This window comes from Pseudomonas sp. BP01, from assembly GCF_022760795.1.
Taxonomy (GTDB): domain Bacteria; phylum Pseudomonadota; class Gammaproteobacteria; order Pseudomonadales; family Pseudomonadaceae; genus Aquipseudomonas; species Aquipseudomonas putida_Q.
On sequence record NZ_JAFBKA010000001.1, the window covers coordinates 230687 to 343094 of the forward strand.

Consider the following 112408-nt stretch of genomic DNA (forward strand, 5'->3'; position numbering starts at 1 on the left):
TGGCTGGCCCCCAGTGCCGAACTGGCATTGGCAGGTGCAGCACTGAGCGGGTTTGGTTTCTCGCTGGTGTTCCCGGCATTGGGCGTGGAGGCGGTGAACCAGGTGTCGGCGGCCAACCGCGGCGCGGCGGTGGGGGCGTATTCGCTGTTCATCGATTTGTCGCTGGGGGTGACCGGGCCACTGGTGGGCGCGGTGGCGGCGGGGTTCGGGTTTGCTTCGATGTTTCTGTTTGCGGCGGCTGCCGCGGCTTGCGGGCTGGTGTTGAGCCTGCATCTGTACAGGCAGGTGCGGCGGCATAGAGATCGGGGGCAATAAGCCTGACCCTTGCAGTGCCTGCACTGACCCTATCGCCGGCAAGCCAGCTCCCACAGGATCACCACAGTGTTCAGGTCTGTGGTGATCCTGTGGGAGCTGGCTTGCCGGCGATAGGGCTGCAAAGCAGCCCCCGAGATCCTGAAGGTTAACGCTGGGCGTACTGCAACACCACTTCCAGCGGGTGGCGCATCTTGCGCTCGGTCATGCGCTTGACCTGGCTACGGCACGAGTAGCCCGTGGCCAAGGGCTCCCCTTCCTTGTCCAGCTTGGTGGCCCAGCTCTGCTCAAAGATGGTCCGCGATGTTTCCTGGTTACGCGCCTCGTGCCCGTAGGTACCGGACATACCGCAGCAACCCGTCGCCTCGGTCACCAGCTTCAGGCCCAAACGCTCAAACACCTGCTCCCACTGCCGGGTGCTGGCTGGCACGTTGGTCTTCTCGGTGCAATGCGCCATCAGGCGGAAGTTGCCCGGCGCGGTCGGCGCCTGCTGGGGCAGCACATCCATCAGCCACTCCTGCGGCAACAGCACCTTCGGGCAACCTTCCAGCCCCGGCACTTTCTGGTATTCCTGGCGATACACCAGGGTCATCGCCGGGTCCAGGCCCACCAGCGGCACGCCACAGTCGGCCAGGGCCTTGAGCTGGGTAGCGTTGCGGATCGCCGCCTTGGCGAATGCGCCGAGGAAGCCCTGCACATGCAGCGGCTTGCCGTTGGCGCTGTAGGGCGCCAGATACACCCGATGACCGAGGCGATGGGCCAGGTCAATGAAAGCCGACAGCAGCGGCGTTTCGAAGTAGCGGGTAAAGGCGTCCTGCACCAGCACGATGCTGCGCTCGCGCTGGGCCGGGGTCAGTTCACGTAGGGCCGGTACGCTGGCCACGCCAACGCGGCAGCGGGTCAGGGTGGCCTGGAAGTTGAAACGGCTGATCAGCGGGCTGTCGACCATGCCGACCTTGTCGGCCAGCAGCCTGGTTACCCACTTCGAGCCCATCACCGCGTTGTAAAGCCCTGGCGCGTGGGCCAGGTACGGAATGCTGAATTCCAGCGAGCCGATCAGGTAGTCACGCAGCGGGCGCTGGTAGCGGCCGTGGTACAGCTCAAGGAAGCGCGAGCGGAAGTCCGGCACGTTGACCTTGATCGGGCACTGCCCGGCGCACGACTTGCACGCCAGGCAACCGGCCATGGCGTCGTACACTTCGTGGGAAAAGTCTTCCTGGCCCTGGCTGCGTGCGCGGTTGTTGCGCAGGCGCGCCGGCAGGCCCTTGAGCCACGACACCTTGTTGCGCGCCGCCGTCAGCACGTCAATGTTCGCCTCGCCCTGTAGGCGCAGCCACTCGCGCATCAACGAAGCACGGCCCTTGGGCGAATGCTGGCGTTCGCGGGTTGCCTTCCACGACGGGCACATGGCGTCGTTGGGGTCGTAGTTGTAGCAGGCGCCATTGCCGTTGCAGTGCACGGCGCTGGGGAAGTCCTGCCACACGCGCTCGTCGATGGTGCGGTCGAGGTCACCGCGCAGGGTCACGCCATCGACCGGGGTCAGGCCTTCGGCGCTGCCTGGCGGGGTGCAGATCTTGCCCGGGTTGAGCTGGTTGTGCGGGTCAAAGGCACCTTTCAAGCGCTGCAGCGCCGGGTACAGCTCGCCGAAGTACTCCGGCACATATTCAGAGCGCAGGCCTTTGCCGTGCTCGCCCCACAGCAAGCCGCCGTAACTTTTGGTCAGTGCCGCCACTGCATCGGAAATCGGCTTGACCAACGCCGCCTGCGCGGGGTCTTTCATGTCCAGTGCCGGGCGCACGTGCAGCACCCCGGCATCGACGTGGCCGAACATGCCATAAGCCAAGCCGTAGCCGTCGAGCAACGCGCGGAAGTCGGCAATGTAGTCGGCCAGCTGCTCCGGCGGTACCGCAGTGTCTTCGACGAACGGCTGCGGGCGCACTTCGCCCTCGACGTTACCCAGCAAGCCCACCGAGCGCTTGCGCATCACGTACACGCGGGTAACCGCCTCGGCGCCTTCAGCCAAGGTATGCCCCAGGCGCTCGACGCTGGTGTCCGCCTGCAAGTGTTCGACAAAGGCCTGCACCCGGGCGTTGACCTCGGCCGGCTCGTCGCCACAGAACTCCACCAGGTTGATACCCAGGGTCGGGCGCTCGGGGTCGGCCGGGAAGTATTCGGCAACGCTGTGCCAGACGATGTCTTTCATCGCCAGCATCAACACCTTGGAGTCGACGGTCTCGATCGACAGCGGCTTGTGCGCCATCAGCGCATTGGCGTCGCGCAGGGCATCCATGAAGCTGGTGTAGCGCACGTTGACCAGCACCGCGTACTTGGGGATTGGCAGCACGTTGAGCTTGGCTTCGACCACGTAGCCCAGCGAGCCTTCGGCGCCACACAGCACGCTGTTGAGGTTGAAACGGCCCTGCTCGTCGCGCAGGTGCGCCAGGTCGTAACCGGTCAGGCAACGATTGAGCTTGGGGAAGGTGGCTTCGATCAGCTCAGCCTGGGTTTCCTGAATGTTGCGGGCCATGCGGTACACCTCGCCGACCCGGCCGGGCGCGGCGCAGGCCTGCTCCAGCGTGGCATCGTCGATCGGCAGGCTATGCAGGCGCTCGCCACCGAGCAGCACGCTGTGCAGTTCCAGTACGTGGTCGCGGGTCTTGCCATAGGTGCAGCTGCCCTGGCCACTGGCGTCGGTGTTGATCATGCCGCCGACGGTGGCGCGGTTCGAGGTGGACAACTCGGGGGCGAAGAACAGGCCGTGAGGCTTGAGCGCGGCATTGAGCTGGTCCTTGACCGTGCCGGCCTGCACCCGCACCCAGCGCTCCTCGACGTTGATTTCGAGGATCTTGTTCATGTGCCGCGACAGGTCAACGACGATGCCGTCGGTCAGCGACTGGCCGTTGGTGCCAGTGCCACCGCCGCGCGGGGTCAGCTTGACCTCCTGGAAACGCGCCTCGCCCATCAGCGTGGCAACCCGCGCTACATCGTCAGCGTCCAGCGGGAACACCGCCGCCTGGGGCAGGCGCTGGTAGATCGAGTTATCGGTGGCCAGCACGGTACGGGTGCCGTAGTCGGCACTGATCTGGCCACGGAAGCCGCTGCTGCGCAGGGCTTCGAGGAATTCAGGGTAGTTGGCGCTCGGTGCAACGGTCGGCAGCTGGGCGATCATCGAAGGATGGCCTCTTGATATTGGCTAATTCACGGGATTCCTGTCGCACCGGCATAGGTGTTGCCATGCCGGGGTGACGTATAGACCAATGTTCCTGTAGTTTCGCCTCAGGGGCAAACGGATAATCCTGCCGCTATCAATGACTTTTATGAATGAATTACCGCCACCTGACACCGTCCATGTCGCTGCTGCTGGCATTCGAGGCCGCCGCCCGGCATGAAAGCTACACCCGCGCCGCTGCCGAACTGTCACTGACCCAGAGCGCGGTCAGCCGCCAGGTGCAGGCGCTGGAACAGCAACTGGGCCTGACCCTGTTTCGCCGCGAAGGCCGCCAGGTGCAGCTGACCGATGTCGGCCGCCTGTACCAGCGCGAGCTCAGCGAGGCACTGGGGCGCATCCGCAGCGCCACCCTGCAGGCACTGGCCTATCAGTCAGGGGTGGGCACCTTGCGCCTGGCCACCCTGCCCACCTTCGGCTCGAAATGGCTGTTGCCGAGGCTGCATGCATTCTACAGCGCCCACCCGGGCACGCTGGTGCACATTCATTCACGCATCGAAGCCATCAACTTCGACACCAGCGAAATCGATGCCGCCATCGGTGTGGCCAGCCACGACCTGCCGGGGCTGATCTGCCATCGCCTGCATGCCGAGGAACTGGTGGTGATCCTGCCGCCGGAGGCCGGCGCAGATAGCCAGGGCTGGAGCCCGGCAAGGATCAGCGAAGAGGTGCTGTTGAATGTGGCCAACAACCCGCACGCCTGGGGCGAGTGGTTTTCGCACCATGGCCTGCCGCACCGGTCGATGCGCCTGGGGCCGAGCTTCGAGCTGACCTCGCACCTGATCCAGGCAGTGCGCGCCGGAATTGGCATCGGCCTTGTGCCGCGCATTCTGGTAGAGGAGGAGCTGGCCAAGGGAGAGCTGTACAGCCCCGGGGTTGCGTTTGCCAGCCAGCGCAGTTACTACCTGATCTATCCGCCCCGGAATGAGGCCTTGCCGTCGTTACGGGCATTCAGGGGCTGGTTGCTGGAACAGATCTGAAGGATACGTTGCCCGTACCGGCCTCTTCGCAGCGCAAGGCTGCTCCTACACATGGAACGGCGTTCGCCTGTAGGAGCAGCCTTGTGCTGCGAAGAGGCCGGCACAGACAACAAAAAACCCCAAGTCAGTCGCCTGACTTGGGGTTTCTGCAGACTACGTTGCCGAGTTACTTGGCTGCGGTACTCGCAACCCCACCGGCATTCATCCGGCGGCGCGGCTTGACCATGTAGACAACGAACATTGCAAACAGCCACACAGGGATCGCATACACCGAAACCCGGATGTCCGGGATCATCAGCATGATGCCCAGAATCAGCACCACGAAGGCCAGTACCACGTAGTTGCCGTAGGGGTACCACAGCGCCTTGAACAGCGGCTTCTGGCCGGTACTGTCCAGATGCTGACGGAACTTCAGGTGCGAGTAGCTGATCATCGCCCAGTTGATCACCAGGGTAGCCACTACCAGCGACATCAGCAGCTCCAGGGCATTCTGCGGCATCAGGTAGTTGAGCAGCACGGCGACAAAGGTAACGGCGGCCGACACCAGGATCGCACGCACTGGCACGCCGCGCTTGTCGACCTTGGCCAGCGACGCCGGGGCATCGCCCTGCTCGGCCATGCCCAGCAGCATGCGGGCGTTGCAGTAGGTGCCGCTGTTGTACACCGACAGCGCGGCGGTCAATACCACGAAGTTCAGCAGGTGGGCGGCCACGTCACTGCCCAGCAGCGAGAACACCTGCACGAACGGGCTGCTGCCGTAGCTGCCACCCGAGGCATCGATGCTGGCAACCAGGTTGTCCCACGGGGTGAGCGACAGCAGCACCACCAAGGCACCGACATAGAAAATCAGGATGCGGTAGATGACCTGGTTGATCGCCTTGGGGATCACGGTCTTCGGCTTGTCGGCCTCGGCAGCGGTGAAGCCGAGCATTTCCAGGCCACCGAAGGAGAACATGATGAACGCCAGGGCCATGACCAACCCGCTGACACCGTTCGGGAAGAAGCCGCCATGCGACCACAGGTTGGCGATGGTAGCGTCTGGGCCACCGCTGCCACTGGTGAGCAGGTAGGCACCCAGGCCGATCATGCTGACGATAGCCACGACCTTGATGATGGCAAACCAGAATTCGGCTTCACCGAAGAACTTCACGTTCATCAGGTTGATGGCGTTGATCAGCACGAAGAAAGCCGCCGCCGTGACCCAGGTAGGAATCTCCGGCCACCAGTAGTGAACATACTTGCCGACCGCCGAAAGCTCCGACATGCCCACCAGGATGTACAGCACCCAGCAGTTCCAGCCCGACAGGAAGCCGGCGAAACCACCCCAGTAGGTGTGGGCGAAATGGCTGAACGAGCCGGCCACCGGCTCTTCGACAATCATTTCGCCCAGCTGGCGCATGATCATGAAGGCGATGAAGCCGCAAATGGCGTAGCCAAGGATCATGGACGGGCCGGCGGATTTCATCACGCCTGCCGAACCGAGGAACAGGCCGGTACCAATCGCACCACCAAGGGCGATCAACTGGATGTGGCGGTTCTTCAGGCCCCGCTTGAGCTCGCCTGAATGCATGTTTTGTCCACTCATGAACGAAGTCACCTGCATTGTTTTTATCTGTGACGGAATCGGACCCACCGCGCTCGTGGCGCAGCGGAATGGGCAAGGTGGTTACCTTGGGTTTCTTGACCTCAGGTGCCGCCGGAGCGGGTCAACCAGGGGTGATCAAGAGTGCGCGGTACGCAAGAGGGTCACAGGTAAAACGCGGCGCACTGTATACCCCTGCAAACGCGCAGGCGTCAACGCGTTGCGTCCTTCCATTCGGAAAAAACGCAGCGATCCTGTGGTATGGGCCTTGAAAGGCGGAGTGATCGGCGTACATGGCGCCTCCATTTGTTGTTTTGTCAGCCCAGCGCTGTGGACGGGCTCTTGCACACGGCAATGGCGGCTATAACACCGTGGGGACGGGGGTTTGGGCAAGGGTGGGTGGGGCCAGGGCAGCGGCTTTGGCACCTGAACGCCGGCAAGGTTTGTTTACACGACCGGGCTTGATCTGAAATGCGGACTGAAAACGGCCATGTTCGTATAGATTTCTTTACAGGGCGGTTCAGGAACTTGCCAGTCGTCCGAAAAATTCTTTTTGTTCAATATCTTGGGGCCGCTTTGCGGCCCATCGCGACACAAGGCCGCCCCTACATGTGACGCCTTACTCCTGTGGGAGCGGCCTTGCGTCGCGAAAGGGCTGCAAAGCAGCCCCAAAATCTCACAGGCAAAAAAAACCAGTCCGAAGACTGGTTTCTCGTTACCGCTCGGGCCAATCAGCCACGCGGCTTGCCGCGACCACGGCCTGCCGGCTTGTCACCCTCAGGCTTGCCCGGGCGCTTGCGCATATCGCTTGGGCGCTCGGCCACCGTGCTGCCACGGTTAGGTTTACGCGGAGCCTCTTCACGCGGCTGACGCGCCGGGCGCTCGCCGGTAGCGGCACCTTCGTGAGCCGGGCGCAGGTTGCGCACGCGCTCGCCACGGCCCAGCGGGCGGGTGGACTTGCGCTGCAGGCGCTCCATCTTGTCCTTGGCCTTGAGCTTCATGGCAGGCAGCGCCACTGGCTGCAGGCCCACTTCGGCTGCCAGGATGTCGATTTCGCCTTGGCTCATTTCACGCCAGCGGCCCATCGGCAGGTCGGAGTTGAGGAACACCGGGCCGAAACGCACGCGCTTCAGGCGGCTGACCACCATGCCCTGGGATTCCCACAGGCGACGTACTTCACGGTTACGGCCTTCCATCACCACGCAGTGGTACCAGTGGTTGAAGCCTTCGCCACCTGGTGCCTTCTGGATGTCGGTGAACTTGGCCGGGCCGTCTTCCAGCATCACGCCGGCTTTAAGGCGCTCGATCATCTCGTCGTCGACTTCACCACGCACACGTACCGCGTACTCACGGTCCATCTCGTAGGACGGGTGCATCAGGCGGTTGGCCAGCTCACCGTCGGTGGTGAACAGCAACAAGCCAGTGGTGTTGATGTCGAGGCGGCCGATGTTGATCCAGCGGCCCTCTTTTGGCCGTGGCAGGCGGTCGAACACGGTCGGGCGCCCTTCAGGGTCGTCACGGGTGCAGATTTCGCCATCGGGCTTGTTGTACATGATCACCCGGCGGGTGGCCTCTGCGGCCTCTTCGCGCTTGATCAGCTTGCCGTCTACGGCAATGGCGTCGTGCAGGTCGACGCGCTGGCCAAGGGTAGCCGCGACGCCGTTGACCTTGATGCGACCCTGGCTGATCCAGGCCTCGACGTCACGGCGCGAGCCCACGCCAATGCGCGCCAGCACTTTCTGCAGCTTTTCGCCGGATGGCGGGGTGATTTCGGTATCTTGCAGGTCTTGCTCACTCATCTGGGCACCTCCCGGTGTAGGAATGAAAACAGGTTCTTGGCGACGAACGCGCCAAAAGGCCGCGCATCATACGCGGTTCAGCAATGGAACGCACTGGAGGTTAGAGGGTTTTGCAAGCGTTGGGAGAGGTTTCAGCCTAGTGGTCTTGTGTTGAGCTCACTGGCCCTATCGCCGGCAAGCCAGCTCCCACAAGTACAACACCACATTCAAGACCTGCGAAGCCCCTGTGGGAGCTGGCTTGCCGGCTATAGGGCCAGCACTGCCAAAAGAAGAATCAGGGCTGTAACTTGCCCTCTTCTTCCACGGAAGCCTCGGGCTCCTCTTCGCGCAAATCATCAAAATCAATCTTCAGCCCCTCCTCCATTGCATCCAGCTCCACCAGCAAGCTACGGAAGCTTGTTTCGTCCTTTGGCTCAGCAACCTCTTCGTCCCCAAGGCTGGCATCCGCCAACGCCTGCAGGTGCGCAGGCACGGGCGCGTCATCCGGGTCGAGCAGCGGCTCCGGCTCCATTTCGCGCAGCTCGGCCAAGGCCGGCAGCTCATCCAGGCTCTTGAGGTTGAAATGGTCGAGAAACGCCTTGGTCGTGGCAAACATCGCTGGCCGCCCGGGCACTTCACGGTAGCCGACCACGCGAATCCACTCGCGCTCGACCAGGGTCCTGATGATGTTGCTGTTCACCGCCACGCCCCGCACGTCCTCAATCTCGCCACGGGTGATGGGCTGGCGGTAGGCGATCAGGGCCAGGGTTTCGAGCAGCGCGCGCGAATAACGCTGCGGGCGCTCTTCCCACAGGCGCCCGACCCAGGGCGCATAGTCCTCACGGATTTGCAGGCGGTAGCCGCTGGCCACTTCCTTTAGCTCGAAGGCGCGGCCGCTGCACGACTTGCCCAGTAGCTCAAGGGCCTGCTTGAACACCTGGGGCTCGGGGCGCTCGGCTTCTTCAAGCAGCTCGTACAAGCGCTCCAGTGATTGCGGCTTGCCCGAAGCCAGCAAAAAAGCTTCGATCAGTGACGCCAGGTCGCGGGGGTCATTCAGGTTCATCAGGTTCTTCAACAAGCGCTGGGCGAAGCCGCACGTGGATGGCGGCGAAGGGTTCATTCTGCACCAGTTCGATCAGCGATTCCTTCACCAGTTCGAGAACTGCCATGAAGGTTACCACCACACCCAGCTTGCCCTCTTCGGCGGCAAACAGCTCGCCGAACGGCACGAAAGCACCGCCTTTGAGGCGCTCCAGCACCTGGCTCATACGCTCGCGGGTGGACAAGGTCTCACGGCTGATCTGGTGGCTTCCGAACAGGTCGTTGCGGCGCATCACCTCGGCCATGGACACCAGCAGCTCTTCCAGGCTGACCTGCGGCAGCAGCTTGCGCACCTTGGCCTGCGGTGCTTCCAGCCGTGGCACCACCACATCGCGGCCCACCCGTGGCAGCTCGTCAATGCCCTCGGCTGCGGCCTTGAAACGCTCGTACTCCTGCAGGCGGCGGATCAGCTCGGCGCGCGGATCGCCCTCCTCCTCCTCGACATCGGCCGAGCGCGGCAGCAGCATGCGCGACTTGATCTCGGCGAGCATGGCGGCCATCACCAGGTACTCGGCGGCCAGCTCCAGGCGCACGCTCTTCATCAGCTCCACGTAGCCCATGTACTGGCGGGTGATTTCTGCCACCGGGATGTCGAGAATGTCGATGTTCTGCTTGCGGATCAGGTACAGCAACAGGTCCAGCGGCCCTTCGAAGGCTTCGAGGATGACTTCCAGGGCATCCGGCGGGATGTACAGGTCCAGCGGCATTTCGGTCAGGGCTTCGCCGTAGACCAGGGCCAGTTGCAGCTGCCGAGGCGACTCGGCCTGCTCAGCCGGTGCCTCGGGCGTTTCCAGCTGGCTCACGCGCTGACCAGAAACGGCGTGGGGTCGCCGCAGCCTTCGCGGATCAGCGCAGGCTCATCGCCGGTGAGGTCAATGATGGTCGACGCCTTGAGGTCGCCGAAACCGCCATCGATGATCAGGTCGACATGGTGCTCCAGGCGCTGACGGATCTCGTAGGGGTCGGTCATCGGCTCTTCGTCCCCGGGCAAGATCAGGCTCACGCTCATCAACGGCTCACCCAGCTCTTCCAGCAGTGCCAGAACAATGGGGTTGGACGGGACACGCAGCCCGATTGTGCGGCGCTTTTCGTGCATCAACAGCCGTGGCACTTCACGGGTGGCATTGAGAATGAACGTATAAGGCCCGGGAACATGCGCTTTGAGCAGGCGGAACGTCGACGTGTCGATCTTGGCGAACAACCCCATTTGCGACAAGTCGCAGCACAGCAGGGTAAAGTTGTGCTGCTTGTCCAGCTGGCGCAAGCGCCGAACCCGCTCGATAGCGTTTTTATCGCCGATCTGGCAGCCGAGCGCGTAGGCCGAGTCGGTCGGGTACACCACCACGCCACCCTTGCGTATGATCTCGACGGCCTGTTTTATCAGGCGCGCCTGTGGGTTCTCCGCATGAATCTGGAAAAATTGGCTCACGTAGTCATCCTGTTCATAGCGCCAAAGGCTGTTCATGGCTGAATCGACGCCACAGAGGTGGCAGGTCCTCGGGCAAAGGCCGGTAGGCACCGATCTCTCCCCAGGTGCCGGGGCCGTGGAAATCACTGCCAGCGCTTGCCAGCAGGCCGAACTCACGCGTAAGGATGGACATCGTGCCCACCTGCTCGGCCGGCATCATCCCATTGACCACCTCAAGTGCCTGCCCGCCTGCCTGAATATAGTCGGCAATCAGCCTTCTGCGCTTGCTGCGGGTCAGGTCGTAGTGCATGGGGTGCGCCAGGCTTACCCATGCTTTGGACTGGCGCAGGGTGGCGACAGTTTCGTCGAGGGTCGGCCAGTGCTGTTTGACGTCGCCCAGCTTGCCGGCACCCAGCCACTTGCGAAACGCCTCGCCACGGTCCTTGACGTGCCCGGCACGCACCAAGTACTCGGCAAAATGCGGGCGCGCCGGGGCGTTGCCGCTGTCGCCCAGCTCGTGCTGCACGGCGCGGGCGCCCTCGAGCGTGCCGGGCATGCCCTTGGCTGCCAGCCGTTTGTCTATTTCTTCGGCGCGCAGCCAGCGACCACTGTGCAGTGCTTCAATCGCCGCCAGCAAGGGCGGCGCGTCCAGCGGGAAGTCATAACCCAGCACATGGATGGTCGCGCCACCCCAGGTGCACGACAATTCCACCCCGCTGACCCAGCGCATGCCCCGCTCAATGCAGGCCTGGCGCGCTTCGGGCAGGCCTTCGAGGGTGTCATGGTCAGTCAGCGCCAGCGTTTGCACCCCGTGCTCATGGGCCCGGGCAACCAGTACCGAGGGCGACAGGGCGCCGTCGGAGGCCGTACTGTGACAGTGCAGATCAACATTCATGGAGGAGCGCTTTCGCTGGATTCGATGTTTGTTATTATGCCGTCACATCCCGATTCTGGCTGCCATTGTGAAACAATTCATCGATTTCATCCCGCTGCTGCTGTTCTTCATCGTCTACAAGCTGGACCCGCGCCCCATGGAAGTCGCCGGCCACAGTTTCGAATTTGGCGGCATCTACAGCGCCACGGCCATGCTGATCATCAGCTCGCTGGTGGTGTACGGCGCGCTGTTCCTGCGCCAGCGCAGGCTGGAAAAGGGCCAGTGGCTGACGCTGGTGGCCTGCCTGGTGTTTGGCGGCCTGACCCTGACTTTCCACAGCGAAACCTTCCTCAAATGGAAAGCACCGGTGGTCAACTGGTTGTTCGCCCTGGGCTTTGCTGGCAGCCATTTCATCGGCGACCGGGTGCTGATCAAGCGCATCATGGGCCACGCCCTGACCCTGCCTGATGCCGTCTGGTCCCGCCTGAACGTTGCCTGGATCGCCTTCTTCCTGTTCTGCGGCGCGGCCAACCTGTTCGTCGCCTTTACCTTCCAGGACTTCTGGGTGGACTTCAAGGTGTTCGGCAGCCTGGGCATGACCGTGATCTTCCTGGTGGCGCAAGGCGTGTACCTGTCGCGCCACCTGCACGACGACCCTTCTACTACCAAACCCAAGGATTGACATGCTCTACGCCATCATCGCCAGCGACGTCGCAAACTCCCTGGAAAAGCGCCTGGCTGCCCGCCCGGCGCACATCGAACGCCTGCAGCAGCTCAAGGCCGAAGGCCGCGTGGTGCTGGCCGGCCCACACCCGGCCATCGACAGCAACGACCCGGGCGAAGCCGGTTTCAGCGGTAGCCTGATCGTTGCCGAATTCGAATCGCTGGCTGCGGCGCAAGCCTGGGCCGACGCTGATCCTTACATTGCTGCGGGTGTGTACGACAAAGTCGTCGTCAAGCCGTTCAAGCAAGTACTTCCTTGATCTGAGACCGCGCCGCCTTCTTTCGCGGGCTTACCCGCGAAGAAGCTGACGCGGTACCAGTCGTTATACCGCTGCCATCAGTCTGCGGTATCTTTGCCACTGGCGGGCCGAATAGCCGCCGTCAATGGTTGAATTGAGTGAGTCATGAGCGAGCTGTTACTGATTGATGATGACCAGGAACTGTGCGAGCTGCTCGGCAGCTGGCTGACCCAGGAAGGGTTCACCGTGCGTGCCTGCCATGATGGCCAGAGCGCACGCCAGGCCCTGGCCGACCACGCCCCGGCGGCCGTGGTGCTGGACGTGATGCTGCCCGATGGCAGCGGCCTGGAATTGCTCAAGCAATTGCGCAGCGCGCATACCGAGCTGCCGGTGCTGATGCTTTCTGCACGCGGCGAGCCGCTGGACCGCATTCTCGGCCTGGAACTGGGTGCCGACGACTACCTGGCCAAACCTTGCGACCCGCGCGAGCTCACCGCCCGTCTGCGAGCCGTATTGCGTCGCAGCCACCCCACCGCCACCACCAGCCAGGTGGAACTGGGCGATCTGGTGTACAGCCCGGCGCGTGGCGTGGCCAGCATCGATGGCCGTGAAATGACCCTGACGCTGTCCGAAAGCCGCATTCTTGAAGCCCTGCTGCGCCAGCCCGGTGAACCACTGGACAAGCAGGAACTGGCGCAGATCGCCCTGGGCCGCAAACTAACCCTGTACGACCGCAGCCTGGACATGCATGTCAGCAACCTGCGCAAGAAGATCGGCCCGCATGCCGATGGCCGGCCGCGTATCGTGGCGCTGCGTAGCCGTGGCTATTACTACTGCCTGTAGATAGCTGTTCTTTACCCAGCCTTTACCATCCCCTGACTGCGCTTGACGGTGATCTCCCTAGACTGTGCTCATCCGGTAACCACCGGCCTATGAAAGGAGAGACACCATGCGCAAGACCCTTATCGCCCTGATGTTTGCCGCCGCCCTGCCGACCGTGGCCATGGCCATGCCTGAAGGCGGCCCGCGTCACGACGGCCCGCATCATCGCGGTGATGCGCCTTTCCATCAACTGGACCTGAGCCGCGACCAGCGCCAGCAGATCGGCAAGCTGATGGGCGAGCAGATGCAGCAGCGCCGTGACATCAACGAGCGCTACCTGGCCAAGCTGCCAGCCGCCGACCAGAAAGCCATGAAGGACGAGCTGCAAGCCAGCCGCGACAAGACCGACGCCGCAGTGCGCAACCTGCTCAAACCTGAACAGCAGAAGAAGTTCGACGAACTGCAAAAAGAACGCGCCGCAAAGAAAGCCGAGTGGCAGGAGTTCCAGGCCTGGAAAGCTGAAAAAGGCACCAAGACTCAGTAAGCTGTCCGCCCGATGCCCGGCCCGCCTCCCCGCGGGCCGGGCTTTTACCGTTTACAGGAGGTGCACTTGCGTTCACTGTTCTGGCGCATCCTGGCCAGTTTCTGGCTGGCCATCACCCTGGTCGCAGGCCTTTCGATCCTGCTGGGCCACATGCTCAACCAGGATGCGTGGATCCTTAGCCGCCACCCGGGCCTGAACACCCTGGCCAGCAAGTGGGCCAAGCATTACGAGCAGGACGGCCTGGATGCGGCGCAGCATTTTCTGGAGCGGCGCAAAGATCGCTACAAGATCGATGTGCAGGTGCTCGACGACAGTGGCGAGGCCGTGGTGCCTGGCACCTTCCCGCGCCGTGCGGCGGCCTTCGAGGCACGCCAGCACAATGACGAGCGGCGCCTGCCATGGCGCCGGCTGACCGAGGAATACACCAGCCCCGAGACTGGCGAAACCTATCTGCTGATCTACCGCATCCCCCACCCTGCGCTGGACGCCTGGCACCGCGAAAGCCTGCTGTGGCCGCTCAGCGCCTTGGGCATTGCACTGGTGGTACTGACCCTGTTCAGCCTGCTGGTCACCCTGTCCATTACCCGCCCGCTAAGCCGCCTGCGCAGCGCCGTGCATGACCTGGGCCAGACCACCTACCAGCAGAACAGCCTGGCGCAGCTGGCAGCAAGGCGTGACGAGTTTGGCGTGCTGGCCAAGGACTTCAACAAGATGGGCGCGCGCCTGCAAAGCACCATTGGCAGCCAGCGCCAGTTGCTGCGCGATGTTTCCCATGAGTTGCGCTCGCCGCTGGCCAGGCTGCGCATCGCCCTGGCCTTGGCCGAGCGCGCCGGGCCCGAGCAGCGGGAAACCTTGTGGCCGCGCCTGACCCGCGAGTGCGACCGACTGGAGGACCTGATCAGCGAAATCCTTGCCTTGGCCCGGGTCGATGCCGAGCAGGCTCATGCCGAGCCGGTCGACCTCAATGCGCTGCTCGGCAGCGTGCGCAAGGATGCCTTGCTGAGCGCACCGGACCAGGACGTGCGGCTGGAAGCGCAGCCGGGGTTGACCCTACAGGGCTGGCCAACGCTGATCGAGCGTGCGGTGGACAACCTGCTGCGCAATGCCCTGCGCTTCAGCCCGGTGGGGCAGCCGGTCGAGGTCAGCGCCGTGCGTGAGGAGGACCACATCGTGATCAGCGTGCGCGACCATGGGCCAGGGGCGGCAGCGGAGCACCTGGCCCAGCTGGGCGAGCCGTTCTTCCGCGCGCCGGGGCAGGACGCGCCGGGGCATGGCCTGGGGCTGGCGATTGCGCGCAAGGCTGCAGAGCGCCATGGCGGGAGACTGGTGCTGGACAACCATCCACAGGGGGGCTTTGTGGCCAGGCTGGAGTTGCCCTCGGAAGAAAGCACTATTTGAGATCGCCGGGGCCGGTTTGCGGCCCCAGCATTCTCGGCTGTTACTCGCCCCAGGCGCTGACGAACTCGGCAGTTTCCAGCACCGGCGCAGTGCGCGGCTCGGTCAGTGGCGTGCCGACATACAGGTAACCGATCAACTCTTCGTTCTCGGCCAGACCCAGGCCCTTGTGCACATGGGCATCAAAAGCCATGTCCCCGGTGCGCCACACCGCCCCGACGCCTTGCGCATGCGCGGCAATCAGAATCCCGTGCGCCGCACAGCCCGCAGCCAGGCGCTGTTCGGACTTGGGTACCTTGAAGTGGTCCTGCAGCCTGGCGATTACCACGATCAGCAACGGTGCCCGCAGCGGCATGGCGCGGGCCTTGTCCAGCGCTGCCTGGCTGGCATCGCCCTTGTTCTGCACCGCTTCAGCAAACAGCTCGCCCAGCTTTTCACGGCCCTGGCCCTCGATGGTCAGGAAGCGCCATGGCCGCAGCTGGCCATGATCCGGGGCGCGCAAGGCAGCCTGAAACAGCGCCTCGCGCTGGGCGGCATTGGGTGCCGGGTCGGTCAGGCGTGGCACGGAAACACGGTTGAGCAATGCGTCGAGAGCCTCCATCGGCTACCCTCCTGGCAGTTGAATGTGCGGCCATTCTAGCGTTTACATCACCAGACCCATAGGTAGAATGGCGCCCTTCCGTTTCGAGTCAGAGCAGATCACATGGCGTTGCCGACCTTAAGGATCATTGGTTTCATCATCGGCATCTTCCTGATTACCCTCGCCGTCGGCATGGCCGTGCCCATGGCGACCCTGGTGATCTTCGAGCGCACCGGTGACATGCCGTCCTTCCTCTGGTCGAGCCTGATCACCTTCATCGCCGGCCTGGCCCTGGTGGTACCGGGCCGTCCCGAGCATGTGCACCTGCGCCCGCGTGACATGTACCTGCTGACGGTCAGCAGCTGGCTGGTGGTGTGCGTGTTCGCCGCCCTGCCGTTCCTGCTGACCCAGCACATCAGCTACACCGACGCCTTCTTCGAGAGCATGTCGGGCATCACCGCTACCGGCGCTACCGTACTCAGCGGGCTCGATACCATGTCGCCGGGTATTCTCATGTGGCGCTCGATGCTGCACTGGCTCGGCGGCATCGGCTTCATCGCCATGGCGGTGGCGATCCTGCCATTGCTGCGCATCGGGGGCATGCGCCTGTTCCAGACCGAATCGTCCGACCGCTCGGAAAAGGTCATGCCGCGCTCGCACATGGTCGCCAAGTCGATCGTAGGGGTGTACGTAGGCTTCTCGATCCTCGGCTCGCTGGCCTTCTGGTGGGCGGGGATGAGCCCGTTCGATGCGATCAACCACGCCATGTCGGCAATCTCCACCGGCGGCTTCTCCACCTCCGACCAGTCGCTGGCCAAATGGGATATCCCGGCCGTGCACTGGGTTGCGGTGGTGGTCATGATCATGGGCAGCCTGCCGTTCACCCTTTACGTCGCCACCCTGCGCGGCAACCGCAGGGCACTGATCCGCGACCAGCAGGTGCAAGGGTTGCTGGGCATGCTGGTCGTTACCTGGTTGGTGCTGGGCACCTGGTACTGGTACAGCACCAACCTGCACTGGCTCGACGCCTTGCGCCACGTGGCCTTGAACGTGACCTCGGTGGTCACCACCACCGGCTTCGCCCTGGGCGACTACAGCCTGTGGGGCAACTTCTCGCTGATGCTGTTCTTCTACCTGGGCTTCGTCGGCGGCTGCTCCGGCTCGACGGCAGGCGGTATCAAGATTTTCCGTTTCCAGGTGGCTTACATTCTGCTCAAGGCCAGCCTCAACCAACTGATTCACCCGCGTGCGGTGATCAAGCAGAAATACAACGGCCACCGCCTCGACGAAGACATCGTGCGTTCGATTCTGACGTTCTCGTTCTTCTTCGCCATCACCATCTGCGTCATGGCCCTGCTGCTGTCGTTGCTGGGCGTGGACTGGATGACCGCGTTGACCGGTGCTGCCGGCACGGTTTCGGGCGTGGGCCCGGGCCTGGGTGAAGTGATCGGCCCGTCGGGCAACTATGCCACGCTGCCGGACGCGGCCAAGTGGATCCTGGCGGCCGGCATGCTGCTAGGCCGCCTGGAAATCATCACGGTGCTGGTGCTGTGTATGCCGGCGTTCTGGCGTCACTGACCACCTCAGCGTCCGCGCCCAGGCGTGCACGGTATTCGCTTGGGGTGGCATCGAACCAGCGGCGGAACGCCCGGTAGAAATTGCTGGGGTCGGCAAAGCCCAGCAGGTAGGCGGTTTCCAGCAGTGTCATGCCCGGCTGGGCCAGGTATTGCTCGGCCAGCTCACGACGGGTGTCATCGAGCAAGGTCTGGAAACTGGTGCCCTCCTCCTGCAAACGCCGCTGCAAGGTGCGTTGCGACAGGTGCAGGGCCTGGGCCAGGGTTTCGCGCTTGGGCTCACCCTGCGGCAGGATGCGGCACAACACCTGGCGCACGCGGTGGGTAACCCGGCTTTCGGAAAAGCGTGCCAGGTACTCCCCGGCAAAACGGTCGTGCAGCACCGCCATGGCCTCGTTGGCCGTCGGCAGCGGCGCCTCCATGTCGGCCCGCTCGAACACCAGCGCATCGTGCGGCGCGCCAAACACCAGGGGCGAATGGAACGCCACCTTGTACGGCTCGACATTCTTTGGCTGCGGCCCCTGCACCAGTACCCGGCGCGGCTGCACCGGCCGACCACTGAGCCATTTGCACAGCGCCAGCGCACAGGCCAGCGATGCTTCGGCGCTGTGCCGGGTCGGCGGCAGGTGGTCGCCATGCACCGTCAGGATCAGCGAGTAGCCTTCGGCGCCAAGGACGAAACTGAGATCGGAGCTTTCGGCGATGATGCGCTGGTAACGCACCAGGCGCTGGAAGCCCTCGGCCAGGGTGCGGCTGGACATCAATGCATAGCCCACCACATGGAACGACGCAGGCCTGACCACGCGCGCCATGTTCAGGCCGATGGCTTCATTGCCCGACAGCTCCACCGCCAGCTGCCAGAGCCGGGTCATGGAATCTTGCGGGAAACGTGCATCGGGGTCGTCGAGGGCAGCGAAGTCCAGCCCCAGTTGCTTGAACATGGACGGGCAGTCCAGCCCTTCCAGTTCGAGTGCCTTCACAATCCCTGATGCCCAGCTGGCTGACGTGGTTCTTTCGCTCATGACAGGCTTCTTTTTACCGACCGCTCCTGCGGTGAACCCCAAGGATACTCATTTGGCGCCTATTGTCACTGGTAGGCCCCGTCAGTCACTCTAGACTCGAATCAGGCTCCACGCCGTGCATCTTGTCCAGAAGTATTAATCCCGGAGCACTGCCATGAACCGCACAGCGCAGTATCGCAGTTTTGCCGAGTTCTATCCGTACTATCTGGGGGAGCACAGCAACCTCACCTGCCGCCGCCTGCACTTTGTCGGCACCAGCCTGGTGATAGCCCTGCTGGCCTACACCATTGGCAGTGGCAAGTGGTTGCTTTTGCTGGCCGTGCCGTTGTTCGGCTATGGCTTTGCCTGGGTCGGGCACTTCTTTTTCGAAAAGAACCGGCCGGCGACCTTTACCTATCCGCTATATAGCCTGGCCGGCGATTTTGTAATGTTCCGGGATATCTTGCTGGGCAAGATCAGGCTGTAGGAAGCTGCGGCCGCGTCGCGGCCCCATGGCCCTCAGGCCCTAAGCCGGCTCACGCAACGCCGCCACTGCCTGCGCTTGCCGCGCCTGGGCATCGGCCAGCCGATACAGCTCGATACTGCCATCCCAATGCTCGATCAGCGCCGTGCACGACTCCACCCAGTCCCCGCAATTGAGGTAGTCCACCTCGCCCACCTTGCGGATCTCGGCGTGGTGAATGTGCCCACACACCACCCCGTGAAAGCCCCGCCGGGTGCACTCGTGGGCAATGGCATCCTCAAAGTCACTGATGAAGTTCACCGCGCCCTTGACCTTGTGCTTCAGGTACGCCGACAGCGACCAGTAACCATAGCCATACCGCGCGCGCCAGTGGTTGAGCCAGCGGTTGAGCACCAGGGTAATTTCGTAGGCACGGTCCCCGAGAAACGCCAGCCAGCGGTGATAGCGGGTAATCACGTCGAACTGGTCGCCATGGATCACCAGCAGGCGCCGGCCATCGGCGGTCAGGTGTTCGGCCTCATCCACCAACTGGATGTTGCCCAGGATCAGCCTGGAGTAACGGCGCAGGAATTCGTCATGGTTGCCGGTGACGTAGATCACCTCGGTACCGCGCTTGCTCATGGTCAGCAAGCGGCGGATCACGTTGGTGTGGGCTTGCGGCCAGTAGATGCCGCCGCGCAGCTTCCAACCATCGATGATGTCGCCTACCAGGTACACGCGGTCGGCCTGGTAGCCCTTGAGGAACTGCGACAGGTGTTCGGCCTGGCAGTCGCGAGTCCCCAGGTGCACATCGGAGATCCACAGGGTACGCACGCGTTGCTTGCGCGAGGGTCGGGAGAGTTCGGCATGGGTCATGGACAGGCTCCGGCGCAGTTTGCTGGAGACTGGCAGGCGCGCATGACAGCGCCGTGGCAGAACGGTTACGAGTGATGGCCTGCAGGGAATGAGGCACAATGCGCATCTGCCCTGCGAGGACGCCCCCATGACCGCCGGCCCGATCCTCTCGCTGCGCCATTACCGCGACAGCCTGATCGCCCACAGCCACGAACACCCGCAACTGGTGTTCGGCCTGCGCGGCCGCCTGGAGTTCGAGGTGCAGGGCCAGGGCGCCGGGATCGACCGGCAGGGGCTGGTGGTGGTACCGGCGGGCGCGCATCACACCTGCGCCAGCGATGGCGGCAGCCACTGCCTGGTGCTTGATGTGCCTGGGGAGCAGTGGCTGCACGAGCAGCTGGGCGAGCATGCCGATGCCAGCCGTCGCCTGCTGGACCGTCCCGCCGCGCTGGGCCTGGACGACCGTCAGCAACAGTTGGTGGACTGGCTGGCGGCCAGCCCCATGGACGAACCGCTGATTGCCCGGCAAGGCGCAGCGCTGTTGCTGGCCAGCCTCAACTCCACGGCAGCAGCCAACGTACGCCCCAGCCAGCGCCTGCCTTATGCAGCCTTCGATGCACATATCGAGCAGCATGCTGCCTACCCGTTGCAGGTCGCCGACCTGGCGCGCATCGCCGGGTTGTCCAGCGCCCGGCTGCACGCGCGCTTTACTGCCGAGTGCGCGATGACACCGATGGACTACATTCGCCAGCGGCGCTTGCTCAAGGCGCGGCGGTTGGTGGTGCAGACCGTGCTGCCGATGGGTGAAATTGCGTCGCAGGTGGGGTATGGCTCGCAGAGTGCGTTTTCAGCGGCGATGTTGCGGGCGTTCGGGTGTACGCCACTGGCTTTGCGGCGAGAGCCTGGCGACAACTGACAGCAGTCTTGCGACAGAACGCGTTTGCCTGAGCCTATAGACTGATCCTGTACCGGCCCTTTCGCGGGCACGCCCGCGAAGAGGCCGGTATTGTCAGTAGAGATCTTCAGCAAGGACCCATCATGAACCACCGTACCGCACTCGGCGCCCTGCACATTGGCGCGCTGTTCTTCGGCCTGACCGGCGTCTTCGGCAAACTGGCCGCCACTGCCAGCCCGGCGATCATCGTCTTCGGCCGCGCCGCCTTCGCCGTACTCGCCCTGGGCCTGTTCGCCAGCTTGGCCGGCCCGGGCTGGCAACGGCTGAGCGGCCAGGACATGCGCCGCCTGCTGCTCGGCGGTGTGCTGCTGGCCGGCCACTGGGTCAGTTTCTTCATCGCCGTCAAAGTCGGCGGCGTGGCCATCGCCACCCTCGGCTTCGCCAGTTTCCCGGCCTTTACCGTAATCCTCGAAGGCTTGCTGTTCCGCGAGCGCATCCGCCGCAACGAGGCCGTGTTGGTCCTGCTGGTGAGCATCGGCCTGATACTGGTCACGCCAGCCTTCGACCTGGCCAGCGAGGCCACTGGCGGCCTGCTCTGGGCACTGCTGTCGGGGCTGCTGTTCTCGCTGCTGTCCCTCACCAACCGCGCCGGCTCCGGCCGATTGCCTGCGGTACAGGCAGCCCTGTGGCAAAACCTGGTGGTGGGCGTTTGCCTGCTGCCGTTCGCAGCACCCGGCCTGCCAGGCGTGGCGACAATGGACTGGCTGTGGATCGCCCTGCTCGGCATCTTCTGCACCGGCGTGGCGCACAGCCTGTTCGTCGCCAGCCTGGCAGTGATCAAGGCACGCACCGCTGCCGTGGTGTTCGGCATGGAGCCGGTCTATGGCATTGCCGTAGCATGGGTGGTGTTCGCCGAAACTCCGACCCTGCGCATGCTGCTGGGCGGCGCGCTGATCATCTTCGCCATCGTGCTATCCAGCCGTATGGCCACCGAACAACCGCCCAGGCAGCGGCCACTGGCCGAGGGCGCCTGATTAGCGGTCGTTGTGGCCAAGGTCACGCTGCGGGTCGATCTGGTCACGCACCCGCTGCTTCAGCACCTTGGCCTCGGGGAAGCCGCCGTCGGCCTTGCGCTCCCAGATCTGCACGCCATTGCAGGTAATGCGGAAGATGCCGCCAGTACCCGGCTGCAGCGCTACCCGGCCAAGGTCGTCGGCAAACGTGCTGAGCAGTTCCTGGGCCAGCCAGGCAGCACGCAGCAGCCACTGGCACTGGGTGCAATAAGTGATGACGATTTCGGGCTTGTTGTCGGCCATGTCGAGGCATCTCCAGGTAAGGGGCCGCTTATACTAGCGGTCTTTAGCCCACGGTTTGAGACTCACGATGCGCCGTTTGCTGTTCTGTTTCCTGCTTGCCCTCACCGCCTTCACCGCAGCCGCTGCGGAACCTGTCAGGCCCAAGGTCGGCCTGGTGTTGTCTGGTGGTGCAGCCCGTGGCCTGGCACACATCGGCGTGCTCAAGGCGCTGGAGGAACAGGGCGTGCGCATCGACGCCATCGCCGGCACCAGCATGGGCGCAGTGGTGGGCGGGCTTTACGCCTCGGGCTACAGTGTCGAAGAGCTGGAACAACTCGCCACCACCCTCGACTGGCAACAGGCGCTGTCCGATGCTCCGCCGCGCAAGGACGTGCCGTTCCGGCGCAAGCAGGATGACCGCGACTTCCTGGTCAAGCAGAAGCTCAGCTTTCGCGACGACGGCAGCCTTGGCCTGCCGTTGGGGGTAATCCAGGGCCAGAACCTGTCACTGCTGCTGGAAAGCAAACTGGCGCACACCGCCGACACCCGCGACTTCGACAAGCTGCCCATCCCCTTCCGCGCAGTGGCCACCGACATCGCCAGTGGCGAAAAAGTGGTGTTCCGCCGCGGTCACCTGCCCCAGGTGATCCGCGCCAGCATGTCGATCCCCGCCGTGTTCGCCCCGGTCGAACTGGACGGACGCCTGCTGGTGGACGGCGGCATGGTCGACAACATCCCGGTGGACGTGGCCCGCGAAATGGGCGTGGACCTGGCCATCGTGGTCGACATCGGTACCCCGCTGCGCGATCGCAAGCAATTACTGACCGTGGTCGACGTGCTCAACCAGTCGATCACCCTGATGACCCGGCGCAATTCGGAAGAACAACTGGCCAGCCTGCACCGTGACGACATCCTCATCCAGCCATCGCTAACTGCCTTCGGCGTGACCGACTTCGGCCGTGCACGGGACATGATCGACGCCGGTTACCGCGCCACCCGGCTGCTCGACCCACGCCTTGCCGCCCTGCGCCAGCCCGAGGGCGACAGCAGCCTGGCCGTGGCCCGCTCGCCGCACCAGCGCACGCCGGTAATCACCGCGATCCGGATCGAGAACGACTCCAAGGTTAGCGACGACGTGATCCGCTCGTACATCCGTCAGCCGATCGACGCGCCGCTGGAGCTGGACCGCCTGCAGACCGACATGGGCACGCTGTACGGCCTGGACTACTTCGACCGGGTGCAGTACCGCGTGGTGCACAAGGGCAACGACAACACCCTGGTGATCAACGCTCGCGGTAGACGCGGCGGCACCGACTACCTGCGCCTGGGCCTGAACCTGTCGGACGACCTGCGCGGTGACAGTGCCTTCAACCTGGGCGCCAGCTACCGGGTCAACGGCATCAACAGCCTGGGTGCCGAGTGGCTCACCCGTGGCCAGATCGGCGACCAGCAAGAACTGTACAGCGAGTTCTACCAGCCGCTGGACGTGGGCTCGCGCTATTTCATCGCGCCGTACCTGGATTTCAGCTCACAGAACATTGAAGCCACCCTGGATAACGACCCCGTCGCCGAGTACCGCCTGGAGCGCTACGGCTTTGGCCTGAACGTCGGCCGGCAGATTGGCACCAACGGGGAAGTACGCCTGGGCGTGGGCAAGGCCTGGGGCGAGGCCGAGGTGCGCATCGGCGATCAGGACCTGCCCAATGTCAGTTTCAACGAGGGCTTTTATGAACTGAAGTACTCGTTCGACACCCTCGATAACGTGTACTTCCCGCACCGTGGCGAGGACATTGGCCTGACGTTGCGCAAGTACGACAAGTCGCTGGACTCCGACCAAGATTACCGACAGTGGCTGATCAACCTGGACAAGGCCATCAGCAGCGGGCCGAACACTTTTGTGCTGGGCGGGCGCTACGGGCGCACGCTGGATGATGCCGAAGTGGTGACGTCGAGCTTCGTGATGGGCGGCGCCCGAGAGCTGTCAGGCTTTCGCCAGGACTCGGTGTCGGGGCAGAACGTGAGCCTGCTGCGCATGGTCTACTACCGCCGGCTGACGCCGCGGGCCTACGTACCGCTGGACTTCCCGCTGTACATAGGCGGGTCGCTGGAACGTGGGCGTGCGTGGAACAACGACAACGAATTCGACAGCGGCTACATCAACGCCGCGAGCATCTTCCTGGGGCTGGAAACGCCGCTGGGGCCACTGAACTTCAGCTATGGCACCAACAGTGCGCACGAGCAGGCGGTGTACCTGAACCTTGGGCATACCTTCTGAATCGTCGGGGCTGCTTTGCAGCCCATCGCGACAAAAGGCCGCTCCTACAGGAGTACGCGATCCCCTGTAGGAGCGGCCTTGTGTCGCGATGGGCCGCAAAGCGGCCCCAGGGGCCTCAGGATTTTTCGAGGTTGGCCAGGATCGTGGCATGCACGCGCATGCACACCTGCAACTCTGCCTCGTCCACCCCGGTAAACAGCTCCACCCGCAACTGGTTGGCGATGGTTTCGATCTGGTCGATCAGCGGCTTGGCCGGCGGGCACAGCAAGATCTTCTTGGCTCGCCGGTCTTCAACCACCGCCTGCCGGCGCACCAGCCCTTGTGCTTCCAGGCTGTCGAGCAGGCGCGCCAGGGTCGGGCCTTCGACGCCCACACTCTGGGCCAGCTCACGCTGGGTGGGGGCTTCTTCGAAACGCGCCAGGTGCAGCAACACCAGCCAGCGCGCCTGGGACAGGTTGAGCCCGGCCAGGCGGCGGTCCAGCTCGGCACGCCAGCCCCGGGACATCTGGGCCAGCTGCATGCCGAAGCGGTGTTGGTTGTCGGTCAGGGGCATAAGCAACTCATTGAACAGATCTAATTGTTAGGCAGCTAACCATGACCGGCCCCACGAGGCAAGGCTCGCGCCCTCCTCATTGTTCGATAATCGTCAAAAAGCATGACAAAGGTCAGCAGATGGCGGTTCTACCCTCGATCCGCATGCCAGTCACATCTCGAACTCGGCCGCCAGCGCCGCACGCACGCAATACAGCACACCCTCCGGCACACGGCCCGCAAACTGCGGCGCAATGGCCGACACCGGCGGCAGCTCGCCCTCGCCATCCAGGAAGGCATCCTGCACTTCCATCAGCAGGTCTTCCGGCAGGTCGAGGGCCTGGTCGAGGCTCAGCTCCTGGCGGCCCAGCGCCTCGGCCAGCAGGCTATACACGTTCTTCTCGCTGCAGTTGAGCTGCCCGGCGATCTGCGCCGGGGTCATGCCGGCCCGGGCCAGGCTGACCAGTTCGTGGCGCAGGTCGAGCACCACTTTCGGCGCCTCTTCGGTGCCACCGCTGCTGTTCAGCACTTCGAGGAACGCCTGGCCGTAGCGTTCCAGCTTGCGCGCGCCCACACCGCTGACCTGGGCCATGTCGCTGAGGCTGACCGGCTGGCTGCGCAGCATTTCCAGCAGCGTCGAGTCGGGGAAGATGACATAGGGCGGCACACTGTGCTCCTCCGCCAGCTTGCGCCGCAGGGTACGCAGCGCTTCCCACAGCTCGCGCTCTTCGGCACGCACCAACTGGCTGGCAGGGCTGCCGCCACCGGACGACGAGGACTTGGCCGTGGTCTGCGGCTTGAGGTCGCGACGCAGTTGCAAGGTCACCTCGCCGCGCAGCAGCGGCCGGCAGCTGTCGGACAGGCGCAGCCCGCCGTAGCCTTCCAGATCGATGTCGACCAGGCCGCGCGCCACCAGTTGACGGAACAGCGAACGCCACTCGACCTCGGCCAGGCCCTTGCCGACGCCGAACACCGACAGCTTCTCGTGGCCGAAATTGCGCACCTTCTCGTTGTCCTTGCCCAGCAGCACATCGACCAGGTGGCCGACGCCATAGCGCTGGCCCGTACGGAACACCGCCGACAGCGCCTGACGGGCTGGCTCGGTGGCGTCCCAGGTCTGGATATTGTCGACACAGTTGTCGCAGTGCCCACATGGCTGTTCGAGGGTTTCGTCGAAATAGGCCAGCAGCGACTGGCGACGGCAGCGGGTTTCTTCGCACAGCGCCAGCATGGCGTCGAGCTTGTGCTGCTCGATACGCTTGTGGCGCTCGTCACCTTCGGAGTTCTGCAGCATCTGCTTGAGCATTACCATGTCTTGCAGGCCGTAGGCCATCCAGGCATCGGATGGCAGGCCGTCACGGCCGGCACGGCCGGTTTCCTGGTAATAGGCCTCCAGCGACTTGGGCAGGTCGAGGTGGGCAACGAAGCGCACGTTGGGTTTGTCGATGCCCATGCCGAAAGCAATGGTGGCGACCATGATCAGCCCTTCCTCGTTGAGGAAGCGGTGCTGGTTGGCCGAACGGGTCTCGGCGGCCAGGCCAGCGTGATAAGGCAATGCCGGGAAACCCTGGTCACAGAGGAAGGCAGCGGTTTCGTCAACCTTTTTGCGCGACAGGCAGTAGACAATGCCGGCGTTGCCGCGGCGCTCGCCAAGGAAGGCCATCAGCTGCTTGCGCGGCGCTTCCTTGGGTACGATGCGATAGAAGATGTTCGGCCGGTCGAAGCTCGACAGGAAGCGTTCGGCGCCTTGCAGGTGCAGGCGCTGGACAATTTCTTCGCGGGTGCGCATGTCGGCGGTGGCAGTCAGCGCAATGCGCGGCACATGCGGGAACAGCTCGGCCAACTGCCCAAGTTGCAGGTACTCGGGGCGGAAATCGTGGCCCCATTGCGAAACGCAGTGCGCCTCGTCGATGGCAAACAACGAGATGTCCAGATCGCGCAGGAAGTCGAGCATGCGCGGCTGCACCAGGCGCTCTGGCGCCAGGTACAGCATCTTCACCTCGCCACGGCGCAGGCGCCCGGCCAGTTCACGCTGCTGTTCCGCCGTCAGGGTAGAGTTCAGCGCAGCAGCCGACACGCCCAGTTCGTCCAGCGTGGCGACCTGGTCGTCCATCAGCGCAATCAGCGGCGAGACCACCACCGTAAGGCCTGGGCGCAGCAGCCCCGGCACCTGGAAACACAGCGACTTGCCGCCACCGGTGGGCATCAGCACCAGGGCATCGCCGCCATTGGCCACGCATTCGATGATTGCTGCCTGGCGCCCACGGAAACTGTCGTAGCCGAAGATGTCCTTGAGAACGCGCTGAGCCTGTTCGAGCATGTGCAACTCCACAAATCGCCGTACCATCCTGGATACAGGCTGGACGAAAAACCCGCTCCGCACACGCCAAATGCGTAAGCGGTTTTTGCCAGGCGCCGATAAATGCTGCCCCTGGATGAAAAATGGCGGAGTATACCGCAGCACCGCACTGCACAGGGCACCACGGCGATAGACGTTCCCTTTACCCCGCCACCCTTGCTTGGTGCTAGAATTCGGTATCGTTTATTCCCCAAGGTAGCCCTGTAATGTCCTTCGCCGAGCAACTGACCCGCCTGCAAGCCTTCCTCGACGCCGACGAGCTGCACGAAGAGGCGCTGGACTACGTCGCCGCCCACGGCTACCTCACCGCCCTGTCGATCAACGCCGAGGACGTGCCCGAGCGCGAATGGATCGATGCCCTGTTCGCCGAAGAGCCGCACTACGCCAGCGAGGCCCAGCGCACCGAGATCGAGGCCACCCTGGTGGCGTTGAAAGCGCACATCGCGCGCCAGCTGGCCAGCGACGAAGAATTCGACCTGCCATGCGACCTCGACCTGACCGACGAGCCGGACGACTCCGACCTGCGCGGCTGGTGCATCGGCTTCATGGAAGGCGTTTTCCTGCGTGAAGAGGCCTGGTTCGAGAACGCCGAAGAAGAAGTCAGCGAGATGCTGCTGCCAATCATGGTGGGCTCGGGCCTGTTCGACGAACAGCCAGAGTTCGCCGACATTGCCAGCAACGCCAACCTGCAGGATGACATGATCGTCCAGATCCCAGAGGCACTGAGCGCACTGTTCCTGCTGCTGCACGCCCCTGACGAGAAGCCGGCGCTGCTCAAGCCACGCCACCACTAAGTCGGCTGTGCGCTACCTGCTGCTGGCCATCGGCTGGCTCAGCGTTGCGCTGGGGGTGTTGGGGATTTTCCTTCCGGTATTGCCCACCACCCCGTTCCTGCTATTGGCGGCAGCATGCTTTGCCCGCAGCTCGCCGCGTTTTCACCACTGGCTGGTCCATCACCCCAAGCTCGGGCCATGGATCCGCGACTACCTCAGTGGTGAAGGCATCCCCCTCAAGGGCAAGGTCTACGCCATCGGCCTGATGTGGGCCAGCATTGGCCTGTCGTGCTATCTGGTGCCCCTGTTCTGGGCGCGTGCATTCATGTTGACCAGCGCCGTACTGGTAAGCCTGTATATCGTCAAACAGAAAACCCTGCACAAGCCAAGGTGACATTTTTTTGTCGCCAAATATCGCTTTCGCCTAACTGGCGCTGTCTTTATCCAAAACGGTTCTGGAACCGCACAAAAGCCTTGTATTTACTGGCTTTCGTGGCTGTGCACGCGCTTGCCAGCAACCTCTTTCGTCACTCCTATTAGACAATATATGTCTTATATGGCAATTTGATATGAATAAATCTTCTTATCTATCGCGTTGAATGTACTTAGCTGAGTTGTTAAAAACCTGCAACACTATACGCGATAACTTTATCGTCATTTTTTTGGCGAGCAGCAGGATCAATTCCAGGATCAGGGAGATGTACCATGCGCGTTTTGAACCCCATCACCAGTGCATTACTGTTGGCCCTGGCGAGTGCCAACGTACAGGCGATGTCGATCACCGAGGCCGTCCAGAGCGCCGTGGACTACCACCCGCAGGTCAGCTCCAATCGCAATAGCAAGCTGTCGGCCGATGAAGACGTCAAGTTTGCGCGTGGTGGCTACTACCCTTCCGTGGATTTGGTTGCTGGCTATGGTCGCCAGCGTTCGGACAACGCTACCACCCGTGCCGAGGGTAACCACAACAAGGAAACCCTCAACTACACCCAGTCCGAGCTGCGCCTGCGGCAGATGATTTTCGACGGTTTCAACACCGCGAACGAAGTGGGCCGCACCGAAGCGGTTTCCACCTCTCGCGCCTACTACACCCAGGCAGTTGCCCAGGATGTTGCCCTGCGTGCGATCGAGGTGTACCTGGAAGTGCTCAAGCGCCGTGAGCTGGTAACCCTGGCCAAGAACAACCTGCAAGCCCACCTGCGCGTCAACGACCAGATCGGCCTGCGTAACGAGCGCGGCGTCGGCAGCACCGCCGACCTTGACCAGTCCCGCGCACGTCGCGCCCTGGCGGAAAACAACCTGGACACCGCCGAAGTCGACCTGGCCGATGCCGAGGCCAACTTCTTCAGCGTGGTCGGCCGTGCCCCGGACGAGCTGGAAAGCCCGGCGACCATCAAGGGCGAGGTGCCTGAGACCCTCGACGGCGCGCGCGACAGCATGCGCCAGAACAACCCGTACATAAAATCTGCCCAGGCTGACGTCAACGCCGCCGAGCAGCAATACGAAGTCGGCAAGTCGACCTTCTACCCGCGCTTCGACGCCATTCTGGCAACCGGTGCCAACAACAACACCGGCGGCGAAAAAGGCCACAACAACAACGACTGGCAAGCCGGCGTAGAGATGAACTACAACCTGTTCCGTGGCGGCAGCGACAAGGCCCGCCTGCAGTCTGACGCGCACAAGATCAACCAGGCCCTGGACATCCGCAACAACGCCCTGCGTGAGCTGACCGAAAACCTGAGCCTGGCGTGGAACGCCATGAACAACGCCAGCAAGCAGCTGCCTACCGCGCGTGAATACGCTGAGACCACCAAGCGCGTGCGTGCCGCCTACCAGGACCAGTTCGGTCTGGGCCAGCGTACCCTGCTGGACGTGCTGGACAGTGAGAACGAGCTGTACAACGCCGACCGTCGCTACACCGAAGTACGCTACACCGAGGAGTTCTCGCGTTACCGCGTGCTGGCGACCATGGGTGAGCTGCTGAGCAAACAGCGTATTTCGCTGCCACCAGAGGCGCTGGCTACCACCGAGGTGCGTACAGAAGCGCGTCTGCCTGAGATGCGTTGATCGGCTTCGAGATCTGGGGGCCGCTTTGCGGCCCTTCCGCCGGCAAGCCAGCTCCCACAGGTCCTGCATAAGCTTCAGACTTCGTGTAGTTGCCTGTGGGAATAAAAGCCTGAGCCTTGACACTGTAGCTGTGGGAGCTGGCTTGCCGGCGATAGGGCCCTCACGGCCACCTCAACCCTCACCATGGTTACGCTGGAACGTCTCCACCCCCATGGCCCTGATCTGCCCCTCGATCAACGCCTCGAACGGCGCCAGCAGTGCGTTAAAGCAGGCAGGTTGCTCCAACGCATTCAAAGCCCCCACCACCGCCTCGATAGTCGACAGCGCCCCCGCTTCGGGCGCCTTGCGCAGCCGATAACGCGAAGGCGCGACTGCCCCCAGTGTCACCCGCGGCAACCCCTCCAGCCCCGGGTTCATGTACAGCAGTTTGCGCGCCTTGCGCCAGGTGCCGTCGGGCACGATCAACAGCAACGGCTTGTCATCGACCTGGCCATAGGCCGTCAGCACCTGAGCGTCTTCGCCAGGGAACAGCAGGGACGGCCGGTAACCAGGCGTTGTCAGCAATTCACCCAAGTCATCAAATACCTCGCCTACCCGCAGCTCGGCGTTGTTCAGGCCAAGGGCAGCAAGGCGCGCGGTGTTGAGGGCATGGGCGGTTTCACTGGGGTGCTGCAGCAGGATGACGCGGGTGCGGCTGTCGAGCGCGGGAATCAGTGGGCAGAGGCAATGGTCGAGCGGGCGCTGGCAGCGCTCGCAGCGGGGTCTGGGCATGGGGTTCTCCTTGGCGGGAACATTTTGCCACAGAACCGCGGCCCGCTTTGCGGGCCAGCGATCTCAGCGGTTGAAGCGCTCCGCCAGGCTGTGCAGGTACTCGGCCATGCGCTCCAGGTCCTGGCTGATTTCTGCCCCCTGCCTGGCCTGCCCGGCACTCTGGTCGCACAGCTGGGCAATTCTCACGATCTGCTGGTTGATGTCCTCGGCCACATGGCTTTGCTGCTCCGACGCCGTCGCCATCTGCTGGCTCATGCCGGTGATGCGGCTGACCGCCTGGGCAATCCCGCTTAACGCAGCTTGCACCGCCTCGACGCTGTGCACGCTGTCCCGCGACATCTGCTCACCCCGGCTGGCAGTGCTCACCGCCCGTTCTGCCCCCGCGCGCAACGAGGCAATGATGTGGTGAATCTCCTCGGTCGATGCACGGGTACGCTGGGCCAGCGACCGCACTTCATCGGCCACCACGGCAAACCCCCGCCCCTGCTCACCCGCGCGCGCAGCCTCGATGGCAGCGTTGAGCGCCAACAGGTTGGTCTGCTCGGCAATCGAGGTAATCACATCGACTACGCTGCCGATGGACTGCGTCTGCTCGGCCAGGGCATTGACCGCCTGGCCGATGTCGTTGACGGCATCACTCATGCTGCCCATGGCCTTGAGGCTCTGCAGCGCCAGCTCGCTGCCATGCTGCGCCAGCTGGTCGGCATCGCCGGCCGCATGCGCCGTGCTCTGCACGTTGTGGGTGACCTGCTGGATGGTCGCCGCCATCTGCGCAATGGCCGTGGCCGACTGGTCGGTCTCGCTGCGCTGGCGGTCGAGCATCTGCGCCTGAGCATCGGACAAGTCGGACGACTGCGCAGCCCGCGACTTCACCCCGACCCCGGCGTCTACCAGGCGGGTCAGGGCTGTTTGCAAGCGCGCTTCCTCGCTGATGATGGCCAGGTCAAGCTGGCCCTGCAGGCCCGGGTTGTCGCTGTAGGTAAGCGCCACCAGCGGGCTGGTGAAGGCCTTGGGATGCTCGGCCAACGTGCGGCGGATAGCCTGGTTCTGCCGGTGCTCGACCAGGTACCAGGCCAACAGCAGGCTGGCCATCAGCACCCCAAGGGCTGCATAGGCCGGCAGCCACAAGTAACCGGCCGCCGACAGCAGGCCCGCACCGATCAGCGGCCAGCCATGAGCCAACCCATGCCCCAACCGCGCCGCCCAGGGCACGGCTGCGCGGTCGGCCCGCAGGCGCGCATACAGCGCCTCGGCGCGGCGGATTTGCTCGCGCGTGGGTACCGAGCGCACCGACTCGTACCCACTGATGCGGCCCTGCTCGTAGATTGCCGTGACGTAGGCGCTGACCCAGTAGTAGTCGCCGTTCTTCGCCCGGTTCTTGACCACCCCCATCCACGGTTTGCCCTGCTTGATCGTCTCCCACATATGCCCGAACACCGATGGAGGCATATCTGGGTGACGCACCAGGTTGTGCGGTTGGCCGACCAGCTCGTCGTAGGTGAACCCGCTGATCGACACGAAGGCTTCGTTGCAGTAAGTGATACGGCTGTTGAGGTCAGTCGTGGAAATCAGCCGTTGATCGCTGGAGAAGGTTCTTTCGTGCTCAGTGACGGGCAAATTCATGCGCATCTGGGCGATCCTTGCAAGATGAAATAAGGGAAAATCATCAGCGCAAGTTGATATGTAGCAGAGCGCTATCAGGTTAGCGGTCTGCTTTTGCCGGAATTTAGCATCGCCCGACGGAATGCATGAATGTGTCGCTTCTCAGCCCACGTTCAGCTGGCTTTTCAGCAGGTCGCGGAAGGTCTGGATCAGGGGTTCACGGCTACGCCCACGGCGAATGATCAGCGAGAACGGTGCCTGGTAACCAAAGGTGGACGGCGATAGCACGCGCAAATCGCCCTTGTCGACCCAGGCCTGGGCATAGTGCTCGGGCAAGTAGCCGATATAGGCGCCGGAGAGGATCAGGATCAACTGCGCTTCCATACTCTCCACCGTCGCCGCGCTGTGCTTGAAGCCATGCCGGGCCAGTTCGGCCTGGCTCCAGTAGCCGCGCCCGACCATGCGCTGCTGCGTCACTACCGGCTCGGGGATGCGCCGCTCGGTATACAACGGGTGGCGGCTGCTGCAGTACAGCCAGTGCTGTTCACGGTACAACGGCTGGTAGAGCAGGCCGCTCATGCGCGAGGAGAACGCACCAATGGCCAGGTCCAGGCGGTTGTCCTGCACGCCCAGTTGCAGCTCGTAAGGGCTGGAAACCGAAAGGTGCAGGTGCACCGCCGGGTGCTCCTGGCTGTAGGCACCGATGGCTTCGGCCAGCGGCAAGGCGCGGTCACCAACCGTGGAGTCGATGACCCCGAGGTTGAGGGTGCCACGCAACTCGCCCTTGAGGGCAGCGGCATACTGCTCGAAGCCATCCAGTTCAGCCAGAAGCCGCAGGGTCTCCTGATGGAACAGCTCGCCCTTGCTGGTCAGGCTGAAACCGCCACGGCCGCGATGGCACAGCACGATCCCCAGCGCGCCTTCCAACTGGCTCATGTAGGTACTGATGGCCGAGGTCGACAGGTTCAACTCGCGCTGCGCGTTGGCAAAGCCCTGGTGGCGCACCACGCTGACAAAGATGCGCAGCAGTTTCAGGTCGGGCAAGGTCGAGGCCATGGTGCAACGGTTCCGCAGGTGTATTTGCGCGCAGTCTAACCGCTCTGCCGGCCTTTAGTTCAGAAATTCCTGAACTAAGTATTTGTCGGTAGCGATTCTTCCCCGGCACTACCTTCAGCAGACTTGGCCGAAATGTCCCTGCCCGCTGGCAAAACCACACTTGAAAGGCGCGCGGCGGCACAGGTTCGAACAAACACAACAATCGACCGACTGATGAGGCCCACCGTGGACAAGACTCTCCACCAACCACTGGGCGGCAACGAAATGCCGCGTTTCGGCGGCATCGCCACCATGCTCCGTCTCCCCCACCTGCAAAGTGCCCAAGGCCTGGATGCTGCCTTTATCGGCGTGCCCCTGGACATCGGTACCTCGCTGCGCTCCGGCACCCGCTTCGGCCCACGGCAGATCCGCGCCGAATCGGTGATGATCCGCCCGTACAACATGGCCACCGGCGCCGCACCGTTCGACTCGCTGTCGGTGGCCGACATCGGTGACGTGGCGATCAACACCTTCAACCTGCTGGACGCCGTGCGCATCATCGAAGAAGCCTACGACGAAATCGTCGAGCACAACGTCATACCGATGACCCTGGGCGGCGACCACACCATCACCCTGCCGATCCTGCGGGCGCTGCACAAGAAGCACGGCAAGATCGGCCTGGTGCATATCGATGCCCATGCTGACGTCAACGACCACATGTTCGGCGAGAAGATCGCCCACGGCACCACCTTCCGCCGCGCCGTGGAAGAAGGCCTGCTCGATTGCGACCGTGTGGTACAGATCGGCCTGCGCGCCCAGGGCTACACCGCCGATGACTTCAACTGGAGCCGGCGCCAGGGCTTCCGCGTGGTCCAGGCCGAAGAATGCTGGCACAAGTCGCTGGAACCTCTGATGGCCGAAGTTCGGGAAAAAGTCGGCGGCGGCCCGGTTTACCTGTCGTTCGACATCGACGGCATCGACCCGGCCTGGGCGCCCGGTACCGGCACCCCGGAAATTGGCGGCTTGACCACCATCCAGGCGATGGAGATCATTCGCGGCTGCCACGGCCTGGACCTGATCGGTTGTGACCTCGTCGAAGTCTCCCCGCCTTACGACACCACCGGCAACACCTCGCTGCTCGGTGCCAACCTGCTGTTCGAAATGCTCTGCGTGCTACCGGGCGTCGTGCGTCGTTAATACCGCTATACCCCGGCAGGAGCCATGAGGGAGGGCCACAGAGGCCCGCCAACAACACGACAAGACCACCGGGCGCCGTGAGCCGCCCGCGTGGTCGATCTCGCCATAATAAAGATAATCGGGAGAACCCCAATGGCCTTGGACATCATTGTTGTAATGATCTACACCGCCGGCATGCTCGGGCTTGGCTGGTACGGCATGCGACGTGCAAAAACCCATGAAGACTACCTGGTAGCCGGGCGCAACCTGGGCCCTGTGCTGTACATGGGCACCATGGCCACCACCGTGCTCGGTGGTGCTTCCACCGTTGGCACCGTGCGCCTGGGCTACGTCCACGGTATCTCCGGCTTCTGGCTGTGCGCAGCCCTTGGCCTGGGCATCATCGCCATCAACCTGTTCCTGGCCAAACCGCTGTTGCGCCTGCGCATCTTCACCGTGACCCAGGTGCTTGAGCAACGCTACAACCCCACCGCACGCCAGGCCAGCGCCGTGATCATGCTGGCTTACGCGCTGATGATCGGCGTCACCTCGACCCTGGCCATGGCTACCGTATTGCAGGTGCTGCTAGACCTGCCGTTCTGGGCCTCGCTGCTGCTCGGCGGCGGTGTGGTGGTGCTGTACTCCACCATTGGCGGCATGTGGTCGCTGACCCTGACCGACATCGTCCAGTTCGTGATCAAGACCGTCGGCCTGATGTTCATCCTGCTGCCGGTGTGCCTGTACAAGGCCGGTGGCTGGGACACCCTGGTGGCCAAACTGCCAGCGGCCAGCTTCCAGCTGACGACCATTGGCTGGGACACCATCATCACCTACTTCCTGATCTACTTCTTCGGCATCCTCATTGGCCAGGACATCTGGCAGCGGGTGTTCACCGCGCGTGACGAAAAGGTCTGCCAGCGTGCCGGTACCGTCGCCGGTGTGTACTGTGTGGTGTACGGCCTGGCCTGCGCCGCCATCGGCATGGCCGCGCATGTGCTGATGCCAGACCTGGCCAACCCGAACAACGCGTTTGCCGAGATGATCAAGAGCACCCTGCCCGATGGCATCCGTGGCCTGCTGATGGCGGCGGCCCTGGCGGCCATGATGTCCACCGCCAGTGCCGGCCTGCTGGCCGCCTCGACCACCGTGACCGAAGACCTGCTGCCCAAGCTGCGTGGCGGCAAGCAGTCGAGCCTGGGCATGAGCCGTCTGTTCACACTGCTCACCGGCCTGGTGGTGCTGGGTATCGCGCTGATGGTGAACGATGTGATCAACGCGCTGACCCTGGCCTACAACCTGCTGGTCGGCGGCATGCTGATCCCGCTGATCGGGGCGATCTTCTGGAAGCGTGCGACCACTGCCGGTGCGATTGCCAGCATGTCGCTGGGCTTTGCCACCGCGCTGCTGTTCATGTTCAAGGACGGGCTGGAGGCCAATACGCCGATCTACTACAGCCTGGCGATCGGCTTGGTGAGCTTTGTAGCGGTTAGCCTGATGTCCCGCAAACCAGTCGGTGCGGTGAATCTGGCCTGACCATTAGCCTGAAGCGGCCCTATCGCCGGCAAGCCAGCTCCCACAAAGAATGCACAGGGCCTGAGGCTTGCGCAGTACTGTGGGAGCTGGCTTGCCGGCGATAGGGCCCGAATAGATAACAATCAACTCTCAGACACAAAAAGGCCGCTGCACCCACCCAGGTGCAGCGGCCTTTGTGTTCAATCAGCGGCGACGCGGCTGGCGTTTGCGCTGCTCTTCATCAGTCGGGATCGGCACCGGCTGCAAGGGTGGTGGAATCAGCCCCAAGGCGACCGCCAGGTCGTGGAGCCAGTTGGACAGTGGTTTATTCATAATGCCCCCTTGACGGGTCAGCCTCACGGCGTATCAATCCTGGGATGTTTCATACAGATCATAGCCTGATGTCCTGTATTACGCATGCCTATGCTCTTACAGATAAGGGCCATTTTGACCCGGATCAAGCCCTGGCGGCGCATTCCGACGACTGGTTAATCGTTTCGCTTTGTTGCAGGTCGATCCACGCCTGCAGATTCGCCCCACGCATACCCTGACGCCACATCAGCCACGTGACCGCCTGATCGAACGGCTGCTGCAGCCGGTGCACCCTTACCCGGTTACGCCCAGGCAGGCTGTCGAGCATCGATTGGGCCATCATCGCCACCCCGGCGCCGGCGATCACGCAGGCCAGCATGCTCTGGTACGACTCGATCTCCATGACCCGGCCCATGGGCGTGTGGGCATGGGCATACCACGCCTCCAGGCGCATGCGGTACGAACAGCCCTGGCGGAAGGTGAACACCGCCTTGCCCGCCACATCCTTGGCAGTGTGCACCGCTGGGTGCTCAGGGCTTGTGATCAGCACCAACTGCTCTTCGCACAGCGGCACGCCATCCAGCCCGGCCAGGCTCGGCGGGCCATCTACCAGGGCAGCGTCCAGGGTGTGGCCAAGCAGGCCTTCGAGCAGCTCGCCGCTGGGCGCTGCGCGCACCTGCAGGTTCACCGCGGGGTAGGCCTGGTGATAACGCGCCAGCAACGCTGGCAGGTGGGTCGCAGCGGTGCTGTACATGGTCCCCAGCACAAAGTCGCCGGCCGGCTGGCCGCCGCGTACAGCGGCCAGCGCCTCGTCGCGCAAGGCCGACAGGCGGTTGGCGTACTCCAGCAGCACCTTGCCCGCCGGCGACAGCTGCAGCCGTTGGCGCTCGCGCAGGAACAACTCGACACCCAGTTGCTCCTCAAGCTGGCGCAGGCGCGTCGACAGGTTGGACGGTACCCGATGCAGGCGCTCTGCGGCGCGCGTGACCGAGCCCTCCTCGGCCACGGCCTGAAAGATACGCAGCTGGCTGAATTCCACGGCATTCTCCAAAACAGAACAACTTGATCATCATTATTCAATTTTATTGAAAATGAAACCGCCCTAACCTGCCAGTCATCGCTTAATTCCGCGCAGGAGACCTGTCATGTCGCCACTCATTCAACTGTTGGCCAGCGCCGTGGCGCTGATGGTGGCCATGGGCATCGGCCGTTTCGCCCTCACGCCGCAACTGCCGCAACTGATCGCCGAAGGCCAGTTCGATCTGACGGTCGCGGGGCTGGTCGCGGCCGCCAATTACCTGGGCTATTTCATTGGCGCGGTGGACGCCATGTTCGCCCGCTCACCCGGCCAGGTGCGCCTGCGCCTGCACGGCGGGCTGTGGCTGTGCGTACTGCTGACCCTGGCCTCATTGGCCGCCGACGGTTTCTGGAGCCACCTGCTGCTGCGCTTTGGCACCGGCGTGGCCAGTGCCTGGGTGCTGGTGATGATCACCAGCCTCAGCCAGCAGGTAGCCAACGCGCACAACCGCCAACGGCTGGGTGCCCTGGTGTTTGCAGGGCCCGGCCTGGGCATCGCCGTGACCGGCCTGTTGGCACTGCTGGCGCACTTGGCTGGGCTGGGCTCGGCAGCACTGTGGCTGATCTACGCCGTGGCTGCGCTGGTGATGCTGCTGGCCGTGCGGCCTTGGCTGCCACGCGCATTGCAGGCTGCACCAACCCCGTCGCCAGCGCACCCGGGGGCGGCGCGCAGCGCCGGCATTGGCCGCCTGGCGCTGGTATACGCGCTGTACGGCGTGGGTTACATCCTGCCGGCCACTTTCCTGTCGCAAATGGCCAATCAGCAGTTTCGCGGGCAGTGGATGGCGGACCTGTTCTGGCCGGCGTTTGGCCTGGCGGCAGCGCTGGGGGTGGTGCTGGTGAGCTTGCGCCGTAACGGGCGCACCTCGGCCTGGCTGACCGCCACCCTGTGGTTGCAAGGGCTGGGCGTACTGGCCTGCCTGATGGGCGGCGGGGTCGGGTTGGCGCTGGGTGTGGTGCTGTGCGGTGGGCCGTTTTTGGCGTGCATGCAATTGGTGATGCAACGCTCGCGGGAGCTGGCCCCCCACGCCACACAGCGCAATGCCGGGCTGCTGACCGCGTGCTTTGCCCTGGGGCAGTTGAGCGGGCCCCTGCTGGCGGCGGTCAGCAGCCATTACAGCGGCGGCCTGCAGCCGGCGTTAATGCTGGCGGCGGTGGGGCTGGGGCTGGCGGGCGTGCTGGTCATGACCAGTGGGCAGAACACTCAAGATTGCCAAGCAGTAGCCCGCGCAGCCTGAACAACTGGTCTTGCCTGCAAGGGCCCTATCGCCGGCAAGCCAGCTCCCACCGGTATCCTTACCACTTCAAGGCCTGAGGTACTCCTGTGGGAGCTGGCTTGCCGGCGATAGGGCCAGCACAGGCAACCTTCAACCCACAAGCTTGCGCAATTGTTGCTTCACCCAAGGCTCGGCACTCACCAGAACCACGCCCAGCAACACTAACAGCGCGCCGATCACGAAATTGACGCTTAGCGGCTCATCCAGCAGCAGCACCCCAAAGGTCACCCCAAACAGCGGCGTAATGAACGAAAACACCGCCAGGTTGGACGCCAGGTACTTGCGCAGCAACCAGAACCAGGTCAGGTAACTGATGAACGACACCACAATCCCCTGGAACAGCACACTGCCCATCGCCAAGGGTGTCAGCGACACGGCGCCGATCTGCCCGCTAAGCAGAGCAATCAGCAACAGGCCAGCAAACCCCACCGCCAGCTGATAGAACAAGGTCAAGGTAGCCGGTGCTTCCGACAGCCGAGAGCAGCGCACCACGACTGTAGTAGCGCCCCAGGCCAGCCCGGCGATCACGCCAAAGGCATCACCCAGCAGCATGCGCCCATCCATTTCCTCGAACGACATGCCGCCAGCAAACGCCATGGCTATGCCACCGAATGCCAACAAAATCCCCAGCCACTGCAAAAACCGCAGGCGCTCGCTGGGTAGCCGGAAATGCAGGCCCAACGCGGTAAACACCGGTGCGGTATAGAGGAACACCGACATGTGCGCCGCCGACGTCAGCTTCAGGCCTTCGGCGATGAACAGGAACTCCACACCAAACAGCCCGCCCGCGAGCAAACCCGCGCGCCATGTGCTGCCGACCTGATCCCAGCCACCGCGCCAGCACAGCATCAGCGCCACCAGCACAGCGGCGATGCCATTGCGCAGCGCGGCCTGCATCACCGGCGCGATGTCGACGGCGGCGGTCTTGATCAGCACCTGCTGGCAACCCCAGATCAGGCACAGGCCCAGCATCACCTGAAAGGCAAAGGCGTCAGGGTTCTTGCGGACCGCGCTCATAGGCGGGCCTCCGGGGTGTTCGCAAGCATGGGCATAGGCTCGGCAGTATTCAGAAGCTACCGATTATCGGGTTTCCCTACCCGCTGTTGCCAGCCTCAAAACGACCTCAAGCGATCTGCGCCTTCGAAGACACGTGCTCGAAGGTGGCTTCATCCAGCGCATCCGCCTGTTCGTCCAGCACCTGGCGCGGGTGTTCGAAGCCCGGGATGCTGCTGTCGATCAGGCTCAACAAGCGTAACCCGCGCTCGGTCAGCACAAAGTTTTCACCATTGCCGCCCTCTTCTTCAGGCCGGCTTTCGATGAAGCCACGCTCGAACAGCAGCTTTTCATACTCACAAGCGTGGGTTTTAAGGTGATCCAGATCCCCCACCGGCTCACCCTTGGCGGCCTGGGCCGCGGCGTGCTGTTCGGCATAGGGGCGTGGCGTAAAGCTATGACCGGCGCCGTTCTGCACTTCGTGCAGCAAACGTTCGATCAGATCCCAATCGTAGGCGATGCTCATGGCTACGGGCTCCTGCTGTGGACGGAAGGGGTACACAGGTTGGGACCTGCCGGCGCAAGCGGTGTTCCGAAAGATGAAGGCTGGATGGATGCCACGGTCTGAAGCCGCGTAGGCAGCAATAGACAGAAACCATTGGCTGTCTCGTCTTGTGTAGTTTAAAAACTACATTCACTTGATGAAGAAATCCGAATCCAGATTCTGCATTCGTGGAGGATGCAAAATGACTGAAACCTTCTCTGAATTCGATCCTGCCGCGTACCTCACTACACCTGAAGCAATCGCGCAGTTCATGACCGATGCACTTGAAACCGGCGATGCCAGCTATGTCGCTAAAGCTGTCGGCGTGGTTGCACGCGCCAAGGGGATGAGCGAACTGGCGAAAGAGACTGGGCTGTCCCGAGAGCAGCTTTACAGGTCATTCAGCGAGCATGGCAACCCTACGCTGAAGTCGTTTCTGATCGTGATGAAGGCGTTGGAAATAGACATGACGGCGCGGCCTCACCTCGCTAGGGGATAACGCTTCTGCGCCATCGGTCGCCAAGGCTGAACTTGCTTGCCGCCGCAACGTTCCACCGCACATAGCCACCGCTAGAGGTAAAAAGGATGAAACCGCTGCTGCCGATTACCTGCGTCATTGCACTGTCCTGCGCGTTGCCCGCCTGGGCGTGCACACCGGAAGAAGCCACGCAGAAACGAGAAGAGCTGGCCGGGTTGGTGACCCAGTTGACCGAGCAGAACCCGCAGAAGGCCAAGGAGATCAACGACGAGCTTCAGGGGATGGATCTAGGGACGGCGAGCAAGGACTTGCCCGACAAGTGTCAGCTGATAGACCAGCGGATCAAAGAACTGAAAACGGCGGAGAAGAAGGCTGATTGACGGGTTGCCATTGATGGCTCCATCGCTGGCAAGCCAGCTCCCACAGGTACCGCTGAATCCAGCGTCTGTGGCTTCCCTGTGGGAGCTGGCTTGCCGGCGATAGGGCCTTGATAGCTACTTATTCAGCAGCAGGCTTGCGCTTTTTCAGTGGCGCCAGGCCGTCAGCGCTGGCCAGAGGTGCGTTAGCCCGCGGTTTGGCGGTGGGCTTGCGCTTGGCGGCAGCTTTCTTGTCGCCGGTTTTCTTATCAACTTTCTTCTTCTTGGCGCCAACAGCCTTGCCCGAGGCCTTGACCTTTTTCGGACCGCTGTAGGTGCCTTTCACTTCCTTGATCACACGGCGTTCGAACTGCTGCTTGAGGTAGCGTTCGATGCTCGACATCAGGTTCCAGTCGTTGTGGGTAATCAACGAAATCGCCAGGCCTTCGCCACCGGCACGGCCGGTACGGCCCACGCGGTGCACGTACTCGTCACCGCTGCGAGGCATGTCGAAGTTGATCACCAGGTCCAGGCCGTCGATGTCCAGGCCGCGAGCCGCCACGTCGGTAGCTACCAGCACCTTGGAGCTGCCCTGCTTGAAGCGCTCGATGGCCAGTTTGCGGTCCTTCTGGTCCTTCTCGCCGTGCAGCACGAAAGCCTTCACGTCCTTGGCCACCAGGTGACCGTAGATACGGTCGGCCATGGCGCGGGTGTTGGTGAAGATGATCGCCTTGTCGAAGGTTTCGTTGGCCAGCAGCCACTGCGCGATGTGCTCTTTGTGCTGGTCGTGGTCGGCGGTGATGATCTGCTGGCGGGTGCCTTCGGCCAGCTGCGAGACGCTGTTGAGCATCAGGTGCTCAGGGTCTTTCAGCACCTTGCCGATGATATCGCGCAGGGCAGCGCCACCGGTGGTGGCGGAGAACAGCAGGGTCTGCTCGCGGTTCTCGCACTCCTTGCACAGGCGCTCCATGTCTTCGGCAAAGCCCATGTCCAGCATGCGGTCGGCTTCGTCGAGGATAAGTACCTGCACGTGGGACAGGTCGAGGTTGCCGGCGTTAAGCTGCTCAAGCAGGCGGCCCGGGGTGCCGATCAGCACGTCCGGCACCTTGCGCAGCATGGCGGCCTGCTCCTTGAAGTCTTCGCCGCCGGTCACCAGGCCCGCCTTGATGTAGGTGAACTGCGAGAACAGCTCCACCTGCTTCAAGGTTTGCTGGGCCAGCTCGCGGGTCGGCAGCAGGATCAGCGCGCGGATCTCGACGCGCCCGCCTTTCAGGTCGACCAGGCGGTTGAGCAGCGGCAGTACGAAGGCCGCCGTCTTGCCACTGCCGGTCTGCGCGGTCACGCGCAGGTCGCGCCCTTGCAGGGCCAGGGGGATGGCCGCGGCCTGCACCGGGGTCGGCTCGACAAATTTAAGCTCGGCCACGGCTTTAAGCAGGCGTTCATGCAGGGCGAATTGGGAGAACACGGAGGTAACCTCAGGCAAGTGCGGGAAATTCAGTTGCATAGGGTAACGTTTTCTGCCGCCTTAGCCGAATTTCTTTTGGCAACTTTGTCGTCATCCGCGCTCTAATGGCCCTTCGTTTCGCCACAAGACTGTACGCAAGCCCATGGATATACAACGAATCTGGCGTGACTCCCTCGACCTGTGGGGCACACTCGACCAACACCCGATGCTGCACGCCGCCATTGGCCTGGCGGTGCTGCTGCTGATTTCCCTCATCCTCGGCCGCCTGGCGCGCTTTTTGATGCTGCATGGCGCCCGCCTGCTGGCCCGCCAGCCCGCGCTGAAGTGGCTGGACGACCTGCGCCATAACAAGGTGTTCCACCGCCTGGCGCAAACCACCCCCTCACTGGTGCTGCAGTTTGGCCTGAAGCTGGTGCCGGAGCTGTCCGACACTGCCCAGCACTTCCTGGGAAATGTCGCCCTGGCCTTTACCCTGCTGTTCATGACCATGGCGCTGTCGTGCCTGCTGGATGCCCTGCTCGAGATCTACGCCCGCACCGAACACGCCCGCACCCGCTCGATCAAGGGCTATGTGCAACTGGCCAAGATGATGCTGTGGATCTTCGCCTCGATCGTCATCGTCGCCACTCTGATCGACCGCTCGCCGTTGCTGCTGCTGTCGGGCCTGGGTGCCATGTCGGCGGTGCTGCTGTTGGTGTACAAGGACACCCTGCTGTCGTTCGTCGCCAGCGTGCAACTCACCAGCAACGACATGCTGCACGTGGGTGACTGGATCGAAATGCCGCAAGTAGGTGCTGATGGCGACGTGGTGGACATCACCCTGCACACGGTGAAGGTACAGAACTTCGACAAAACGATTGTCTCCATCCCCACCTGGCGCCTGATGAGCGAGTCGTTCCGCAACTACCGCGGCATGCAGCAGTCCGGTGGCCGGCGGATCAAGCGCAGCCTGTTCATAGACGCGGCCGGTGTGCGCTTTCTGACCCGCGAAGAGGAGCAGCGCCTGAGCCAGGTGCAGCTGCTGGGCGACTACCTGGCCGGCAAGCGCCAGGAACTGCAGAACTGGAACGAGGCCCTGGGGCCGGTGGCAGAGCTGTCGGCCAACCGCCGCAAGCTGACCAACATCGGTACATTCCGCGCGTTTGCCCTGGCCTACCTGAAGAACCACCCCAACGTGCACCCGAACATGACCTGCATGGTGCGGCAGATGCAGACCACCGCCGAAGGTGTGCCGCTGGAGATCTACTGCTTTACCACTACCACGGTGTGGGCGGATTATGAGCGGATCCAGGGGGATATCTTCGACTACCTGCTGGCGGTGCTGCCGGAGTTTGGCTTGAGCCTGTATCAGCAGCCCAGTGGCAATGACATGCGGGTGGGGTTGGCCGGGCGTACGGCGGCGGAGCCGGTGCCGCGTCGCCTTGAGGAGATGAGCGAGGCTTGAGACAGCCGGGGCTGCCTTGCAGCCCATCGCCGGCAAGCCAGCTCCCACAGGGAGCTCACAGCATTCAGCCGTGATGCCATCCTGTGGGAGCTGGCTTGCCGGCGATAGGGCCTGCTGCTACCCCGCGTAACCCAGCAGGTACAACAGCCCGGTCAAGGTCACCAGCGAAGCCACGGTCGACAACAGGATCGTCCGCGAAATCAGCCCCGCCTCGCGGTTGTAATACTCCGCCAGCATGAACGGCCCGGTGCCGGTCGGCAGGGCCGCCAGCAGCACCGCCGAAGCCGCCCACATGCTCGGCAGGCTGAACACCTTGTACGCCAGCACCCAGGTCAGCGCCGGCTGCCCCACCAGCTTCAAGCCTACCAATGGCCAAGGGCTGGCTTGCGCACCCGCGCGCTTTTCTGCCAGGAATGCACCCAGCGATATCAAGGCGCACGGCGTGGTGGCCAGCGCCAGCATGTCCAGAAAGTGCAGCACCGGCTCGGCCAGCCCCAACCCGCTCATGGCCCACCCCGCCCCCACCAGCGGCGAAATCACCAGCGGGTTCTTCGCCAACGCCTTGCCAACGACCACCACGGCGCGACCGATATGCCGCTCCTCCTGTAGCCCGACCTCGATCAGCGTCAGCGAAATGGCGAACACCAGGCACACCACGATCAACGATGAAATCAGCGCCGGCTGCAAGCCCGCCTGGCCGAACAGCAGCAGGCACAACGGGATGCCTATATAACCAGTGTTGGCATACCCCGCACTCAGCCCGTCGATGCTCGACGCCACCAGGCCGTGGCCGCTATTCAGGCGCCACAACAGCGTGACCACGAACATGGCCAGGGCGCCCGTGCCAAAGGCCGCGATGAACCCCGGGTGCCAGATCTCGCTCCAGGTGGCAGTGGCCGTTACCTTGAACAGCAACGCCGGCAGGCACAGCCAGACCACCATCTTGTTGATTTCGGCGGCAGCCTTGTCGCCCAGCTTGTTGGTCTTGCGGCATAGATAGCCGACGAGGATCAGGGCGAAGATCGGCGCAACAATGACGAAGATGGTGTGCATGTCAGGCCTTGCCGGCCAGCGGCGCCTGCGCACGTGCGCCCAACCGGCTCAGCCACACCGATGCCAGGATGATCGCACCGCCGATGAAGAGCCGCCCCAGCGGCTCGTGCTGGTTCCAGATCAGCAGGTTCAACAGCAACCCCACCGGCACATGCAAATTGTTCATGACCGCCAGCGTGCCGCCAGAAACCATGCACGCACCCTTGTTCCACCAGTACAGGCCCAGCGCCGTCGGGCACAGGCCTAGGAACAGCAGCACCAGCCATTGCACATCGGTACTCGGCAGGTGCTGGGTATTGCCGAACAGCAGGAAGGCCGGCAGCACCACCAGCAAGGCCCCCAGGTAGAAGTAGCCAAAACGGGCGTAGTGCGGCAGGTCACTGGGGTTGCGCGCGACCAGATGGCGGTACAGCACCTGGCCGGCGGCATAGGTGAAGTTGGCCAGTTGCAGCAACAGGAAGCCGATGAAGAACTCGCCGCTGATGCTGTCGAAGCGGATCACCGCGGCACCGGCTACCGCCACCAGCGCAGCCAGCAGCGCCCATGGGTTGAAACGCCGGTTCATGGCGTCTTCGATCAGCGTCACGTGCAACGGCGTGAGGATGGTGAACAGCAGCACCTCTGGCACCGTGAGTACGCGGAAGCTCAGGTACAGGCAGACGTAGGTGATGCCGTACTGCAATGCGCCGATCAGCAGCATCGAACGCATGAAGCGCGGTTCGACCTGGCGCCAGCGTGTCAGCGGCAGGAACACCAGGCCCGCCAGCAGCACCCGTGCGAGCACGGCGAAGTAGCTGTCGACGTGCCCGGCCAGGTACTCGCCGATCAGGCTGAAGGAAAACGCCTGGATCAGCGCGACGATTATCAGGTAGCCCATGGTTGCCTCTCATGAATCAAGGCCGCGACCTTAGCGGGTTGCGGTAAATGAGTTCAACCATGAGGAATGTAGGGGCTGTACCTGCCTCTTCGCGGGCACGCCCGCTCCCACAGGTACACCACCGGTCTCAGGTGCTGTGATATCCCTGTGGGAGCGGGCGTGCCCGCGAAGAGGCAGGCTCAGGTCCCCTCATGGCTCCACGCATAAAAAAGCCCGGCCATTGGCCGGGCAGGTACACCCAAAGGAGCAAAAACAGGTGTCAGGGTTGGGAATTCAGTAAATCTCAGGCCACCGCCGCCAGTTTGGCCTTGGCCTGGTTGACGCCCTTCTCGTGGAACTCGCCGCTCATGTTCAGGCCTTCGGCATGGATGAAGTCGACATCGTGAATGCCGATGAAAGCCATCACCTGGCGCAGGTACGGTTCCTGATGGTCGCTGGTGGCGCCGGCATGGATACCGCCGCGGGCAGTCAGGACGATGGCGCGCTTGCCGGTCAGCAGGCCCTGCGGGCCAGTGGGGGTGTACTTGAAGGTGATGCCGGCCCGCAGCACGTGGTCCAGCCAGGCCTTGAGGGTGCTGGGGATGGTGAAGTTGTACATGGGCGCAGCCATCACCAGCACGTCGGCAGCCAGCAATTCATCAGTCAATTCGTTGGAACGGGCCAGCGCATCCAGTTCGGCGGCGCTGCGCTGTTCTTCTGGCTTCATCCAGCCACCCAGCAGGTTGGCGTCCAGATGCGGCACCGGGTTTACGGCCAGGTCACGCACAGTAATCTGATCGGCCGGATGAGCAGCCTGCCATTGCTGAATGAAATCACGGGTCAGCTGACGGGAAACGGAATCCTGCTGGCGGGCGCTGCTTTCGATGATCAGTACGCGGGACATGGGGTGCCTCCATCGGCGAAAAGGGTGCGATTCGATGGAGGTGAGATTAAGGCTTGACCTATCGATAAAAAAGCGTAAAAAGTGGGTTCAATCAATCGATTAATCAGTTTTATTCCGCGCTGCAGTTCAAGGCGATCCGCAGTTTGATGATCTGCCGATTGAATTTGGCGGTGACATCGACGCTTTTGCCGGCCGGTACATTCACCCGGCGTACCCGCGGTGCTTCCGGGCCGTTGCGGAAGGTTACCTTGCACGCCGCCGGTACTTGCCCATAGTTGTTCAGGGTAATGGCGCCAATGTCGTAGGCCGTGTCATAGGCGGTGTAGTCGAGCTTGACCCCGGTCAGTTCCTTCTCCACATCGATGGGATAAGCCATGGCCCCGAGGGGCAGGCACATCAGTATTGCCGCACAACATTTCTTCATGGGCCGCTCTCCTTGAAAGAGCGCAGCTTAGGACAACAGGAGCGAAAGATGAAAGCGCCGCGCGTAACCCTTGACCAGTGGCGAACCCTGCAAGCAGTGGTCGATCACGGCGGGTTTGCCCAGGCCGCCGAGGCACTGCACCGCTCGCAGTCCTCGGTCAGCTACACCGTGGCGCGCATGCAGGAGCAACTGGGCGTGCCACTGCTGCGCATCGACGGCCGCAAGGCGGTGCTCACCGAGGCGGGCAACGTGTTGTTGCGTCGCTCTCGCCACCTGGTCAAGCAGGCCAGCCAGCTCGAAGACCTCGCCCACCACATGGAACAAGGCTGGGAAGCCGAGGTGCGCCTGGTGGTCGATGCCGCCTACCCCAGTGCGCGACTGGTACGTGCCCTGGCCGCGTTCATGCCGCAAAGCCGCGGCTGCCGGGTGCGCCTGCGTGAAGAAGTATTGTCTGGCGTAGAAGAAGTGATGCACGAAGGCATCGCCGACCTGGCCATCAGCAGCTACAGCATTGGCGGCTACCTGGGCGCCGAACTGAGCGCGGTGGAGTTCGTTGCTGTCGCCCACCCTGAGCACAGCCTGCACCGCTTGGGCCGGGAACTCACCTTCCAGGACCTGGAAAGCCAGCTACAGGTGGTCATCCGCGACTCCGGCCGCGCGCAGCCACGCGACGTCGGCTGGCTGGGTGCCGAGCAGCGCTGGACCGTCGGCAGCCTGGGCACCGCCGCCACCTTCGTCAGCAGCGGCCTGGGCTTTGCCTGGCTGCCCCGGCACATGATCGAGCGCGAGCTGACTGAAGGCGTGCTCAAACCGCTGCAGCTGGATCAGGGTGGCAGCCGCCACCCACTGTTCTACCTTTATTCGAGCAAAGAGAAGACCTTGGGCCCGGCCACGCAGATTCTCATCGACCTGCTGCGCAACTTCGACACCGCGCCACTGGACGTGCCCTTCGCAGCCCCCCCGCAAGCCTGAGAGGACCGCGCCCATGGCCTATTTCGAACACGAAGGATGCGCACTGCATTACGAGGAATATGGCCAGGGCGAACCCTTGGTGTTGCTGCACGGGCTGGGCTCCAGCTGCCAGGACTGGGAGTTGCAGGTGCCGGTGCTCAGCCGTCATTACCGGGTGATCCTCATGGACATCCGCGGCCACGGTCGCTCCGACAAGCCGCGCGACGGTTACCAGATCGCCACCTTCAGTGCCGACCTGCTGGCCCTGCTCGAACACCTGCACACGGGCCCCGTGCACTTCGTGGGCCTGTCGATGGGCGGCATGGTGGGTTTTCAGTTCGCTGTCGACCACCCGCAGTGGCTGCGCAGCCTGTGCATCGTCAACAGCGCCCCCGAGGTCAAGCGCCGCACCCGTAGTGACTGGGCCTGGTGGCTCAAGCGCTGGGGCCTGGCGCGCCTGCTCAGTGTCGAAACCGTCGGCAAGGGCCTGGCCGAGCGCCTGTTCCCCAAGCCCCATCAAGCAGACTTGCGGCAGAAGATGGCCCAGCGTTGGGCGCGCAATGACAAACGCGCCTACCTCAAGAGCTTCGACGCCATCGTCGACTGGGGCGTGCAGGAACGCATCGGGCAGATCCACTGTCCTACCCTGGTGATCGCCGCCGACCACGATTACACCCCGATACAACTGAAAGAGCGTTACGTCGCCCTGATGCCCAACGCCAGGCTGGTCGTAGTCGACGATTCCCGGCACGCTACGCCACTCGATCAACCCGAGGTCTTCAACCAGACCCTGCTGCAGTTCCTCGCAGCCGCTTCCACCTCTCAAGGATCTTTGAGCCCATGCTGAAAAAACTCCTGCTCACCGCCTGCTCGGTCGCCTTCGCCACCAGCGTCATGGCCTCCGACAAGACCCCGCACGTCATGCTCGACACAAGCTTCGGCCAGGTCGAAATCGAGCTGAACGCCGAAAAGGCGCCGCTCAGCACCAAGAATTTTCTGGCGTACGTTGACAGCGGCTTCTACAACAACACGATTTTCCACCGGGTGATCCCGGGGTTCATGGTGCAGGGCGGCGGCTTTACTGACCAGATGGCGCAGAAGAACACCAACGACCCGATCAAGAATGAGGCCAGCAATGGCCTGCTGAACACCCGCGGCACACTGTCGATGGCGCGCACCTCCAACCCGAACTCGGCCACCAGCCAGTTCTTCATCAACGTGGCCGACAACGATTTCCTCAACCCGGGGCGCGACGCCGGGTACGCCGTGTTCGGCAAGGTGACCAAAGGCATGGAAGTGGTCGACCAGATCGTCAACTCGCCAACCACCATCAAAAAAGGCATGCGCGATGTACCGGCCGACCCGGTCTACATCAAGTCGGCCAAACGCATCGACTGACCGCAGGCTGCACAAGGATGTGCAACCGCCTGAGGGCCGGATGAAACAGGAGTGTCGTTACCCATGCTGTACCGTCGTTTTGAACAGCTGATCGATATCTTTCGCGAAGCACCCAGTGAATCGCCACCCACCACCGTGTGGCCGTTCTACCTGTATTACCTGCGCCAGGTCTGGCCCAGCTTCCTCGCCCTGCTGGTGGTCGGCCTGTTCGCCTCGCTGATCGAGGTGGCGATGTTCAGCTACCTCAGCCGCATCATCGACCTGGCCCAGGGCACGCCGAATGCCAGCTTCTTCAGCGAGCACAGCGGTGAACTGATCTGGATGCTGGTGGTGATCCTGTTGCTGCGGCCGTTGTTTTTCGGCCTGCACGACCTGCTGGTGCACCAGACCATCAACCCCGGCATGACCAGCCTGATCCGCTGGCAAAACCACACTTACGTGCTCAAGCAGAGCCTGAATTTCTTCCAGAGCGACTTCGCCGGGCGCATTGCCCAGCGCATCATGCAGACCGGCAACTCGCTACGTGATTCCGCCGTGCAGGCGGTGGACGCGTTATGGCATGTGCTGATCTATGCGATCACCTCGCTGGTGCTTTTTGCAGAAGCCGATTGGCGCCTGATGCTGCCGCTGCTGGTCTGGATCGCCGGCTACATCGCCGCGCTGTTCTACTTCGTGCCACGGGTAAAGGAACGCTCGGTGATCTCCTCCGACGCCCGCTCCAAGCTGATGGGGCGTATCGTCGACGGCTACACCAACATCGCGACGCTGAAGCTGTTCGCCCACACCGAGTACGAGCAGCAGTACGCACGTGAAGCGATCCGCGAGCAAACCGAGAAAACCCAGCTGGCCTCGCGGGTGATCACCAGCATGGACGTGGTCATCACCACCCTCAACGGCCTGCTGGTGGTCGCCACCACGGGCCTGGCGCTGTGGCTGTGGAGCCAGTCGCTGATCACCGTCGGCGCCATCGCCCTGGCCACCGGCCTGGTGATCCGCATCGTCAACATGTCGGGCTGGATCATGTGGGTGGTCAACGGCATCTTCGAGAACATCGGCATGGTCCAGGACGGCCTGCAGACCATTGCCCAGCCGGTTACCGTCACCGATCAGCCCAACGCGCCGGCGCTCAAGGTCAGCCGCGGCGCGGTGCATTTCGATGATGTCGACTTCCACTATGGCAAGGCTGCCAATGTGATCGAAGGGCTCGACCTGAACATTCGCCCGGGCGAGAAAATCGGCCTGATCGGCCCGTCCGGGGCGGGCAAGTCGACCTTGGTCAACCTGCTGCTGCGCCTGTATGACGTGCAGGGCGGGCGCATCCTCATCGATGGCCAGAACATTGCCGAAGTCAGCCAGGCCAGCCTGCGCGCACAGATCGGCATGATCACCCAGGACACCTCGTTGCTGCACCGCTCGATCCGCGACAACCTGCTGTACGGCCGCCCCGATGCCAGCGAGGCGGAGTTGCACGAGGCGGTTCGCCGCGCCCGCGCCGACGAGTTCATCCCGCAACTGTCGGACGCCCAGGGGCGCACCGGCTTCGATGCCCATGTGGGTGAGCGTGGGGTCAAGTTGTCGGGCGGCCAGCGCCAGCGCATCGCCATCGCCCGGGTGCTGTTGAAGAATGCACCGATCCTGATCATGGACGAAGCCACTTCGGCGCTGGACTCGGAGGTGGAGGCCGCCATCCAGGAAAGCCTGGAGACGCTGATGCAGGGCAAGACGGTGATCGCCATTGCCCACCGGCTATCGACCATTGCACGGATGGACCGGCTGGTGGTGTTGGACAAGGGCCGGATTGTCGAAAGTGGCAGCCATGCGCAGTTGCTGGAGCAACAAGGGTTGTATGCCCGGTTGTGGCACCACCAGACCGGGGGCTTTGTCGGGGTCGACTGACTCCTGGACCGGCCCTATCGCCGGCAAGCCAGCTCCTACAGAATTACCACAGGCCTTGAAGTCTGTGGAGTACTTGTGGGAGCTGGCTTGCCGGCGATAGGGCCATTACAAACAATACAAAACCCTCAGTCCCGGCGGTAAGGCAACATCCCCCGCGCCTCCTCGGCATACCCCTTGACCCCTTCCCGCTCCTGCAGCAGAAAATCCTCCACCGCCCGCCGCAACCCCGGGTGCAGCAGGTAATGCCAGGACCGCGTCAACACCGGTTCAAACCCGCGTATCAGCTTGTGCTCGCCCTGCGCCCCGGCATCGAAACGCTGGTAACCCTCGGCAATGGCAAAGTCCATGCCCTGGTAAAAACACGTTTCGAAATGCAGCCGGTCGAATTCATCCAGGCACCCCCAGTAGCGGCCAAACAGGCTGTCGCCCCCCACCAGGCTCAAGGCCATTGCCACATCGCGCCCACCCTGACGGGCCATCACCACACGCAGCGCCTCGGGCATGCGTTCGGCCAGCAGGCTGAAAAACTCGCGCGTCAGGTAAGGCGCGCGTCGGCGCACCGCATAGGTGTTGGCATAACACAAAAAGACGAAATCCCACTGTGCCTCGTCCAGTTCATCACCGCGGTACCACCGGAATTCGATGCCCTGCCCTGCCACCTGCTCACGCTCCTTGCGCATCTGCTTGCGCTTGCGAGAGCTCAGGCTGTCGAGAAAATCCTGGAAGTCGCGGTATCCCCGGTTTTGCCAGTGAAACTGGCAGCCCAGGCGCTCCATCCACCCTGGCATGCCCGCCAACTGCGCGTCCAGCGCCGGGTCGGTGAAGTTGATGTGCGCACCGGAAAGCCCACCCTTGCCCAGATACTCCGGCAGGGCCTGCAGCATCAATAAACCGTCAGCCGGGTCGGCCGCCAGCAGGCGTGGGCCGCTGACCGGGCTGAACGGCACGGCGCCGAGCAGCTTTGGGTAGTAGGCAATGCCGGCCCGCTCACAGGCATCGGCCCAGCCATGATCGAACACATACTCGCCAAACGAATGCCACTTGCGGTACGCCGGCAACAGTGCCCGCACCTGCCCGTCACGCTCCAGCACCAGGTGCTCGGCGGCCCAGCCGGTGTTTCGCTGCACGCTACCGCTGTCTTCCATCGCGCTGAGGAAGGCATGGCGCAGGAACGGTTGGCCGGCCGGCACCAGGGCATCCCAGGTGGCCGCCGGAAGATCACGCAAATGGGCAAGGCTATACAGGCTGGTCACGGTTTCGGCTCGCTATCTGAAGGCCCTCAGTATCTCCAAGGATGGCCCGGCACTCAAATGACGAACGCCGGGCTGATCCTTTTATTCTCAATTACTTAACAGCAGTGCCACTAATTAGACATTAATCTGTCATTGGCCCCCGCAATACTTGCGCCTGTTTTCCGGAACCCCAGAACCTGTCTATTCAGGCCCTTTCCGAAGACATGCCAACGCAGGGGCAGGCGCTTGAGCCTCCCCCATTTTTTTCAGTAGGGAGAACCTTATGCGTCTTGTTTCTACACTTACCGGAGTGAGCCTCACCGGCATGATGCTGGCTCTGAGCGCCCCGGCCAGTGCTGCTGTCGACGCCAAGCTGCTCGAAATGCTCCGCGCCAACGGCTCGATCAACCAGGCGCAGTACAACGAACTGCAGGGCGACCTGGCAAAAGAAACCAAGGAAAAGGCCGACCAGAAAGCTCAGTCCGAACGCATGAGCTCGTTTGAACAAAAAGTGGCATGGGCCGCCAAGACCCAGATCAAGGGTGACGTGCGCCTGCGTTACGAAGACGTCAACGTCGATGACCCGAACAGCAGCAGCGGCAACCAGGACCGCCAGCGAGTGCGTGCCCGTGTCGGCTTCTACAGCGAGATCAACCCGCAGGTCGACGCCGGCGTTCGTATAGCCACCGGCAGCAGCGCCGACCGGCGCTCGACCAACCAGAGCCTCGACAACTACTTTGACAAGAAGTCCCTGTGGGTCGACCTCGCCTACCTCGACTGGCACCCTACTGCAGTCCCTAACCTGCACCTGATTGGCGGCAAGATGCCACAGCCTTGGGTAAGCATGGGCGACATCATCTGGGATAGCGACATCAACCCGGAAGGTGTGGCTGCCACTTACAAGGCTGACCTGGGCGCAGCCGAAGTCTTTGCCAGCGCCGGTCAGTACACCCTGAAAGACAACGTCGATGGTGATGGTGTCCAGTACAAGCACGATGCGCAGGTTTACCACGGCCAGTTGGGCGCCAAGTTCGCCCCGGCTGACGTGCTCAAGCTCACCGTGGGTGCCAGCATCTATGGTTACGACAACGACAAGGAAGCAGCCATCCTGCAGTCGTTCGGCAACACCACCAACGAGTTCAATCTGGTGGAAGGCTTTGGCCAGATCGATTTCACCGGCTTGGCCATTCCATTGTCGGCGTATGGTCAGTACGTGAAGAATACCGAGAGCACCGATGGCGAAGATCAAGCCTGGCTGGCTGGTTTGAAAACCAAGGTGGGAGCCTGGAGCCTGGACTACAACTACCGCGATGTACAGCGTAACGCGGTGGTCAGCCTGTTCACCGATTCGGACTTTGGCAACGGCTTCACCGGTTCGCGTGGTCACAAGTTCAAGGTCGGTTACGAGATCGACAAGAACTTCTCCCTGGGTGCTGCCTACCTGATGGCCAAGACAGATCTGTCGCAGCTGCCGAACAGCAATGCTGACGTAGACACCCTGCAGGTGGACCTGGAAGCCAAGTTCTAAGCGGCAACCTCTCTGCTTCACGCTGAAGCGGGAAACGCCGACCCCATCCGGCGTTTCCCGCTTTTTTTGCCTGTGAAATTGTAGGGGGCCGCAAAGCGGCCCCGGCTATCTCGGATCAGACCAGGCAATCAGCGCTTGCGCAAGATCACGCTACCAATCGAATACCCCGCACCAAACGAGCTCAACACGCCCAGCGAGCCCTTGGCCAGGTCATCTTGGTACAGGTGGAAGGCAATCACCGAACCCGCCGAACTGGTGTTGGCATAGCGGTCGAGAATGACCGGTGCATCTTCCTCGGCCACTTCACGCCCCAGCAGCTTCTTGACGATCAGGTGGTTCATGCTGAGGTTCGCCTGGTGCAGCCAGAAGCGCTTCACATCGCTCGGTTGCAGGCCGTTTTCCTGCAGGTGCTCACCGATCAGCTCGGCCACTTTCGGGCACACCTCGCGGAACACCTTGCGGCCTTCCTGGATGAACAGCTTGTCCGCTGCGCCTTCGCCCTCTTCCGCCGCACGGTTGAGGAAGCCGAAGTTGTTGCGGATGTTGTTGGAGAACTCGGTCCACAGCTTGCTGCTGACGATGTCGAACTGGTGCGCCGAGGTGGCCTGGTCGGCACGCTCGATCAGTACCGCGGTGGCGGCATCACCGAAAATGAAATGGCTGTCACGGTCGCGGAAGTTCAGGTGGCCGGTGCACACCTCCGGGTTGACCATCAGCACCGCGCGCGCCTGGCCCAGGGCCACGCTGTTGGCGGCGGTCTGGATGCCAAAGGTGGCGGACGAGCAGGCCACGTTCATGTCGAAGGCAAAGCCCTGGATGCCCAGCGCCTGCTGCACTTCGATGGCAATCGCCGGGTACGGGCGCTGCAAGTTGGAGCAGGCGACGATTACCCCGTCGACATCCGCAGCCGTGCGGCCGGCGCGCTCCAGGGCCTGGCGGGCAGCAGCCACGGCCATTTCGCAGAGCACCGACGGTTCGTCGTTGGACCGCTCTGGCAAGCGTGGTTTCATGCGCTGGGGGTCGAGGATGCCGGCCTTGTCCATGACGAAGCGGCTCTTGATGCCCGAGGCCTTTTCGATGAACGCCGCGTCGGACAACGGCGCCGCTTCGACTTCACCGCGCTCGATGGCGGCGGCGTTGTCCTGGTTGAACTGCTGCGACCAGGCGTTGAAGGAGGTCACCAGTTCTTCGTTGGAAATGCTCTGGGCCGGGGTGTACAGGCCGGTGCCGCTGATCACGACGTTATGCACGGTCGTTCCTCTGGTCAAAGGCCATCGCCACGGGGCGCTGGCTGGAAATATGACAGATTAATGGCACTTTAGTACCAATTTAGGCGCGTACGCTCACCCCTGTGGGAGCGGGCGTGCCCGCGAAGGGCCGCAAGGCGGCCCCAAATTGCATCAATATTGCCACAACTGTGGAAGTTTAGCCTTCCACCTGACTCCACTGTTTGCTCAATCGCTTGTCGGAAATCGGCACCTTGGTCCCTAACTGCTGGGCAAACAACGACACCCGATATTCCTCCAGCCACCAACGGTACAAAGCCAGTTGCTCATCACGCTTGCCCTCCTGGGCATGCTTGTCGGCACGGGCCTTGTACTGCGCCCACAGGTTGGCCAGCTCGCCGGACCAGACCCTGTCCTTCTGCACTTGCGAACCCAGCTTCTCAAGGCGCAGTTCCACCGCCTTGAGGTAGCGTGGCAGCTCCTTGAACCAAGCCGCGGGCGTTTCGCGCACAAAGCCCGGGTACACCAGGTTACCCAGCTGCTGCTTGATGTCGTTCAGCGCCACCGCCTGGCTCAGGTCGATCTTGCCCTTGAAGCGCTTCTGCAGGCCATGCCAGAGTTTCAGCACCTCCAACGTCAGGCGCGCCAGGCGCTCGGCATGCTCCGCCCAGCTGCCGCGCTTGCGCTCAGCCAGCCCGGCCAGGGCCGCGCCATCACGAGGCAGTGGTTGTTCGCCTTCGAGGATGCAGCTGTCCAGGCTGGCCAGCAGAATGTCTTCGACCAGCGCCTCGACCCGCCCCATTTCACGGTACAGCAGGCCCAGCTCGGTCAGCCCCGGCAGCTTGCCGCGCAGGAACTTGGCCGGCTCGGCCAGTTGCTGCAGCAACAGCCGTTGCAACGCGCGGCGGTGCTGGAACTCGGCTTCGGCCTGGGTCGAGAAGCGCCCTTCGCGCACGGTGCCGTTGTCCTCGACCAGCGCCGGGTACACGGTCATCGACAGCCCTGCAATCTTCTGCTGGGCGGTCTGTTTCACTTCGCTGAAAGCTTTGGCCTGCACCGGTTGTTCGCTTTTGGCATCACGCGGCACCGCCAGTGCTGCTTGGCTGGCAGCGGCAAAGCGTGCAGTCAGCTCGGCCAGGTCGCGGCCTTCGCCAAGGAACTTGCCTTGGCCATCGACCACCTCGATGTTCATCCGCAGGTGGCCTTCAACCAGTTTGACCGATTCTTCCCAGGCCTCATCGGACACCCGCGCACCGGTCATGCGCAACAGCTCCTGGCCCAGAGCCTGCGGCAGCGCCCCCTGGCCGAACGTCATGCGCGCCAGCGAGGCCTTGACGAAGTCCGGCACCGGCACGAAGTTCTTGCGCAGGGCCTTGGGCAGGTTGCGCACCAGCGCCACGCACTTGGCCTCCAGCAGGCCTGGCACCAGCCATTCCAGGCGCTCGCCGGGCAGGCTTGGCAACAGCGGTGCCGGCACCCGCACGGTCACGCCGTCACGCGGGTGACCGGGCTCGAAGTGGTAGCTCAGCGGCAGGCGCAGCTCGCCCACCTGCATGCTGTCGGGGTACTGCGCTGCCGTCACTTCGCTGGCCTCGCGGGCCAGCACGTCTTCCTCGCGCATGATCAGCAGGTTGGCGTCTTTCTGGCTGCCCATGCGGTACCAGCTGTCGAAGGTCGCGGTCTGGTGAATTTCTGCCGGCAGGCGCGCTTCGTAGAAGGCGTACAGCGTTTCTTCGTCGGCCAGAATGTCGCGCCGGCGGGCCTTGGCCTCCAGCTCGTCAAGTTCCTCAAGCAGGCGTTTGTTGGCCGTCAGGCACTTGGCCCGCGACTGGATTTCACCCCCCACCAGACCTTCGCGGATAAACAGCTCGCGCGAGGTAACCGGGTCGATCGGGCCGTAATGCACCGGGCGGCGGCCAACCAGAATCAGCCCGTACAGGGTGATCTGCTCATAGGCCACCACCTGCCCGCGCTTCTTCTCCCAGTGCGGTTCAAAGTGGTTCTTCTTGACCAGGTGGCCGGCCAGCGGCTCGATCCAGTCCGGCTCGATCTTGGCGACCATGCGCGCATACAGCTTGGTGGTCTCGACCAGTTCGGCGGCCATTACCCACTGCGGGCGCTTGCGCCCCAGGCCCGACGACGGGTGTACCCAGAAGCGCCGTTGGCGGGCACCCTGGTAGTCGCCATCTTCGGTCTTCTGGCCGATCTGGCTAAGCAGGCCACTGAGGATGGCCTTGTGCATCTTCAGGTAGTCGGACGGTTCCTTGTTCACCGTCAACTGCAGCTCACGGCAGATGAGTGCCAGCTGGCGGTGGGCATCGCGCCATTCACGCAGGCGCAGGTAGTTAAGGAAATTCTTGCGGCACCAGTTGCGCAGCGGGTTGGCCGTCAGCGCCTGGCGCTGCTCTTCGAAACCACGCCACAGGTTGACCAACGCGGCGAAGTCGGAGTCCACGTCCTTCCACTGTGCGTGGGCCTGGTCGGCGGCCTGTTGGCGCTCTGGCGGGCGTTCGCGCGGGTCCTGCACCGACAGCGCACTGGTGACGATCAGCACTTCCTGCAAGCTGCCCAGGCGTGCGCCTTCGAGCAGCATGCGACCCAGCCGTGGGTCGACCGGCAGGCGCGCCAGCTGGCGCCCGATCGGGGTCAGCTGGTTCTCGCGGTTGACCGCCGACAGCTCTTGCAACAGGTTGAAGCCATCGCTGATGGCCTTGCCGTCCGGCGGCTCGATGAACGGGAAGGCATCGATCGCGCCAAGGCGCAGGTGCAGCATCTGCAGGATCACCGCCGCCAGGTTGGTGCGCAGGATCTCCGGGTCGGTGAACGCGGGCCGGCTGTTGAAATCTTCTTCGCTGTACAGGCGTACGCAGATGCCGGGCTCGACCCGGCCGCAGCGGCCTTTGCGCTGGTTGGCACTGGCTTGCGACACTGCCTCGATGGGCAGGCGCTGCACCTTGGCGCGGTAGCTGTAGCGGCTGATGCGCGCGGTGCCGGTGTCGATCACATAGCGAATGCCAGGCACGGTCAGCGAGGTTTCGGCAACGTTGGTGGCCAGCACCACGCGGCGCCCGGTGTGTGGCTGGAAGATGCGCTGCTGCTCGGCCGGCGACAGGCGCGCGTACAACGGCAAAATCTCGGTGTGGCGCAGTTGCGCCTTGCGCAGGATCTCGGCGGCATCGCGGATTTCCCGCTCGCCCGGCAAAAAGATCAGCACATCGCCCGGGCCCTTGCCCTCACTGCGCTCATGGTGCGCCAGCTCATCCAAGGTGGCGAGGATGGCCTGGTCGACGGTGAGGTCGTCTTCGATCTGGTTGCCTTCCTCGTCCTGCTCGCTGGTCAGCGGGCGGTACCAGGTTTCTACCGGGAAGGTGCGCCCGGACACCTCGATGATTGGCGCGTTATCGAAGTGCTTGGAGAAGCGCTCCAGGTCGATGGTCGCCGAGGTGATGATCAGCTTCAGGTCTGGCCGGCGATGCAGCAGGGTCTTCAGGTAGCCGAGCAGGAAGTCGATGTTCAGGCTGCGCTCGTGGGCTTCGTCGACAATGATGGTGTCGTAGCGCTCCAGCAGGCGGTCGTGCTGGGTTTCGGCCAGCAGGATGCCGTCGGTCATCAGCTTGACCAAGGTGTTGGAATCGCTCTGGTCTTCGAAACGCACCTGGTAGCCGACCAGCCCGCCCAGCGGCGTGCCCAGCTCCTCGGCGACCCGCGCCGCCACGCTGCGCGCGGCGATCCGGCGCGGCTGGGTGTGGGCGATCAGGCCATGGCTGCCACGGCCCAGCTCCAGGCAGATTTTCGGCAGCTGGGTGGTCTTGCCCGAACCGGTTTCGCCGGCGATCACCAGCACCTGGTTTTCGGCCAGGGCCTTCTTGATTTCATCACGCTTGGCGGCGATCGGCAGGTTGTCGTCGTAGCGCACGGTCGGCACGCTCTGCTGGCGCGCGGTGACCTGGGCGCAGGAGGCCTGGACCTTTTCCACCCACTGCGCCAGCTTCGCCTCGTCGGGGCGCTTGCGCAGTTCGTGCAGCTGCCGGCGCAGGCGATGGCGGTCGGCAATCATGGCGTGGTCGAGGTTTTGCAGCAGTTTGTCGATGGCGTGGTCAGTCATGGGGCTTTTTAGTGATGCAGGTGAGCCTGCTTTTTCATGATCGGCATTCGAAGGATGCGCGATTGTCGCAGATTTGCCGGCTTTCTGCTGCCTGTGCCGGCCTTATCGCCGGCAAGCCAGCTCCCACAAGTACTGCACAACCCTCAGGCCTGTGGTGATCCCTGTAGGAGCTGGCTTGCCGGCGATAGGGCCGGCACAGGCAGCCTGAATGTTTAGCCCGGTGCGATGTAAAGGTTGCCATTCACTGCTTTAATCAACCTTACGCCGCATGTGAGTATCAAAGGCATGACTCCCGTCCAGCCCATCGCGCCACCGTCCTCTCGCCCTTCGCTCCCGAAGGCCCGGAGCCGTGCCGGGGAAAATCCGCTGGTTCACATCATCCTCGCCTTCTGGGCCCTGTGGCACTGCCGCCACGCGCGCCCACCGGACACCTCGCTCACGCCATTGTGACCAAACACGGCCGGCGTCTGGCCGTTTGACTCAACTGGGCCGCCTGCTTGTGCGGTGGCCCTGTGCGCACGCGAGCGAATCAATCATGCACTTTGCACCCGTAGAGCAGGCTACCCGTTTCCTGGCCGACAACCCCGATATCGAGCTGTTCGAACTGTTCATCCTCGACGCCAACGGCGTACCGCGCGGCAAGCTGCTGCATCGCGAAGAACTGCTGGCCGTGTACCAGACCGGCCGGCCGCTGCCCAGCACCATCCTCGGCCTGACCCTGAACGGCGACGACGTGGAAAACTCGGGCCTGGTGTGGGACGTGGGCGACATCGACTGCCGGGCCTACCCGCTTGAAGGCAGCCTGGTGCGCTTGCCGTGGCGCCGCGTGCCAACGGCTGCAGTGCAGGTCAGCATGCACCCGAGCGAGGGCCTGCCGGCCAGCGTCGCCGACCCGCGTCATGTGTTGCTGCGCACCATCGAAGCGCTGAAAGCCGACGGCTACCACCCGGTGATGGCCTGCGAGCTGGAGTTTTACCTGCTCGACCAGCAACGCGACGCCCAGGGCCGCCCGCAACCGGCGCTGGACAACGATGGCGGCCGCCCGCGCACAACCCAGGTCTATGGCCTGCGCGAACTGGAGCAGATCGAACCGTTCCTCGCCGACCTTTATGCTGCCTGCAAGGCCCAAGGCATTCCGGCGCGTACCGCCATTTCGGAATACGCCCCAGGCCAGGTGGAAATCACCCTGGAGCACGGCGATGCGCTGCAGGCGATGGACCAGGCCGTGCGCTATAAGCGGCTGGTGAAAGGCGTGGCCCACGCCCACGGCATGCAGGCCTGTTTCATGGCCAAGCCGTTTGCCAACCTGGCCGGCACCGGCATGCACATGCACCTGAGCCTGGCCGACAGCGCTGGCAACAACCTGTTCGCCAGTGAAGACAAAGCCGGTACCCCGCTGCTGCGCCAGGCCGTGGCCGGTATGCTGCGCCACCTGCGCGATTCGCTGCTGCTGTTTTGCCCCAACGCCAACTCGTTCCGCCGCTTCCAGGCCAACAGCTATGCGCCGCTGGCACCGACCTGGGGCGTGGACAACCGCACCGTGAGCCTGCGCGTGCCAGGCGGCCCGGCCAACAGCCGGCATGTGGAACACCGCATTTGCGGCGCCGACGCCAACCCGTACCTGGCTGCAGCGGCGATTCTCGCCGCCAGCCACAGGGGCATCCGCGAGCAGCTGGACCCGGGCGCACCGGTGGAAGGCAACGGCTATGCCCAGGCCACCGAACACCTGCCTACCGATTGGCTGACTGCCCTCGACGCCCTGCAACATTCCCATTGGGCCCGCGAAGCATTGGGCGAAGACTTCCTTGGCGTGTACCTGAAGGTCAAACGCGCCGAGTACCGCCAGTTCATGGCCGAAGTCAGCGAGCAGGACTGGCGCTGGTACCTGCACCAGGCCTGAGCCCCTACATAACAAGGAACACCCATGAACGCAGCATTCAACAAAGGCCCGGCGCAGCGTGCGCCGTCCTACTACAGCGCCTCCCTCAACGACCACACCGAGTACCCGCAGCTCAAGGGCACGGTGCAGGTGGATGTGGCCATCATCGGCGGCGGCTTCACCGGCGTCGCCACGGCGGTGGAGCTGGCCGAACGTGGCCTGAAGGTGGCCATCGTCGAAACCAACCGCATCGGCTGGGGCGCCAGCGGGCGCAATGGCGGCCAGGTCACCGGCAGCCTGTCGGGCGACGAGGCCATGCGCACGCAGATGCGCAACCACCTGGGCGCCGACGTCGACGATTTCATCTGGCACCTGCGCTGGCGCGGGCACCAGGTGATCGAACAGCGCGTGGCGCGCTATGGCATCGACTGCGACCTCAAGCACGGCCACCTGCATGCGGCGATGAAGCCCTCGCACATGGACGAGCTGCGTGCCTTCGAGGCCGAGGCCCAGCGCCGGGGCATGGGCGAGCAGGTGCAACTGCTGGACCGCGCGGCAGTGGCCGGACACCTGCAAAGCCCGCTGTACCTGGGTGCGTTGAAGAACCTGCGCAACCTGCACCTGCACCCGCTCAACCTGTGCGTGGGTGAGGCCCGCGCTGCCCACAGCCTGGGTGCGCTTATCTTCGAGAACTCCGAGGTGCTGGACATCGTCCACGGCCCGCGCCCGGCGGTGGTCACCGCCCACGGCCGGGTAGAGGCGCGCCAGGTGATGCTGGCCGGCGATGTGTATCACAAACTGGAAAAGCGCCAGCTCAAGGGCAAGATCTTCCCGGCCATGGGCGGCATCGTCACCACCGCGCCGCTGGGCGAGCTGGCCGAGCAGATCAACCCGCAGGACCTGGCGGTGTACGACTGCCGCTTCGTGCTCGACTATTACCGCCTGACCGCCGACAAGCGCCTGCTGTTCGGCGGTGGTGCCAACTATTCCGGCCGTGACTCACGGGATATCGAAAGTGAACTGCGCCCGTGCATCGAGCGCACCTTCCCGGCATTGAAAGGCGTGCCGATCGAGTTCCAGTGGAGCTGCGCCATGGGCATCGTGGTCAACCGCATCCCTCAGCTGGGCAGGCTGTCGGACAACGTGTGGTACTGCCAGGGTTATTCGGGGCACGGCATTGCCACCAGCCACATCATGGGCGAGATCATGGCCGAGGCACTGACCGGGACGCTGGAGAAGTTCGACACCTTTGCCCAGTGCAAGCATGTGCGGGTGCCGATGGGGGATTTGCTGGGCAACCCGCTGCTGGCGGCGGGGATGTGGTACTACCAGATGCTGGAAAAACTGCGCTGAGCCTGAAAGCGGTGCAACCTCTGTAGGAGCGGCCTTGTGTCGCGATCGGGCCGCAAAGCGGCCCCAGGTTCTCAGCCGCAATGCTGAAATTGTTGGGGCCGCTTTGCGGCCCCTTTCGCAGCACAAGGCTGCTCCTACAGGGACCGCGCTGGCGGGGCGTCAGGCGATCTTCTTCAAGCCTTGCTTCTTGAGCTCTTCATCGCGCAGCTCGCGGCGCAGGATCTTGCCCACGTTGGTGGTCGGCAGCGTATCGCGGAACTCGATCAGGCGTGGCACCTTGTAGCCGGTAACGTTGGCACGCATGTGCTCCATCACCTGCTCCTTGGTCACGGTCATGCCCGGTTTGACCACGATGAACACCTTGATCACTTCACCCGACTTCTCGTCCGGCACACCAATGGCTGCGCACTGCAGCACGCCCGGCAAGGCCGCCAGCACGTCTTCCAGCTCGTTGGGGTAAACGTTGAAGCCCGAGACCAGGATCATGTCCTTCTTGCGGTCGACGATGCGCATGTAACCGTCGGCCTGGATCAGGGCGATATCACCGGTCTTCAGCCAGCCTTCGCTGTCGAGGATCTCGGCGGTGGCATCTTCGCGCTGCCAGTAGCCCTTCATCACCTGCGGGCCCTTGACGCACAACTCGCCCACTTCGCCCAACGGTAGCTCGTTGCCGGCGTCATCGATGATCTTGCACAAGGTCGACGGCACCGGAATACCAATGGTACCCACCTGGTTGGCTTCTGCCGGGTTCACCGCCGCCACCGGGCTGGTTTCGGTCATGCCGTAGCCTTCGCAGATGGCGCAACCAGTAACGGCCTTCCAGCGCTCTGCCACGCTCAGTTGCAGGGCCATGCCGCCCGACAGGGTGATTTTCAGCGCCGAGAAGTCCAAGGCACGGAACGCCTCGTTGTTGCACAGGGCAACGAACAGGGTGTTGAGGCCGACAAAGCCGCTGAACTTCCACTTGCCCAGTTCCTTGACCATGGCCGGCAGGTCACGCGGGTTGCTGATCAGCACGTTGTGGTTGCCGATCAGCATCATCGCCATGCAATGGAAGGTAAAGGCGTAGATATGGTACAGCGGCAGCGGGGTGATGAGAATTTCGCAGCCTTCGTGCAGGTTAGCGCCCATCAGCGCCCGGCATTGCAGCATGTTGGCCACCAGGTTGCGGTGGGTCAGCATGGCGCCCTTGGCCACGCCGGTGGTGCCGCCGGTGTACTGCAGCACAGCCACGTCGTTGGCCTGCGGGTTGGCCTCGGTCACTGGCTGGCCCTTGCCCAGGGCCAGGGCGTCGTTGAAGCGCACCGCCTGCGGCAGGCTGTAGGCCGGCACCATCTTCTTCACGTACTTGATCACGCTGTTGATCAGCAGGCGCTTGAGCGGCGGCAGCAGGTCGGCCACTTCGGTGACGATGACGTGCTTGACCTGGGTCTTGGGTACCACCTTTTCGGCCAGGTGGGCCATGTTGGCCAGGCACACCAGGGCCTTGGCGCCGGAGTCGTTGAACTGGTGTTCCATCTCCCGCGCGGTATACAGCGGGTTGGTGTTGACCACGATCAGCCCGGCACGCATGGCGCCGAAGACCGCGACCGGGTATTGCAGGACATTGGGCAGTTGCACGGCAATGCGGTCACCCGGCTTGAGGTCGGTATGCTGCTGCAGCCAGGCGGCAAACGCCCCCGACAGCGCATACAGCTCGCCATAAGTGATAGTCTTGCCCAGGTTGCTAAAGGCCGGTTTGTCGGCAAAGCGTTGGCAGGATTGCTTGAGTACTGCCTGGATATTGGGGAATTCGTCAGGATTGATTTCCGCCGTAACCCCGGCTGGGTACTTATCCTTCCAAAAATTTTCGATCATGGAAGCCCACTCCTTCAGCAACAGCGAAGTTCGATTGGCGCGTCGATGCGCTTATTATTGATATGAGACGGCGGTTCGTTGCAAACCGGATCGTCTGAAAGCGGGCCGAGAGTAACAGCTTTGCCTGGGGTCGCCTAGAGGCCAAAACAGGCCTTGCAGTCACAAAAATGACTCAATGAACAATACAGGTCATTTTTAGAGTTTTTAACCAAAATGTCGCAGATCAGGCTGTAATCATCATTTTAGAGCGGTTTTTAAAGCATTCGCGGGCAAGCCCGCGAATGCCATTTCGGTATCACGCTATGTCGCGCAGCTCCCGCCGCAGGATCTTGCCCACCGGCGTCATCGGCAACGACTCGCGCAGCACGATGTGCTTGGGTACTTTGTAACCGGTGAAGTTGGCTTTGCAGTAGGCCTTCAGCTCTTCCACGCTCAACCCGCCCTCGCGCGGCACCACGAACAGCTTCACCGCCTCGCCTGAGCGCTCGTCCGGCACGCCGATAGCCGCACAGTTGGCAACCTTGGGGTGGCCCATCACCACGTCCTCGATCTCGTTGGGGTACACGTTGAAGCCCGAGACGATGATCATGTCCTTCTTGCGGTCGACGATGCGGGTGAAGCCGTCCGGGTCGATCACCGCGATATCCCCGGTCTTGAACCAGCCGTCCGCATCCAGTGCTTGAGCAGTGGCCTCAGGCTGCTGCCAGTAACCCTTCATCACCTGCGGCCCCTTGATGCACAGCTCGCCCCGCTCGCCCAGCGGCAATTCGTTGCCGTCATCGTCGATAACCTTGAACGCGGTACCCGCCACCGGGATGCCCACGGTGCCCAGGCGCGCCAGCTGACCATAGGGGTTGGTGCTGGCCACCGGCGAGGTTTCTGTCAGGCCGTAGCCTTCGACAATGCGGCAGCCGGTCAGGGCTTCCCAGCGTTCGGCAGTGGCCTTGACCAACGCCGTACCGCCGGAGTTAGTGACCTTCAGCGCCGAGAAATCCAGTTGGCGGAAGCCGGGGTGGTCCATCAGCGCGACAAACAGGGTGTTCAGCCCCAACAACGCCGAGAAACGCCACTTGCCCAACTCCTTGATGAAGCCGGGGATGTCACGTGGGTTGGTGATCAGGACGTTGTGGTTGCCGGTGACCATCATGCACATGCAGTTCGCGGTAAAGGCATAGATGTGGTACAGCGGCAGCGGCGCGATCATCACCTCCTGGCCGTCCTTGAGCAGCTTCTGCCCGTCGGGGCCGTGCTGCGAGAAGCAGGCCAGCACCTGCAACATGTTGGCCACCAGGTTGGCATGGGTGAGCATGGCGCCCTTGGCCAGGCCGGTGGTGCCGCCGGTGTACTGCAGCACGGCAATATCGTCCAGGCTCAACGGCACCGGTTTGGGCGACTGCTCGCGGCCCAGGCGCAGCACCTGCTTGAACGATATCGCCTGGGGCAACCGGTAAGCTGGCACCATCTTCTTCAGCTTGTCGACCACCGTGTTGATCAGCCAGCCCTTGGCGGCAGGCAACAGGTCGCCCATTTTCGCCTCGATCAGGTACTCGATGCCGGTGTCGGGCAGCACCTCCTGCACACGCTTGCCGAACATGTTCAGGTACACCAGCGCGCGTGCGCCACTGTCCTTGAACTGGTGGCGCATTTCGCGCTCGGTGTACAGCGGGTTGGTGTTGACCACGATCAGGCCGGCACGCATGGCACCGAAGACAGCGATCGGGTATTGCAGCACGTTGGGCATCTGCACCGCGATGCGGTCGCCCGGCTTGAGGTCGGTGTGCTGCTGCAACCAGGCGGCAAAGGCTGCCGAATGGCGCTCCAGCTCCGCGTAGTTCAGGGTCACGCCCAGGTTGCTGAACGCCGGGCGGTCGGCAAAGCGCTTGCAGGAGCGCTCGAACACCTCGACGACCGAGGTGTAGGCATTGATGTCGATGGTGGAAGGTACGCCCGCCGGGCGCTTGTCATTCCAGAAGTCGGCTTGCATTTATTATTGTTCCTCTGCCTGGACCTGCACTGCGTCCTTTAGTCCTTTACCTGATCGCCTGCTGGCGAAAAGGCGTTGATCCGACGTTAGCAGGTAAGCCCAGGACGGCATATACGCCAAGTGCCGCCATTAACATTGTGAATCTTATTTGTGCCCTTCCTGCAATCCGCCCGGTTGTGCATACACTGTTCGGGTACCTGTGCGCACAAGGACCCGCCATGCCCCACGACGCCTTCTGGCTTCCCGCCAGCGAGCACTGCAGCCTGTACGTGCACCAATGGCTGCCGGCCACACCGGTAAAAGCCGTGGTGCTGCTGGCCCATGGGATGGCCGAGCATGCCGGGCGCTACAAGCGCCTGGGGCATGCCCTGAGCGAGGCCGGCTTTGCCCTGTTCGCTGCCGACCAGCGCGGACACGGGCGCACCGCCGAACTGGGCAGCCTCGGCCTGTTCGCCCGCCATCATGGCTGGAATGCCGTAGTCAACGACCTTGGGCTGCTGGCCCAGCACATCGGCCAGCAGTTCCCGGGTACACCGCTGTTTCTGTTCGGCCACAGCATGGGCAGCTACATTGCCCAGGCCTACCTGCTGCACCACAGCGCCAGCCTGCACGGGGCGATTCTGAGTGGTTCCAACTACCAACCGGCGGCGCTGTACCGCGTGGCGCGGCTGATTGCCCGCCTGGAGGGCTGGCGCCAGGGGCCGCAAGGCAAGAGTGCGCTGATCGAATGGTTGTCGTTCGGTTCGTTCAACAAAGCCTTCAAACCCAACCGCACGGCGTTCGACTGGCTCAGCCGCGACCCGGCCGAGGTCGACTTGTATGTCAACGACCCGTTGTGCGGCTTTCGCTGCAGCAACCAGCTGTGGCTCGACCTGCTGCAAGGCTTGGCGCAGATCAGCCAGCCGGGTAACCTCGCGCAGATCGATCCGAACCTGCCCATACTGGTGATCGGTGGTGAATGTGATCCGGTCAGTGCCGGCAAGCGTCTCACCCATCTGGCCGACGCCCTGCGTGCGACCGGCAATCGACATGTACAGCTGCGCGTCTATCCTGAGGCGCGGCATGAAGTACTCAACGAAACCAACCGTGACGAGGTCACCGCCGATATTCTCGGCTGGCTTGAACAGGCGCTGGCCCTTGGCCGCCCCGTGCGTAGTGAATGATCGCCGCCCTCGCCCAACGCTTAAGGAAGCACCGATGTCCCAGGTCACCAACACGCCTTACGAAGCCCTCGAAGTTGGCCAGACGGCCGAGTACAAGAAGTCCGTTGAAGAACGCGACATCCAGCTGTTCGCTGCGATGTCCGGTGACCACAACCCGGTTCACCTGGATGCCGAGTTCGCCGCCAAGAGCATGTTCCGCGAGCGTATTGCCCATGGCATGTTCAGCGGTGCGCTGATCAGTGCCGCAGTGGCCTGCACCCTGCCTGGCCCTGGCACCATCTACCTGGGCCAGCAGATGAGCTTCCAGAAACCGGTAAAAATTGGCGACACCCTGACCGTGCGCCTGGAAATTCTCGAGAAGTTGCCCAAGTTCAAGGTGCGCATCGCCACCAATGTGTACAACCAGAACGATGAGCTGGTGGTGCAGGGTGAGGCCGAGATCCTGGCGCCGCGCAAGCAGCAGACAGTCGAGCTGGTGTCGCCGCCGAATTTCGTGGCTAGCTGAAAACTGAATAAGCCAGTTCCGGCCCTATCGCCGGCAAGCCAGCTCCCACAGGATCATCATAGGCCTGCACATTGTGGTGGTCCTGGGGGAGCTGGCTTGCCGGCGATAGGGCCGGCACCGCTACTCTCATTCAAGCGCCTGTAACCGCTGTTCGATATGCCGCCGCTCCGGCGCCTGCCGGGTCAGCGCCAGCGCCTGCCGCCACGCCGCACGCGCCTCCTCCACCTGCCCCAACTGGTAGTGCAGCTCGGCCCGCGCCGCGTGCGCCAGGTGATAGTCCAGCAGTTCACCGCGCGCCAGAATGCCTTCGACTTCCCGCAAGCCAACCGCCGGCCCATCGCGCTTCGCCAGCGCCACCGCCCGGTTCAGTTCCACCACCGCTGACGGCCAATGCCGCTGCAACACATCATACAGCCCGACGATTTCCGCCCAGTCCGTCTCTTCTGCCGTTGCCGCTTCAGCGTGCACCGCGGCAATCGCCGCCTGCACCGTATAGGCACCGAACGCCCGGCTTTGCAGGGCCACGCGCACCAGCTCGCAGCCCTCGTCAATGCGTTGCCGGTCCCACAGGCTGCGGTCCTGCTGTTCCAGCAGCACCAGGTTGCCTTGGGCATCGGTTCGCGCCTGCTGCCGGGACGCCTGCAGCAGCATCAAGGCCAGCAGGCCGATCGCCTCTGCGTCCGGCAGCAATTGCACCAGCAGCCGCGCCAGGCGAATGGCTTCATCGCTCAGCTCCTGCTGCAGCAGTGACTCGCCCGATGACGCCGAATAGCCTTCGTTGAACACCAGGTAGATCACCCGTAACACGCTCTCCAGGCGCTCGGGCAGTTCACCCAGCTCTGGTACCTGGTACGGGATGCCGGCATCGCGGATCTTGGCTTTGGCGCGCACGATGCGCTGGGCGATGGTGGCCGGGCTTTGCAGGAAGGCGCGGGCGATCTGCTCGGTGGTCAGGTCGCAGACTGCGCGCAGGGTCAGCGGCACCTGGGCATCGGCGGACAGCGCCGGGTGGCAACAGGTGAAAATCAGCCGCAGGCGGTCGTCCGCCAGCAGCTCTTCTTCGCTGGGGTCCTGCGCCTGGCCATCGAGCAGCATGCTCAGTTCCGCCTGGGAGCGGTCGAAACGGGCGCGTCGTCGCAACGCATCAATAGCCTTGAAGCGCCCGGTGGAAACCAGCCACGCCCGGGGGTTATCGGGGATGCCCTCGCGCTGCCAGCGCTCGACGGCGATGAAGAACGCGTCATGCATGGCCTCCTCGGCCAGGTCGAAATCACCCAGCAGGCGGATCAACGTCGCCAGGATGCGCCGCGACTCCCGCCGATACACCGCCTCGACTTCGGCGCGCACCTGCGCCAGTGCTGTCATCAGTCGGGCATCCGTTGGGTCACCACCTCCACCAGGCGGTCCAGGCTTTCTCCCCAGCCCTGATAGAAGCCCATTTCTTCATGGGCACGGCAGTCGGCAGCATTCCAGTGCCAGGCGCGGGCGGTGTAGCGGGTTTTGCCCTGCTCCTCGTCAAAGCTGATCACAGCGGTCATGAAGGCCTTGTCCGACGGCACCCAACCGGGGCCGAATGCATCGGTGAACACCAGCCGACGCGGCGCGGCAATGTCCAGAAACACGCCTTGGGTCGGGTATTCGCTACCATCTGGCGCGCGCATCAGGGTGCGGAATACCCCCCCGACCCACAACTGCATCTCGCACTCCGGGGTGGTCATGCCATGCGGCCCCCACCACTGCATCAGCCACCGGGGCTCGGTCCAGGCGCGAAACAGCTTGGCCGGTGGTGCGTCGATCAGGCGGCTGATAGACAACTCGTGTTGCGCTTGCGTGGGGTGTGCAAGGCTCATGCTGATGGTTCTCCGTAGCTGTCAGGGTTGCAGTTCACGCACTGGTCGCACCTCGACACTGCCGACCCGTGCCGCAGGGATGCCCTTGGCGATGTTCAGCGCTTCGTTCAGGTCGCGGGCCTCCACCAGGTAAAAGCCGGCAAGTTGCTCCTTGGTTTCGGCGAACGGGCCGTCGGTCAGGCTCATGTGCCCGTTACGCACACGCACCGTGGTGGCGGTTTGCACAGGCTTGAGCGCCTCGGCCGCCAGCATTCGCCCCGAGCCATGCACGGCTTCGGCGTAGGCCATGCATTCGGCGTCTTCGGGGCTGTCGGGCAGGCTGTGCAGCAGCCCCTCGTCACAATAGACCAGGCACAGGTATTTCATGGTCGCCTCCAGGGCAGCGGCAAAGTGCGTTTGGCGATAACGGCTCAGGGCTTGAGATCGAACAGGGCTTTTTGCGTTTCCATGTCGAAAGGTGCCGACCAGTGCTCGTGGATCACCTGCCACTGGTCACCTTTCCGACGATAGCCCACGGTGGCGCGCATGAAGCCGCACTGGCTTTCGTCGTCGCCCGGGCCGCAGCGGTTCAGCCAGTGGGCCAAGGCAAGGTCGCCAGAGGCATGTACGGTGAGTTCGGCCAGTTCGAAGACCATGGGGCCGGTGCACATGCCCATGCACATTTCCCAGTGCGCCGTGTAGGCGGCCTTGCCTTTGAATTGCAGGGCCTGGATGGCATCGAAGGCAACGATGTCATCGGCATAGGGGGCGGTGATGCTGGGGATGTCGCGATCGCGCACGGCCTGCATCCAGCGCTCGATCAGTTGGCGGATCTCGGTTTCGGCTGCGGTGCTCATCGAGGGTTTCTCCGACAGTACATAGGTTTTGGCACGCAGTGCGGCGTGCCTTCACCTATGGTCGAACGGAGAGCAGAGTAATCGACAACGCTTGAAAATATTCTGAATGCTGATGGCCCCATCGCCGGCAAGCCAGCTCCCACAGTGATTACACAAAGCCCGAGGCCTGTGCAGCACCTGTGGGAGCTGGCTTGCCGGCGATGGGGCCATCAGTCATTGCCCCGATCAACCTTGCTGACAACCTTCACCCATGGCCCGGTACTGGATGGTATGCACCTGGCCCTGGTGGTCTTCGTAAGTCATGGTCGCAGGTACCACTTCGCAGACATTGGGGATGGTCGAGAGGTTGATCACCCGTTTGATGTCCAGGTTCATGGTGTAGTCGTACTGCTGGGCCACAGGCTGGCTGGAGACAGGTTGGGCCTCATCGGCAAGGGCGAACGAGGACATACCGACCAATGCAAGAATCAGTAATGGTTTCATGTGAGTGTGCCTTTTGAGCATTCAAGCTGATCGATTGACTTCTAATGCCGTCAATGGCGCGGAGAAGTTGCCATCTACGGTGAAGATGGCACGAAGTACCGATCCCGCTTCGTACTGCCAGGGGGGATGAGTAAAATTCTACTCCCGGTTCGCAATAGTTGAACCCTGAAGTCGGATATTCACCCTTGCCGCATTTGCAACAATCTGCGTCAAATTGGCCGCAACATCTCAGGCCAGAGCCTTTGGCCAGCTTTCAGGGCAGGACCCGCCATCTCATTAAAAAATATTTACTGCTCGACACTCTCGGCCACAGAACGCCGGCTGCTGGACCACTTTTACCGCCAACACGCCTCGCGCATGCGTGCTGCGGGCGACGCTGAACTGTGGGTGGCAAGGGCCCCGGGCATTATTGCAGGCTTGAGTTTGAGCGCGGTAGGCGAAGGCTTATGGCTGACGGGGCTGTTTGTCGACCCGCAGCAACGCGGCCAAGGGGTGGCTGGGCAATTGATCGAGGCGGCGCTGAAACAGGCAAAGGGGCCGACCTGGCTGTTCTGCCACCCGGACCTGGTGCCGTTCTATGAGCGCCTGGGTTTCCACATGGCCGGGCAACTGCCAGAACCCCTGGCCAGCCGCCTGCAGCGCTACCAGCGCAGCAAACGCCTGGTGGCCCTGCAGCGGGGTCAGTCGTCGCTGACCTCAAGCCCGGGGAACAGGACCTCGGTGTAGCCGAACTTGGCAAAGTCCTGGATACGCGAAGGGTACAACCGGCCGATCAGATGGTCGCACTCGTGCTGCACCACCCGCGCATGGAAGCCGTCGGCAAAGCGGTTGATCGGGTTGCCATGGGGGTCGACCCCTTCGTAGCAGATATGCTTGAAGCGTGGCACCACACCCCGCAGGCCCGGTACCGACAGGCAACCTTCCCAGCCGTCCTCCAGTTCAGTGGACGTGGGCGTGATGACCGGGTTGATCAAAATGGTCTGCGGCACCGCTTCGGCATCCGGGTAGCGCTCGCTACGCTCGAAACCGAAAATCACCAACTGCAGGTCGATACCAATCTGTGGCGCGGCAAGACCGACGCCGCCCACATGGCGCATGGTTTCGAACATGTCGTCGATCAGTTGCTGCAATTCGACAGTGCCGAGCATGTGCTCGGGCACTGGCGGGGCGATGCGCAGCAGGCGTTCGTCGCCCATCTTGAGAATGTCACGGATCATCTGGGGTTCGGCTCGGAAGGTTGGTGCTGGCTCGGTTGCGGGTGTTCATGGCCCAGCACGGTGATGGTTTCCGGGGCCTTGTGCCCTTCGAAATCCTTCTCGCCAGGGTTCTTGCCCTCGCTCGACATGTGCTCGATCACCGCATTCATCTCCGCGCCCAGCAGCAACACGGCAGCGGAAATATAGAAATACAGCAACAGCACGATGATTGCACCAATGCTGCCGTACATGGCGTTGTAGTCGGCAAAGGTTTTCACGTAGTAGGCAAAGCCCAGTGACGCCACGATCCACACCACCACCGCCAGCACAGAACCGGGCGTGATGAAGCGAAACTTCTGTTTCACGTCAGGCATTACGTAGTAGATCAGGGCCACCGCCACCATCAGCAATATGATGATCACCGGCCAGCGCAGAATGGTCCAAAGCGTGACGATGAACTCCTGCATGCCGATCTGGGCGGCGATCCACTCCATCACCTGGGGGCCCAGCACCATCAGTGCTGCAGCCGCCAGCAGCATGCCAGCCAGGCCGATGGTATAAAAAATGGAAAGCGGGATACGCTTCCATACCGGGCGGCCCTCAGGCACATCGTAAGCGGCGTTCATCGCGCTCATCATCAGGCGCACGCCGGCCGACGCGGTCCACAAGGCGATCACGATACCCACCGACAACAGCCCGCCCTTGGACTGCTGCAACTGGTCGATCACCGGGTTGACCTGTTCCAGCGCCTGAGGTGGCAGCACCAGTTCCGATTGCAGGCGCAGCCATGAAAAGAAGTCCGGCAAATGCAGGAAACCAATCAGGGCAATCAGGAACAGCAGAAAAGGGAACAGCGAGAACAGCGCCTGGTAAGCCAGCGCGGAGGCGTAGGTGGACATCTCGTCATCAAGAAATTCCTTGATGGTACGAACCAGCACGCGGTGCAAGGGCAGGCCCTGCAGGGCGGAAAAAATCATAGCGTCTCCTTTCGCCGCTCGATCGATTCAACAGACAAGTCTAATAGACCATACCGCTGCTGTGCTGCTCCCGGCCAATGCATCAAAAAATGTGTAAGCCTGTATCAGCCTCTTCGCGAGCACGCCCGCTCCCACAGGTACGTGCGTGTGGGAGCGGGCGTGCCCGCGAAGAAGCCGGTTCAGGTTGCCTTAAATCAAGGCTTCTTCACTGCATCCTTTACATCGCCCTTGACCTGCTGCGCCTCGCCTTTAAGCTCCTGCGCCTTACCCTCAGCGCGCAGCTTGTCGTTGTCGGTCACCTTGCCAACACCCTGTTTCACGTTGCCGATTGCTTCGTTGGCCAGACCTTTCGCTTTGTCTTTAGTACCGCTCATGGCAAAACTCCTGCAAATGGAGACACGTGAACCGTGTCGACAGAAGGTGGACCCAACACCCTCGCCCAGAGTTTCAACGGATTTTCCAGTCACAAGCCGAGCGGTAAAACTGCGGGCGAATACCGCACCAAATCCACCCGGCGCACCTACGCAGTTCACGCAGCTGCCCTAGAATCCCCGCAAACGTCCGCCCACAGCAGGCTGGCACTCGATAAGAACAATGTTTTCCGGATACCCGCACCCATGCGTCTGATGCCTGCGCTGGTGGCCTTGCTGCCACTGCTCCCCCTGCCCGCCCTGGCCGCCGCACCGGCCAACCCCGAAACCCTGCGTGTCGAGCGCTACGCTGACGACGACCAGCCCGGCTCGCTGCGCTGGGCCATCGAAACCAGCAACCAGAACCCCGGCCACTACAGCATCGACATTGCTGCAGTCGGCAAACCGCCCTACGTGATCCGCCCCAGCCGTGCACTGCCGGAAATCAAGGGCCCGGTGCGCATCACCGGCCTGCCTTGGGCGCGCGATGGCCAATACATCGCCATCGACGGTTCGGCCTACATCAAGGACCAGGGCGTACGCACCTGCCCCGGCGCCCTGCCCGGCCAGTTCGGCACCAACGTGCGCACCACCACCAACCCCGGGCTGGTGCTGCGCGACACCCAGGGCGTGCACCTGCGCGGCCTGGAAGTGCGCAACTTCTGCATCGGCATCCTGGTCAACCGCGCCAGTGGCAACGTGATCGAAGATAACCGCATCGTCGCCAACAAAGGTGGCGCGGGCATCATGCTGACCGGTGACGACGGCGCGGGTAACCCCACCGCTACCACCACGAACAACAACAAGGTGCTGCGCAACCAGCTGATCGACAATGGCGACGGCCTGGAGCTGACCCGCGGCGCGGCATTCAACCTGGTGGCCGACAACCTGTTCCGCTCCACTGCAGCCAACCCCGAGCCATCGCAGGGTATCGAGATTCTGTTGGGCAACGACAACAGCGTGGTGCGCAACCGCTTCGAAAACTACTCCGACGGCCTGCAGATCAACTGGGGCAAGCGCAACTACCTGGCCGCCAACACCTTCAGCGGCAACTCGATCGGCGTCAGCGTCACCGGCGAGGGCAACATGCTCGACGGCAACCTGATCCACGGCAACCGCATCGGCGTGGCCCTGCGCCCGGAGCCGGAGGCCACCGCCACCCGCCTGAGCGGCAACCGCATCTGGGGTAACAGCCAGGATATCCGCCGCTGCGAAGCCGGCGGTTCGTGCGTGCCGGGCCAGCGCACCGGTGCCATCGTGTTTGGCGTGCCAGCGCAGGCGCATGCGCTGTATGTGGGTTCACGCGGGGTGGGCGCCGACTTGCCGAAGAAAGACCAGGCGATCATCTGCGATGCCAACGGCGAGCCCAAGCCTTGCCAGCCGCTGCCCAATTATAACCAGCAGGCGCCACGCCTGATTGCGCTGGAAGGCAATGTGTTGCGTGGTGAAGTGCAGGGGCCGGTGTCGAGCCTGCTGCGGGTGGAGTTCTTTGGCAATGCCGAGGCGGATGGCACCGAAGCGGAGCAGTACCTCGGGGAGGTGCTGGTAAACAGTGGCAAGCAGGGGCAGGCGCAGTTTGCGCAAGTGCTGGAGAACATCGGCGGGTTGCGCAGCTTTACTGCGACCGTGACGACAGCTGACGGAGCAACTTCCGAGTTGAGCCTGCCGGTTCGACGCTAACGCTACCGGCCTCTTCGCGGGCTTGCCCGCTGCCACAGGGACCGCACGGGTTACAAACCTGTGGTAAACCTGTGGGAGCGGGCAAGCCCGCGAAGAGGCCGGCACAGGCAACGCAAGTTACAAACCTTGCCCCGCCCCGTGCCACCCCTCACAATGCAGGCCTTCATAGCGTCAACCCGCAGGAACCTGCATGAAACTCGACAAACCCGCCGCCATCGCCCGGCGCAACGAAGCATTGGCCAAGCCGGTGCTGAACAGCAGCAACACCCTGTTCGCCATCCTGGACAACAAACGCAACCTGTGGTGGTTCGAAGTGCCCGTGAAGCTGCTGGGCAAGGGCCAGGCCGACTGGGTCAACCTACTGCTGCACACGCCAGAAAGCGATGAGCTGCAGCACCTGAAGGTGCCCACCAACTTCCTCAAGGCTCACCTGGAGCAGATGGAAGTGCGCAAGCCCGGCAAGCGCCGCTCCACCATCAGCCTGGCCCTCAGCGCCGACCGCGACTCGCTGCTGCGCGACACCCGTCCGGGCGGCGAGCAGCTGGACTTCCGCAACTTCGTGCAGGGGTAAGGCCGTCAGGCCTTTTCGATACGGTCGTCATGGATGACGATCAGGCCCTGCTTGAACAATGCGCCGATGGCCTTCTTGAAGTTGCCCTTGCTGACGTTGAACAGCTTGCTGATCAGCGCCGGGTCGCTCTTGTCGCACACGGCCAACACCCCACCTTCAGCCTCCAGGCGCGCCATGATCTGCTCTTGCAGGCTGTCGGCCAGGGCCGCACCTACCGGTTGCAGGCTCAGGGCGATCTTGCCGTCGTGGCGCACCTCCTTGATGAAGCCCTTCTCGTGCATGCCCGAACGCAGGAACTTGAACACCTCGTTCTTGTGGATCAGGCCCCAGTGGCGGTTGTTGATGATGGCCTTGAAGCCCATCGGCGTTTCGCCGGCCACCAGCAGCTCAACCGGTTGCCCGACTTTGTAGTCGGCCGGGGTGACGTCCAGGTAACGGTCCAGGCGTGAGGTGGCGGTGATGCGGCGGGTGCGCTTGTCGAGGTAGACGTGCACCACGCAGTAATCGCCGATCTTCAGCTGCCGTGCCTCTTCCGAGTACGGCATCAGCAGGTCCTTGGGCAGGCCCCAGTCCAGGAAGATGCCGGCACCGTTGATGTCCTTGACCTTGAGGCTGGCAAACTCACCCACCTGCACCTTGGGCTTTTCGGTGGTGGCGATCAGCTGGTCTTCGCTGTCCAGGTAGATGAATACGTTCAGCCAGTCATCCACCTCGGTTTCGGCGTTTTTCGGGATGTAGCGCCCGGGCAGCAGGATCTCGCCATCGGCGCCACCGTCCAGGTACAGGCCGAAGTCCACGTGCTTCACGATTTGCAAACTGTTGTAACGCCCAAGCAGAGCCATTTCCGATGATCCTCAAGACAAGGCGGCTATTCTACACCTGAAGCCACCGGATGGCCCGACCACTGATACGGTGGAACTGCCAACCCGCCCTTGCGTCTACCATCTGGCCAGACTGAGGAAGGAACAGCACATGCCGCTACGCCTGCCCAAAGCCCTGCTCATCGCCATCGCCTTCGCCCTGGCCCTGGCCGCCTGCAGCCGCATCGACCTGGCCTACCGCAACCTGGACCGCCTGGTGCCGTGGTCGCTGGGTGATTACCTGGACATGAACAGCGAGCAGAAGGCCTTGCTCGACGACCGCTTGCGCGAACACCTGGCCTGGCATTGCAAGACCCAGCTGCCCGGCTACATCGACTGGCTGGACCGGGTACGCGGTATGGTCGCCGATGGCCAAGTGACCGACCAGGCGCTGGAGCAACGTACCCGCGAGGCCCGTGAGGCGATTGGCCGGGTGGCAGAGGAAATCACCCCGTCGGCCACCGAACTGTTGCGCGGCATGAGCGACAGCCAGGTGGCGGAAATGCGCGAGGCGTTCCGCGAGGACATCAACGAACGGCAGAAAAAGTACGTGGATACCCCGCTGCCCAAGCAGGTCGCCCGACGTAGCGAACGCATGGAGAAACGCCTGACTCCGTGGTTTGGCGAGTTGACCGCAGCACAGAAGCAGCGGGTGCAGGCCTGGTCCGCAGCGCTGGGCGACCAGAACCGCGAATGGATCGCCAACCGCGCCCACTGGCAGCAGCAATTGTTGCTGGCGATGAACCAGCGCAACGACGCCAGCTTCGAGCCACGCCTGGCGACACTGCTGCAACGCAAGGAAAGTTTGTGGACGCCTGAATACCGCTCAGCATTTCAAAATACCGAACAACAGGCGCGCAGTTTGCTGGTGGACCTGGTGCAGCAGAGTACGCCGCAGCAGCGGCGGTTCTTGCAAGACAAATTGAGCAAGGTGCGCACGGACTTCAGTGAGCTGAAATGTTTGAAGGGTTGAAGTCACTGGCTGCCTCTCCTGGCCCTATCGCCGGCAAGCCAGCTCCCACAGGTCCCCGAGAAAGCTCGGCCCTGTGGTAAGCCTGTGGGAGCTGGCTTGCCGGCGATAGGGCCAAGACAGGCCAAGCAATTAGCGGGCCTTGCGCCGGTAGGGAAACACATCAATCACCTTCCCCTCGCGAATGGCTGCCTGCAGCCCCTTCCAGTAATCCGCGTCATACAACTCCCCATGCAAGCGGCTGAAAAGCCGGCGCTGGCCGAGATCGGCAAACAGGAACGGCGGAAACTCTTCGGGGAACACGTCGTGCGGCCCGATCGAGTACCACGGCTCGCCCGACATTTCGTCCTCCGGGTAACGCGGTGGCGGGATGTGGCGGAAGTTCACTTCGGTCAGGAAGCTGATCTCGTCGTAGTCGTAAAACACCACCCGGCCATGGCGGGTAACGCCGAAGTTCTTCAGTAACATGTCGCCGGGGAAAATGTTCGCCGCCGCCAGCTGCTTGATGGCCAGGCCGTAATCCTCCAGCGCCTCCAGCACCTGGCCTTCGCTGGCATGCTCCAGGTACAGGTTCAACGGCGTCATGCGCCGCTCGGTCCAGCAGTGACGGATCAGTACCGTGTCACCCTCCAGTATTACCGTCGACGGCGCCACCTCCAGCAGTTCGGCCAGGCACTCCGGAGCGAACTTGCCCTGTGGGAAGCGAAAATCGGCAAACTCCTGGGTATCGGCCAGGCGCCCCACGCGGTCGACGCTTTTCACCAGCCGATACTTGTCGATCACCGTCGCGCGGTCGACGGTTTTCGATGGCGAGAAGCGGTCCTTGATGATCTTGAACACGGTGTTGAAGCCCGGCAGGGTGAACACGCTCATGACCATGCCGCGCACCCCAGGCGCCATGACGAAGCGGTCTTCGCTGCCGGCCAGGTGGTTGATCAGCGCCCGGTAGAACTCCGACTTGCCGTGTTTGTAGAAACCGATGGAGGTGTACAGCTCGGCAATGTGCTTGCCCGGCAAGATGCGCTTGAGGAAGTTGACGAACTCTGCGGGCACCGGCACATCGACCATGAAATAGGAGCGGGTGAAGGAAAAGATGATCGACACCTCGGCCTCGTCGGTGATCAGCCCATCGGCCTCGATACCATGCCCTTCGCGGTGCAGCAGCGGTATCACCAGCGGCCACTGCTCGTCGCTGTTGTACAGCCGGCCGACCAGGTAGGCCCCCTTGTTGCGGTACAGCACCGGCGAAAACAGCTCCACCGCCAGCGTCGGGTCCTTGCAAACCCAGTCGGGCAGGCACTCGCGCAGTTGCTCCTCAAGGCGCGACACGTCGCTTTCAAGGTCGCCATAAGCGAATGCATAGTCGGAAAGAATCGCCCGCAGCAGGCCCTGCAGGTTGCCATCGGGGCGATAGGTACAGGTTTGTGTGGCACGCTGGTGGCTGCGGATAGACGGCCGGGTGGTGTGGATGAACATGCAGCCGTCGCTGATCTGGTCATGGCTGAACAGGCTGCAGAACAACGAGTTGTACCAGGTCTCGGACAGTTCATCGTCCAGGCGCGGGTCGATCAGGCGTATGTAGGCACTTTTGACTAGAGGCCACTGCTCGACCTCCAGCAATACCTCATCATCGAACGCATCACGCAGCCAGCCGTTGACCTCGCCGACCTTCTGTTCGTAAAGGTTGATCCGAGCGGCGGCTGATCGCTGGCTGTCTTGCCAACGCGCCTGCTCGAAGCGCTCGCGGGCGCCGAGGGTGATACGGCGAAAATGCTCGCGATAATCGTCGAAGCCATCGAGGATCATCCGGGCGATCTCGCCGGCAGGCCAGTGCTGGGTCATGCAGGACACCTCGGTGCGGGGTGAGATAGACAGCTTAGTCGCACTATCGAGGGTGTGGAGCCTGTGCCGGCCTCTTCGCGGGTAAACCCGCTCCCACAGGTAACGCACGGCACTTGAAGCTTGTGGTGTACCTGTGGGAGCGGGTTCACCCGCGAAGGGGTTGGGACAGGATTGCACCGCAAGAAAGCGCAAGAATCCCCCCGCCCCCTGGCGTACACTCGCGCCCTGCCCTGTACCCGGAGACCGCCGTGAGCCCCATCGCCCTAGCCCGCCTGCTGACACTTGCTGCCGTCTGGGGGGCGAGCTTTCTGTTCATGCGCATCATCGCCCCCGAGCTGGGCACGGTGCCGACCGCGTTCTTCCGTGTATCCATTGCCTGCCTGGGGTTGATCGGCATCGTCGCGGTCGCCCGCGTGCGCTGGGACTTCCAGGGCAAGCTGGGTGCCTGCCTGGTGCTGGGCATGATCAACTCCGGTATCCCGGCCACCTTCTATTCCGTTGCCGCTCAGGTATTGCCGGCCGGCTACTCGGCGATCTTCAACGCCACCACGCCACTGATGGGCGTGCTGATCGGCATGCTGTTCTTCCGCGAGCCCATGACCCTGGCCAAGTTGTGCGGCATCTTCCTTGGCCTGTTTGGCGTCGGCATCCTCAGCGGCGCCGGCCCGGTCGCGCTGGATCTGGCCCTGCTGCAAGGTGCCCTCGCCTGCCTGGCGGCCACCACCTGCTACGGCTTTGCCGGCTTCCTTGCCCGCCGCTGGGTCAGCGGCCTGGACAGCCGACTTTCGGCACTGGGCAGCATGCTCGGCGCCACCTTGCTGCTAAGCCCGCTGTTCGCCTGGAGCGCGCTCAGCCAGCCGCCTGCCAGCTGGGGCGGCTGGCAGGTATGGCTGTCGCTGCTGGGCCTGGGCCTGTTGTGCACGGCGTTCGCCTACATCCTGTACTTCCGCTTGCTTGAAGAAATCGGCCCGGTCAAGGCCAGTACCGTGACCTTCCTCATTCCGGTATTCGGCGTATTGTGGGGGGCATGGCTGCTGGATGAGTCGCTCTCCATGGGGCACCTGTACGGCGGCTTGCTGATTGCCGCGGCACTGTGGCTGGTGCTGCGCCCGACGCGCAGCTGAAGCGGGGCCCACGATGAACAGCATGTACAAAAAGGTCCTGTTCCGCCTGGAACAGGACGAGAACGGCTACCCGCCGGCCTCGGTCGAGGGCCTATGGGCCAAGGCCGTGGAAGGCGGCTATACGGTCGACAACATCCCCTTCCATGTTTACGGCATTGCACCAGGTGATGTAATCACCACCCGTGAAGAAAACGGCGAAACCTGGTTCGATGCACTGCGCAGCAGCAGCGGCAGTTCGGTATTCCGGGTGCTGGTAAAGCCCCCGGAAACCCTGGACCAGGTACGCGCGGCCTTGCAGGACTTCGGCTGCAACTGCGAAACCGAGCAGGCCGTGAAGATGCTGGCTGTCGAGGTCCCGCCGCAACGTTCGCTCGACACCCTGCTGTACTACCTGCTCACCCAGCGCGAAGCCGGCCTGCTGGACTTCGAGGAAGGCGTGCTACGCCACGCCATCCCCGAAGAATTCCGCTAGGGCCTACGCCTGGGCAAGGCGCGCGGCGGGCTTGCGAAACACGAACAGCAGGCCTACCACGATCAACCCCATGCCCAGCAGGCTGAGCGGTGCCAAGCGGTTGTCGAAGATCAGGAAGTCCATCACCGCAGTGACTGCCGGCACCAGGTAGAACAGGCTGGTGACATTGACCAGGTTACCCTTGGCGATCAGCCGGTACAGCAGCAAGGTCGCCAGCAATGAAACCACCAGGCCCATCCACAGCAACGCGCCGACAAAGCCGCCGGTCCACTCGACATGCAGCGGTTGTAACGGTGCGAACACCGCGCACATGGCAAAGCCGGCGAGGTACTGCAGCGGCAGCGTGCCCATGGGGTTATCGGTGATGCGTTTCTGCAGGATCGAGCCCACGGTCATGCTGGCCAGCGCCAGCAGGGCAAACAGCATCCCCGCCAGCGACACCCCGCCCAGGTTGATGCCTTGGTACACCACCATGATCAAGCCGCCCAGCCCCAGACCCAGGCCGAACAGACGGCTCCAGGAACGTTGGCGCTCCATCAGCACCACGGTAAGGATCGGTTGTACCCCCATGACCGTCGCCATGACGCCAGGGGTGACATGGGTGTTGAGCGCCAGCAAGTAGAAGATCTGGTACGCGCCGAGCAGCACACACCCGGTACCCAGGGCGCGCAGGATGGCGCCGCGGCTGCGCGGCCAGCGCAGCCCCAGCAGCGGGCCGATCAGCAGCAGGCCCGCGAGGGCCAATGCCGAGCGCAACAGCAGGAAGGCGAACGGGCTGGCATGCGCCAGGCCCAGCTTGGAGACGATCGCACCGCTGCTCCACAGCAGGACGAACAGGCTGGTCGTGGCCGCCGAGGTCACGGATGCTTTGGTAAAGACAGACATGTATTGCCACCTGATAGTAGGCAGATAAGCCAAACGGACGGCGTGCGCTTCAGCGAGGGAAGTAGCCGACCGTGTTCAGTAGGTTGCGTGTGCGAAGGGGTTCGGCAAGAAGCCGATCAGCCCAGCACGACCACGCAAGGAGGCGGAGCTACGCCGCCTACAACGCCACTGACAGGTGGTGGGTAATGACTGATCATGACCGGCTGCTGGCTGCCACGCACGACCATGCCCGCGACTGGCGCGAGGGCAAAGCTTGTGGTGGAAGGGATGGCTGGCATGAACAGGGTCTTCGAGGAAGTGAATGCACTGGAATATAGCGTGGGATTCTTCGCGGGACAAGCCCGCTCCCACAAGCGCGCCATCGTCCTCGAAGGACGAAGAGAACCTGTGGGAGCGGGCTTGTCCCGCGAAGAGGCCGGGTCCGACAACAAAAAATCAGAACAACCAGTGATACAGCAGGTACACCACCACCACCGCCAGCACGGGCCGCAGCACGCGGTAGGCCTTTGGGTTGGCACGCTTGAACTGCTTCACGTGGGTGCTGATTTTATTACTGAACCGCTTGCTCCAGGCATACGCCTGGTTGATGCCGCCCACGCGCTCGTCGTCGGTGTTCTGCGGTGCAGTGGCGCGGCCGAGGAAGGCGCTGACCTGGCGGTTGATGCGGGTCATCAGCGAGCTGCTCAGCGGGCGCTCGATGTCACAGAACAGGATCACCCGGGTAACGTCGGTCTCGTTCTTGACCCAGTGCACGTAAGTTTCGTCAAACATCACGTCCTCGCCGTCACGCCAGGCGTATTCCTGGCCATCGACGTAGATGCGGCAAGCATCGGAGTTCGGCGTGGACAGGCCCAGGTGGTAGCGCAGCGAGCCTGCGAACGGGTCGCGGTGCGGATTCAGGTGGCTGCCGCCGGGCAGCAGCGCAAACATCGCGCCCTTGACGTTGGGGATGCTGCTGACCAGCTCGACAGTGCGCGGGCACAGGGCTTCAGCCGAAGGCAGCGGTTTGTCGTACCACTTCAGGTAAAAACGCTTCCAGCCTTTCTTGAAGAACGAACCGAAGCCGGCGTCGTTGTCCTTTTCGGCGGCGCGGATGTAGCCTTCGTCGAACAGGCGCATGGCCTCTTCGCGGATGTCCTGCCAGTTGTCCTTCAGCACGTCCAGCTCAGGGAAACGCTGGCGGTCCAGGTAGGGTTTGGACGGCACACCGGAAAACAGGTACATCAAGGCGTTGTACGGGGCAAACAGCGCCGAATGGTTGACGAACTGGCGCAACACCGGCAGGCGGGCTTTGCCGCGCAGGTGCACGAACAGCACGCTGCCGAAAAACACCAGCAAGACGCCCGCCTTGGCTGCAAAGGAAAAGGTCATGCTTTCACTCCTTGGGGAAGAGCCAGGGCTGCGCCACCTGCTCTCCTGAAAATCATCCTGCCATCATAAACCGATCCCGCCGCGGTAAAAACAACCCGGGCGGGATCGCATTCATGAAGATTTTGCAATAAACCAGGCCGCCGATTGTTGCGCAGGGTCAGCGGCAAGGCCGATTACTGCTGGTTTTCCTGCTCGCTGAACATGTCGCTGAACAACATGCTCGACAGGTAACGCTCGCCCGAATCGGGCAGGATTACGACGATGGTCTTACCCTGCATTTCCGGTTTTTCGGCCAGGCGCACGGCGGCGGCCATTGCAGCACCACAGGAAATCCCGCAAAGAATGCCCTCTTCCTGCATCAGGCGAATGGCCATGGCCTTGGACTCTTCGTCGGTCACCGTTTCGACCTGGTCGACAATCGACAGGTCGAGGTTTTTTGGCACGAAGCCGGCGCCGATGCCCTGGATCTTGTGCGGGCTGGGCTTGAGTTCTTCGCCGGCCAGGGTCTGGCTGATGAGCGGCGAAGCCACGGGCTCCACAGCCACCGACAAGATCGCCTTGCCCTGGGTGTGCTTGATGTAGCGCGACACGCCGGTGATGGTGCCGCCCGTGCCCACGCCCGCCACAAGTACGTCGACGGCGCCGTCGGTGTCGTTCCAGATTTCCGGGCCGGTGGTTTTTTCGTGGATGGCCGGGTTGGCCGGGTTTTCGAACTGGCCCGGCAGGAAATACTGGGCCGGGTCGGAGGCGACGATTTCGTTGGCCTTCTCGATGGCACCTTTCATGCCTTTGGCCGGGTCGGTCAGCACCAGTTCGGCACCCAGCGCCTTCAGCACCTTGCGGCGCTCCAGGCTCATGGAGGCTGGCATGGTCAGCATCAGCTTGTAGCCCCGTGCGGCGGCGACGAAGGCCAGGCCGATACCGGTGTTGCCTGAGGTGGGCTCGACGATGGTCATGCCCGGCTTGAGCTTGCCGCTGCTCTCCGCGTCCCAGACCATGTTCGCGCCGATGCGGCATTTGACCGAATAACCCGGGTTGCGCCCTTCGATCTTGGCCAGGATGGTTACGCCACGCGGGGCGATGCGGTTGATCTGCACCAGCGGCGTGTTACCGATGGAATGGGCGTTGTCTGCAAAGATACGGCTCATGGCAGGAGTCCTTGGCATGAAAAACAGCGGGAAAGACCTAAAGGGTAAGCCCCGACCGGTGGCCCGTAAAGCCTGTTCGAACTCGGCTGGGCGTGTTGCGGTCAACCGCACATCCCGCCTTGGAGACGTCCCGATGAGAGCCCGTTATCGCTGGCCGCTGATCGGCCTGGGCAGCCTGGTGGTGCTGCTGGTGGCCCTGCACCTTGCCCTGCCCTACCTGGTGCGCAACTACCTGAACGAAAAACTGGCCGACATGGGCGATTACCGTGGCCAGGTGGCCGATGTGGACCTGGCCTGGTGGCGCGGCGCGTACCAGATCAACGGCCTGAAGATCGTCAAGACCAGCGGCAAGGTGCCGGTACCGTTTCTGGACGCGCCGCTGATCGACCTTTCGGTCAGCTGGCATTCGCTGTGGTACGACAAGGCCGTGGTGGCCGAGGTGACCTTCGTGCGCCCGGAGCTGAACTTCGTCGACGGCGGCAGCAAGCAAGCGTCGCAGACCGGCCGGGGTACCGACTGGCGCCAGCAACTGGAAAAACTGCTGCCCATCACACTCAACGAGGTGCGTATCGACAACGGCGTGCTGACGTTCCGCAACTTCAACTCCAAGCCACCGGTCGACCTGAAGGCCACCCGGCTGAACGCCAACATTCGCAACCTGACCAATGTCCGTGACCCCAAAGGCCGTCGCGATGCGAGTTTTGAAGGTACTGCACTGATCGCGGGCGATGCGAAGGTAGAAAGCCGTGCCACGTTCGACCCGTTCAGTGATTTCGATGACTTCGAATTCAGGCTGCGCGCCACCGGCATCGAGCTGCGCAAACTGAACGACTTCGCCAGCGCCTATGGCAAATTCGACTTCAATGCCGGGCATGGGGACGTGGTCATCGAGGCGCAGGCGGAAAACGGTCGGCTTAACGGCTACATAAAGCCGCTGCTGCGTGACGTCGATGTATTCGACTGGCAACAGGACGTCGAGGAAAAGGACAAGGGCTTCTTCCGCTCGGTGTGGGAAGCGGTGGTGGGGGCGACCGAGACGGTACTGAAGAACCAGCCGAAAAACCAGTTCGCCACCCGGGTGGAGCTCAGTGGCAGTGTGCGCAAGCAGGATATCAGCGCCTTTGAGGCGTTTTTGCAGATCCTGCGTAACGGGTTTATCCAGGCGTTCAATGCCCGCTACGAGCGAGGGGCGCCGGATTCCGACTGAGTGGGCGTGACGGGGCATTCAGGGACTGAATACCCGGTCTGCGTTTCCAGCCGCTCAACCCCGCGTTATAGTCGGTAACAAATCGAAAACAGGTGTTGGGCCTTTCGCGGGCGTGCCCGCGAAGAGGCCCTGACAGGCATACGGCAGAGGACAGACCCCATGAAGTTCGAAGGCACCCGCGACTACGTCGCCACAGACGATCTGAAACTGGCGGTAAACGCGGCCATCACCCTCGAACGCCCGCTGCTGGTCAAGGGCGAGCCCGGCACCGGCAAGACCATGCTCGCCGAACAGCTGGCGGCCTCGTTCGGCGCGCGGCTGATCACCTGGCACATCAAGTCCACCACCAAGGCCCACCAGGGCCTGTACGAGTACGACGCGGTCAGCCGCCTGCGTGACTCGCAACTGGGCGTGGACAAGGTGCACGATGTGCGCAACTACCTGAAAAAAGGCAAGCTGTGGGAGGCTTTCGAGGCCGATGAGCGGGTCATCCTGCTGATCGACGAAATCGACAAGGCCGACATCGAGTTCCCCAACGACCTGCTGCAAGAGTTGGACAAGATGGAGTTCTACGTCTACGAAATCGACGAGACCATCAAGGCCAAACAACGCCCGATCATCATCATTACCTCCAACAACGAAAAAGAGCTGCCGGACGCCTTCCTGCGCCGCTGCTTCTTCCACTACATCGCCTTCCCCGACCGCACCACGCTGCAGCAGATCGTCGACGTGCATTACCCGAACATCAGCCAGTCGCTGGTCAGCGAAGCGCTGGATGTGTTCTTTGACGTGCGCAAGGTACCGGGCCTGAAGAAAAAGCCGTCCACCTCCGAGCTGGTCGACTGGCTCAAGCTGCTGATGGCCGACAACATTGGCGAAGCCGTGCTGCGCGAACGCGATCCGACCAAGGCCATCCCGCCGCTGGCCGGCGCGTTGGTAAAAAACGAGCAAGACGTGCAGCTGCTGGAGCGCCTGGCCTTCATGAGCCGGCGCGGCAACCGCTGACAGGAGCCGGGCCATGCTGCTCAACCTGTTCAATGAAATGCGCGCGGCCAAGGTGCCGGTGTCGGTACGCGAGTTGCTGGACCTGCACCAGGCCCTGCAAAAGCATGTGGTGTTCGCCGACATGGACGAATTCTACTACCTCGCGCGCGCCATCCTGGTGAAGGACGAACGCCATTTCGACAAGTTCGACCGGGCCTTTGCTGCCTACTTCAAAGGCCTGGAAAACCTCGACCGGCACATCGAGGCGCTGATCCCCGAAGACTGGCTGCGCAAGGAATTCGAGCGTTCGCTCACGGATGAAGAGCGTGCGCAGATCCAGTCACTGGGTGGCCTGGACAAGCTGATCGAGGCATTCAAGAAACGCCTTGAGGAGCAAAAGGAACGCCACGCCGGCGGCAACAAGTGGATCGGTACCGGCGGTACCAGCCCGTTCGGCTCGGGCGGCTTCAACCCCGAAGGCATCCGCGTGGGCGACGCTGGCAAACGCCAGGGCAAGGCGGTGAAGGTGTGGGACCAGCGCGAGTACAAGAACCTCGACGACCAGGTTGAACTGGGCACGCGCAACATCAAGCTGGCCCTGCGCCGGCTGCGCAAGTTCGCCCGTGAGGGCGCCGCCGAAGAGCTGGATATCGACGGCACCATCGACCATACCGCGCGGGACGCCGGCTTGCTGAACATCCAGATGCGCCCCGAGCGGCGCAACACGGTGAAGCTGCTGTTGCTGTTCGACATCGGCGGCTCGATGGACGCCCACATCAAGGTTTGCGAAGAGCTGTTCTCGGCCTGCAAGACCGAGTTCAAGCACCTGGAGTACTACTACTTCCACAACTGCGTGTACGAGTCGGTGTGGAAAAACAACCTGCGCCGCACCTCGGAGCGCTATTCCACCTTCGACCTGCTGCACAAGTATGGCGACGACTACAAAGTGGTGTTCGTCGGCGATGCGGCCATGGCGCCCTACGAAATCACCCAGCCGGGCGGCAGCGTGGAGCACTGGAACGAAGAGGCCGGGTATGTGTGGCTGCAGCGCTTCATGGAAAAATTCAAGAAGATCATCTGGATCAACCCGTACCCCAAGCAGGCCTGGGACTACACCGCTTCGACCCATCTGGTGCGGGACCTGATCGAGGACAAGATGTACCCGCTGACCTTGCAGGGGCTGGAAGAAGGGATGCGGTACCTGTCCAAATGATGTTGCCGGTACCGGCCCTTTCGCGGGTAAACCCGCTCCCACAGGTACTCCACATTCCTCAAGGGCTGTGTTGTACCTGTGGGAGCGGGTTTACCCGCGAAGAGGCCGGTAGCCTCACCGCCAACGGTCCAGATATATCTGCTGCTCCCGCCAGGCCTCATCCTGCACCACCGCCCTGAACCGCACCACCGCCCCCGGCATGCACTGCGCCAGTTGCGCCAGCGCCAACGGTGTCAACGCCCCCAACCGCGGATAGCCACCAATGGTCTGCCGGTCATTGAGCAACACAATCGGCTGCCCATCCGGCGGCACCTGCACCGCCCCCAGCGGTATCCCTTCAGAAATCATCGGCGCCCCCTGGTAAACCAGCTGCGGCCCCAACAAGCGAATGCCCATGCGGTCGGCCCGGCTGTCCAGCGTCCACTCCCGATTGAAGGCTTCGAACAGGGTGGTACCACTGAAATCACCAATCTGTGCACCCATCACCAGGTCGAGCACAGGCTTTTCTGCGTACTGCGGGCGCAGCGCTTGCGGCACCTCGCGCAGGGTTGTATCGCTACCGGTAAACGCTAACGCCTGGCCTTTAGCCAGCGCCGCACCCTGGCCATCGATGCCACCCAGTGCTTCACGTACCACCGTGGCACAACTGCCCAGTACATCCTCGCCCAGGAACCCGCCCGGTGCCGCCAGATAAGCCCGCACGCCCAGCTTTGGCTGCTTCAGGGTCAAGCGCTGGCCCTTGCCCAGGGCAAAGCTGCGCCAGGGCGCGACAGGCTGGTCATCGACTCGGGCATCCAGGTCGGCACCGGCCAGGGCCAGCACGCAATCCTGTTCGGCCACTATGCAAAAGCCACCCAGCGCCACCTCGACCACCGGTGCCCCCAACGGGTTGCCCAGCAGCCAGTTGGCCCAGTGCATGGCCACCCAGTCCAGCGCGCCGCCCTGGGTCACGCCCAGGTGACGCACGCCAAAGCGGCCAGCATCCTGCAACTGGCACAGCGGCGTACTGGCCTCGATCTTCAATTGCTTCATCCTTGTGCCTCCACATCGCCGCCCAACGCCAGGAACTCGCTGCGCGAAACCGGCACGAAACGCACCCGGTCGCCGGGTTGCAACAGGCTGTAGCCCTCACGCTCGCGGTCGAACAAGCGCACCGGCGTGCGCCCGATCAGGTTCCAGCCACCCGGCGATACCGCCGGATACGCCGCCGTCTGGCGCTCGGCGATGCCCACGCTACCCGCCGCCACCCGCTTGCGCGGGGTGCTCAGGCGTGGGCTGGCCAGGCGTTCGTCGACCAGGCCCATGAAACCGAAACCGGGGGCGAAGCCCAGGGCGAACACGGGATAATCACGTTCGCTGTGCAAGCGCACAACCTCGGTTTCACTCAAGCCGCTGCGGGCCGCCAGCACAGGCAGTTCAGGGCCGACGCTGGCGTCGTACCACACCGGGATCTCGTGGCGGCGGCCGCCGCTGCCAGTATCTGGCTGCAAACCCTCCAGCGCCTGGTTGATCAGCGCCCTCGCCTGGCCTGGCGGCAGGTCGAACTGCACCATCAGCGTGGTGTAGGACGGCACCAGGTCCAGCAGGTGCTCGCCGAACACGGCGCTCAGGCGCTGGCTGGCGGCGAGCATCCACGGCATGTTGGCCTCGTCGATACGGTCGAACAGGCGCACCATCAGGCTGTCGATGGCCACCACTTCGATGCGCCTTTTCATCGCGGCTCCAGGGCGTCGAGAGCCTGGCGTATCTGCCGCACCGCCGCCACCGAACTGTCGTTGTCGCCATGCACGCAGAGGGTGCTGGCCTGCAGGCGCAGGGCGCCGCCATCGTCCGCCACCAGCGTATCGCCACGGGCCAGGCGCACCGCCTGCTCCACCACCAACGCCGGGTCGTGATGCACCGCGCCAGGCAAACGGCGCGACACCAGATGGCCGCTGGCGGTGTAGGCGCGGTCGGCGAACGCCTCGAACCACAGCGGCACACCGATTTCATCGCCCAGGGCCTGGGCGGCGCGGTTGTCGGCGGTGGCCATCAGCATCAGAGGCAGATTGCTGTCGTAGGCCGCCACAGCTTCCAGCACGGTGCGCAGGTTGAGCGGGTCGGCCATCATGTCGTTGTACAGCGCGCCATGGGGCTTCACATAAGCCACGCGGCCACCCAGCACTTTGCAGATGCCGTCCAGCGCACCGATCTGGTAGTGCAGCAGGTCGCGGATTTCCTCGGGGCTGCAGGCCATGGAGCGGCGGCCGAAGCCGACCAGGTCCGGGTAGGCCGGGTGCGCGCCGATGGTTACCCCATGCTCCAGCGCCAGGGCCACGGTGCGGCGCATGATGCCGGGGTCGCCGGCGTGGTAGCCACAGGCAATGTTGGCGCAATCGATGTAGGGCATTACCTCGGCGTCCAGGCCCATGCGCCAGCTGCCGAAACTCTCGCCCATGTCGCAATTGAGTAGCAGGCGTTCCACCAAGCGGTCTCCCTTGTTGTTGTTCATAGGCCTACCTTACCGCGCCTGCAGCTGTTTGCCGCGTGTTTCCGGCAGGCTCAGGGCCGCCACGATCACAATCCCGTAGGACACCGCAGAGAACACGCCGATACCCACGCCCAGCGGCACGTTCTGGCCGAGCATGCCGATCAGCAACGGGAACAGTGCCGCAATGACCTTGCCAATGTTGTAGCAGAAGCCCTGCCCCGAACCGCGAATGCGCGTAGGGAACAGTTCGGTCAGGAACGCCCCCATGCCGCTGAAGATGCCCGAAGCGAAGAAGCCCAGCGGGAAGCCCAGCCACAGCATCACGCCATCGCTGACCGGCATCTGCGTGTACAGCAGCACGATGACGAACGAGCCCACGGCAAACAGGATGAAGTTCTTCTTGCGCCCCAGCAGATCGGACAAGTACGCGCTGACCACATAGCCCACGTACGAGCCGACAATCACCATGGCCAGGTAGCCACCGGTGCCCAGCACGCTCAGGCCGCGCTCGTTCTTGAGGAAGGTCGGCAGCCACGAGGTGATGGCGTAGTAGCCACCCAGTGCACCAGTGGTCAGCAGCGACGCCCGGACGGTGGTCCAGAGCATGCCCGGGGCGAAGATTTCGTAGAAGTGCGAAGGTGCCTCGGCGCTTTCCACCGCCTTGGCTTCGCGGTACACCTCCGGGTCCTTGACCAGGCGGCGCACGAAGATCACGAAGATAGCCGGTACCAGCCCCAGCAGGAACAGCGCGCGCCAGGCCTGCTCTGGCGGCAACCAGGAGAACAGCAGCGCGTAGAGAATCGCCGTGAGGCCCCAGCCGATGGCCCAGCCGGACTGCACCATGCCCACCGCCTTGCCACGGTCCTGGGCGCGGATCACCTCGCCGATCAGCACCGCGCCAGCGGTCCATTCACCACCGAAGCCGAAGCCCATCAGGGTCCGGGCGATCAGCAGTTGTTCGTAGTTCTGGGCAAAGCCGCACAGGAAGGTGAAAAAGGCGAACCACAGCACCGTCAATTGCAGGGTGCGCACCCGGCCGATGCGGTCGGAAAGGATACCGGCGATCCAGCCACCCACGGCCGAGGCGATCAGCGTGCTGGTATGGATCAACCCGGCTTCGGTGGTGGTGATGCCCCACAGCATGATCAGCGTGGGGATGACAAAACTGAGCATCTGCGTGTCCATGCCGTCCAGGCCATAGCCGATCTTGCAGCTCCAGAAGGTGCGCCGTTGCTGTTTGTCGATGTCGCGGTACCAGGCGAAAGGCCCGGACGAAGGTGGGGAACTGACCTGCTGCTGCACGCCGGTGGGGTTCATGGATGCCTCGGCTTGTTGGTATTGTTTTATGGGCGACATAAAGCGTCGCGGCCTGGGTGCCATTGTTCAGAGGCCGCGACAATTGAGTCCAACGATAAAAACCGCCGGTCTGGAACAAGAAAAACTGATCATGAACCTTCGCTTCCTCGAAACCTTCGTCTGGGTCGCCCGGCTGAAAAGCTTCCGCCTGACGGCAGAAAAGCTGTTCAGCACCCAAGCTTCCGTGTCCAGCCGCATTGCCGCGCTGGAGGCAGACCTTGGTGTGAAGCTGTTGCTGCGCGATTCACGCGGTGTGAGCCTGACCCCGGAAGGCGGCAAGGTACTGGAGTACGCCGAACGCATGCTGGAAACGGCCAAGGCCATGAAGCAGTCGCTGGACAGCGACCGGGCCAAGGTCGGGCGCATTCGCATCGGGGTGATGGACACGGTGATCCACACCTGGATGAGCGCGCTGGTGGCGGAGCTGACCGAGCGCTACCCGCAGGTGGAAATCGAACTGGTGGCCGATACCGCGCTGAACTTGCGCGAGCAGCTGCAGAAGGGCTTTCTCGACGTGATTTTGCAGACCGACCTGCTGCGCGAGCAATCGATCCGCAGCCTCGACCTGGCGCGCTACCCCATGGGCTGGGTGGTGGCTGCTGGCTCGCACCAGCACCGTGATTATGCGTCGCTGGCAGAGCTTGGGCGCGAGCGCATCATCACCTTCTCGAAGAATTCACGGCCCCACCAGGAGGTGTTGAGCTTGCTGCAGGCTGCGGGGGCAGAGGCGCCGCGGTTGAACTGCGTGAACTCGGTGGCGGCGATTACCCGGCTGTTGCGCGACGGGTTCGGCATTGGCGCATTGCCGCCAGCTCTGGTGGATGCCGAGCTGGGCCGGGGCGAGCTGGTGTTGCTGCCAGGGCTGCAACCGCCGCCGAGCCTGGAGTTGGTGGTGGCGTGGCAGACCGGGGTGGCGTTGGTGGACGAGGTGGTTGGTGTTTGCCGGCAGGTGCTGGAGCGGTATGCACGGGATGTAGGTGGGCAGCGGATAGTACTCATCTGACCCGCTAACGCGGTCTTTGTGGGAGCGGCCTAGCGCCAGCTTTCTTTCACCGCCCTGCGCCGCCCGCCAAGGATCACCCAGCCAAGCCCCAGCAACAGGCTTTCGACCACAAAGGCCAGCACAAACCCTGCGCCAACACCCCAGCCAATCGCCTCGGGCACCAGCAGAATCTGGTAGCTGTAGCCATTGAGCGTTTCTTCGCGCAGCTGCGGGTCGGCCTGCACCAGCACATGCCAGGTACGCTGGGCCCACGGCCCTTGCAACGCCTGCCATTCGTTTTCCAGCAGTTCGTTGCGGATCATCAGGCTTTCGATGCTGTTGGCATCACTGTTGAACACCGGGTCGTCACTGCTGCGGTAATGCTGCAGCAGGGCCTGGAGGTCGCCCTTGAAAAAGCGCTCGGCCGTTTGCCTGAACCCGTCCAGCGACTCGCGCGACTCGAACAGGTGCGCCTCCACCCGCTGGCTATAGTCCTTGACCAGCCCCGGAACCTGGATACCGGCCAGCAGGCCGAAGGTGAACAGCAGCAACCGCAGGTAACTTCTGAACATGCAGCGTCCTTAGCTTTGGCCGTGTGCCACGCATTCGCCGTGCCGCCACAGGGCCCATTGACCCGGCTCGTAGCGGTGCCAGGTCTCGTTCTCGGTCAGGGCCTCGGTGGCAATCACCGTGACCACATCGTTGGGGGTGGTTTCGGTATGAAAATCGACGATCAGGTCGACATCCTTCAACCGCGCGGCACCAAACGGCGCACGACGGGTAATGTGCACCAGCTTGGTCGAGCAGAAGCAGAACAGCCAGTCGCCGTCGCTGAGCATGCAGTTGAACACGCCCCGGCCACGGTAGCCGGCACAGGCTTCGACCAGCACCGGCAGCAGCTGCTCAACCGGCACCGGCTCGGGGAAGGCACTGCGGATGCGGTTGAGCAAGTCGCAGAAAGCCGCTTCGCTGTCGGTGTCGCCCACCGGCCGGTAGAAGCTGGCCAGGCCCTTGAAGTCGCCCAATTGCCCGTTGTGCGCGAAGCACCAGTTGCGGCCCCACATTTCCCGCACGAACGGGTGGGTGTTGGACAGGCAGACCTTGCCGACGTTGGCCTGGCGGATATGGCCGATTACCACTTCGCTCTTGATCGGGTAGCGCTGCACCAGGTTGGCCACTTCCGACTCGCTGCTCGCGGCCGGGTCCTGGAACAGGCGCAGACCACGGCCTTCGTAGAAACCGATACCCCAGCCATCACGGTGCGGGCCGGTACGGCCACCGCGCTGCATCAGGCCGGTGAAGCTGAAAACGATGTCGGTGGGGACGTTGGCACTCATGCCCAGCAGTTCGCACACAGGCGTGTCTCCTCCGTTTACAGACGGGGCTCGACCCGGCCATTGCCGCGGGGTGCGGCAGGGCGTGGGTCGTCGCGGTAACGGTCGCCGCGCTCGGCGGCCAACGGGGCTTGCCCGGCGACCTGGTTATCTTCGTCCACCTGGCGCTTGGCGGCTGCCTCGGCTTGCGCACGGCGCTCGCGGGCGCGTTTTTCCAGCGGCCAGCGCACCAGCACAAAGAGGAAATACAGGCCGAAGGCAATCATGCCGTACATGGCGAAGTCGGACACCGCACGCCAGGCGTTGTTGCCGACCTTGAAGGCGAGGTCCAGGGCGGTGATGGCGATGGCCGGGGCGAAGCTGTCCTTGACCGGATCGACCACGGTCGGGGTCAGCAGCAGCACTGCCAGCACCACCCGCAGCGGTTCGCGCAGCCAGCGCCACATCCAGCCGGTGACCTTGAAGGCCACCAGCAGGCAGCCCAGGGCGGCCACGGCGTACAGGCCCCAGGCGAAGGTATAGTCGTTCTCGGTCATGGTGTTCGTGCAAGCCAGGCAAAGAGATGCCTATGATAAACACTTTTCCGGGCGCAGACAGTGTTTGCCTGTACCGCCCTCTTCGCGGGCACGCCCGCTCCCACAGGGACCCCACAGCCCTCAAGAGCTGTGGTGCTCCTGCAAGAGCCATAGGCACTGCACAGTAGCCAAGCCAGTGGTGGCCATGTGGGAGCGGGCGTGCCCGCGAAGAGGCCCGTACAGGCAACCCCAACCAAGAGACCCTCAATGCAAACCAAGCCCCAACCTCCCATCGCCCACGCCGACAACGCCGCCGACCCGTACGCCTGGCTGCAGCAGCGCGACACCCCCGAGGTACTCGCCTACCTGCAAGCCGAAAACGCCTACCAGGAAGCCTGCCTGGCCGACCAGGCCCCGTTGCGTGAGCAATTGTTCGAAGAGATCAAGGGCCGCATCCTGGAAACCGACCTGTCGCTGCCGGCACCCTGGGGCCCCTACCTGTACTACACCCGCACCACCGCAGGCGACGAATACCCACGCCACTACCGCTGCCCACGCCCGGCCGACGACTCGAACACCGTCGATGAAAGCCAGGAGCAACTGCTGCTCGACCCCAACGCCCTGGCCAATGGCGGCTTCCTGTCGCTGGGGGCGTTCAACGTCAGCCCCGACCACCGCCTGCTGGCCTACAGCCTCGATACCAGTGGCGATGAAATCTACAGCCTGTACGTCAAGGACCTGGCCACTGGCAGCATCACCGCCCTGCCCTTCGACGACTGCGACGGCAGCCTGACCTGGGCCAACGACAGCCAGACGCTGTTCTTCGCCGAACTGGACGACACCCACCGGCCTTGGCGCCTGCGCCGCCACACCCTGGGCACCGACGATGCGCAGACCGTGTTCGAAGAAGCCGACGGGCGCTTCTTCCTGCACTGCTACCGCACCAGTTCCGAGCGCCAGCTGGTGCTGCTGCTGAACAGCAAGACCACCAGCGAGGCCTGGGTACTGGACGCCGAAACCCCGCAGGCGCCGTTCACCTGCCTGGCGCCGCGTGTCGAAGGCCATGAGTACTTCCCCGACCATGGCCAGCTCGAGGGCGAGTGGCGCTGGTTTATCCGCACCAACCAGGACGGTATCAACTTTGCCCTGAACCACGCCCCGGTCACACCGGTGCCCAGCCGTGAACAATGGCAGGTGCTTGTGGCACACCGCGATGCGATCATGCTCGAAGGCCTCAGCCTGAATGCCGGCGCCCTCACCCTGAGCCTGCGCGAAGGCGGCCTGCCGATCATCGAAGTACGCCCGCAAGGCCTGCCGGCCTACCGCGTGGAACTGCCCGACGCTGCCTACAGCCTGTACGTGCAGGACAGCCTGGAGTTCGCCAGTACGCGCATACGCCTGCGCTACGAAGCGCTCAACCGCCCAGCCCAGGTGCGCCAGTTGGCGCTGGCCACGGGCGCCCAGGCGGTGCTCAAGGAAACCCCGGTGCTGGGTGCGTTCGATGCCGATGACTATGTCAGCGAGCGCCTGTGGGCAACCGCCGCGGACGGCACCCAGGTGCCGATCAGCCTGGTGCGTCGTCGCCAGGACCTGGGCAAAACCGTGCCGCTGTACCTGTACGGTTACGGCGCCTATGGCGAAAGCCTCGACCCGTGGTTCTCCCATGCGCGCCTCAGCCTGCTGGAACGCGGCGTGGCCTTTGCCATCGCCCATGTGCGCGGCGGCGGCGAACTGGGCGAGGCCTGGTACCGCGCCGGCAAGCAGGAGCACAAGCCCAACACCTTCAGCGACTTCATCGCCTGCGCCGAGCACCTGATCGCCGAAGGCGTGACCACGGCCGAGCGGCTGGCCATCAGCGGCGGCAGCGCCGGCGGCCTGTTGATGGGCGCGGTGCTCAACCTGCGCCCCGAGCTGTTCCGCTGTGCGATTGCCGAAGTGCCGTTTGTCGACGTGCTCAACACCATGCTCGACCCCGAGCTGCCGCTGACCGTGACCGAGTACGACGAATGGGGCAACCCTGAGGAGCCGCAGGTGTATGAACGGATCAAGGCTTATGCGCCGTACGAGAATATAAAAGCGCAGACCTACCCGGCGATGCTGGTGGTAGCGGGCTACAACGACAGCCGCGTGCAGTACTGGGAAGCAGCCAAGTGGGTGGCGCGCTTGCGGACGCGCAAGACCGACAACAACCTGCTGCTGCTCAAGACCGAGATGGGGGCTGGGCATGGCGGGATGAGCGGGCGGTACCAGGGGTTGAAGGATGTGGCCCTGGAGTATGCGTTCGTGTTTGGCGAGCTGGGTGTGGCATAAAATTCGAGCACCCGCGCGGCCCCTGTGGGAGCGGGTTTACCGCGAAGAAGGCACCGCGGTGGTTGGCACGGGCTTCGCCCGTGTTCGCGGGTGAACCCGCTCCCACAGGGACCGCGGTGGATCTTGCGCACATGCGTTCTTCCCACAGCGGCCAGAGCAGGCGCGCCGTATTCAATCATCCTCTACCGCCGGCCTCGGCGGGTCTTGGCGCAACCCCGGCAATGGCTGGTCCTTCGGCGGCCCGGGCACTGGCATCGGCGGCAACAAGGGCGCCCCCGGCTGGCTGTCGTAGGCCTTGGGCGGTGTACTCGGGGTTATCTGCGGGTATGGCGTGGGCGTGGGCGTACCCGGTGCACCAGGCACTGGCGTAGTGAGACGGGGTGGCGTGCTGGCAGCTTCGGCCATGGGCAGGCCGGCCATCAACAGCGCGGTCAGGATCGCATGAAACATCAGCAACCTCCTGTCGGGAACCTGCTTACAGGCTACGCCTAAATCACCGCTTTCGCCTGTCCGCTTGCCCTGCAAGCGCGCTAGACTCAATGCCATAACTGTCATTTGCCTGATCAGAACAAAGGAAACACCATGAGCTCCACCTCTTCCGCCGCCGCCACCGCGCGCCTCGACCGCATCCTGGCCGATGCCAAGCGTGACAAGGAAATGGGCTACCGCGACAAGGCCCTGAGAATGTACCCGCACGTGTGCGGCCGCTGCGCCCGCGAATTCGCCGGCAAGCGCCTGAGCGAGCTGACCGTGCACCACCGTGACCACAATCACGACAACAACCCGCAGGACGGCTCCAACTGGGAGCTGCTGTGCCTGTACTGCCACGACAACGAGCACTCGCGCTACACCGACCAGCAGTACTTCAGCGAAGGCTCCACCAGCACGCCGAGCATCGCCAAGGCCACCCACAACCCGTTCGCCGCGCTGGCGGGCATGTTGAAGAAAGACTGACCATCGATTCGGCCCCCGCTGTTACCGGGCAGCCCGTATAATCGCGCTTTTTTCGCGAAGGGCCCCGGTACGTGGCAAACAAACGATACAGCTGCATCGGTCTGTTCAACCCAAAGTCGGCAGAAAACGTCGGTTCGGTGATGCGCGCTGCGGGCTGCTATGGCGTCAACTCGGTGTTCTACACCGGCAAACGCTACGAACGCGCGCGTGACTTCGTCACCGACACCAAGCGCGTGCACTACGACATTCCGTTGATCGGCATCGATGACCTGCAGCGCATCATCCCGCTGGGCTGTACCCCGGTGGCGGTGGAGCTGGTGGAAGGTGCGCGACCCCTGCCGGACTATACCCACCCGGACCGGGCCATCTATATCTTTGGGCCAGAAGACGGCAGCCTCAGCCCCGAGGTGCGGGCGTGGTGCGAAGAGACCATCTACATCCCCACCGAAGGTTGCATGAACCTGGCGGCGACGGTGAATGTGGTGCTGTATGACCGCTTGGCCAAAGGGCTGAATACCCGCTCGGGGCCCAAGTTCAAATAAAAAGGCCACTTTTGCGCTGGCCTGTACCGGCCCTATCGCCGGCAAGCCAGCTCCCACAGGTCGTGCACAGGCCGTGAAGACTGTGTTACCTGTGGGAGCTGGCTTGCCGGCGATGGGGCCAGCAAAGCCACCACAAAAACGGCCAGGTGCTGAGCTCCGTCAGAACAGCACCGGTCTTGCTCAGATCACGCAGCATTGATCCAGATGGTCTTCAGCTCCGTATACTGGTCATGTGCCCAGATGGACTTGTCGCGCCCACCGAAGCCAGACTCTTTGTAACCACCGAACGGCGTAGTGACGTCACCTTCGCCGAAGCAGTTGACCGTGACCACGCCCGCGCGGATTTCACGCGACAGGCGCAGCGCATTGCGCAGGCTACCGGTGTACGCCGAAGCCGCCAGGCCGTAGATGGTGTCGTTGGCCAGCTCGATGGCTTCATCGATGGTCTCGAAGCTGGTCACGCTCAGCACCGGGCCAAAGATTTCTTCCACGAACAGCTTATTGTCGCGGCCTACGTTGTCGACGATGGTCGGCTGCACGTACACGCCTTGCTCGGTTTCGCCACCCTGGACGATGCTGAGTTTCTGCTCGGCAGCGTATTCCAGGTACGACTTGACCTTCTCGAAGTGCGACTTGCTGACCATTGCGCCCAGGCGATTGTCCGGGTCCATCGGGTCGCCCAGTTTCCAGTCCTTCAGGTGCTTGGCCATCAAGCCGAGCAGCTCATCCTTCACATCCTTGTGCACGATCAGGCGTGAAGAAGCAGAGCAGTTCTCGCCCATGTTCCAGAACGCGCCGGCGGTGACGAACTGCGCCACTTCGTCCAGGTCTTCGCAGTCGTTCATGACCACAGCCGGGTTCTTGCCACCCAACTCCAGGACAATGCGCTTGAGGTTGGACTCGGCAGCGTATTTCAGGAACAGGCGACCAGTGTCGGTGGAGCCGGTAAAGCTGACCATAGGGATGTCCATGTGGCGGCCAATGGCCTCGCCCACTTCACGGCCACCACCAGGCACCAGGTTGAACACACCGGCCGGAATACCCGCCTCGTGGGCCAGCTCGGCCACGCGCAGGGCGCTGAGGGTGGTTTCCTTGGCGGGTTTGACCACGATCGAGCAACCGGCGGCCAGCGAAGGGGCGATTTTCCAGGCCAGCATCAGCAGCGGGAAGTTCCACGGCAGCACCAGGCCGACCACGCCGATGGCTTCACGCACCACCATGGTCACGGCAGCGTTGCCGGTCGGGGCGGTGGCGTCGTAGATCTTGTCGATCAGCTCGGCGTGCCAGCGAATGGTGTGGATGGTTTCTGGCACGTCGACGGTCTGGCACTCGCTGACCGGCTTGCCGCTGTCCAGCGCTTCCAGCACCGCCAGTTCGTGGGCGTTGTCTTCCAGCAGCTGGGCGAACTTCTGCAGCACATGCTTGCGGTCGTTCGGCTGCATCTTTGACCAAGTGCCCTCTTCGAACACACGCTTGGCAGCCGCCACGGCCACGTTCACGTCATTGACGTCGCAGGCGGCGACTTCGGCCAACTGCTTGCCGGTGGCCGGGTTGGTGGTGACGAACGTGCGGCTGCAGATGGCGTCGCGGAATTCACCGTCGATGAACGCCCGGGTACGCAGCTGCAGTTTGGCGGCGATGGCCGCGTATTGTTCCTTGTTCAGCAATTCAGCCATTGTGCCAGCCTCCTTATTTGATCAGGGCGATGGTGGCTTTCAGTTCGGTGACCACGCGCTTGAGTTCCTGCTTCTCGGCATCGTCCAAGTCGTACAGCGGCTTGCGCACGCCGCCGGTCTTCAGGCCGTTCAGCGCCACGCCGTTCTTGATGGCCTGGACGAACTTGCCACCTTCCAGAAAGTCCATCAGCGGCATCATGGCGGCCATGATCTTGCGGCCTTTGGCAAAGTCCTTTTCGATCACGCAGGCCTCGTACAGGGCCACGTGCTCACGCGGAATGAAGTTGGAGCCGGCGCAGACCCAGCTCTGGGCGCCCCAGGCGAAGAATTCCAGGGCCTGGTCGTCCCAGCCGCACGACAGCTGGATGTTCGGGCGATGGATGGCCAGGCGGTGCAGTTGGGCCATGTCGCCGGAGCTTTCCTTGATGGCGACAATGTTCTTCACATCAGCCACGGCATCGAAAAACGCTTCGCCCATGCTTACGCTCATGCGGCCCGGGTAGTTGTAAAGCATGATCGGCAGGTCGGCAGCGGCGTCGACCGCTTTGACGTGCAAGGCGATTTCCTGTTGGGTCGGCAGGGCGTACGGCGGGGTACCCACCAGCAGCGCGTCAGCCTTGATTTCCTTGGCGTGCTGGGCGAAAGCCACGGCGTCTTCGGTGCGGATGCCACCGGTGCCAACGATCAGAGGCAGGCGGCCATTGAGCACGTCCTTGGCCTGGGCGGCCAGCTCGATGCGCTCCTGGGTGGTGTGGGCGTAGTACTCGCCGGTGGAGCCTCCAATGATGACGCCGTGAACCTTCGACTCGACCAGGTATTCGAGTACCTCGGCGAACGCCGCCTTGTCGATCGAGCCGTCCGCAGCCAGCGGGGTGATTGCCGGGGTGTAGATGCCTTCGAATTTCACGGTATGTTCTCCAGTGCGTTGCTCAGTGTTGTAAAGGCGCGCCACGCAACCACGCGGCGGCGTAAGGTTTCAGCTCAACGAAGCCGCTTGTTGCAGGTTCAGCGAACGGGTTTCCGGGGCCAGGGCGACCGAGAAGGCCAGGCCGACAAAGGTCACGGCAGCAGCGGCATACATGGTGGCGCCGATGCCGTAGCTGTCGAGGGCGATGGGCACCAGCCAGGTGCCGACTGCGGCACCTACCCGCGACATGGAGGTGCCCACGCCCACGGCGCCGGCACGGATTTCGGTAGGGAACAGTTCGTTGGGGTACACCAGTTGCAGCACCTGTGCGCCACCGATGAACAAGGCATAGGCACCGAACAGCACCAGGATGAGCATCTCGTTGCCATTGCTGAAGGCACCCAGGCCCAGCAGTGCCAGCCCCGACCAGAAGAAGCTGTGCAGCAGCGTGGTGCGCCGACCGAGGGTGTTGAGCAGGCGGGTGCCCACGATGCAGCCCACCACGAACAGGAAAGTGATGGCGATGGAACCGATCGATGCCCAGTCACCTTTCAGGTTCAACGCGCCCAGCACTTTCGGGGCAAATGCGTACACGGCGAACACTGGGATCACCGAGCAGGTCCAGAACATGGTGACGAACAGCATGCGTTTGCCGTAGCCAGAGTGCAGCAGGCTGAGGAACGACAGCTTGCGGGTCTTGGGCTCTTCAGGCAGGTTCTTCAGCGAAAAACCGTTGCCGTACACCCGCTTGATCACCTGCTCAGCCTCGGCCGAGCGGCCTTTGCTGATCAACCAGCGTGGCGATTCGGGGGTACCCAGGCGGATGGCGAACAGCAACGCACCAATACCGGCAGCACTGGCCAGCACCAGGCGCCAGGCATCGTCGCCACCCTGGCGCAAGATTGCCTCACCGGCCAGGTAGGCAGTAGCGGCGCCGGCAAACCACAATACCGTCAGGGTTGCCAGGCGCGGGCCCCGGTTCTTCCTGGGCAGGAACTCCACCAGCAGCGACGTTGCAACCGGGTATTCGATACCTACGGCGATACCGATGGCGAACCTTAGCAGGAACAAGACCAGCGCCGACTCCACCCAGAACTGCGCCACCGAGGCCAGGATGAACAGGGTCGGGCCAACGAAGAACACCCGTTTGCGGCCAAAGCGGTCGGTCAGCCAACCGCCGAAAAAGCCACCGAAGAAAATACCGATCAGCGCCGAAGCGGCGATCATGCCCTGCCAGAAACTGTTCAGGCTCAGGCCTGCAGACATCTGCACCATGGCCACGCCGATAATGCTCAGTACATAGCCATCGACGAACGAACCGCCGCCGGAACGCAGGGTCAGCAATTGGTGGAAGTTGTTGATCGGTACATCTTCAATCGAAACATTCGGATTTGTCATTGTTATTCCTACCCCGTCTGCTATATGCACATTTTCAAGGCGAGCGTGTCCGCGAAACTGAAAACCGTCTTCAGCCCCGGGTGTTCGGACGACGCGTCTCGATCATCAATTTCGGGCAAGCCGCGCCCGTGCCGGCCAACTGATGCCGACGTAAAATGCTTTATGGTCTAACTCAGATAACGATCAGCTTTCTTTGCCAGCGCGGAATTGTCCCCACATCAGGTTTGCGTTCAAGCCCAGGGAAACCAAAGGCTTGGGCGGGTTTACACAAGGCCCTGGGGCATTGAGTAAAAACTCGATCAGTTCGTTCTTGTCACCGGCCAGCCAGTCGGCCAGCAACTTGCCGGTGACCGTGCCACGGGTAACGCCCAGGCCGTTACAACACAGTGCACCGACGACATTCGGCGCCAACTTGCCGAAGAAGCCCATGTGGTTGCGCGACAGTGCCAGCGCACCGCCCCAGGTATATTCAAAGTTCACCCCAGGCAACGTCGGAAAACGCCGGGCGAAGGACTCGCGGTGGCGCTGAACAAAGCGTTCCAGATATTTGCGGTTGCTACGGCCGTCGGGGTTGTAGCTGAAGCTGTTGCGGATCAGCAGGCGGTTGTCGACGGTGCGGCGCAGGGTGGTGCCGAACGGGTCGGCCGGGATCACGCCCCAGTAGGGTTTGCCGCCCAGGCGCGCCTGTTCTTCCTCGGTCAGCTGCCGGGTGATGCTGGCGTAGGTAAACACCGGCAGCATGCGCCCCTTGAGGAAACCGAAGCTCATGCCGAAGGCGTTGGTGGTGAGCACCAGCTTGTCGGCGGTGATCGAACCCTTGGCGTGGCGCAGCACCACCTTGTCGCCGTACTCGACGTTGGTAATCGGTGTGTGTTCGTACAGCGAGACGTTGGGCGGCAGGCTATCGGCCAAACCTTTGACCAATGCCGAGGGTTGCAGCAAGGCGGTGCCCGGCGTGAACAGGCCCTTGCGGTAGAAGTCAGTGCCGATATGATCGGGCAGGTCGCGGCCCTCGATCACTTCGTAGGGTTGACCCAGTTTGTCCAGGCCGCGGCGGTAGGCATCCAGCACGGCAATGCCGCGGTCTTCGATGGCCGCCTGGTATTTGCCGCAAGGGCGGAACTGGCACTCGATGTCGTAGCGCTCGATCAGGTCCTTGAGGCATTGCTGGCCACCCAGGTTGAGCTTGAGGATCGTCTTGGCGATGTCGATGTCACCAATGTAGTCCTCGGCGCCGATATCGTGCGGCAGGTCGATGGCAAAGCCGGCATTGCGCCCGGAAGTGCCAAAGCCAACCTCCTGGGCTTCGACCAGCACGATCTCGTCATGCGGAAAGTTCGTTGCCAGCTGCCGAGCGGCCGCCAGCCCGGTGAAGCCTGCGCCGACCACCACCCAGCGCGCCTGACTGTGCCCACTGTGGGTCGGCCGTGGCGTACGTGGTTTGCTCAGGTGGTACCAGCCACAGGTGGCATCATCGGCAGGTAACGAACTTATTCTTGTCATCTCACTAACCTGGATCTTGTTGTCGACGGGTGGTCAACGCCGGTGGCCTGACCTTGGTAGTTCATATCTGAATCGGTACATCCAGCCCTTGCGGCGCGGCGTACTCGGCCATGCGGCGGCGCGACAGTTCGAAGTGATCGCGCACCAGCTGGCCAGCCGCTTGCGGGTCGCGGCGCTCGATGGCCTGAATCATCTGCTCGTGCTGCTCGCAGGCGATTTCGAGGTCGCGCTGCATGTCATCGGTAGTGGGATGGCGATAGAAGATCTTGCCCAGTCGGGTGTGATCGATCAGCAGGCGACGCAGGCTCGGCATCAGGTAGTCGTTGTGCGCCATCTTGCCGATTTCCAGGTGGAAGGCGTCGTTGTAGAGCACGCGGTTTTCAACGTCGCGTTCTTCGATGGCCTGACGGAACTGGGCCTGGATAGCCTTGAGCACTTCGATTTCTTCAGCGCTGGCGTAAGTGGCGGCCAGCTGGGTAGTGGCCACGTAGATAAGCGGCGCCGCAACGTAGAAGCTGTGCAGCGACTCGTGGCTCATGGCGGCGACGCGTGGCGCGCGGTTGGCTTCCAGCTCGATGTAGCCTTCAGCGGCAATCTGGCGCAGCAGCTCGCGCACCGGAGGGCGCGACAGGCCGAACTCCTCGCACAGGGCCAGTTCGTCCACCACCGCGCCCGGGGCCAGTTCCATACTCATGATCCGGCGGCGCAGCGCTTCGGCGAGGACGGCTTTGCGGTCCTGCGGCACATCTGCGGCGAGGGGTTGGGCGGGGGCTTTCATGGCGGCCTTCTTTATTGTCATAGCGTTGTGTCTACTATTTGTATAACGACTATAGGGCACTGTTAGACAATGTGTCTACAGCATTCTCGATGAACGGTGGAAACTCTCTAGCCCTTTGTTTACAAGGGTTACAGCGGATTCCAGGGTGGGATTAAACACCCCTGAGGCTGCATTGCCAAACCAGACAGGTAATTCGCCAAATGCGACACAGCGAGTAATTTTTGACGCCGCTGAGCGACCCGAATGAACGCTGGCGCCACCCGGCAGGTCAGCTGCTTACATTTCACACGGAGGTCTTGCCATGCTCGATATCCACTCTGCTGCGTCTTCGCAGCACAATGTCCATGGTCTGGAACGGGTCAGTTCGCTGGCTGGCGGGGCGCTGATGGTGAGCAAGGGGCTGCGCCATGGCGGCCTGGTCGGATTGCTGCAACTGGTGGTGGGCGGTATTGCGGTGGCACGCGGTGTCAGCGGACATTGCTCGACCAAGGCGTGGTGGCAGCGGCATCGGCAGGAGTACCACCGCTTGCGTTCGGATATAGAACACAGTGCGGCGGAGCTGGAGGTGTTGAAGGCCAGCGCCAAGGCGGCGACCAGTGGAGTGACGGTGACCGGGAAGGATCCGTTGGCTGACAGTTGATCAAGGCACCTGCCCGCTCTCAAAGGCGTGCACAGCCCTTGTAGGAGCGGCCTTGTGTCGCGAAAGGGGTGCGAAGCGCCCCCAAAAATCTCAGATTAGTTGCAGATATCGCTGGGGCTGCTTCGCAGCCCTTTCGCGACACAAGGCCGCTCCTACAGGAATTGCGTATCGCTTCGTACACGCGAACTTAGCGTAATGCCTTGCTCTGTAGCACCTCGGACTTGCGCCCCAGCACGTTCTCGCTGATTTGCACGAACTCTTCGGTGCTTACGCTGGGCAGGCGCATCAGCCCCCGTACCACATCATCTAGCGAACGCTTGGCCTGGGTGTGGATGCGGATTTCCTTGTCCAGAGCCTGTAGCAGGATCACCCCGCGGGCCACCTGAGCGGGGCTGGCGCGTTCGCCTTTGAGCCGGGTGACCTTGGCGCCCTGCTTGCTCAGGCGTGCCTGCCAGGCCTGGTAGCGGTCATCGCTTACCCCGCCCGAACGGCGCAGCAATTCGCTGGCGTAGTAGTCGGTCAGGCTCTCCACCAGCCAGTCACTGCCGTCACGCCCACGGATCTGCGCAAACAGTTGCACCACTTCGCGCAGCAACGGGCTGCTGCCGTTCTCGCTGATCATCGGGCGGGCGCTGTGCAGGTACAGCGAACCCTGCGCTGCCATTGCCCCGCGCCACATGCCGTCACGCGCACCGACCAGCAGCAGCTTGGGCGGGTTGCGCGGGAATACCGCCTGCAACTGCGGCCAGACGTAGGTCAGCAAGGTCAGGCTGTCCATGCGCCGCATGCCCTGCCCCACCGGCGCGGCCACCGTGACCTCGGTATCGCCCAGGCGGGCACGGCGGCTGCCCAGGTCGCCGGCCAGCATCCAGCCAGTCGGGCGGTCGAACAGGCGCGAAACGTTGTCGATGCGGAACTTGTCCTTGCCAATGCGTGGCCAAGAGGTCTCGATACTCTTCCACCCCTCGGGCAAGTCGAACGCCAGGCGCGCCACAAGCTCCGTGCCATCTTGCTGGTCAAGCCGCGCAGGCGGTACCAGCTGGTCGCCGAGGAACAGCGCCCAGTGCGGGGTAACACGCGAGGAATAGGCACCGCTGGCGAGCTTCTGGTCCAGTTGCACGCGGTAGCTGAGGCTGGTCTTGCCGGCCGCTGGCTGCCACACGCCACGCTGGCCCTTGAGTTGCCATTGGCCATCGGCCTGGAAGCCGCTGAAGGCCCCCGCCTTGCCCAGATCGAAGTCGAGGCTGCGCACAGCACTGCCTTCAGCCAGGGTCAGGCGGACCTCCGCCTGGCCACTGGAGGGCAACAGGCGCACCTGGTAGTCAAGGTCGACCTTTTTCGCCCAGGCTGGCGAACTGGCCATCAGGCCCAACAGCAAAAACAGCTGGCAACGCATACAGAAACTCCTTGTTTCCCCGTGGCAGCGGGCCGCACCGGTCAGCTGGCGCGGAAGATCAGGTGGTCTTCCCAGTCGTCTTCGTGCACATCCTGCTCTCTGAGCATACGCCCCGCCTGGGAAATGCGCTGTTCATGGACCTGCTGGCGGTCGCCGCAGACAAGGTGGTGCCAGCCCGGCAGGTCCTTGCCCTCGCTGACCAGGCGATAACCGCACGTGCTCGGCAGCCATGTGAACTGGTCCGCCTTGCCGGGCGTGAGCTGGATGCAGTCGGGCACGTGGGCGAAGCGGTTGGGGTAGTCGCTGCACTGACACGTGTCGTGGTCCAGCAACTTGCAGGCGATACGTGTGTAATAGACGCTGTTGTCGTCTTCGTCCTCAAGCTTTTGCAGGCAGCACAGGCCGCAGCCGTCGCACAGCGACTCCCACTCTTGCGGGCTGAGTTGTTCGAGGGTCTTGCGCCGCCAGAACGGCGCGTTTTCAGCGATCATCACACGGTTTCCTGCATTCATCTTGGGGCCACGGCGCGCGGCGGCGCCAGTCTAGAGCCTGGCCTTCGGCAAAGCCAGACCGCTTGTCAGTCGCGACGGGACGCAGTAGCGTGCCGCTTTCCCGTCCGTTTGCAGGAGCTGTCATGAGCGCCACCCCCCGCATTGCCGATTACGCCATCAACGAACAGTTCATCAACCGCTGGTCGCCACGCGCCTTCACCGCCGAGCCGATCAGCGAAGAGACCCTGCTGAGCTTCCTGGAAGCCGCACGCTGGGCTCCGTCGGCGTACAACTCGCAGCCTTGGCGCTTCCTGTATGCCCGCCGCGACACGCCGAACTGGGAGCGCTACCTGAACCTGCTGGTGCCGTTCAACCGCAGCTGGGCGCAACAGGCCTCGGCGCTGGTGCTGATCATTTCCAAGACCACCTTCGCCGCCCCGGGCGCCACGGAAGAAAAACCGGCGCTGTGGCACACCTTCGACACCGGCTCCGCCTGGGGCCACCTGGCCCTGCAGGCCAGCATCAGCGGCTGGCATACCCATGGCATGGCCGGTTTCGACCAGGACCTGGCGCGTCAGGAACTGAAGATTCCCGAGGGCTACGTGCTGCATGCCATGGTGGCGATTGGCAAGCTGGGTGACAAGGCCAGCCTGGATGAAGCGCTACAGTCGCGTGAAGTGCCGAGCCCGCGCAAGCCGTTGAGCGAGCTGGCTGCCGAGGGTGATTTCAGCCTGTAAGCCTTGTGGAGGCCTTACTGGCCTCTTCGCGGGCTCGCCCGCTCCCACAGGCACGGTGTTGTGCCTGTGGGAGCGGGTTTACCCGCGAAGAGGCCAGCACAGGCACCACAAATCACAGGTACTGCACCACTCTCAAGGGCGGTGTTGTACCTGTGGGAGCGGGCGAGCCCGCGAAGAGGCCGGCACAGGCAACATCAATCAGTAGCCCCGGGCGAAGTCCACTTCCCCACGCAGCCCCTGCCCCGCTTCATAAGCCCGCACATTCTCGACAAACAACCGCACCATCGCCGTCGGCGAGGTGGGTGCCGAGCTGTGCCCGGTCAGCAACAGCCCCCACGCGGTCCAGAACGGGTGCTGCCTGGGCAACGGTTCCTGCCGGCAGACATCGATCACCGCACCCGCCAGATGGCCTTCCTTCAACGCCTCGACCAGGTCGGCATCGACCACCGCCACGCCACGCCCGGCATTGATGAACAACGCCGTGGGCAGGAAGCACTTGAACAGCGCCGCGTCATACAGGTCATGGGTAGCCGGGGTGTCCGGCAGCAGGTTGATCACGTAGTCGACCTGGCCCACCATGCGCGGCAAGTCGGCCAGGGCCGCCACCTCGACGAACGGTGCCTGTATCCGGGCAGTGCTTGCTACACCATAAAGGACCATCCCAAACGGTTGCAGGAACTCGGCCACACGCTGGCCAATGTCACCGGTGCCGACAATCAGCACCTTGCGCCCTTCCAGCGTGCGCCCTGGGCGGTCATCCCAGCGCCGCTCCACCTGGCTGACCAGGCGCGACAGCACCTCGCGCTCATGGCCGAGCATGTAGGTAAGCATGTACTCGGCCATCACCTGGCCGAAGATGCCCACCGCACGGGTCAGGCGGTAGTCACGCGGCAGGCCATCGGCCAGCAACGGCGTGATACCGGCCCATGTCGATTGTACCCACTCAGGCTTGAGGCCCTGGCGCAGCAAGCTCGCCAGCAGATCCGGCTGGCCCAGCCACACCGTGCACTGCGCTGCCTGACGGGCCAGCTCGGCGGAGTCACCGCTGGTAAGGATTTCCACTTCAGGCGCTTTTTCGCGCAAAAGCCCGGCGTATCGAGCATGATCATGCTCAGCAATCAGTACACGCATGGTCAGACCGGGTCGTTACGGCGCAGCAGCTCTTCGGGCAGGTGCTCGATGTACTCATCTTCCAGCGGCGGCATCTGCAGGTGGTAGCCCTGGTTGTCGAGGTTTTCCAGCACCTTGGTGATGTCCTCGCGGGCCAGCTTGCGCTCTGGGCTGAGTACCAGGTCAAACGCGTGGATGGGGGTGCCGAAGGCCGGCAGCAGGCCTTCGGGCACGCGCTCCAGACCATCAGCCTTGAGCACGTACAGGTACATTTCGTTCTTGCGGGGGCTCTTGTAGATCGAGCAAATGCGTTTCATCGGGTCTCTCCGGCACCTGCCAGGTTGTCCAGCAGGGCCTGGCCCATGCGCTCACGGCGCCAGCCGCGCAGCGAATCGGGCAGTTGATAAGGGCCATTGGGGTAGCCGCTCTTGAGCAGCGCCTCCAGGGCTTTCTTGCGCAGCATCAGCTCTGGGGCAATGCCCAGGCGCTCGCCTTCGGCCTGGCCGATGGCACGCAGCTGCTTGAGGACGCCGGCAGCCTCGATCGGCAATGGCTCGGGCAACGGCGCTGGCCACTGCTCGGCAGGCAGGCTGCCGGCACGCTTGATCAGCTGGATGAGAAACTCACCGTCCTGACGAATGGTGCGCGGGTGCATCTCGTCGATCTTGGCCAGCGCCGACAGGTTGTTCGGCTGGCTCTTGGCCATGGGCCACAGCGAGTGCTCCTTGAGGATGCGGTTACGCGGCACATCGCGGTTGCGCGCTTCGCGCTCGCGCCAGGCGCACAGTTCGCGCAGCACCGCCAGTTGCTGGGGGGCGAGCTTCCAGGCCAGCTTGACGTCGCGGTACAGGCTTTCGGGCTCGACTTCACGGCGCAACGCGGCCACCAGCTCGGCGCCGTCTTCCAGCACCCAGGCGTACTTGTCGTCAGACAACCGCGGGCGCAGCACGGTAAACAGCTCGGCCAGATGCACGGCATCCTCGGCAGCGTAGCTGACCTGGGTTTCCGAGAGCGGGCGCTGCAGCCAGTCGGAGCGGGTCTCGCCCTTGGGCAGCTCGATACCCAGCACCTCCTGCACCAGGCGCGAATAGCCCATGGAGAAGCCCAGGTTCAAGTAGCCGGCAGCCAGCTGGGTGTCGAACAGCGGCTGCGGCAGCTTGCCGGTCAGGCGCAGCAACACTTCAAGGTCTTCGCTGCAGGCATGCAGCACCTTGACCACACCGCTGTCTTCCAGCAGGTCGGCCAAGGGTTGCCAGTTGCCGATCAGCAGCGGGTCGATCAGGAAAGCCCGCTGGCCGTCACCGATTTGAATCAGCCCGGCTTTCGGGTAGAAAGTGTCGACGCGCATGAATTCGGTGTCGACGGCGACGAAGGGCAGTTGGTGCCAGTCGCGGCAGTGTTCGGCCAGGCTCTGGTCGTCACGGATCCAGTGAATTTCGATAGCCACGAGGCTCTCCCACTAACATTGGCGCGCAGTATATACGGCGCGGGCACTGCTGGTGAAACCCGGGCCATCCTTGATATCGATCAGTGGTGCTGTTTGTGAGTGCAGCAACGGCGTTTCAGCGCTTGGCCGCCAGCCAAGGCCGGCAGCTGGCGAACATGTCCAGCGACTGTTGGTAGAGCTCTGTGTGCACCTGCAACAGGCCGAGCATGGAATGGAACAGGTTGTCCTGCGACAGCGGGGCATCGCTGAGCTTGGCCAGGCAGTCGGTGTCGAGGCCGAAGTCCTCTTTGTAGCTGTCGGAGAACCAGGTCAGCAGCGGCACGTGCTTCTGTTGCTCTGGGGCGATGGCGTAAGGCGTGCCGTGCAGGAACAGGTTGTACTCGCCCAGCGACTCGCCATGGTCGGACAGGTAGATCATGGCCGTGTCGACTTTGTCCTGTTTGCTGCGCAGGGTGTCAATCAGCGACGCCAGCACCTTGTCGGTGTAGGCCAGGGTGTTGTCGTAGCCGTTGATGATTTCCTGCTCGCTGCACTGGTTAAGCGCATTGCTCTGGCACACCGGCGTGAAGCGCTCGCCGCCATTGGGGTAGCGTTTGAAGTATTCCGGGCCGTGGCTGCCCATCTGGTGCAGCACCAGCACGGTATCCTTGTCGAGGTTGTCGATCAGCGCGTCCAGGCCTTGCAGCAGGATCTGGTCATGGCATTCGCCGTTGGCGCACAGCTGGGGGTCCGTGAGGTTGCTGACATCAATGAACTGCACGCGGTCACAAGTACCCTTGCAGCCCGACTGGTTGTCACGCCACTGCACGGCCAGGCCGGCACGCTGGAGAATGTCCAGCAACCCTTCGCGGTTCTTCGCCACGCGGGCGTCGTAATCCTTGCGCTTCATGCCCGAGAACATGCACGGCACCGAGACTGCGGTTTCCGTGCCGCACGAGTGCACGTCGGAAAACGCCAGCAGGCCCTGCTCCCTGGCCAGGTTCGGCGTGGTATCGCGGTCATAGCCCAGCACGCCAAAATGGTCTGCCCGGGCACTTTCACCGACGACCAGCACCGTCAGCGATTTGCGCTCATGTTTTTGCCAGGCGGCATCACGCTTGGCATCTTCGCCATAATGCTGGAACGGGCGCGAGGCAGTACCGACGCGCTCGCTGACATACCCAATGGAGGCCCCGACGATATTGCTCGGGGTAAGCATCAGGCGCAGTTCGTGGTGGTTGCGAAACAGAGACGACAAGCCTTGATAATTGACCAGCGCCACCGAGCCAAGGGCCACGACACAGGCACCACTGACCACCAGCTTGCCCAGCAACTCGCGGTGCCAGGGGCGGTAGGTGATTTGTGCCTTCCACAACAGTACCGAAGGCAATACACCCAGCAGCAGGATATAGGCGGCAAACTTCAAAGACATCAGGTCGCGCACTTCTGCAACATTGGTCTCAGCCATGTTGCGGAACATGCCGGCGTCAATAAGTACACCGTACTGGTTCATGAAGTAAGCCACACCCGCGCCACTCATGAACAACACGATAAGTACTGGCTTCAATACATAACGGAAGGCAAGCAACGTGAGGATGAGGTTGAAGGCGAACAGCATCAGCACCGCAAACGCCAGGCTCAGCCAAAGCCCCGACAGGCCGGCGGGTACCACCTCTTGCAAGTGCTCCCAGAGGAACATGTTCAAGCCGATCAGCAGGTAAAGGCTGGCCAGCAGCGTGACCCATTCAGTCCGCAGGGATTTGAAGTTGAGCATCAGCGTTCGCAATCAAGAGTGATTA

General features: G+C 63.1%; 107 protein-coding genes (1 of these 107 only partly in view). 45 read left to right on the forward strand and 62 right to left on the reverse strand.

Annotation, left to right across the window (positions count from 1 at the left end):
- Positions 1–315 carry the 3' portion of an MFS transporter gene (locus tag JOY50_RS01035; protein ID WP_243054655.1) on the forward strand. It extends 879 nt beyond the left edge of the window, so the window shows 315 of its 1194 coding nt (coding positions 880–1194); its start codon lies off the left edge, out of view; the stop codon is at positions 313–315.
- A gap of 145 nt (positions 316–460) precedes the next feature.
- On the opposite strand, the gene JOY50_RS01040 is transcribed toward JOY50_RS01035, so the two are convergent.
- Positions 461–3481, reverse strand: coding sequence for an FAD-binding and (Fe-S)-binding domain-containing protein (locus JOY50_RS01040; RefSeq protein WP_132846930.1), 3021 nt, complete (start codon positions 3479–3481; stop codon positions 461–463).
- Positions 3482–3633: 152 nt separating this feature from the next.
- Between JOY50_RS01040 and JOY50_RS01045 the strand changes: the two genes are divergently transcribed.
- Positions 3634–4518: a LysR substrate-binding domain-containing protein gene (locus JOY50_RS01045; RefSeq protein ID WP_243054656.1), complete on the forward strand. Its 885-nt coding sequence runs from the start codon at positions 3634–3636 to the stop codon at positions 4516–4518.
- A gap of 166 nt (positions 4519–4684) precedes the next feature.
- On the opposite strand, the gene JOY50_RS01050 is transcribed toward JOY50_RS01045, so the two are convergent.
- The 6 genes from JOY50_RS01050 to JOY50_RS01075 all read right to left on the reverse strand — a co-directional run bounded on the left by JOY50_RS01050 (position 4685) and on the right by JOY50_RS01075 (position 11282).
- Positions 4685–6103 (reverse strand): amino acid permease, encoded by a 1419-nt coding sequence (locus JOY50_RS01050; protein WP_165931670.1) that lies wholly within the window; start codon positions 6101–6103, stop codon positions 4685–4687.
- A 728-nt stretch (positions 6104–6831) separates the two neighbouring features.
- Positions 6832–7899 carry a 23S rRNA pseudouridine(2605) synthase RluB gene (gene rluB, locus JOY50_RS01055; protein WP_132846931.1) on the reverse strand — a complete coding sequence of 356 codons (1068 nt, stop codon included), beginning with the start codon at positions 7897–7899 and terminating at the stop codon, positions 6832–6834.
- Between the two features lie 274 nt (positions 7900–8173).
- Positions 8174–8941, reverse strand: coding sequence for an SMC-Scp complex subunit ScpB (scpB, locus tag JOY50_RS01060; protein WP_132846932.1), 768 nt, complete (start codon positions 8939–8941; stop codon positions 8174–8176).
- The gene (locus tag JOY50_RS01065; RefSeq protein WP_165931671.1) at positions 8928–9653 is read right to left on the reverse strand and encodes a ScpA family protein; all 726 of its coding nucleotides are present in this window, start codon (positions 9651–9653) and stop codon (positions 8928–8930) included. Before JOY50_RS01065 ends, scpB begins: the two co-directional genes overlap by 14 nt.
- A gap of 125 nt (positions 9654–9778) precedes the next feature.
- Positions 9779–10408, reverse strand: a complete 630-nt coding sequence (locus JOY50_RS01070) for an L-threonylcarbamoyladenylate synthase (protein WP_043273139.1) — start codon at positions 10406–10408, stop codon at positions 9779–9781.
- Between the two features lie 13 nt (positions 10409–10421).
- Complete coding sequence (locus JOY50_RS01075; RefSeq protein WP_019472975.1) at positions 10422–11282, reverse strand: PHP domain-containing protein; 861 nt, start codon at positions 11280–11282, stop codon at positions 10422–10424.
- A gap of 67 nt (positions 11283–11349) precedes the next feature.
- Here JOY50_RS01075 and JOY50_RS01080 point away from each other — a divergent pair, with 67 nt between their 5' ends.
- The 5 genes from JOY50_RS01080 (at position 11350) to JOY50_RS01100 (ending at position 14987) form a co-directional block, all read left to right on the forward strand.
- Entirely contained in the window at positions 11350–11943 is a 594-nt protein-coding gene (locus JOY50_RS01080) for a septation protein A (protein ID WP_019472976.1), read from the forward strand.
- A 1-nt stretch (position 11944) separates the two neighbouring features.
- Complete coding sequence (locus tag JOY50_RS01085; RefSeq protein ID WP_012273585.1) at positions 11945–12244, forward strand: YciI family protein; 300 nt, start codon at positions 11945–11947, stop codon at positions 12242–12244.
- 144 nt (positions 12245–12388) lie between these two features.
- Positions 12389–13066 carry a response regulator transcription factor gene (locus JOY50_RS01090; protein WP_132846934.1) on the forward strand — a complete coding sequence of 226 codons (678 nt, stop codon included), beginning with the start codon at positions 12389–12391 and terminating at the stop codon, positions 13064–13066.
- A gap of 106 nt (positions 13067–13172) precedes the next feature.
- Complete coding sequence (locus JOY50_RS01095; protein ID WP_019472978.1) at positions 13173–13589, forward strand: Spy/CpxP family protein refolding chaperone; 417 nt, start codon at positions 13173–13175, stop codon at positions 13587–13589.
- A gap of 60 nt (positions 13590–13649) precedes the next feature.
- On the forward strand, positions 13650–14987 hold the full coding sequence (locus tag JOY50_RS01100) for a HAMP domain-containing sensor histidine kinase (protein ID WP_132846935.1): 1338 nt from the start codon (positions 13650–13652) through the stop codon (positions 14985–14987).
- Between the two features lie 40 nt (positions 14988–15027).
- Here JOY50_RS01100 and JOY50_RS01105 read toward each other — a convergent pair whose 3' ends face one another.
- Positions 15028–15585, reverse strand: a complete 558-nt coding sequence (locus JOY50_RS01105) for an NAD(P)H nitroreductase (RefSeq protein WP_019472980.1) — start codon at positions 15583–15585, stop codon at positions 15028–15030.
- Between the two features lie 102 nt (positions 15586–15687).
- On the opposite strand from JOY50_RS01105, the gene JOY50_RS01110 reads away from it, so the two are divergent.
- Positions 15688–17142 carry a TrkH family potassium uptake protein gene (locus JOY50_RS01110; RefSeq protein WP_019472981.1) on the forward strand — a complete coding sequence of 485 codons (1455 nt, stop codon included), beginning with the start codon at positions 15688–15690 and terminating at the stop codon, positions 17140–17142.
- Here the strand turns inward: JOY50_RS01110 and JOY50_RS01115 are convergent.
- Positions 17099–18160, reverse strand: coding sequence for an AraC family transcriptional regulator (locus JOY50_RS01115; protein ID WP_019472982.1), 1062 nt, complete (start codon positions 18158–18160; stop codon positions 17099–17101). The genes JOY50_RS01110 and JOY50_RS01115 overlap by 44 nt on opposite strands.
- A gap of 154 nt (positions 18161–18314) precedes the next feature.
- Between JOY50_RS01115 and JOY50_RS01120 the strand changes: the two genes are divergently transcribed.
- Positions 18315–18626: a DUF962 domain-containing protein gene (locus tag JOY50_RS01120; RefSeq protein ID WP_132846936.1), complete on the forward strand. Its 312-nt coding sequence runs from the start codon at positions 18315–18317 to the stop codon at positions 18624–18626.
- A 39-nt stretch (positions 18627–18665) separates the two neighbouring features.
- Here the strand turns inward: JOY50_RS01120 and JOY50_RS01125 are convergent, their stop codons facing one another.
- The gene (locus JOY50_RS01125; protein ID WP_132846937.1) at positions 18666–19478 is read right to left on the reverse strand and encodes a UDP-2,3-diacylglucosamine diphosphatase; all 813 of its coding nucleotides are present in this window, start codon (positions 19476–19478) and stop codon (positions 18666–18668) included.
- A gap of 127 nt (positions 19479–19605) precedes the next feature.
- Here JOY50_RS01125 and JOY50_RS01130 point away from each other — a divergent pair, with 127 nt between their 5' ends.
- Together JOY50_RS01130 and JOY50_RS01135 are read left to right on the forward strand one after the other, a co-directional pair.
- Positions 19606–20373 (forward strand): AraC family transcriptional regulator, encoded by a 768-nt coding sequence (locus tag JOY50_RS01130; RefSeq protein WP_132846938.1) that lies wholly within the window; start codon positions 19606–19608, stop codon positions 20371–20373.
- Positions 20374–20495: 122 nt separating this feature from the next.
- Positions 20496–21386, forward strand: coding sequence for a DMT family transporter (locus tag JOY50_RS01135; protein WP_132846939.1), 891 nt, complete (start codon positions 20496–20498; stop codon positions 21384–21386).
- Here the strand turns inward: JOY50_RS01135 and JOY50_RS01140 are convergent, their stop codons facing one another.
- Positions 21387–21668, reverse strand: a complete 282-nt coding sequence (locus JOY50_RS01140; RefSeq protein WP_028613401.1) for a SelT/SelW/SelH family protein — start codon at positions 21666–21668, stop codon at positions 21387–21389.
- A 67-nt stretch (positions 21669–21735) separates the two neighbouring features.
- Between JOY50_RS01140 and JOY50_RS01145 the strand changes: the two genes are divergently transcribed.
- Positions 21736–23922 carry a patatin-like phospholipase family protein gene (locus JOY50_RS01145; RefSeq protein ID WP_132846940.1) on the forward strand — a complete coding sequence of 729 codons (2187 nt, stop codon included), beginning with the start codon at positions 21736–21738 and terminating at the stop codon, positions 23920–23922.
- 115 nt (positions 23923–24037) lie between these two features.
- Here the strand turns inward: JOY50_RS01145 and JOY50_RS01150 are convergent, their stop codons facing one another.
- Both JOY50_RS01150 and recQ read right to left on the reverse strand, forming a co-directional pair.
- Positions 24038–24475 (reverse strand): MarR family transcriptional regulator, encoded by a 438-nt coding sequence (locus tag JOY50_RS01150; RefSeq protein WP_043201636.1) that lies wholly within the window; start codon positions 24473–24475, stop codon positions 24038–24040.
- Positions 24476–24625: 150 nt separating this feature from the next.
- Positions 24626–26773, reverse strand: a complete 2148-nt coding sequence (recQ, locus tag JOY50_RS01155; protein ID WP_132846941.1) for a DNA helicase RecQ — start codon at positions 26771–26773, stop codon at positions 24626–24628.
- A gap of 245 nt (positions 26774–27018) precedes the next feature.
- Here recQ and JOY50_RS01160 point away from each other — a divergent pair, with 245 nt between their 5' ends.
- From JOY50_RS01160 to JOY50_RS01170, 3 genes are all read left to right on the forward strand, one after another.
- Positions 27019–27606 carry a YecA family protein gene (locus tag JOY50_RS01160; RefSeq protein WP_010955200.1) on the forward strand — a complete coding sequence of 196 codons (588 nt, stop codon included), beginning with the start codon at positions 27019–27021 and terminating at the stop codon, positions 27604–27606.
- 7 nt (positions 27607–27613) lie between these two features.
- On the forward strand, positions 27614–27979 hold the full coding sequence (locus JOY50_RS01165) for a YbaN family protein (RefSeq protein ID WP_132846942.1): 366 nt from the start codon (positions 27614–27616) through the stop codon (positions 27977–27979).
- 311 nt (positions 27980–28290) lie between these two features.
- Positions 28291–29649: a TolC family outer membrane protein gene (locus JOY50_RS01170; protein WP_019471164.1), complete on the forward strand. Its 1359-nt coding sequence runs from the start codon at positions 28291–28293 to the stop codon at positions 29647–29649.
- Positions 29650–29820: 171 nt separating this feature from the next.
- On the opposite strand, the gene JOY50_RS01175 is transcribed toward JOY50_RS01170, so the two are convergent.
- The 3 genes from JOY50_RS01175 to JOY50_RS01185 form a co-directional block, all read right to left on the reverse strand.
- Entirely contained in the window at positions 29821–30420 is a 600-nt protein-coding gene (locus JOY50_RS01175; RefSeq protein WP_132846943.1) for a tRNA-uridine aminocarboxypropyltransferase, read from the reverse strand.
- A 63-nt stretch (positions 30421–30483) separates the two neighbouring features.
- Complete coding sequence (locus tag JOY50_RS01180; protein WP_138737708.1) at positions 30484–32049, reverse strand: PAS domain-containing methyl-accepting chemotaxis protein; 1566 nt, start codon at positions 32047–32049, stop codon at positions 30484–30486.
- Between the two features lie 135 nt (positions 32050–32184).
- On the reverse strand, positions 32185–33078 hold the full coding sequence (locus JOY50_RS01185; protein ID WP_016488535.1) for a LysR family transcriptional regulator: 894 nt from the start codon (positions 33076–33078) through the stop codon (positions 32185–32187).
- 225 nt (positions 33079–33303) lie between these two features.
- Between JOY50_RS01185 and speB the strand changes: the two genes are divergently transcribed.
- Both speB and JOY50_RS01195 read left to right on the forward strand, forming a co-directional pair.
- Complete coding sequence (gene speB / locus JOY50_RS01190; protein ID WP_016498452.1) at positions 33304–34254, forward strand: agmatinase; 951 nt, start codon at positions 33304–33306, stop codon at positions 34252–34254.
- Between the two features lie 132 nt (positions 34255–34386).
- A complete protein-coding gene (locus tag JOY50_RS01195; protein WP_016498451.1) occupies positions 34387–35766 on the forward strand; it encodes a sodium:solute symporter in 1380 nt (459 codons plus the stop codon).
- Between the two features lie 183 nt (positions 35767–35949).
- Here the strand turns inward: JOY50_RS01195 and JOY50_RS28975 are convergent, their stop codons facing one another.
- Both JOY50_RS28975 and JOY50_RS01200 read right to left on the reverse strand, forming a co-directional pair.
- Entirely contained in the window at positions 35950–36078 is a 129-nt protein-coding gene (locus JOY50_RS28975) for a PA1414 family protein (RefSeq protein WP_009683677.1), read from the reverse strand.
- Between the two features lie 124 nt (positions 36079–36202).
- Positions 36203–37096: a putrescine utilization regulator PtrR gene (locus tag JOY50_RS01200; protein ID WP_019471167.1), complete on the reverse strand. Its 894-nt coding sequence runs from the start codon at positions 37094–37096 to the stop codon at positions 36203–36205.
- 106 nt (positions 37097–37202) lie between these two features.
- On the opposite strand from JOY50_RS01200, the gene JOY50_RS01205 reads away from it, so the two are divergent.
- Positions 37203–38372, forward strand: coding sequence for an MFS transporter (locus JOY50_RS01205; RefSeq protein WP_243054657.1), 1170 nt, complete (start codon positions 37203–37205; stop codon positions 38370–38372).
- 129 nt (positions 38373–38501) lie between these two features.
- Here the strand turns inward: JOY50_RS01205 and JOY50_RS01210 are convergent, their stop codons facing one another.
- Both JOY50_RS01210 and JOY50_RS01215 read right to left on the reverse strand, forming a co-directional pair.
- Positions 38502–39428, reverse strand: a complete 927-nt coding sequence (locus JOY50_RS01210) for a DMT family transporter (protein WP_138737706.1) — start codon at positions 39426–39428, stop codon at positions 38502–38504.
- A gap of 106 nt (positions 39429–39534) precedes the next feature.
- Positions 39535–39930: a hypothetical protein gene (locus JOY50_RS01215; RefSeq protein ID WP_063427289.1), complete on the reverse strand. Its 396-nt coding sequence runs from the start codon at positions 39928–39930 to the stop codon at positions 39535–39537.
- 220 nt (positions 39931–40150) lie between these two features.
- Between JOY50_RS01215 and JOY50_RS01220 the strand changes: the two genes are divergently transcribed.
- Both JOY50_RS01220 and JOY50_RS01225 read left to right on the forward strand, forming a co-directional pair.
- Entirely contained in the window at positions 40151–40447 is a 297-nt protein-coding gene (locus JOY50_RS01220; RefSeq protein WP_016498445.1) for an addiction module antidote protein, read from the forward strand.
- A gap of 86 nt (positions 40448–40533) precedes the next feature.
- Positions 40534–40806: a hypothetical protein gene (locus JOY50_RS01225; protein ID WP_049274459.1), complete on the forward strand. Its 273-nt coding sequence runs from the start codon at positions 40534–40536 to the stop codon at positions 40804–40806.
- A gap of 118 nt (positions 40807–40924) precedes the next feature.
- Here JOY50_RS01225 and JOY50_RS01230 read toward each other — a convergent pair whose 3' ends face one another.
- Positions 40925–42286, reverse strand: a complete 1362-nt coding sequence (locus JOY50_RS01230; RefSeq protein WP_019473861.1) for a DEAD/DEAH box helicase — start codon at positions 42284–42286, stop codon at positions 40925–40927.
- A gap of 103 nt (positions 42287–42389) precedes the next feature.
- On the opposite strand from JOY50_RS01230, the gene JOY50_RS01235 reads away from it, so the two are divergent.
- A complete protein-coding gene (locus JOY50_RS01235) occupies positions 42390–43691 on the forward strand; it encodes a mechanosensitive ion channel family protein (protein ID WP_243054658.1) in 1302 nt (433 codons plus the stop codon).
- A gap of 117 nt (positions 43692–43808) precedes the next feature.
- Here the strand turns inward: JOY50_RS01235 and JOY50_RS01240 are convergent, their stop codons facing one another.
- From JOY50_RS01240 to JOY50_RS01255, 4 genes are all read right to left on the reverse strand, one after another.
- Positions 43809–44744, reverse strand: a complete 936-nt coding sequence (locus JOY50_RS01240; RefSeq protein ID WP_132846841.1) for an AEC family transporter — start codon at positions 44742–44744, stop codon at positions 43809–43811.
- A 1-nt stretch (position 44745) separates the two neighbouring features.
- On the reverse strand, positions 44746–45621 hold the full coding sequence (locus JOY50_RS01245; RefSeq protein WP_138737179.1) for a carboxylate/amino acid/amine transporter: 876 nt from the start codon (positions 45619–45621) through the stop codon (positions 44746–44748).
- 283 nt (positions 45622–45904) lie between these two features.
- Positions 45905–46504 carry an FMN-dependent NADH-azoreductase gene (locus JOY50_RS01250; protein ID WP_132846840.1) on the reverse strand — a complete coding sequence of 200 codons (600 nt, stop codon included), beginning with the start codon at positions 46502–46504 and terminating at the stop codon, positions 45905–45907.
- 109 nt (positions 46505–46613) lie between these two features.
- Positions 46614–46928: a hypothetical protein gene (locus JOY50_RS01255; RefSeq protein ID WP_012051530.1), complete on the reverse strand. Its 315-nt coding sequence runs from the start codon at positions 46926–46928 to the stop codon at positions 46614–46616.
- A 48-nt stretch (positions 46929–46976) separates the two neighbouring features.
- Here JOY50_RS01255 and JOY50_RS01260 point away from each other — a divergent pair, with 48 nt between their 5' ends.
- The 4 genes from JOY50_RS01260 to JOY50_RS01275 all read left to right on the forward strand — a co-directional run bounded on the left by JOY50_RS01260 (position 46977) and on the right by JOY50_RS01275 (position 51173).
- Positions 46977–47900, forward strand: a complete 924-nt coding sequence (locus tag JOY50_RS01260; protein ID WP_016498438.1) for a LysR family transcriptional regulator — start codon at positions 46977–46979, stop codon at positions 47898–47900.
- Between the two features lie 13 nt (positions 47901–47913).
- Positions 47914–48726 carry an alpha/beta fold hydrolase gene (locus JOY50_RS01265; RefSeq protein ID WP_016498437.1) on the forward strand — a complete coding sequence of 271 codons (813 nt, stop codon included), beginning with the start codon at positions 47914–47916 and terminating at the stop codon, positions 48724–48726.
- Entirely contained in the window at positions 48720–49277 is a 558-nt protein-coding gene (locus JOY50_RS01270) for a peptidylprolyl isomerase (protein WP_132846839.1), read from the forward strand. The genes JOY50_RS01265 and JOY50_RS01270 overlap by 7 nt, the downstream gene beginning before the upstream one ends.
- Before the next feature lie 63 nt (positions 49278–49340).
- Complete coding sequence (locus JOY50_RS01275; protein WP_132846838.1) at positions 49341–51173, forward strand: ABC transporter ATP-binding protein; 1833 nt, start codon at positions 49341–49343, stop codon at positions 51171–51173.
- A gap of 125 nt (positions 51174–51298) precedes the next feature.
- On the opposite strand, the gene JOY50_RS01280 is transcribed toward JOY50_RS01275, so the two are convergent.
- Positions 51299–52426, reverse strand: coding sequence for a GNAT family N-acetyltransferase (locus tag JOY50_RS01280; protein WP_132846837.1), 1128 nt, complete (start codon positions 52424–52426; stop codon positions 51299–51301).
- Positions 52427–52688: 262 nt separating this feature from the next.
- Here JOY50_RS01280 and JOY50_RS01285 point away from each other — a divergent pair, with 262 nt between their 5' ends.
- Positions 52689–53933 (forward strand): putative porin, encoded by a 1245-nt coding sequence (locus JOY50_RS01285; RefSeq protein WP_132846836.1) that lies wholly within the window; start codon positions 52689–52691, stop codon positions 53931–53933.
- 128 nt (positions 53934–54061) lie between these two features.
- Here JOY50_RS01285 and JOY50_RS01290 read toward each other — a convergent pair whose 3' ends face one another.
- Together JOY50_RS01290 and hrpA are read right to left on the reverse strand one after the other, a co-directional pair.
- Positions 54062–55183 (reverse strand): beta-ketoacyl-ACP synthase III, encoded by a 1122-nt coding sequence (locus JOY50_RS01290; protein WP_132846835.1) that lies wholly within the window; start codon positions 55181–55183, stop codon positions 54062–54064.
- A 175-nt stretch (positions 55184–55358) separates the two neighbouring features.
- On the reverse strand, positions 55359–59264 hold the full coding sequence (gene hrpA, locus JOY50_RS01295; protein ID WP_132846834.1) for an ATP-dependent RNA helicase HrpA: 3906 nt from the start codon (positions 59262–59264) through the stop codon (positions 55359–55361).
- Between the two features lie 535 nt (positions 59265–59799).
- Here hrpA and JOY50_RS01300 point away from each other — a divergent pair.
- Together JOY50_RS01300 and JOY50_RS01305 are read left to right on the forward strand one after the other, a co-directional pair.
- Entirely contained in the window at positions 59800–61164 is a 1365-nt protein-coding gene (locus JOY50_RS01300; RefSeq protein ID WP_019473634.1) for a glutamine synthetase family protein, read from the forward strand.
- A 24-nt stretch (positions 61165–61188) separates the two neighbouring features.
- Complete coding sequence (locus JOY50_RS01305; protein ID WP_132846833.1) at positions 61189–62496, forward strand: FAD-binding oxidoreductase; 1308 nt, start codon at positions 61189–61191, stop codon at positions 62494–62496.
- Between the two features lie 159 nt (positions 62497–62655).
- Here JOY50_RS01305 and fadD1 read toward each other — a convergent pair whose 3' ends face one another.
- Positions 62656–64353: a long-chain-fatty-acid--CoA ligase FadD1 gene (gene fadD1, locus JOY50_RS01310; RefSeq protein WP_132846832.1), complete on the reverse strand. Its 1698-nt coding sequence runs from the start codon at positions 64351–64353 to the stop codon at positions 62656–62658.
- A gap of 295 nt (positions 64354–64648) precedes the next feature.
- A complete protein-coding gene (gene fadD2 / locus JOY50_RS01315) occupies positions 64649–66337 on the reverse strand; it encodes a long-chain-fatty-acid--CoA ligase FadD2 (protein ID WP_019471046.1) in 1689 nt (562 codons plus the stop codon).
- 218 nt (positions 66338–66555) lie between these two features.
- Between fadD2 and JOY50_RS01320 the strand changes: the two genes are divergently transcribed.
- Both JOY50_RS01320 and JOY50_RS01325 read left to right on the forward strand, forming a co-directional pair.
- Positions 66556–67500 (forward strand): alpha/beta hydrolase, encoded by a 945-nt coding sequence (locus JOY50_RS01320; protein ID WP_132846831.1) that lies wholly within the window; start codon positions 66556–66558, stop codon positions 67498–67500.
- 34 nt (positions 67501–67534) lie between these two features.
- Positions 67535–68005 carry a MaoC family dehydratase gene (locus JOY50_RS01325; protein ID WP_016488563.1) on the forward strand — a complete coding sequence of 157 codons (471 nt, stop codon included), beginning with the start codon at positions 67535–67537 and terminating at the stop codon, positions 68003–68005.
- 126 nt (positions 68006–68131) lie between these two features.
- Here the strand turns inward: JOY50_RS01325 and JOY50_RS01330 are convergent, their stop codons facing one another.
- The 5 genes from JOY50_RS01330 to JOY50_RS01350 all read right to left on the reverse strand — a co-directional run bounded on the left by JOY50_RS01330 (position 68132) and on the right by JOY50_RS01350 (position 71174).
- Complete coding sequence (locus JOY50_RS01330) at positions 68132–69370, reverse strand: RNA polymerase sigma factor (protein WP_132846830.1); 1239 nt, start codon at positions 69368–69370, stop codon at positions 68132–68134.
- A complete protein-coding gene (locus JOY50_RS01335) occupies positions 69370–69855 on the reverse strand; it encodes an SRPBCC family protein (RefSeq protein WP_019471043.1) in 486 nt (161 codons plus the stop codon). Before JOY50_RS01335 ends, JOY50_RS01330 begins: the two co-directional genes overlap by 1 nt.
- 21 nt (positions 69856–69876) lie before the next feature.
- A complete protein-coding gene (locus JOY50_RS01340; protein ID WP_016498423.1) occupies positions 69877–70221 on the reverse strand; it encodes a YciI family protein in 345 nt (114 codons plus the stop codon).
- A 44-nt stretch (positions 70222–70265) separates the two neighbouring features.
- Complete coding sequence (locus tag JOY50_RS01345) at positions 70266–70691, reverse strand: nuclear transport factor 2 family protein (protein WP_132846829.1); 426 nt, start codon at positions 70689–70691, stop codon at positions 70266–70268.
- A 225-nt stretch (positions 70692–70916) separates the two neighbouring features.
- A complete protein-coding gene (locus JOY50_RS01350) occupies positions 70917–71174 on the reverse strand; it encodes a DUF2790 domain-containing protein (RefSeq protein WP_063427321.1) in 258 nt (85 codons plus the stop codon).
- Between the two features lie 321 nt (positions 71175–71495).
- On the opposite strand from JOY50_RS01350, the gene JOY50_RS01355 reads away from it, so the two are divergent.
- Positions 71496–71900 carry a GNAT family N-acetyltransferase gene (locus JOY50_RS01355; RefSeq protein ID WP_132846828.1) on the forward strand — a complete coding sequence of 135 codons (405 nt, stop codon included), beginning with the start codon at positions 71496–71498 and terminating at the stop codon, positions 71898–71900.
- Here JOY50_RS01355 and def read toward each other — a convergent pair.
- The 3 genes from def to JOY50_RS01370 form a co-directional block, all read right to left on the reverse strand.
- A complete protein-coding gene (gene def, locus JOY50_RS01360) occupies positions 71855–72391 on the reverse strand; it encodes a peptide deformylase (RefSeq protein ID WP_132846827.1) in 537 nt (178 codons plus the stop codon). The genes JOY50_RS01355 and def overlap by 46 nt on opposite strands.
- Entirely contained in the window at positions 72388–73347 is a 960-nt protein-coding gene (locus JOY50_RS01365; RefSeq protein ID WP_019471038.1) for a YihY/virulence factor BrkB family protein, read from the reverse strand. Before JOY50_RS01365 ends, def begins: the two co-directional genes overlap by 4 nt.
- A gap of 194 nt (positions 73348–73541) precedes the next feature.
- Positions 73542–73721 carry a CsbD family protein gene (locus tag JOY50_RS01370; protein WP_016498416.1) on the reverse strand — a complete coding sequence of 60 codons (180 nt, stop codon included), beginning with the start codon at positions 73719–73721 and terminating at the stop codon, positions 73542–73544.
- Between the two features lie 243 nt (positions 73722–73964).
- Here JOY50_RS01370 and JOY50_RS01375 point away from each other — a divergent pair, with 243 nt between their 5' ends.
- Both JOY50_RS01375 and JOY50_RS01380 read left to right on the forward strand, forming a co-directional pair.
- Positions 73965–75437: a nitrous oxide reductase family maturation protein NosD gene (locus JOY50_RS01375; RefSeq protein WP_132846826.1), complete on the forward strand. Its 1473-nt coding sequence runs from the start codon at positions 73965–73967 to the stop codon at positions 75435–75437.
- A gap of 190 nt (positions 75438–75627) precedes the next feature.
- Complete coding sequence (locus tag JOY50_RS01380) at positions 75628–76008, forward strand: hypothetical protein (protein WP_132846824.1); 381 nt, start codon at positions 75628–75630, stop codon at positions 76006–76008.
- A 5-nt stretch (positions 76009–76013) separates the two neighbouring features.
- Here JOY50_RS01380 and JOY50_RS01385 read toward each other — a convergent pair whose 3' ends face one another.
- A complete protein-coding gene (locus tag JOY50_RS01385) occupies positions 76014–76850 on the reverse strand; it encodes a S1 RNA-binding domain-containing protein (RefSeq protein ID WP_019471035.1) in 837 nt (278 codons plus the stop codon).
- 130 nt (positions 76851–76980) lie between these two features.
- Between JOY50_RS01385 and JOY50_RS01390 the strand changes: the two genes are divergently transcribed.
- Complete coding sequence (locus tag JOY50_RS01390) at positions 76981–77841, forward strand: DUF6279 family lipoprotein (protein ID WP_243054659.1); 861 nt, start codon at positions 76981–76983, stop codon at positions 77839–77841.
- 129 nt (positions 77842–77970) lie between these two features.
- Here the strand turns inward: JOY50_RS01390 and aceK are convergent, their stop codons facing one another.
- On the reverse strand, positions 77971–79680 hold the full coding sequence (gene aceK / locus JOY50_RS01395) for a bifunctional isocitrate dehydrogenase kinase/phosphatase (protein ID WP_243054660.1): 1710 nt from the start codon (positions 79678–79680) through the stop codon (positions 77971–77973).
- Between the two features lie 248 nt (positions 79681–79928).
- Between aceK and JOY50_RS01400 the strand changes: the two genes are divergently transcribed.
- Positions 79929–80804, forward strand: a complete 876-nt coding sequence (locus tag JOY50_RS01400; protein WP_132846821.1) for a DMT family transporter — start codon at positions 79929–79931, stop codon at positions 80802–80804.
- Positions 80805–80817: 13 nt separating this feature from the next.
- Positions 80818–81276 carry a DUF4265 domain-containing protein gene (locus JOY50_RS01405; protein WP_132846820.1) on the forward strand — a complete coding sequence of 153 codons (459 nt, stop codon included), beginning with the start codon at positions 80818–80820 and terminating at the stop codon, positions 81274–81276.
- Between the two features lie 3 nt (positions 81277–81279).
- On the opposite strand, the gene JOY50_RS01410 is transcribed toward JOY50_RS01405, so the two are convergent.
- The 3 genes from JOY50_RS01410 to cysK all read right to left on the reverse strand — a co-directional run bounded on the left by JOY50_RS01410 (position 81280) and on the right by cysK (position 84680).
- A complete protein-coding gene (locus JOY50_RS01410; RefSeq protein ID WP_132846819.1) occupies positions 81280–82161 on the reverse strand; it encodes a DMT family transporter in 882 nt (293 codons plus the stop codon).
- Between the two features lie 435 nt (positions 82162–82596).
- Positions 82597–83532, reverse strand: a complete 936-nt coding sequence (locus JOY50_RS01415; RefSeq protein ID WP_132846818.1) for an aspartyl/asparaginyl beta-hydroxylase domain-containing protein — start codon at positions 83530–83532, stop codon at positions 82597–82599.
- 173 nt (positions 83533–83705) lie between these two features.
- Positions 83706–84680, reverse strand: a complete 975-nt coding sequence (gene cysK / locus JOY50_RS01420; protein ID WP_013973746.1) for a cysteine synthase A — start codon at positions 84678–84680, stop codon at positions 83706–83708.
- 133 nt (positions 84681–84813) lie between these two features.
- Between cysK and JOY50_RS01425 the strand changes: the two genes are divergently transcribed.
- From JOY50_RS01425 to JOY50_RS01435, 3 genes are all read left to right on the forward strand, one after another.
- Positions 84814–85887 (forward strand): DUF748 domain-containing protein, encoded by a 1074-nt coding sequence (locus JOY50_RS01425; protein ID WP_019473480.1) that lies wholly within the window; start codon positions 84814–84816, stop codon positions 85885–85887.
- 159 nt (positions 85888–86046) lie between these two features.
- Positions 86047–86892: a MoxR family ATPase gene (locus JOY50_RS01430; RefSeq protein ID WP_003254658.1), complete on the forward strand. Its 846-nt coding sequence runs from the start codon at positions 86047–86049 to the stop codon at positions 86890–86892.
- Positions 86893–86905: 13 nt separating this feature from the next.
- The gene (locus JOY50_RS01435) at positions 86906–88084 is read left to right on the forward strand and encodes a VWA domain-containing protein (RefSeq protein ID WP_132846817.1); all 1179 of its coding nucleotides are present in this window, start codon (positions 86906–86908) and stop codon (positions 88082–88084) included.
- A 114-nt stretch (positions 88085–88198) separates the two neighbouring features.
- Here the strand turns inward: JOY50_RS01435 and JOY50_RS01440 are convergent, their stop codons facing one another.
- The 4 genes from JOY50_RS01440 to JOY50_RS01455 are packed head-to-tail and all read right to left on the reverse strand — an operon-like array spanning position 88199 to position 91871.
- Positions 88199–89116: a biotin-dependent carboxyltransferase family protein gene (locus JOY50_RS01440; protein ID WP_132846816.1), complete on the reverse strand. Its 918-nt coding sequence runs from the start codon at positions 89114–89116 to the stop codon at positions 88199–88201.
- Positions 89113–89799 (reverse strand): 5-oxoprolinase subunit PxpB, encoded by a 687-nt coding sequence (pxpB, locus tag JOY50_RS01445; RefSeq protein ID WP_243054661.1) that lies wholly within the window; start codon positions 89797–89799, stop codon positions 89113–89115. Before pxpB ends, JOY50_RS01440 begins: the two co-directional genes overlap by 4 nt.
- Positions 89796–90575, reverse strand: coding sequence for a 5-oxoprolinase subunit PxpA (locus JOY50_RS01450; RefSeq protein ID WP_243054662.1), 780 nt, complete (start codon positions 90573–90575; stop codon positions 89796–89798). Before JOY50_RS01450 ends, pxpB begins: the two co-directional genes overlap by 4 nt.
- A 9-nt stretch (positions 90576–90584) precedes the next feature.
- Entirely contained in the window at positions 90585–91871 is a 1287-nt protein-coding gene (locus JOY50_RS01455) for an MFS transporter (RefSeq protein WP_132846813.1), read from the reverse strand.
- Between the two features lie 130 nt (positions 91872–92001).
- Here JOY50_RS01455 and JOY50_RS01460 point away from each other — a divergent pair, with 130 nt between their 5' ends.
- The gene (locus tag JOY50_RS01460) at positions 92002–92913 is read left to right on the forward strand and encodes a LysR family transcriptional regulator (protein ID WP_243054663.1); all 912 of its coding nucleotides are present in this window, start codon (positions 92002–92004) and stop codon (positions 92911–92913) included.
- A gap of 29 nt (positions 92914–92942) precedes the next feature.
- Here JOY50_RS01460 and JOY50_RS01465 read toward each other — a convergent pair whose 3' ends face one another.
- The 3 genes from JOY50_RS01465 to JOY50_RS01475 are packed head-to-tail and all read right to left on the reverse strand — an operon-like array spanning position 92943 to position 94762.
- Complete coding sequence (locus tag JOY50_RS01465; RefSeq protein WP_132846811.1) at positions 92943–93464, reverse strand: DUF2937 family protein; 522 nt, start codon at positions 93462–93464, stop codon at positions 92943–92945.
- 9 nt (positions 93465–93473) lie between these two features.
- Complete coding sequence (locus JOY50_RS01470) at positions 93474–94247, reverse strand: class II glutamine amidotransferase (RefSeq protein WP_028613406.1); 774 nt, start codon at positions 94245–94247, stop codon at positions 93474–93476.
- Between the two features lie 17 nt (positions 94248–94264).
- The gene (locus JOY50_RS01475) at positions 94265–94762 is read right to left on the reverse strand and encodes an MFS transporter (RefSeq protein WP_132846810.1); all 498 of its coding nucleotides are present in this window, start codon (positions 94760–94762) and stop codon (positions 94265–94267) included.
- A gap of 246 nt (positions 94763–95008) precedes the next feature.
- On the opposite strand from JOY50_RS01475, the gene JOY50_RS01480 reads away from it, so the two are divergent.
- The gene (locus tag JOY50_RS01480; RefSeq protein ID WP_243054664.1) at positions 95009–97051 is read left to right on the forward strand and encodes a S9 family peptidase; all 2043 of its coding nucleotides are present in this window, start codon (positions 95009–95011) and stop codon (positions 97049–97051) included.
- Positions 97052–97222: 171 nt separating this feature from the next.
- Here JOY50_RS01480 and JOY50_RS01485 read toward each other — a convergent pair whose 3' ends face one another.
- Positions 97223–97501, reverse strand: coding sequence for a hypothetical protein (locus JOY50_RS01485; protein ID WP_028613409.1), 279 nt, complete (start codon positions 97499–97501; stop codon positions 97223–97225).
- Between the two features lie 132 nt (positions 97502–97633).
- On the opposite strand from JOY50_RS01485, the gene JOY50_RS01490 reads away from it, so the two are divergent.
- Both JOY50_RS01490 and JOY50_RS01495 read left to right on the forward strand, forming a co-directional pair.
- Complete coding sequence (locus JOY50_RS01490; RefSeq protein ID WP_016488597.1) at positions 97634–98005, forward strand: YajD family HNH nuclease; 372 nt, start codon at positions 97634–97636, stop codon at positions 98003–98005.
- 71 nt (positions 98006–98076) lie between these two features.
- Complete coding sequence (locus JOY50_RS01495; RefSeq protein WP_016498381.1) at positions 98077–98547, forward strand: RNA methyltransferase; 471 nt, start codon at positions 98077–98079, stop codon at positions 98545–98547.
- Positions 98548–98732: 185 nt separating this feature from the next.
- Here the strand turns inward: JOY50_RS01495 and JOY50_RS01500 are convergent, their stop codons facing one another.
- The 5 genes from JOY50_RS01500 to JOY50_RS01520 all read right to left on the reverse strand — a co-directional run bounded on the left by JOY50_RS01500 (position 98733) and on the right by JOY50_RS01520 (position 104809).
- Positions 98733–100223 (reverse strand): aldehyde dehydrogenase, encoded by a 1491-nt coding sequence (locus JOY50_RS01500; RefSeq protein WP_243054665.1) that lies wholly within the window; start codon positions 100221–100223, stop codon positions 98733–98735.
- Positions 100224–100236: 13 nt separating this feature from the next.
- Positions 100237–101130 carry a dihydrodipicolinate synthase family protein gene (locus tag JOY50_RS01505; RefSeq protein ID WP_132846806.1) on the reverse strand — a complete coding sequence of 298 codons (894 nt, stop codon included), beginning with the start codon at positions 101128–101130 and terminating at the stop codon, positions 100237–100239.
- Between the two features lie 69 nt (positions 101131–101199).
- Positions 101200–102528 carry an MFS transporter gene (locus tag JOY50_RS01510; protein WP_132846805.1) on the reverse strand — a complete coding sequence of 443 codons (1329 nt, stop codon included), beginning with the start codon at positions 102526–102528 and terminating at the stop codon, positions 101200–101202.
- 183 nt (positions 102529–102711) lie between these two features.
- Positions 102712–104031 carry an FAD-binding oxidoreductase gene (locus JOY50_RS01515; RefSeq protein WP_132846804.1) on the reverse strand — a complete coding sequence of 440 codons (1320 nt, stop codon included), beginning with the start codon at positions 104029–104031 and terminating at the stop codon, positions 102712–102714.
- A gap of 61 nt (positions 104032–104092) precedes the next feature.
- A complete protein-coding gene (locus tag JOY50_RS01520; RefSeq protein ID WP_019470628.1) occupies positions 104093–104809 on the reverse strand; it encodes a GntR family transcriptional regulator in 717 nt (238 codons plus the stop codon).
- A 301-nt stretch (positions 104810–105110) separates the two neighbouring features.
- Between JOY50_RS01520 and JOY50_RS01525 the strand changes: the two genes are divergently transcribed.
- The gene (locus JOY50_RS01525; protein WP_132846803.1) at positions 105111–105449 is read left to right on the forward strand and encodes a DUF2892 domain-containing protein; all 339 of its coding nucleotides are present in this window, start codon (positions 105111–105113) and stop codon (positions 105447–105449) included.
- Positions 105450–105636: 187 nt separating this feature from the next.
- Here JOY50_RS01525 and JOY50_RS01530 read toward each other — a convergent pair whose 3' ends face one another.
- Both JOY50_RS01530 and JOY50_RS01535 read right to left on the reverse strand, forming a co-directional pair.
- Complete coding sequence (locus JOY50_RS01530) at positions 105637–106845, reverse strand: hypothetical protein (protein ID WP_132846802.1); 1209 nt, start codon at positions 106843–106845, stop codon at positions 105637–105639.
- A 41-nt stretch (positions 106846–106886) separates the two neighbouring features.
- Positions 106887–107336, reverse strand: coding sequence for a YcgN family cysteine cluster protein (locus tag JOY50_RS01535; RefSeq protein ID WP_132846801.1), 450 nt, complete (start codon positions 107334–107336; stop codon positions 106887–106889).
- Positions 107337–107479: 143 nt separating this feature from the next.
- On the opposite strand from JOY50_RS01535, the gene JOY50_RS01540 reads away from it, so the two are divergent.
- Positions 107480–108073: a nitroreductase family protein gene (locus JOY50_RS01540; RefSeq protein ID WP_132846800.1), complete on the forward strand. Its 594-nt coding sequence runs from the start codon at positions 107480–107482 to the stop codon at positions 108071–108073.
- A gap of 198 nt (positions 108074–108271) precedes the next feature.
- On the opposite strand, the gene JOY50_RS01545 is transcribed toward JOY50_RS01540, so the two are convergent.
- From JOY50_RS01545 to JOY50_RS01560, 4 genes are all read right to left on the reverse strand, one after another.
- The gene (locus JOY50_RS01545; protein WP_132846799.1) at positions 108272–109204 is read right to left on the reverse strand and encodes a D-2-hydroxyacid dehydrogenase; all 933 of its coding nucleotides are present in this window, start codon (positions 109202–109204) and stop codon (positions 108272–108274) included.
- Positions 109205–109206: 2 nt separating this feature from the next.
- Positions 109207–109500 carry a YcgL domain-containing protein gene (locus JOY50_RS01550; protein ID WP_016498370.1) on the reverse strand — a complete coding sequence of 98 codons (294 nt, stop codon included), beginning with the start codon at positions 109498–109500 and terminating at the stop codon, positions 109207–109209.
- Entirely contained in the window at positions 109497–110630 is a 1134-nt protein-coding gene (gene rnd / locus JOY50_RS01555) for a ribonuclease D (RefSeq protein ID WP_132846798.1), read from the reverse strand. The genes JOY50_RS01550 and rnd overlap by 4 nt, the downstream gene beginning before the upstream one ends.
- Positions 110631–110745: 115 nt before the next feature.
- Positions 110746–112383: a phosphoethanolamine transferase gene (locus tag JOY50_RS01560; RefSeq protein WP_132846797.1), complete on the reverse strand. Its 1638-nt coding sequence runs from the start codon at positions 112381–112383 to the stop codon at positions 110746–110748.
- Positions 112384–112408: the final 25 nt, after the last annotated feature.

Excerpts from the sequence above, each read along its gene's own strand:
- JOY50_RS01040 (WP_132846930.1), bottom strand. The coding sequence starts at position 3,481 with ATGATCGCCCAGCTGCCGACCGTTGCACCGAGCGCCAACTACCCTGAA.
- JOY50_RS01045 (WP_243054656.1), top strand. The coding sequence starts at position 3,634 with ATGAATTACCGCCACCTGACACCGTCCATGTCGCTGCTGCTGGCATTC.
- JOY50_RS01050 (WP_165931670.1), bottom strand. The coding sequence starts at position 6,103 with ATGAGTGGACAAAACATGCATTCAGGCGAGCTCAAGCGGGGCCTGAAG.
- rluB (WP_132846931.1), bottom strand. The coding sequence starts at position 7,899 with ATGAGTGAGCAAGACCTGCAAGATACCGAAATCACCCCGCCATCCGGC.
- scpB (WP_132846932.1), bottom strand. The coding sequence starts at position 8,941 with ATGAACCTGAATGACCCCCGCGACCTGGCGTCACTGATCGAAGCTTTT.
- JOY50_RS01075 (WP_019472975.1), bottom strand. The coding sequence starts at position 11,282 with ATGAATGTTGATCTGCACTGTCACAGTACGGCCTCCGACGGCGCCCTG.
- JOY50_RS01085 (WP_012273585.1), top strand. The coding sequence starts at position 11,945 with ATGCTCTACGCCATCATCGCCAGCGACGTCGCAAACTCCCTGGAAAAG.
- JOY50_RS01090 (WP_132846934.1), top strand. The coding sequence starts at position 12,389 with ATGAGCGAGCTGTTACTGATTGATGATGACCAGGAACTGTGCGAGCTG.
- JOY50_RS01095 (WP_019472978.1), top strand. The coding sequence starts at position 13,173 with ATGCGCAAGACCCTTATCGCCCTGATGTTTGCCGCCGCCCTGCCGACC.
- JOY50_RS01105 (WP_019472980.1), bottom strand. The coding sequence starts at position 15,585 with ATGGAGGCTCTCGACGCATTGCTCAACCGTGTTTCCGTGCCACGCCTG.
- JOY50_RS01110 (WP_019472981.1), top strand. The coding sequence starts at position 15,688 with ATGGCGTTGCCGACCTTAAGGATCATTGGTTTCATCATCGGCATCTTC.
- JOY50_RS01115 (WP_019472982.1), bottom strand. The coding sequence starts at position 18,160 with ATGAGCGAAAGAACCACGTCAGCCAGCTGGGCATCAGGGATTGTGAAG.
- JOY50_RS01120 (WP_132846936.1), top strand. The coding sequence starts at position 18,315 with ATGAACCGCACAGCGCAGTATCGCAGTTTTGCCGAGTTCTATCCGTAC.
- JOY50_RS01125 (WP_132846937.1), bottom strand. The coding sequence starts at position 19,478 with ATGACCCATGCCGAACTCTCCCGACCCTCGCGCAAGCAACGCGTGCGT.
- JOY50_RS01130 (WP_132846938.1), top strand. The coding sequence starts at position 19,606 with ATGACCGCCGGCCCGATCCTCTCGCTGCGCCATTACCGCGACAGCCTG.
- JOY50_RS01135 (WP_132846939.1), top strand. The coding sequence starts at position 20,496 with ATGAACCACCGTACCGCACTCGGCGCCCTGCACATTGGCGCGCTGTTC.
- JOY50_RS01140 (WP_028613401.1), bottom strand. The coding sequence starts at position 21,668 with ATGGCCGACAACAAGCCCGAAATCGTCATCACTTATTGCACCCAGTGC.
- JOY50_RS01145 (WP_132846940.1), top strand. The coding sequence starts at position 21,736 with ATGCGCCGTTTGCTGTTCTGTTTCCTGCTTGCCCTCACCGCCTTCACC.
- JOY50_RS01150 (WP_043201636.1), bottom strand. The coding sequence starts at position 24,475 with ATGCCCCTGACCGACAACCAACACCGCTTCGGCATGCAGCTGGCCCAG.
- recQ (WP_132846941.1), bottom strand. The coding sequence starts at position 26,773 with ATGCTCGAACAGGCTCAGCGCGTTCTCAAGGACATCTTCGGCTACGAC.
- JOY50_RS01160 (WP_010955200.1), top strand. The coding sequence starts at position 27,019 with ATGTCCTTCGCCGAGCAACTGACCCGCCTGCAAGCCTTCCTCGACGCC.
- JOY50_RS01170 (WP_019471164.1), top strand. The coding sequence starts at position 28,291 with ATGCGCGTTTTGAACCCCATCACCAGTGCATTACTGTTGGCCCTGGCG.
- JOY50_RS01175 (WP_132846943.1), bottom strand. The coding sequence starts at position 30,420 with ATGCCCAGACCCCGCTGCGAGCGCTGCCAGCGCCCGCTCGACCATTGC.
- JOY50_RS01180 (WP_138737708.1), bottom strand. The coding sequence starts at position 32,049 with ATGCGCATGAATTTGCCCGTCACTGAGCACGAAAGAACCTTCTCCAGC.
- JOY50_RS01185 (WP_016488535.1), bottom strand. The coding sequence starts at position 33,078 with ATGGCCTCGACCTTGCCCGACCTGAAACTGCTGCGCATCTTTGTCAGC.
- JOY50_RS01195 (WP_016498451.1), top strand. The coding sequence starts at position 34,387 with ATGGCCTTGGACATCATTGTTGTAATGATCTACACCGCCGGCATGCTC.
- JOY50_RS28975 (WP_009683677.1), bottom strand. The coding sequence starts at position 36,078 with ATGAATAAACCACTGTCCAACTGGCTCCACGACCTGGCGGTCGCCTTG.
- JOY50_RS01205 (WP_243054657.1), top strand. The coding sequence starts at position 37,203 with ATGTCGCCACTCATTCAACTGTTGGCCAGCGCCGTGGCGCTGATGGTG.
- JOY50_RS01210 (WP_138737706.1), bottom strand. The coding sequence starts at position 39,428 with ATGAGCGCGGTCCGCAAGAACCCTGACGCCTTTGCCTTTCAGGTGATG.
- JOY50_RS01215 (WP_063427289.1), bottom strand. The coding sequence starts at position 39,930 with ATGAGCATCGCCTACGATTGGGATCTGATCGAACGTTTGCTGCACGAA.
- JOY50_RS01220 (WP_016498445.1), top strand. The coding sequence starts at position 40,151 with ATGACTGAAACCTTCTCTGAATTCGATCCTGCCGCGTACCTCACTACA.
- JOY50_RS01225 (WP_049274459.1), top strand. The coding sequence starts at position 40,534 with ATGAAACCGCTGCTGCCGATTACCTGCGTCATTGCACTGTCCTGCGCG.
- JOY50_RS01230 (WP_019473861.1), bottom strand. The coding sequence starts at position 42,286 with ATGCAACTGAATTTCCCGCACTTGCCTGAGGTTACCTCCGTGTTCTCC.
- JOY50_RS01235 (WP_243054658.1), top strand. The coding sequence starts at position 42,390 with ATGGATATACAACGAATCTGGCGTGACTCCCTCGACCTGTGGGGCACA.
- JOY50_RS01240 (WP_132846841.1), bottom strand. The coding sequence starts at position 44,744 with ATGCACACCATCTTCGTCATTGTTGCGCCGATCTTCGCCCTGATCCTC.
- JOY50_RS01245 (WP_138737179.1), bottom strand. The coding sequence starts at position 45,621 with ATGGGCTACCTGATAATCGTCGCGCTGATCCAGGCGTTTTCCTTCAGC.
- JOY50_RS01250 (WP_132846840.1), bottom strand. The coding sequence starts at position 46,504 with ATGTCCCGCGTACTGATCATCGAAAGCAGCGCCCGCCAGCAGGATTCC.
- JOY50_RS01255 (WP_012051530.1), bottom strand. The coding sequence starts at position 46,928 with ATGAAGAAATGTTGTGCGGCAATACTGATGTGCCTGCCCCTCGGGGCC.
- JOY50_RS01260 (WP_016498438.1), top strand. The coding sequence starts at position 46,977 with ATGAAAGCGCCGCGCGTAACCCTTGACCAGTGGCGAACCCTGCAAGCA.
- JOY50_RS01265 (WP_016498437.1), top strand. The coding sequence starts at position 47,914 with ATGGCCTATTTCGAACACGAAGGATGCGCACTGCATTACGAGGAATAT.
- JOY50_RS01270 (WP_132846839.1), top strand. The coding sequence starts at position 48,720 with ATGCTGAAAAAACTCCTGCTCACCGCCTGCTCGGTCGCCTTCGCCACC.
- JOY50_RS01275 (WP_132846838.1), top strand. The coding sequence starts at position 49,341 with ATGCTGTACCGTCGTTTTGAACAGCTGATCGATATCTTTCGCGAAGCA.
- JOY50_RS01285 (WP_132846836.1), top strand. The coding sequence starts at position 52,689 with ATGCGTCTTGTTTCTACACTTACCGGAGTGAGCCTCACCGGCATGATG.
- hrpA (WP_132846834.1), bottom strand. The coding sequence starts at position 59,264 with ATGACTGACCACGCCATCGACAAACTGCTGCAAAACCTCGACCACGCC.
- JOY50_RS01300 (WP_019473634.1), top strand. The coding sequence starts at position 59,800 with ATGCACTTTGCACCCGTAGAGCAGGCTACCCGTTTCCTGGCCGACAAC.
- JOY50_RS01305 (WP_132846833.1), top strand. The coding sequence starts at position 61,189 with ATGAACGCAGCATTCAACAAAGGCCCGGCGCAGCGTGCGCCGTCCTAC.
- fadD1 (WP_132846832.1), bottom strand. The coding sequence starts at position 64,353 with ATGATCGAAAATTTTTGGAAGGATAAGTACCCAGCCGGGGTTACGGCG.
- fadD2 (WP_019471046.1), bottom strand. The coding sequence starts at position 66,337 with ATGCAAGCCGACTTCTGGAATGACAAGCGCCCGGCGGGCGTACCTTCC.
- JOY50_RS01320 (WP_132846831.1), top strand. The coding sequence starts at position 66,556 with ATGCCCCACGACGCCTTCTGGCTTCCCGCCAGCGAGCACTGCAGCCTG.
- JOY50_RS01325 (WP_016488563.1), top strand. The coding sequence starts at position 67,535 with ATGTCCCAGGTCACCAACACGCCTTACGAAGCCCTCGAAGTTGGCCAG.
- JOY50_RS01330 (WP_132846830.1), bottom strand. The coding sequence starts at position 69,370 with ATGACAGCACTGGCGCAGGTGCGCGCCGAAGTCGAGGCGGTGTATCGG.
- JOY50_RS01335 (WP_019471043.1), bottom strand. The coding sequence starts at position 69,855 with ATGAGCCTTGCACACCCCACGCAAGCGCAACACGAGTTGTCTATCAGC.
- JOY50_RS01340 (WP_016498423.1), bottom strand. The coding sequence starts at position 70,221 with ATGAAATACCTGTGCCTGGTCTATTGTGACGAGGGGCTGCTGCACAGC.
- JOY50_RS01345 (WP_132846829.1), bottom strand. The coding sequence starts at position 70,691 with ATGAGCACCGCAGCCGAAACCGAGATCCGCCAACTGATCGAGCGCTGG.
- JOY50_RS01350 (WP_063427321.1), bottom strand. The coding sequence starts at position 71,174 with ATGAAACCATTACTGATTCTTGCATTGGTCGGTATGTCCTCGTTCGCC.
- def (WP_132846827.1), bottom strand. The coding sequence starts at position 72,391 with ATGATCCGTGACATTCTCAAGATGGGCGACGAACGCCTGCTGCGCATC.
- JOY50_RS01365 (WP_019471038.1), bottom strand. The coding sequence starts at position 73,347 with ATGATTTTTTCCGCCCTGCAGGGCCTGCCCTTGCACCGCGTGCTGGTT.
- JOY50_RS01370 (WP_016498416.1), bottom strand. The coding sequence starts at position 73,721 with ATGAGCGGTACTAAAGACAAAGCGAAAGGTCTGGCCAACGAAGCAATC.
- JOY50_RS01375 (WP_132846826.1), top strand. The coding sequence starts at position 73,965 with ATGCGTCTGATGCCTGCGCTGGTGGCCTTGCTGCCACTGCTCCCCCTG.
- JOY50_RS01380 (WP_132846824.1), top strand. The coding sequence starts at position 75,628 with ATGAAACTCGACAAACCCGCCGCCATCGCCCGGCGCAACGAAGCATTG.
- JOY50_RS01385 (WP_019471035.1), bottom strand. The coding sequence starts at position 76,850 with ATGGCTCTGCTTGGGCGTTACAACAGTTTGCAAATCGTGAAGCACGTG.
- JOY50_RS01390 (WP_243054659.1), top strand. The coding sequence starts at position 76,981 with ATGCCGCTACGCCTGCCCAAAGCCCTGCTCATCGCCATCGCCTTCGCC.
- aceK (WP_243054660.1), bottom strand. The coding sequence starts at position 79,680 with ATGACCCAGCACTGGCCTGCCGGCGAGATCGCCCGGATGATCCTCGAT.
- JOY50_RS01405 (WP_132846820.1), top strand. The coding sequence starts at position 80,818 with ATGAACAGCATGTACAAAAAGGTCCTGTTCCGCCTGGAACAGGACGAG.
- JOY50_RS01410 (WP_132846819.1), bottom strand. The coding sequence starts at position 82,161 with ATGTCTGTCTTTACCAAAGCATCCGTGACCTCGGCGGCCACGACCAGC.
- JOY50_RS01415 (WP_132846818.1), bottom strand. The coding sequence starts at position 83,532 with ATGACCTTTTCCTTTGCAGCCAAGGCGGGCGTCTTGCTGGTGTTTTTC.
- cysK (WP_013973746.1), bottom strand. The coding sequence starts at position 84,680 with ATGAGCCGTATCTTTGCAGACAACGCCCATTCCATCGGTAACACGCCG.
- JOY50_RS01425 (WP_019473480.1), top strand. The coding sequence starts at position 84,814 with ATGAGAGCCCGTTATCGCTGGCCGCTGATCGGCCTGGGCAGCCTGGTG.
- JOY50_RS01430 (WP_003254658.1), top strand. The coding sequence starts at position 86,047 with ATGAAGTTCGAAGGCACCCGCGACTACGTCGCCACAGACGATCTGAAA.
- JOY50_RS01435 (WP_132846817.1), top strand. The coding sequence starts at position 86,906 with ATGCTGCTCAACCTGTTCAATGAAATGCGCGCGGCCAAGGTGCCGGTG.
- JOY50_RS01440 (WP_132846816.1), bottom strand. The coding sequence starts at position 89,116 with ATGAAGCAATTGAAGATCGAGGCCAGTACGCCGCTGTGCCAGTTGCAG.
- pxpB (WP_243054661.1), bottom strand. The coding sequence starts at position 89,799 with ATGAAAAGGCGCATCGAAGTGGTGGCCATCGACAGCCTGATGGTGCGC.
- JOY50_RS01450 (WP_243054662.1), bottom strand. The coding sequence starts at position 90,575 with ATGAACAACAACAAGGGAGACCGCTTGGTGGAACGCCTGCTACTCAAT.
- JOY50_RS01455 (WP_132846813.1), bottom strand. The coding sequence starts at position 91,871 with ATGAACCCCACCGGCGTGCAGCAGCAGGTCAGTTCCCCACCTTCGTCC.
- JOY50_RS01460 (WP_243054663.1), top strand. The coding sequence starts at position 92,002 with ATGAACCTTCGCTTCCTCGAAACCTTCGTCTGGGTCGCCCGGCTGAAA.
- JOY50_RS01465 (WP_132846811.1), bottom strand. The coding sequence starts at position 93,464 with ATGTTCAGAAGTTACCTGCGGTTGCTGCTGTTCACCTTCGGCCTGCTG.
- JOY50_RS01475 (WP_132846810.1), bottom strand. The coding sequence starts at position 94,762 with ATGACCGAGAACGACTATACCTTCGCCTGGGGCCTGTACGCCGTGGCC.
- JOY50_RS01480 (WP_243054664.1), top strand. The coding sequence starts at position 95,009 with ATGCAAACCAAGCCCCAACCTCCCATCGCCCACGCCGACAACGCCGCC.
- JOY50_RS01485 (WP_028613409.1), bottom strand. The coding sequence starts at position 97,501 with ATGTTTCATGCGATCCTGACCGCGCTGTTGATGGCCGGCCTGCCCATG.
- JOY50_RS01490 (WP_016488597.1), top strand. The coding sequence starts at position 97,634 with ATGAGCTCCACCTCTTCCGCCGCCGCCACCGCGCGCCTCGACCGCATC.
- JOY50_RS01500 (WP_243054665.1), bottom strand. The coding sequence starts at position 100,223 with ATGGCTGAATTGCTGAACAAGGAACAATACGCGGCCATCGCCGCCAAA.
- JOY50_RS01510 (WP_132846805.1), bottom strand. The coding sequence starts at position 102,528 with ATGACAAATCCGAATGTTTCGATTGAAGATGTACCGATCAACAACTTC.
- JOY50_RS01515 (WP_132846804.1), bottom strand. The coding sequence starts at position 104,031 with ATGACAAGAATAAGTTCGTTACCTGCCGATGATGCCACCTGTGGCTGG.
- JOY50_RS01520 (WP_019470628.1), bottom strand. The coding sequence starts at position 104,809 with ATGAAAGCCCCCGCCCAACCCCTCGCCGCAGATGTGCCGCAGGACCGC.
- JOY50_RS01525 (WP_132846803.1), top strand. The coding sequence starts at position 105,111 with ATGCTCGATATCCACTCTGCTGCGTCTTCGCAGCACAATGTCCATGGT.
- JOY50_RS01530 (WP_132846802.1), bottom strand. The coding sequence starts at position 106,845 with ATGCGTTGCCAGCTGTTTTTGCTGTTGGGCCTGATGGCCAGTTCGCCA.
- JOY50_RS01535 (WP_132846801.1), bottom strand. The coding sequence starts at position 107,336 with ATGATCGCTGAAAACGCGCCGTTCTGGCGGCGCAAGACCCTCGAACAA.
- JOY50_RS01540 (WP_132846800.1), top strand. The coding sequence starts at position 107,480 with ATGAGCGCCACCCCCCGCATTGCCGATTACGCCATCAACGAACAGTTC.
- JOY50_RS01545 (WP_132846799.1), bottom strand. The coding sequence starts at position 109,204 with ATGCGTGTACTGATTGCTGAGCATGATCATGCTCGATACGCCGGGCTT.
- JOY50_RS01550 (WP_016498370.1), bottom strand. The coding sequence starts at position 109,500 with ATGAAACGCATTTGCTCGATCTACAAGAGCCCCCGCAAGAACGAAATG.
- JOY50_RS01560 (WP_132846797.1), bottom strand. The coding sequence starts at position 112,383 with ATGCTCAACTTCAAATCCCTGCGGACTGAATGGGTCACGCTGCTGGCC.